This window comes from Thiorhodococcus drewsii AZ1 (genome assembly GCF_000224065.1).
In the GTDB taxonomy this organism is placed as follows: Bacteria; Pseudomonadota; Gammaproteobacteria; order Chromatiales; family Chromatiaceae; genus Imhoffiella; species Imhoffiella drewsii.
The window spans coordinates 57,672-172,162 of record NZ_AFWT01000005.1; the positions used below are offsets into that span (position 1 = coordinate 57,672).

At 62.4% G+C, this 114,491-nt stretch carries 102 protein-coding genes, 3 tRNA genes, 3 pseudogenes and 1 riboswitch (2 of these 109 cut by a window edge); of the genes and pseudogenes, 51 read left to right on the forward strand and 57 right to left on the reverse strand.

From position 1 onward, the window contains the following. A protein-coding gene (gene lpdA / locus THIDRDRAFT_RS04560; RefSeq protein ID WP_007039634.1) for a dihydrolipoyl dehydrogenase crosses the window boundary here: on the forward strand, window positions 1–704 show its 3' portion. 1,003 nt of this gene lie to the left of the window's left edge; only the last 704 of its 1,707 coding nucleotides appear in the window; its start codon lies off the left edge, out of view; it ends in the stop codon at window positions 702–704. Window positions 705–889: 185 nt separating this feature from the next. Further along, entirely contained in the window at window positions 890–1,477 is a 588-nt protein-coding gene (locus THIDRDRAFT_RS04565) for a Uma2 family endonuclease (protein WP_007039635.1), read from the forward strand. Between the two features lie 64 nt (window positions 1,478–1,541). Here THIDRDRAFT_RS04565 and THIDRDRAFT_RS04570 read toward each other — a convergent pair whose 3' ends face one another. Beyond that, a complete protein-coding gene (locus THIDRDRAFT_RS04570; protein ID WP_007039636.1) occupies window positions 1,542–2,654 on the reverse strand; it encodes a cysteine protease StiP family protein in 1,113 nt (370 codons plus the stop codon). Between the two features lie 410 nt (window positions 2,655–3,064). Between THIDRDRAFT_RS04570 and THIDRDRAFT_RS04575 the strand changes: the two genes are divergently transcribed. From THIDRDRAFT_RS04575 to THIDRDRAFT_RS04605, 7 genes are all read left to right on the forward strand, one after another. Beyond that, window positions 3,065–5,452, forward strand: a complete 2,388-nt coding sequence (locus THIDRDRAFT_RS04575; RefSeq protein WP_007039637.1) for a phosphoketolase family protein — start codon at window positions 3,065–3,067, stop codon at window positions 5,450–5,452. Window positions 5,453–5,552: 100 nt separating this feature from the next. Next, window positions 5,553–8,048, forward strand: coding sequence for a glycogen/starch/alpha-glucan phosphorylase (locus THIDRDRAFT_RS04580; RefSeq protein ID WP_007039638.1), 2,496 nt, complete (start codon window positions 5,553–5,555; stop codon window positions 8,046–8,048). A 431-nt stretch (window positions 8,049–8,479) separates the two neighbouring features. After that, complete coding sequence (locus THIDRDRAFT_RS04585) at window positions 8,480–8,914, forward strand: type II toxin-antitoxin system VapC family toxin (RefSeq protein ID WP_007039639.1); 435 nt, start codon at window positions 8,480–8,482, stop codon at window positions 8,912–8,914. A 327-nt stretch (window positions 8,915–9,241) separates the two neighbouring features. After that, a complete protein-coding gene (locus THIDRDRAFT_RS04590; RefSeq protein WP_007039640.1) occupies window positions 9,242–9,448 on the forward strand; it encodes a hypothetical protein in 207 nt (68 codons plus the stop codon). Window positions 9,449–9,452: 4 nt separating this feature from the next. Beyond that, on the forward strand, window positions 9,453–12,209 hold the full coding sequence (locus tag THIDRDRAFT_RS04595; RefSeq protein ID WP_007039641.1) for an ATP-binding protein: 2,757 nt from the start codon (window positions 9,453–9,455) through the stop codon (window positions 12,207–12,209). Further along, the gene (locus THIDRDRAFT_RS04600) at window positions 12,206–12,580 is read left to right on the forward strand and encodes a response regulator transcription factor (protein WP_007039642.1); all 375 of its coding nucleotides are present in this window, start codon (window positions 12,206–12,208) and stop codon (window positions 12,578–12,580) included. Before THIDRDRAFT_RS04595 ends, THIDRDRAFT_RS04600 begins: the two co-directional genes overlap by 4 nt. A 247-nt stretch (window positions 12,581–12,827) precedes the next feature. Next, entirely contained in the window at window positions 12,828–13,436 is a 609-nt protein-coding gene (locus THIDRDRAFT_RS04605; RefSeq protein ID WP_007039643.1) for a hypothetical protein, read from the forward strand. A gap of 270 nt (window positions 13,437–13,706) precedes the next feature. Here THIDRDRAFT_RS04605 and THIDRDRAFT_RS04610 read toward each other — a convergent pair whose 3' ends face one another. From THIDRDRAFT_RS04610 to THIDRDRAFT_RS04675, 14 genes are all read right to left on the reverse strand, one after another. Then, window positions 13,707–14,564 carry a sulfurtransferase gene (locus THIDRDRAFT_RS04610; RefSeq protein ID WP_007039644.1) on the reverse strand — a complete coding sequence of 286 codons (858 nt, stop codon included), beginning with the start codon at window positions 14,562–14,564 and terminating at the stop codon, window positions 13,707–13,709. A gap of 81 nt (window positions 14,565–14,645) precedes the next feature. Next, on the reverse strand, window positions 14,646–15,059 hold the full coding sequence (locus tag THIDRDRAFT_RS04615) for a hypothetical protein (protein ID WP_007039645.1): 414 nt from the start codon (window positions 15,057–15,059) through the stop codon (window positions 14,646–14,648). 15 nt (window positions 15,060–15,074) lie between these two features. After that, window positions 15,075–16,139, reverse strand: a complete 1,065-nt coding sequence (locus THIDRDRAFT_RS04620; RefSeq protein ID WP_007039646.1) for an ABC transporter ATP-binding protein — start codon at window positions 16,137–16,139, stop codon at window positions 15,075–15,077. Next, the gene (locus THIDRDRAFT_RS04625; RefSeq protein ID WP_007039647.1) at window positions 16,139–16,804 is read right to left on the reverse strand and encodes a molybdate ABC transporter permease subunit; all 666 of its coding nucleotides are present in this window, start codon (window positions 16,802–16,804) and stop codon (window positions 16,139–16,141) included. The genes THIDRDRAFT_RS04620 and THIDRDRAFT_RS04625 overlap by 1 nt, the downstream gene beginning before the upstream one ends. 170 nt (window positions 16,805–16,974) lie before the next feature. Beyond that, entirely contained in the window at window positions 16,975–17,682 is a 708-nt protein-coding gene (gene modA / locus THIDRDRAFT_RS04630; RefSeq protein WP_007039648.1) for a molybdate ABC transporter substrate-binding protein, read from the reverse strand. Window positions 17,683–17,697: 15 nt separating this feature from the next. Continuing rightward, a complete protein-coding gene (locus tag THIDRDRAFT_RS04635) occupies window positions 17,698–19,938 on the reverse strand; it encodes a TonB-dependent receptor (RefSeq protein WP_007039649.1) in 2,241 nt (746 codons plus the stop codon). Between the two features lie 15 nt (window positions 19,939–19,953). Then, window positions 19,954–21,003: an ABC transporter substrate-binding protein gene (locus THIDRDRAFT_RS04640; protein WP_007039650.1), complete on the reverse strand. Its 1,050-nt coding sequence runs from the start codon at window positions 21,001–21,003 to the stop codon at window positions 19,954–19,956. Between the two features lie 117 nt (window positions 21,004–21,120). Next, complete coding sequence (locus THIDRDRAFT_RS04645) at window positions 21,121–23,388, reverse strand: TonB-dependent receptor (protein WP_007039651.1); 2,268 nt, start codon at window positions 23,386–23,388, stop codon at window positions 21,121–21,123. A gap of 79 nt (window positions 23,389–23,467) precedes the next feature. Then, window positions 23,468–24,310: an energy transducer TonB gene (locus THIDRDRAFT_RS04650; RefSeq protein ID WP_007039652.1), complete on the reverse strand. Its 843-nt coding sequence runs from the start codon at window positions 24,308–24,310 to the stop codon at window positions 23,468–23,470. After that, window positions 24,307–24,699 carry an ExbD/TolR family protein gene (locus tag THIDRDRAFT_RS04655; protein WP_007039653.1) on the reverse strand — a complete coding sequence of 131 codons (393 nt, stop codon included), beginning with the start codon at window positions 24,697–24,699 and terminating at the stop codon, window positions 24,307–24,309. The genes THIDRDRAFT_RS04650 and THIDRDRAFT_RS04655 overlap by 4 nt, the downstream gene beginning before the upstream one ends. Continuing rightward, entirely contained in the window at window positions 24,699–25,343 is a 645-nt protein-coding gene (locus tag THIDRDRAFT_RS04660; protein ID WP_007039654.1) for a MotA/TolQ/ExbB proton channel family protein, read from the reverse strand. Before THIDRDRAFT_RS04660 ends, THIDRDRAFT_RS04655 begins: the two co-directional genes overlap by 1 nt. Window positions 25,344–25,416: 73 nt before the next feature. Next, window positions 25,417–26,007, reverse strand: a complete 591-nt coding sequence (locus THIDRDRAFT_RS04665) for a molybdopterin-dependent oxidoreductase (RefSeq protein WP_007039655.1) — start codon at window positions 26,005–26,007, stop codon at window positions 25,417–25,419. Continuing rightward, entirely contained in the window at window positions 26,007–27,989 is a 1,983-nt protein-coding gene (locus THIDRDRAFT_RS04670; protein WP_007039656.1) for a TonB-dependent receptor plug domain-containing protein, read from the reverse strand. Before THIDRDRAFT_RS04670 ends, THIDRDRAFT_RS04665 begins: the two co-directional genes overlap by 1 nt. Before the next feature lie 512 nt (window positions 27,990–28,501). Next, window positions 28,502–29,296 carry a TOBE domain-containing protein gene (locus tag THIDRDRAFT_RS04675; RefSeq protein WP_216725615.1) on the reverse strand — a complete coding sequence of 265 codons (795 nt, stop codon included), beginning with the start codon at window positions 29,294–29,296 and terminating at the stop codon, window positions 28,502–28,504. A gap of 237 nt (window positions 29,297–29,533) precedes the next feature. Between THIDRDRAFT_RS04675 and THIDRDRAFT_RS04680 the strand changes: the two genes are divergently transcribed. After that, window positions 29,534–29,962, forward strand: a complete 429-nt coding sequence (locus THIDRDRAFT_RS04680) for a TOBE domain-containing protein (RefSeq protein ID WP_007039658.1) — start codon at window positions 29,534–29,536, stop codon at window positions 29,960–29,962. A 187-nt stretch (window positions 29,963–30,149) separates the two neighbouring features. Here THIDRDRAFT_RS04680 and THIDRDRAFT_RS04685 read toward each other — a convergent pair whose 3' ends face one another. The 3 genes from THIDRDRAFT_RS04685 to THIDRDRAFT_RS27210 all read right to left on the reverse strand — a co-directional run bounded on the left by THIDRDRAFT_RS04685 (window position 30,150) and on the right by THIDRDRAFT_RS27210 (window position 31,531). Continuing rightward, window positions 30,150–30,419 (reverse strand): hypothetical protein, encoded by a 270-nt coding sequence (locus THIDRDRAFT_RS04685; protein WP_007039659.1) that lies wholly within the window; start codon window positions 30,417–30,419, stop codon window positions 30,150–30,152. A 456-nt stretch (window positions 30,420–30,875) separates the two neighbouring features. Further along, window positions 30,876–31,064, reverse strand: coding sequence for a hypothetical protein (locus THIDRDRAFT_RS04690; protein WP_007039660.1), 189 nt, complete (start codon window positions 31,062–31,064; stop codon window positions 30,876–30,878). Between the two features lie 14 nt (window positions 31,065–31,078). After that, a complete protein-coding gene (locus THIDRDRAFT_RS27210) occupies window positions 31,079–31,531 on the reverse strand; it encodes a bacterioferritin-associated ferredoxin (RefSeq protein WP_342610808.1) in 453 nt (150 codons plus the stop codon). On the opposite strand from THIDRDRAFT_RS27210, the gene bfr (THIDRDRAFT_RS04700) reads away from it, so the two are divergent. Both bfr (THIDRDRAFT_RS04700) and bfr (THIDRDRAFT_RS04705) read left to right on the forward strand, forming a co-directional pair. Then, the gene (gene bfr / locus THIDRDRAFT_RS04700) at window positions 31,448–31,912 is read left to right on the forward strand and encodes a bacterioferritin (RefSeq protein WP_007039662.1); all 465 of its coding nucleotides are present in this window, start codon (window positions 31,448–31,450) and stop codon (window positions 31,910–31,912) included. The genes THIDRDRAFT_RS27210 and bfr (THIDRDRAFT_RS04700) overlap by 84 nt on opposite strands. A gap of 25 nt (window positions 31,913–31,937) precedes the next feature. Continuing rightward, entirely contained in the window at window positions 31,938–32,414 is a 477-nt protein-coding gene (bfr, locus tag THIDRDRAFT_RS04705; RefSeq protein ID WP_007039663.1) for a bacterioferritin, read from the forward strand. Window positions 32,415–32,478: 64 nt separating this feature from the next. Here bfr (THIDRDRAFT_RS04705) and THIDRDRAFT_RS23575 read toward each other — a convergent pair whose 3' ends face one another. The 14 genes and pseudogenes from THIDRDRAFT_RS23575 to THIDRDRAFT_RS04770 form a co-directional block, all read right to left on the reverse strand. Beyond that, window positions 32,479–34,695, reverse strand: a complete 2,217-nt coding sequence (locus tag THIDRDRAFT_RS23575) for a putative bifunctional diguanylate cyclase/phosphodiesterase (protein ID WP_245535780.1) — start codon at window positions 34,693–34,695, stop codon at window positions 32,479–32,481. A gap of 68 nt (window positions 34,696–34,763) precedes the next feature. Then, complete coding sequence (locus THIDRDRAFT_RS04715) at window positions 34,764–35,843, reverse strand: protein-glutamate methylesterase/protein-glutamine glutaminase (protein WP_007039665.1); 1,080 nt, start codon at window positions 35,841–35,843, stop codon at window positions 34,764–34,766. Next, complete coding sequence (locus THIDRDRAFT_RS04720; RefSeq protein ID WP_007039666.1) at window positions 35,840–36,358, reverse strand: chemotaxis protein CheD; 519 nt, start codon at window positions 36,356–36,358, stop codon at window positions 35,840–35,842. Before THIDRDRAFT_RS04720 ends, THIDRDRAFT_RS04715 begins: the two co-directional genes overlap by 4 nt. A gap of 14 nt (window positions 36,359–36,372) precedes the next feature. Continuing rightward, window positions 36,373–37,179, reverse strand: coding sequence for a CheR family methyltransferase (locus THIDRDRAFT_RS04725; protein WP_007039667.1), 807 nt, complete (start codon window positions 37,177–37,179; stop codon window positions 36,373–36,375). A gap of 122 nt (window positions 37,180–37,301) precedes the next feature. Further along, a pseudogene (locus tag THIDRDRAFT_RS27275) lies at window positions 37,302–38,543 on the reverse strand (methyl-accepting chemotaxis protein); the annotation flags it as partial. 162 nt (window positions 38,544–38,705) lie between these two features. Beyond that, window positions 38,706–40,085, reverse strand: a pseudogene (locus tag THIDRDRAFT_RS27280) (MCP four helix bundle domain-containing protein); the annotation flags it as partial. A gap of 68 nt (window positions 40,086–40,153) precedes the next feature. Further along, window positions 40,154–40,708, reverse strand: a complete 555-nt coding sequence (locus tag THIDRDRAFT_RS04735; RefSeq protein WP_007039669.1) for a chemotaxis protein CheW — start codon at window positions 40,706–40,708, stop codon at window positions 40,154–40,156. A 13-nt stretch (window positions 40,709–40,721) separates the two neighbouring features. Beyond that, entirely contained in the window at window positions 40,722–42,890 is a 2,169-nt protein-coding gene (locus THIDRDRAFT_RS04740) for a methyl-accepting chemotaxis protein (RefSeq protein WP_007039670.1), read from the reverse strand. A 151-nt stretch (window positions 42,891–43,041) separates the two neighbouring features. Continuing rightward, window positions 43,042–45,600, reverse strand: coding sequence for a cache domain-containing protein (locus tag THIDRDRAFT_RS04745; RefSeq protein WP_245535781.1), 2,559 nt, complete (start codon window positions 45,598–45,600; stop codon window positions 43,042–43,044). Between the two features lie 93 nt (window positions 45,601–45,693). Further along, on the reverse strand, window positions 45,694–47,922 hold the full coding sequence (locus tag THIDRDRAFT_RS04750) for a chemotaxis protein CheA (protein ID WP_007039672.1): 2,229 nt from the start codon (window positions 47,920–47,922) through the stop codon (window positions 45,694–45,696). Window positions 47,923–47,932: 10 nt separating this feature from the next. Next, a complete protein-coding gene (locus tag THIDRDRAFT_RS04755; RefSeq protein ID WP_007039673.1) occupies window positions 47,933–48,244 on the reverse strand; it encodes an STAS domain-containing protein in 312 nt (103 codons plus the stop codon). A 14-nt stretch (window positions 48,245–48,258) separates the two neighbouring features. After that, a complete protein-coding gene (locus tag THIDRDRAFT_RS04760; protein WP_007039674.1) occupies window positions 48,259–48,627 on the reverse strand; it encodes a response regulator in 369 nt (122 codons plus the stop codon). A gap of 95 nt (window positions 48,628–48,722) precedes the next feature. Continuing rightward, entirely contained in the window at window positions 48,723–49,925 is a 1,203-nt protein-coding gene (locus THIDRDRAFT_RS27075) for a methyl-accepting chemotaxis protein (protein ID WP_007039675.1), read from the reverse strand. Next, window positions 49,912–50,313 carry a response regulator gene (locus tag THIDRDRAFT_RS04770; RefSeq protein WP_007039676.1) on the reverse strand — a complete coding sequence of 134 codons (402 nt, stop codon included), beginning with the start codon at window positions 50,311–50,313 and terminating at the stop codon, window positions 49,912–49,914. The genes THIDRDRAFT_RS27075 and THIDRDRAFT_RS04770 overlap by 14 nt, the downstream gene beginning before the upstream one ends. 288 nt (window positions 50,314–50,601) lie before the next feature. Here THIDRDRAFT_RS04770 and THIDRDRAFT_RS04775 point away from each other — a divergent pair, with 288 nt between their 5' ends. Next, window positions 50,602–51,450 carry a PstS family phosphate ABC transporter substrate-binding protein gene (locus tag THIDRDRAFT_RS04775; RefSeq protein WP_007039677.1) on the forward strand — a complete coding sequence of 283 codons (849 nt, stop codon included), beginning with the start codon at window positions 50,602–50,604 and terminating at the stop codon, window positions 51,448–51,450. Between the two features lie 5 nt (window positions 51,451–51,455). Next, window positions 51,456–52,487: a GGDEF domain-containing protein gene (locus THIDRDRAFT_RS04780; protein WP_007039678.1), complete on the forward strand. Its 1,032-nt coding sequence runs from the start codon at window positions 51,456–51,458 to the stop codon at window positions 52,485–52,487. Here the strand turns inward: THIDRDRAFT_RS04780 and THIDRDRAFT_RS04785 are convergent. From THIDRDRAFT_RS04785 to THIDRDRAFT_RS04805, 5 genes are all read right to left on the reverse strand, one after another. Beyond that, on the reverse strand, window positions 52,484–53,116 hold the full coding sequence (locus tag THIDRDRAFT_RS04785) for a response regulator (RefSeq protein ID WP_007039679.1): 633 nt from the start codon (window positions 53,114–53,116) through the stop codon (window positions 52,484–52,486). The genes THIDRDRAFT_RS04780 and THIDRDRAFT_RS04785 overlap by 4 nt on opposite strands. Next, window positions 53,113–55,920, reverse strand: coding sequence for a PAS domain-containing sensor histidine kinase (locus tag THIDRDRAFT_RS23580; RefSeq protein ID WP_050984640.1), 2,808 nt, complete (start codon window positions 55,918–55,920; stop codon window positions 53,113–53,115). Before THIDRDRAFT_RS23580 ends, THIDRDRAFT_RS04785 begins: the two co-directional genes overlap by 4 nt. Before the next feature lie 239 nt (window positions 55,921–56,159). Continuing rightward, window positions 56,160–57,167 (reverse strand): S49 family peptidase, encoded by a 1,008-nt coding sequence (locus THIDRDRAFT_RS04795; protein WP_007039681.1) that lies wholly within the window; start codon window positions 57,165–57,167, stop codon window positions 56,160–56,162. Further along, the gene (locus THIDRDRAFT_RS04800; protein ID WP_007039682.1) at window positions 57,164–57,871 is read right to left on the reverse strand and encodes an HAD-IA family hydrolase; all 708 of its coding nucleotides are present in this window, start codon (window positions 57,869–57,871) and stop codon (window positions 57,164–57,166) included. Before THIDRDRAFT_RS04800 ends, THIDRDRAFT_RS04795 begins: the two co-directional genes overlap by 4 nt. 11 nt (window positions 57,872–57,882) lie before the next feature. Next, on the reverse strand, window positions 57,883–58,866 hold the full coding sequence (locus THIDRDRAFT_RS04805) for an RluA family pseudouridine synthase (protein ID WP_050984641.1): 984 nt from the start codon (window positions 58,864–58,866) through the stop codon (window positions 57,883–57,885). A 643-nt stretch (window positions 58,867–59,509) separates the two neighbouring features. Between THIDRDRAFT_RS04805 and rne the strand changes: the two genes are divergently transcribed. From rne to THIDRDRAFT_RS04825, 4 genes are all read left to right on the forward strand, one after another. Continuing rightward, window positions 59,510–62,452, forward strand: coding sequence for a ribonuclease E (gene rne / locus THIDRDRAFT_RS04810; RefSeq protein ID WP_007039684.1), 2,943 nt, complete (start codon window positions 59,510–59,512; stop codon window positions 62,450–62,452). A 95-nt stretch (window positions 62,453–62,547) separates the two neighbouring features. Continuing rightward, complete coding sequence (locus THIDRDRAFT_RS04815; protein WP_007039685.1) at window positions 62,548–63,795, forward strand: sulfotransferase; 1,248 nt, start codon at window positions 62,548–62,550, stop codon at window positions 63,793–63,795. Further along, window positions 63,789–64,952 (forward strand): glycosyltransferase, encoded by a 1,164-nt coding sequence (locus THIDRDRAFT_RS04820; RefSeq protein WP_007039686.1) that lies wholly within the window; start codon window positions 63,789–63,791, stop codon window positions 64,950–64,952. Before THIDRDRAFT_RS04815 ends, THIDRDRAFT_RS04820 begins: the two co-directional genes overlap by 7 nt. Further along, window positions 64,939–65,739, forward strand: a complete 801-nt coding sequence (locus THIDRDRAFT_RS04825; protein ID WP_007039687.1) for a DUF2334 domain-containing protein — start codon at window positions 64,939–64,941, stop codon at window positions 65,737–65,739. The genes THIDRDRAFT_RS04820 and THIDRDRAFT_RS04825 overlap by 14 nt, the downstream gene beginning before the upstream one ends. Here THIDRDRAFT_RS04825 and THIDRDRAFT_RS04830 read toward each other — a convergent pair. The 6 genes from THIDRDRAFT_RS04830 to THIDRDRAFT_RS04855 all read right to left on the reverse strand — a co-directional run bounded on the left by THIDRDRAFT_RS04830 (window position 65,655) and on the right by THIDRDRAFT_RS04855 (window position 71,256). Beyond that, window positions 65,655–66,143 (reverse strand): low molecular weight protein-tyrosine-phosphatase, encoded by a 489-nt coding sequence (locus tag THIDRDRAFT_RS04830; protein ID WP_007039688.1) that lies wholly within the window; start codon window positions 66,141–66,143, stop codon window positions 65,655–65,657. The genes THIDRDRAFT_RS04825 and THIDRDRAFT_RS04830 overlap by 85 nt on opposite strands. A gap of 387 nt (window positions 66,144–66,530) precedes the next feature. After that, window positions 66,531–67,298, reverse strand: coding sequence for a 3-deoxy-manno-octulosonate cytidylyltransferase (gene kdsB / locus THIDRDRAFT_RS04835; RefSeq protein ID WP_007039689.1), 768 nt, complete (start codon window positions 67,296–67,298; stop codon window positions 66,531–66,533). Further along, a complete protein-coding gene (gene lpxK, locus THIDRDRAFT_RS04840; protein ID WP_007039690.1) occupies window positions 67,291–68,316 on the reverse strand; it encodes a tetraacyldisaccharide 4'-kinase in 1,026 nt (341 codons plus the stop codon). Before lpxK ends, kdsB begins: the two co-directional genes overlap by 8 nt. Window positions 68,317–68,384: 68 nt before the next feature. After that, entirely contained in the window at window positions 68,385–70,187 is a 1,803-nt protein-coding gene (gene msbA, locus THIDRDRAFT_RS04845; RefSeq protein ID WP_040843968.1) for a lipid A export permease/ATP-binding protein MsbA, read from the reverse strand. A 14-nt stretch (window positions 70,188–70,201) separates the two neighbouring features. Beyond that, entirely contained in the window at window positions 70,202–70,630 is a 429-nt protein-coding gene (locus tag THIDRDRAFT_RS04850; RefSeq protein ID WP_007039692.1) for an ExbD/TolR family protein, read from the reverse strand. Then, on the reverse strand, window positions 70,627–71,256 hold the full coding sequence (locus tag THIDRDRAFT_RS04855; RefSeq protein WP_040843922.1) for a MotA/TolQ/ExbB proton channel family protein: 630 nt from the start codon (window positions 71,254–71,256) through the stop codon (window positions 70,627–70,629). The genes THIDRDRAFT_RS04850 and THIDRDRAFT_RS04855 overlap by 4 nt, the downstream gene beginning before the upstream one ends. A 235-nt stretch (window positions 71,257–71,491) precedes the next feature. Here THIDRDRAFT_RS04855 and THIDRDRAFT_RS04860 point away from each other — a divergent pair, with 235 nt between their 5' ends. The 5 genes from THIDRDRAFT_RS04860 to THIDRDRAFT_RS04880 all read left to right on the forward strand — a co-directional run bounded on the left by THIDRDRAFT_RS04860 (window position 71,492) and on the right by THIDRDRAFT_RS04880 (window position 75,498). Then, window positions 71,492–71,938, forward strand: a complete 447-nt coding sequence (locus THIDRDRAFT_RS04860; RefSeq protein ID WP_139058626.1) for a type IV pilin protein — start codon at window positions 71,492–71,494, stop codon at window positions 71,936–71,938. Then, window positions 71,935–72,489: a GspH/FimT family pseudopilin gene (locus tag THIDRDRAFT_RS04865; protein ID WP_007039695.1), complete on the forward strand. Its 555-nt coding sequence runs from the start codon at window positions 71,935–71,937 to the stop codon at window positions 72,487–72,489. The genes THIDRDRAFT_RS04860 and THIDRDRAFT_RS04865 overlap by 4 nt, the downstream gene beginning before the upstream one ends. 62 nt (window positions 72,490–72,551) lie before the next feature. Beyond that, window positions 72,552–73,550, forward strand: a complete 999-nt coding sequence (locus THIDRDRAFT_RS04870; protein WP_139058627.1) for a PilW family protein — start codon at window positions 72,552–72,554, stop codon at window positions 73,548–73,550. Beyond that, window positions 73,547–74,740: a PilX N-terminal domain-containing pilus assembly protein gene (locus tag THIDRDRAFT_RS04875; protein WP_007039697.1), complete on the forward strand. Its 1,194-nt coding sequence runs from the start codon at window positions 73,547–73,549 to the stop codon at window positions 74,738–74,740. Before THIDRDRAFT_RS04870 ends, THIDRDRAFT_RS04875 begins: the two co-directional genes overlap by 4 nt. Before the next feature lie 32 nt (window positions 74,741–74,772). Beyond that, entirely contained in the window at window positions 74,773–75,498 is a 726-nt protein-coding gene (locus tag THIDRDRAFT_RS04880; protein ID WP_007039698.1) for a type IV pilus modification PilV family protein, read from the forward strand. Between the two features lie 183 nt (window positions 75,499–75,681). On the opposite strand, the gene THIDRDRAFT_RS04885 is transcribed toward THIDRDRAFT_RS04880, so the two are convergent. The 6 genes from THIDRDRAFT_RS04885 to rplU form a co-directional block, all read right to left on the reverse strand. Further along, window positions 75,682–75,766, reverse strand: a tRNA-Leu gene (locus tag THIDRDRAFT_RS04885). Window positions 75,767–75,812: 46 nt separating this feature from the next. After that, window positions 75,813–75,886 (reverse strand) — tRNA-Cys (locus THIDRDRAFT_RS04890). 165 nt (window positions 75,887–76,051) lie between these two features. Then, complete coding sequence (gene proB / locus THIDRDRAFT_RS04895) at window positions 76,052–77,176, reverse strand: glutamate 5-kinase (RefSeq protein WP_007039699.1); 1,125 nt, start codon at window positions 77,174–77,176, stop codon at window positions 76,052–76,054. An 18-nt stretch (window positions 77,177–77,194) separates the two neighbouring features. Beyond that, window positions 77,195–78,316 (reverse strand): Obg family GTPase CgtA, encoded by a 1,122-nt coding sequence (gene cgtA / locus THIDRDRAFT_RS04900; protein ID WP_007039700.1) that lies wholly within the window; start codon window positions 78,314–78,316, stop codon window positions 77,195–77,197. Window positions 78,317–78,437: 121 nt separating this feature from the next. After that, complete coding sequence (gene rpmA, locus THIDRDRAFT_RS04905) at window positions 78,438–78,695, reverse strand: 50S ribosomal protein L27 (protein ID WP_007039701.1); 258 nt, start codon at window positions 78,693–78,695, stop codon at window positions 78,438–78,440. Between the two features lie 17 nt (window positions 78,696–78,712). Beyond that, complete coding sequence (gene rplU, locus THIDRDRAFT_RS04910) at window positions 78,713–79,027, reverse strand: 50S ribosomal protein L21 (protein WP_007039702.1); 315 nt, start codon at window positions 79,025–79,027, stop codon at window positions 78,713–78,715. A 340-nt stretch (window positions 79,028–79,367) separates the two neighbouring features. Here rplU and THIDRDRAFT_RS04915 point away from each other — a divergent pair, with 340 nt between their 5' ends. Continuing rightward, window positions 79,368–80,336, forward strand: coding sequence for a polyprenyl synthetase family protein (locus THIDRDRAFT_RS04915; RefSeq protein ID WP_007039703.1), 969 nt, complete (start codon window positions 79,368–79,370; stop codon window positions 80,334–80,336). A gap of 15 nt (window positions 80,337–80,351) precedes the next feature. After that, window positions 80,352–80,428: transfer RNA gene (locus THIDRDRAFT_RS04920), tRNA-Pro, on the forward strand. A gap of 16 nt (window positions 80,429–80,444) precedes the next feature. Here THIDRDRAFT_RS04920 and THIDRDRAFT_RS04925 read toward each other — a convergent pair. Together THIDRDRAFT_RS04925 and THIDRDRAFT_RS04930 are read right to left on the reverse strand one after the other, a co-directional pair. After that, entirely contained in the window at window positions 80,445–81,104 is a 660-nt protein-coding gene (locus THIDRDRAFT_RS04925; protein WP_050984642.1) for a site-specific integrase, read from the reverse strand. Further along, window positions 81,101–82,034, reverse strand: a pseudogene (locus THIDRDRAFT_RS04930) (IS481 family transposase); the annotation flags it as partial. The gene THIDRDRAFT_RS04925 and the pseudogene THIDRDRAFT_RS04930, both read right to left, overlap by 4 nt. A gap of 228 nt (window positions 82,035–82,262) precedes the next feature. Between THIDRDRAFT_RS04930 and THIDRDRAFT_RS04935 the strand changes: the two are divergent. The 7 genes from THIDRDRAFT_RS04935 to oadA all read left to right on the forward strand — a co-directional run bounded on the left by THIDRDRAFT_RS04935 (window position 82,263) and on the right by oadA (window position 93,048). After that, window positions 82,263–82,835: a hypothetical protein gene (locus THIDRDRAFT_RS04935; RefSeq protein ID WP_007039707.1), complete on the forward strand. Its 573-nt coding sequence runs from the start codon at window positions 82,263–82,265 to the stop codon at window positions 82,833–82,835. Between the two features lie 664 nt (window positions 82,836–83,499). Next, window positions 83,500–85,749, forward strand: coding sequence for a phosphoketolase family protein (locus THIDRDRAFT_RS04940; protein ID WP_007039708.1), 2,250 nt, complete (start codon window positions 83,500–83,502; stop codon window positions 85,747–85,749). A gap of 201 nt (window positions 85,750–85,950) precedes the next feature. Further along, window positions 85,951–87,285 (forward strand): four-carbon acid sugar kinase family protein, encoded by a 1,335-nt coding sequence (locus THIDRDRAFT_RS04945; protein WP_007039709.1) that lies wholly within the window; start codon window positions 85,951–85,953, stop codon window positions 87,283–87,285. Window positions 87,286–87,451: 166 nt separating this feature from the next. Next, window positions 87,452–87,958: a YehS family protein gene (locus THIDRDRAFT_RS04950; RefSeq protein ID WP_007039710.1), complete on the forward strand. Its 507-nt coding sequence runs from the start codon at window positions 87,452–87,454 to the stop codon at window positions 87,956–87,958. Beyond that, window positions 87,955–89,340, forward strand: a complete 1,386-nt coding sequence (gene dbpA / locus THIDRDRAFT_RS04955; RefSeq protein WP_007039711.1) for an ATP-dependent RNA helicase DbpA — start codon at window positions 87,955–87,957, stop codon at window positions 89,338–89,340. Before THIDRDRAFT_RS04950 ends, dbpA begins: the two co-directional genes overlap by 4 nt. A 423-nt stretch (window positions 89,341–89,763) precedes the next feature. Beyond that, window positions 89,764–91,182 (forward strand): acetyl-CoA carboxylase biotin carboxylase subunit, encoded by a 1,419-nt coding sequence (locus tag THIDRDRAFT_RS04960; protein ID WP_007039712.1) that lies wholly within the window; start codon window positions 89,764–89,766, stop codon window positions 91,180–91,182. Between the two features lie 48 nt (window positions 91,183–91,230). Next, window positions 91,231–93,048 carry a sodium-extruding oxaloacetate decarboxylase subunit alpha gene (gene oadA / locus THIDRDRAFT_RS04965; protein WP_007039713.1) on the forward strand — a complete coding sequence of 606 codons (1,818 nt, stop codon included), beginning with the start codon at window positions 91,231–91,233 and terminating at the stop codon, window positions 93,046–93,048. Between the two features lie 97 nt (window positions 93,049–93,145). On the opposite strand, the gene THIDRDRAFT_RS04970 is transcribed toward oadA, so the two are convergent. Beyond that, on the reverse strand, window positions 93,146–94,486 hold the full coding sequence (locus THIDRDRAFT_RS04970) for an MFS transporter (RefSeq protein ID WP_007039714.1): 1,341 nt from the start codon (window positions 94,484–94,486) through the stop codon (window positions 93,146–93,148). A gap of 313 nt (window positions 94,487–94,799) precedes the next feature. On the opposite strand from THIDRDRAFT_RS04970, the gene THIDRDRAFT_RS24400 reads away from it, so the two are divergent. After that, window positions 94,800–95,918 (forward strand): radical SAM/SPASM domain-containing protein, encoded by a 1,119-nt coding sequence (locus THIDRDRAFT_RS24400; protein ID WP_007039715.1) that lies wholly within the window; start codon window positions 94,800–94,802, stop codon window positions 95,916–95,918. Window positions 95,919–95,983: 65 nt separating this feature from the next. On the opposite strand, the gene THIDRDRAFT_RS04980 is transcribed toward THIDRDRAFT_RS24400, so the two are convergent. After that, entirely contained in the window at window positions 95,984–96,415 is a 432-nt protein-coding gene (locus THIDRDRAFT_RS04980; protein WP_007039716.1) for a hypothetical protein, read from the reverse strand. Between the two features lie 464 nt (window positions 96,416–96,879). On the opposite strand from THIDRDRAFT_RS04980, the gene THIDRDRAFT_RS04985 reads away from it, so the two are divergent. The 8 genes from THIDRDRAFT_RS04985 (at window position 96,880) to hybE (ending at window position 103,059) form a co-directional block, all read left to right on the forward strand. Continuing rightward, a complete protein-coding gene (locus tag THIDRDRAFT_RS04985) occupies window positions 96,880–97,977 on the forward strand; it encodes a hydrogenase small subunit (protein WP_007039717.1) in 1,098 nt (365 codons plus the stop codon). Further along, a complete protein-coding gene (locus THIDRDRAFT_RS04990; RefSeq protein ID WP_007039718.1) occupies window positions 97,974–99,764 on the forward strand; it encodes a nickel-dependent hydrogenase large subunit in 1,791 nt (596 codons plus the stop codon). The genes THIDRDRAFT_RS04985 and THIDRDRAFT_RS04990 overlap by 4 nt, the downstream gene beginning before the upstream one ends. A 5-nt stretch (window positions 99,765–99,769) precedes the next feature. Then, entirely contained in the window at window positions 99,770–99,949 is a 180-nt protein-coding gene (locus tag THIDRDRAFT_RS04995) for a hypothetical protein (protein WP_007039719.1), read from the forward strand. 4 nt (window positions 99,950–99,953) lie between these two features. After that, window positions 99,954–100,646 (forward strand): Ni/Fe-hydrogenase, b-type cytochrome subunit, encoded by a 693-nt coding sequence (gene cybH, locus THIDRDRAFT_RS05000; RefSeq protein WP_007039720.1) that lies wholly within the window; start codon window positions 99,954–99,956, stop codon window positions 100,644–100,646. After that, window positions 100,643–101,272, forward strand: a complete 630-nt coding sequence (locus THIDRDRAFT_RS05005; RefSeq protein ID WP_007039721.1) for a HyaD/HybD family hydrogenase maturation endopeptidase — start codon at window positions 100,643–100,645, stop codon at window positions 101,270–101,272. The genes cybH and THIDRDRAFT_RS05005 overlap by 4 nt, the downstream gene beginning before the upstream one ends. Further along, on the forward strand, window positions 101,272–101,589 hold the full coding sequence (gene hypC, locus THIDRDRAFT_RS05010; RefSeq protein ID WP_007039722.1) for a HypC/HybG/HupF family hydrogenase formation chaperone: 318 nt from the start codon (window positions 101,272–101,274) through the stop codon (window positions 101,587–101,589). The genes THIDRDRAFT_RS05005 and hypC overlap by 1 nt, the downstream gene beginning before the upstream one ends. Window positions 101,590–101,721: 132 nt before the next feature. Further along, window positions 101,722–102,576 (forward strand): hydrogenase expression/formation protein, encoded by an 855-nt coding sequence (locus THIDRDRAFT_RS05015; protein ID WP_007039723.1) that lies wholly within the window; start codon window positions 101,722–101,724, stop codon window positions 102,574–102,576. A 12-nt stretch (window positions 102,577–102,588) separates the two neighbouring features. Then, window positions 102,589–103,059, forward strand: a complete 471-nt coding sequence (gene hybE / locus THIDRDRAFT_RS05020; protein WP_040843972.1) for a [NiFe]-hydrogenase assembly chaperone HybE — start codon at window positions 102,589–102,591, stop codon at window positions 103,057–103,059. Between the two features lie 36 nt (window positions 103,060–103,095). Here the strand turns inward: hybE and THIDRDRAFT_RS05025 are convergent, their stop codons facing one another. Then, window positions 103,096–103,761: a PilZ domain-containing protein gene (locus THIDRDRAFT_RS05025; protein ID WP_007039725.1), complete on the reverse strand. Its 666-nt coding sequence runs from the start codon at window positions 103,759–103,761 to the stop codon at window positions 103,096–103,098. A 143-nt stretch (window positions 103,762–103,904) separates the two neighbouring features. Beyond that, window positions 103,905–104,075, forward strand: a riboswitch (yybP-ykoY riboswitch). Between the two features lie 31 nt (window positions 104,076–104,106). Here THIDRDRAFT_RS05025 and THIDRDRAFT_RS05030 point away from each other — a divergent pair. Further along, a complete protein-coding gene (locus THIDRDRAFT_RS05030) occupies window positions 104,107–104,688 on the forward strand; it encodes a TMEM165/GDT1 family protein (protein ID WP_139058628.1) in 582 nt (193 codons plus the stop codon). Window positions 104,689–104,738: 50 nt separating this feature from the next. Here THIDRDRAFT_RS05030 and THIDRDRAFT_RS05035 read toward each other — a convergent pair whose 3' ends face one another. Next, complete coding sequence (locus tag THIDRDRAFT_RS05035) at window positions 104,739–105,440, reverse strand: hypothetical protein (protein ID WP_007039727.1); 702 nt, start codon at window positions 105,438–105,440, stop codon at window positions 104,739–104,741. Between the two features lie 211 nt (window positions 105,441–105,651). Between THIDRDRAFT_RS05035 and THIDRDRAFT_RS05040 the strand changes: the two genes are divergently transcribed. The 8 genes from THIDRDRAFT_RS05040 to THIDRDRAFT_RS05075 all read left to right on the forward strand — a co-directional run bounded on the left by THIDRDRAFT_RS05040 (window position 105,652) and on the right by THIDRDRAFT_RS05075 (window position 111,660). After that, a complete protein-coding gene (locus THIDRDRAFT_RS05040; protein ID WP_007039728.1) occupies window positions 105,652–106,407 on the forward strand; it encodes a metal ABC transporter ATP-binding protein in 756 nt (251 codons plus the stop codon). A gap of 2 nt (window positions 106,408–106,409) precedes the next feature. Beyond that, entirely contained in the window at window positions 106,410–107,258 is an 849-nt protein-coding gene (locus THIDRDRAFT_RS05045) for a metal ABC transporter permease (RefSeq protein ID WP_007039729.1), read from the forward strand. Then, window positions 107,258–107,716, forward strand: coding sequence for a Fur family transcriptional regulator (locus tag THIDRDRAFT_RS05050; RefSeq protein WP_007039730.1), 459 nt, complete (start codon window positions 107,258–107,260; stop codon window positions 107,714–107,716). The genes THIDRDRAFT_RS05045 and THIDRDRAFT_RS05050 overlap by 1 nt, the downstream gene beginning before the upstream one ends. A 62-nt stretch (window positions 107,717–107,778) precedes the next feature. Then, complete coding sequence (locus tag THIDRDRAFT_RS05055) at window positions 107,779–108,252, forward strand: ZrgA family zinc uptake protein (RefSeq protein ID WP_040843931.1); 474 nt, start codon at window positions 107,779–107,781, stop codon at window positions 108,250–108,252. 120 nt (window positions 108,253–108,372) lie between these two features. Then, window positions 108,373–109,455, forward strand: coding sequence for a calcium/sodium antiporter (locus tag THIDRDRAFT_RS05060; RefSeq protein ID WP_139058629.1), 1,083 nt, complete (start codon window positions 108,373–108,375; stop codon window positions 109,453–109,455). 147 nt (window positions 109,456–109,602) lie between these two features. Further along, window positions 109,603–110,097: a 6-pyruvoyl trahydropterin synthase family protein gene (locus THIDRDRAFT_RS05065; RefSeq protein WP_007039733.1), complete on the forward strand. Its 495-nt coding sequence runs from the start codon at window positions 109,603–109,605 to the stop codon at window positions 110,095–110,097. Window positions 110,098–110,191: 94 nt separating this feature from the next. Continuing rightward, the gene (locus THIDRDRAFT_RS05070) at window positions 110,192–110,893 is read left to right on the forward strand and encodes an SDR family NAD(P)-dependent oxidoreductase (protein WP_007039734.1); all 702 of its coding nucleotides are present in this window, start codon (window positions 110,192–110,194) and stop codon (window positions 110,891–110,893) included. After that, window positions 110,893–111,660, forward strand: a complete 768-nt coding sequence (locus THIDRDRAFT_RS05075) for an SDR family NAD(P)-dependent oxidoreductase (RefSeq protein ID WP_007039735.1) — start codon at window positions 110,893–110,895, stop codon at window positions 111,658–111,660. The genes THIDRDRAFT_RS05070 and THIDRDRAFT_RS05075 overlap by 1 nt, the downstream gene beginning before the upstream one ends. A gap of 218 nt (window positions 111,661–111,878) precedes the next feature. Here the strand turns inward: THIDRDRAFT_RS05075 and THIDRDRAFT_RS05080 are convergent, their stop codons facing one another. After that, complete coding sequence (locus THIDRDRAFT_RS05080) at window positions 111,879–112,298, reverse strand: SCP2 sterol-binding domain-containing protein (protein ID WP_007039736.1); 420 nt, start codon at window positions 112,296–112,298, stop codon at window positions 111,879–111,881. Window positions 112,299–112,521: 223 nt separating this feature from the next. Beyond that, window positions 112,522–114,042, reverse strand: coding sequence for an exopolyphosphatase (ppx, locus tag THIDRDRAFT_RS05085; RefSeq protein WP_007039737.1), 1,521 nt, complete (start codon window positions 114,040–114,042; stop codon window positions 112,522–112,524). Between the two features lie 220 nt (window positions 114,043–114,262). On the opposite strand from ppx, the gene THIDRDRAFT_RS05095 reads away from it, so the two are divergent. Further along, window positions 114,263–114,491: the 5' end (the start) of a type 2 periplasmic-binding domain-containing protein gene (locus THIDRDRAFT_RS05095; RefSeq protein ID WP_007039738.1), read on the forward strand. The gene runs 260 nt beyond the window's last position; 229 of the gene's 489 nt are visible here — the first part of the coding sequence; the start codon lies at window positions 114,263–114,265; the stop codon falls past the right edge of the window.

Genomic DNA, 114,491 nt, shown 5'->3' on the forward strand with positions numbered 1-114,491 from the left:
AGGTCGCCAGCATGAGCGCCACCCCCGAGGGCATCAAGGTCGCCTTCGAGGGCAAGCATCCGGGCGAGGAGACCTACGACAAGGTCCTGGTCGCGGTCGGACGTCTGCCCAACGGCAAGCTGATCAACGCCGAGGCCGCCGGGGTCCAGGTCGACCAGCACGGATTCATCAAGGTCGACGCCCACCAGCGCACCAACGTTCAGAACATCTATGCCATTGGCGACGTGGTCGGTGGCCCCATGCTGGCCCACAAGGCCACCCACGAGGCCAAGGTCGCGGCAGAAGTCATCGCCGGACTGCCCGCGCTCTTCGATCCGCTGACCATTCCCTCGGTCGCCTACACCGACCCCGAGGTCGCCTGGATGGGTCTCACCGAGACCAAGGCCAAGGAGCAAGGCATCCCCTACGAGAAGGGCGTGTTCCCCTGGGCCGCCAGCGGACGCGCACTCGGCATCCATCGCGACGAGGGCATGACCAAGCTGCTGTTCGATCCCGAGACCAAGCGCATCCTCGGCGCCGGAATCGTCGGACCCAACGCGGGCGAACTGATCGGTGAGGCCGTGCTGGCGCTCGAAATGGGTGCCGACATGGAGGACATCGGGCTCACCATCCATCCGCATCCGACCCTGAACGAAACCATTGGTCTCGCAGCCGAAATGGCCCATGGATCCATCACCGATCTGATGCCGCCGAAGAAACGCTGACCTGGCACCCAGTTCGTCTATCGGCCTTCCGGGGCGGGTAGCAACTGTCGGGGGACGCCGTAGATACATCTTTGTAGGCTTGACGACGGCATCCATGCCGTCACCCCCGCCAGCCGCCACCCGCCCCTCCTGAAGCATCGATCACGAACCGACGCGGATGCGCATCCAAACAGGAGGAGACGACCATGACGAGCACGGCGGAACAGACCACCATCACCCACGATGAGTATCTGGCTGGAGAGATCGAATCACCGGTCAAGCACGAATATCTGGCTGGGCAGGTCTTCGCCATGGCCGGCGCGAGCGAGGCCCATGTAACCATCGCCGGCAACCTCTTTGCCCTGCTTCGCTCGCATGTGCGAGGCAGCCCCTGCCGCGTCTATATGTCGGACATGAAGGTCCGCGTCGAGGCATCGGACGCCTTTTTCTATCCCGATGTCTTCGTCACCTGCAGCAAGGCGGATGCGGCCCAGACCTATTACAAGCAGGCCCCGACGCTGATCGTCGAGGTTCTGTCCAGCTCGACCGCCGCTTTTGATCGCGGCAAGAAATTCGCCCACTATCGCCGACTCGAATCGCTGCGCGAATATGTCGTCATCGACCCCGAACAGATGTCGATCGACGTCTTCCGGCGCAACGAGTCAGGTCAATGGGTCTTGCTCCCTTTCGCCGAGGGAGATCGCCTGGAGTTGGCCTCTATCGACTTCAGCACCCCCATCGATGCCGCCTACGAAGACGTCAACCTAACCGAGCTGCCTGCCAGCAATCCATAACCCCGTCATTCACCAAGCAGCCAGATCAAAGACTTCTGCCGAGCGATCTGCGAGACGTTGGGCATCAGGCATCATTCACCCCCTTGATGAGCGACACGGCCTGGTAGGGCAGCCCCGAATCGACCTGCCAACGGACATCCTTTTCGCGCGCCAGCTCCAATAGATGAGCAACCTCGGGGGCGTCTGGATCGCGGATGATGACGCGCTCGGGTACGCGACGCAGCAGCACACGCGTGGCCTCGCCGATACCGGGTTTGATGAAGTTCTCATCGCGAATCCCAAAGGACTTACGAATGGCGTCGAGCATCGCCGCCGAGCGCGAGCGCGCCGCCACCGGATCGACCGGCCGGTCGCTCGGCACATACCCCTCGGCGATCAAGGCGCGCGCCTTGGCGAGCAATTCATCGATGAACCAGGTCGAGAGATCGGCGTGGGCGAATTCGCGATAGTAGACACAGCCGTGGAAGTCGTCTGGCCCGATGCGCTCGTTGAGGATGGAGCGACTGACGAGTCCCGACATGGTGGCGTTCAGGATGCTCGATGGAATCAGATAGTCGGCGTCCGAAGGCGCGACTCCGACTCCGGCCAGATCGGTCAGGGCATAGAGATCGGGATCCAGACGCACCCCTTGGTCGCGCTCGAAATCCGCGAGCGCGTGACGCAGCTCTCGCGCGATCACGCCCTTGCCGGTCCAGCCATCGACGAACAGGATTCCTGCCGGATCGCGCCCAGCCTGGCCGAGAATAAAGCGCAGCGCATTGCGATCGATCCCACGATCGCGGATGATCGAGATCGAGTAGTGCGCGGAATCGCGTCCGAACACCTCGCGCAACAGATGCTTAAGCGCGACACCGACCGGCGTGCCCGCACGCGCCAAGGAGACCAGCGTAATATCACCGGGACGACGCGCGGCGATGATCGCCGCCAGATCGAGCGCGCCCCGAGACATCGGCTCCAGCCCCATGGCCAGCGCGCGATGGAAGACATCCAGATAGGACGCCGAGGGTAGCGATTCGCGGCTGAGCATCTCGCTGTAGTGACGCCGCCCGCTCTGAATGAGCCGTTCCTTCTCGGCCACTTCGATAGGGTCGATGTCGATCGGTTTGAGCAGAAACTGAACATCCTCGGTGCGATAGCTACCCGAAAACGGCTCGTCCCCTGATTTCTCGTTCGTCATGGATTGATTCCATCCGCTGTTTGGAACAGGCTTGCCGGGAAAGCCCATCATTCAGATGGTGACATCCATCCCTCATCAGTCGTACAAACGACGGGGTCGGATCCCAGTGGGCACTTGAACTTCGCGCTCTAGACTATCAGGCTATTGACCGTACCAGCAAAACGCACTGCCGGTCCGATGAACCAACCGTAATCTCCCCTTCATCCCGAAATCTTCCGGAGACGCTAGCCTATGCTATCTCCGGCGCGACAGAGGGATGCATACACCGTTCTCGTGCACCGGACTGCTCGAAGAATGGAATGCTCGTCGCCAGAGGCGCGAGTCTCAAGCCAAAGGCATTCATGGATCGTATCGAGTCGGTCCTTGTCTGACCCCAAGTCCGATCAACCACCAAGCCAAAGGAGCCTTTCATGACGACCTCTCCCCTATCCGAGAGCACAGCGACCCTCACGAGCGATGAGATCGAACGCATCGATGCCTATTGGCGCGCCTGCTGTTACCTGGCCGTCGGCATGATCTATCTGCGCGCCAACCCCCTGCTCAAGGAACCGCTGAAGGAGGAACACCTCAAGAAGCGGCTGCTAGGTCATTGGGGCGCGAGTCCTGGCCTCTCCTTCATGTACGTCCACCTCAACCGCATCATCAGAGAGCGCCAGCAGGAGGCCATCTTCCTCGCTGGTCCCGGACATGGCGCACCGGGCGTTCTCGCTCCCGTCTATCTGGAAGGCACCTACTCCGAGATCTATCCCAACAAGAGCGAAGACGAAGAGGGCATGAGATCCTTCTTCAAGCAGTTCTCCTTCCCCGGCGGAATTGGCTCGCACTGCACGCCCGAAACGCCCGGATCTATCCACGAGGGCGGCGAGCTGGGCTACTCCATCTCGCACGCCTTCGGCGCCGCCTTCGACAACCCAGATCTATTGGTCGCCGTCGCGGTCGGCGACGGCGAGTCCGAGACCGGACCGCTGGCCACCTCCTGGCATTCGTCCAAATTCCTCAACCCGATTCGCGACGGCGCCGTACTGCCGATCCTTCATCTCAACGGCTACAAGATCAACAACCCGACCCTGCTCTCGCGCATTCCCAAGGAGGAACTGACCGACCTCTTCCGTGGCTACGGCTGGACGCCCCATTTCGTCGAGGGCGACGACCCCATGACCATGCACGAGACCATGGCCGCCACGCTTGACGTCTGCCACGCCCAGATCCGCGCCTTCCAGCAAGAGGCACGCGAAAGCGGCAAGGCGACACGTTGCCATTGGCCCATGATCGTGCTGCGCACGCCAAAGGGCTGGACCGGACCCAAGAGCGTCGACGGACACAAGGTCGAGGGTTTCTGGCGCGCCCACCAGGTTCCGCTATCCGGCATGCGCGCCAACGAGGCCCATCTGCGTCAGCTCGAGGCCTGGATGCGCAGCTATCGCCCGGAGGAACTCTTCGACGACACAGGACGGCTCATCCCCGAGCTCAAGGCGCTGGCCCCCGAGGGCACGATGCGCATGAGCGCCAACCCGCACGCCAACGGCGGTCTGCTGCGCCGAGGGCTGCGCATGCCGGATTTCCACGACTACGCCCTGCATATCACGCACCCGGGACGCGTTCGCGCCATGAACACCAAACCGACGGGCGCGTTGCTGCGCGACGTCATGGCCAAGAACATGGACAACTTCCGCGTCTTCGGACCGGACGAGAACACCTCGAACAAGCTCGACGCCATCTACGAGGTCAGCAAAAAGCTCTGGCTCTGCGACTACCGGGAGGAGGACGCCGACGGCGGCGAGCTCTCGCCCGACGGACGGGTCATGGAAATGCTCTCGGAACACACGCTGGAGGGCTGGTACGAGGGCTATGTACTGACCGGGCGCCACGGCTTCTTCGCCACCTATGAGGCCTTCGTCCACGTCATCGACAGCATGTACAACCAGCACGCCAAATGGCTGGCGATCTGCGAAGACATCCCCTGGCGTGCCCGGATCTCCTCGCTGAACCTGCTGATCACCTCGACCGTTTGGCGTCAGGACCACAACGGTTTCACCCATCAGGACCCCGGCTTCCTCGACGTCGTGGTGAACAAGAATCCGGAGGTGACGCGCATCTATCTGCCACCGGACGTCAACACCCTGCTCTCCACCGTCAACCATTGCCTCAAGAGCCGCGACAACATCAACGTCATCGTCGCCGACAAGCAGAACCATCTCCAATACCTGGACATGGATGCCGCGATCAAACACTGCACCAAGGGCATCGGCATCTGGGATTGGGCGAGCAACGATCAGGGCAGCGAGCCCGATGCCGTGATGGTTGGCTGCGGCGACATCCCGACCAAGGAGGCCCTGGCCGCGACCGCGCTGCTGCGCGAGCATTTCGAGGACATCAAGATCCGCTTCATCAATGTCGTCGATCTCTTCACCCTGCAGCCGGCCGGCGAGCATCCGCATGGACTGAGCGACGCCGATTTCGACAGCCTCTTCACCAAGGACAAGCCGGTCATCTTCAACTTCCACGGCTATCCTTGGCTGATTCACCGTCTCGCCTATCGCCGCACCAACCACGCCCATCTGCACGTGCGCGGCTACAAGGAGAAGGGCAACATCAACACTCCGCTGGAACTGGCGATCAACAACGAAATCGACCGTTTCAGCCTGGCGATCGACGTCATCAACCGGGTGCCGCGTCTTCAGGTCGCCGGTGCACACGTAAAGGAGAAGTTGCGCGATATGCAGATAGAATGCCGCAACTACGCCCACGAGCAGGGTATCGACAAGCCCGAGGTGGACGAATGGGTCTGGCCCTTCTAACCTCCTAAAACGCATCGTCGGCCGACCGCCATCGCTTGGCGGATCGGCCGACAGCCTCCCCCGATCCTCGCAACCTCTCCCCTCTCGACAAGGTGTCACCATGAGCATGGCGCAATCCCCTGAGCCGTTGGACGTGGACCGCGAACGCACCCGTACCGGGATGTCCAAAACCGCATTGAAACAGGGCTTCCTGGACAATCTCTTCTACATTCAAGGCCGTTTCAGAGAGGTCGCGACCCCGCACGATCTCTACATGGCCGCCGCCTACACCACTCGCGACCGCATCCTCGAGCGCTGGATCAAATCGGCTCAGCGCTACAAGACCAATCAATCGCGCACCGTCTGCTATCTGTCGGCCGAATTCCTGCCGGGCCCCCACCTGGCCAACAACCTGGTCAACCTCGGCATCGTCGAGACTGCGACCGAGGCCGCACATGAACTGGGATTGGACTTCGACGCCATCATCGCGGAAGAGGCAGAACCAGGACTCGGCAATGGTGGGCTCGGTCGGCTGGCGGCCTGCTTCATGGACTCGCTCTCGACCCTGCAGATCCCGTCCATCGGTTACGGCATTCGCTACGAATTCGGGATCTTCGATCAGACGATCGAGGACGGCTGGCAGGTGGAAAAAAGCGACAACTGGCTGCGCAACGGCAATCCATGGGAGATCCCTCGACCCAAGATCCGTTTCCCCGTCCTCTACGGTGGTTATACCGAGCAGTACCGGGACCACGACGGCCGTTCCCGGACCCGCTGGGTGCCCGCGCAGATTATCGATGGGGTTGCCTACGACACGCCCATCCTTGGTTACGGCGTTGGCAACGTCAACCTGCTTCGACTTTGGAAAGCAGAGGCGTCAGAGTCGTTCGATTTCCAGGCGTTCAATGTCGGCGACTATTACGGCGCCGTCCATGCCAAAATCGAGGCCGAGACCATCTCCAAGGTGCTCTACCCCAACGACGAGCCCGAGGCCGGCAAGGAACTGCGTCTCAAACAGCAATTCTTCTTCGTGTCCTGCTCCATACAGGACATGATTCGGCTCCAGTTCAACACGGTCGGTCCACTGGACAGCTTCGCCGAGAAATTTGTCATCCAGCTCAACGACACGCACCCATCGCTCGCCATCGCCGAGCTCATGCGTCTGCTGATGGATGAACACGACATGGACTGGGACCGGGCCTGGGACATTACCCACCGCGTCTTCTGCTACACCAACCACACCTTGCTTCCCGAGGCGCTGGAAACCTGGTCGGTCAGCCTGTTCGAACGGCTGCTGCCACGCCATCTGGAGATCGTCTACGAGATTAACCGGCACTTCCTCGACGAGGTCCGAGTGCATTTCCTCGGCGACGAAGATCGGGTGCGGCGCATGTCGCTGATCGCCGAGGACGGCGAGCGGCGGGTGCGCATGGCCAATCTCGCAGTGGTCGGCAGCCGTGCGGTCAACGGTGTCGCCGCGCTACATTCGGAACTGGTCAAAACCACCCTGTTCAAGGATTTCCACGACTTCTGGCCGGACCGTTTCCACAACGTCACCAACGGAGTCACACCGCGACGATTCATGGTGGTCGCCAATCCGCGCCTGTCCCGACTCATCAGCGAAACCTGCGGCAGCGACGACTGGATCCGCGATCTCGACCGGCTGCGCGATCTCGAGGCCCATGCCATGGACAGCGGGCTCCACGAACGCTGGCACGAGGTCAAGATCGCGGCCAAACGCGATCTTGCGGCCTGGCTGAAACACCGCACCGGCGTCCTGCTCGACCCGGAGGCCATATTCGACGTCCAGGCCAAGCGCATTCACGAATACAAGCGCCAGCACCTGAACCTGCTGCACATCATCCGCTGCTATCAGCGCCTCAAGCAGAGCCCCAACCAAGACATGGTCCCACGCGCCTTCATCTTCGGCGGCAAGGCGGCACCCGGCTATTTCATGGCCAAGCTCATCATCAAACTCATCAACGCGGTAGCAGAGGTCATCAACAACGATCCGCAGATCAACGGCTTCATCCGCGTCGTCTTCATGCCGGACTTCAACGTCAAGAATGGTCAGCATCTCTATCCGGCGGCCAACCTCTCCGAACAGATCTCGCTCGCCGGCAAGGAAGCCTCAGGCACGGGCAACATGAAGTTCTCGATGAATGGCGCCCTAACCATCGGCACACTGGACGGTGCCAACGTCGAAATCCGAGAAGAGGTCGGCAAGGAAAATTTCTTCCTGTTCGGCATGTCGGCCGAAGAGGTCAGCCAACGCCAACGCGAGGGCTACCACCCCTGGGAGCATTACGCTAAAGATGCCGAACTCAAATCGGACATCGACCTCATCAACTCGGGGCTGTTCTCGCACGGCGACACACAACTGTTCCGACCGCTGACCGATCGACTCGTCAACCAGGACCCGTTCATGGTCCTCGCCGACTACCGCGCCTATATCGCCTGCCAGGACCATGTCGCCGAGGCCTATCGCGACCACCGGCACTGGACACGGATGTCGATCCTCAATGTCGCCCGGATGGGAAAATTTTCCTCGGATCGCGCCATCCGTGAGTACGCCGAACACATCTGGCGGACCGAACCGCATCCGATCGACCTCTAAGCAGGATCAAAGCGCACACAAAACGCGGAAGCCACCGCTTCCGCCTCAAATTGCCCTCGCGCCTACACCCAAATCGAGGCAGAATCTTACAAATCGTTAATCAAACCGATGAGCAGAAAATCAAGGACATGCTCAGTAGGCATCAGGACAACGCCCTTAAGAACACGGACAACCGTCCGCGCTGCACGCGCCCACTTCAGCGGGGCACCGGACGTGCAATCCGAGGCATCTCCTCTATTCGGCCATCTGGTATCGCTCCTTTTCCCGTTCAGCACCCGCCTATTTTCGGCCGAGCACGACCGTCTGACGCCAACTTCATCGCGTCCATCTCAACACGCGACTCACGCGATTTAGAGCTCAGTGGAAACTCATGAAAAGAGATCCCCCCCGGCTCGACGAACTATAAACGCATAGCTAAGGAGGCATTCCCAATGACCGCGCAAACGAAGGTACTGTTTGACCTCACCGTCCTAGTCGACGCCCTCATCGGAGAGGCAGCTAAACAACCGGCCTCGATCTCCGCTCTCCAACTCGTCACCAATGGCAAGGTCGACGGTTATCTATGCGCAACCGCGATCGATTCGCTCAACGATATCCTGAGCCGCTCGCATGGCTGGTTGAGCGCACGATCCCAGCTTATAGACTTGCGCGGCACGCTGAACATCGCACCAGTCGACGCAGCCGTCGTGGACGCGGCAATGGCCCTTGAATGGGAATATTTAGACGACGCACTCACTCATGAATGCGCCCGGGTAAACGGGCTCGACCGACTCGTCACACTGAACCCGATCGACTTCATAAATCCCTCGATTCCAGTGCTCGCGCCAGAGGAGTTCCTGAAGGAAGTGCAGACCACTCGCGTCTGACCCCCAGCAATCGCTGCTACAGAGCCACCTGTTCGCGCCAAGGAACGGTCCCTGCGCCGAGCCGCCCACTCAGGCCGGCGCCTTGACCGCCATCGCGAACCTTGCTCGATCGGCCCCGAAAACCCGTCCGACAGCGGATCGCATCGGATATCGACGAAGAGGATTCGACTGAATCCGCAGCATCAGAACTCTTGAGTCCATGGACAGGCAGCCCAATATCCAGCGATCGATATCGGTCTATCGGCGGATCCAGACGCGAAAACAGAACGCTCCATCAGCGCGCCATCCAGCACATCGAACCAACCGCACATCTCGCAGGGAGATCCCATGCCTCGCGCTAGCCTGGCTAGACAACGCCTGTTGGTGCTTTTTCTCGCGGGATTGCTGATGCTTTTCTCACCGCTGATCGGCCAGTTCGAGGCACTCGATCGACTCCTCGGAATTCCCGCTCTGCTCATCTATCTATTCCTGGCCTGGGCGGCCATCATCGGCGTAGCGGCCTGGATCCTGTCGCGCGATCGGTATCGGCACTGAGACCATGATCGACGGAGCGCTCATCGTCGGGATCTCCTGTCTCTATCTGTGCCTGCTGTTCGCCATCGCCTTCTGGGCCGACCGGCGCGCCGATCACGGGCGCTCGGTCATCGCCCACCCAACCGTCTATGGACTCTCGCTCGCGGTCTACTGCACCGCCTGGACCTTCTACGGCAGCGTCGGACGCGCCACCGAGAACGGCATCGGATTCCTGCCCATCTATCTGGGACCGACGCTGATGGCGCTGCTCTGGGGATCGGTCCTGCTCAAAATGATCCGGGTGAGCAAATCCGAGCGCATCACCTCGATCGCGGATTTCATCGCCGCGCGCTACGGTAAGAGCCAGATACTTGGAGGGCTGGTCACCCTGATCGCAGTCGTCGGGGTCGTTCCCTACATCTCGCTGCAGCTCAAGGCGATCTCCTGGAGCTTCATCATCCTCCATCATTATCCTGAGATCAGGATGCCGGAGCAGACGAGCCTGCCACTGTGGCATGACAACGCCTTCGTCGCCACCCTGCTGCTCGCCGCCTTCGCCATCCTTTTCGGTACGCGCCAGCTTGACGCAAGCGAGCGTCACGAGGGCATAGTCGCCGCCATCGCCTTCGAATCGATCGTCAAGCTGGTCGCCTTCCTCGCGGTCGGTCTGTTCGTCACACTCGGCCTGTTGGGACTCGGCCCCACGGAACTGGGCCAGCTCGCGGCGACACCGCAAACCCAGGAGGCGCTGCGACCATTGCTCGAACCCAGCGTCTCGCCCTTCGAGGACTGGTTCGCCATCAGTCTGCTGGCCGGACTCGCGGTCATCCTGCTTCCGCGCCAGTTCCAGATGGGCATCGTGGAGATCAGCGACGAGAGCCATCTGAAACGCGCCATCTGGGCCTTCCCACTCTATCTGCTTCTGATCAACCTCTTCGTCGTCCCGATCGCCATCACCGGACTGATTCTGTTTCCAAACGGAGAGGTCGACGCCGACACCTTCATGCTCACCCTGCCGATCGCCTTCGACCAGCCTTGGCTCGCGCTGCTGGTCTTCATCGGTGGGCTGTCGGCCGCAACCGGCATGGTGATCGTCGAGAGCATCGCCCTCTCCACCATGGTCAGCAACGATCTGGTACTCCCGGCGCTCATGCGCCTCTGGCGCCGCCACCCGCCCCCGGCCAATCTGGGACGACTGCTGCTCAACGTGCGCCGGGGCGCCATCCTGGTGATCCTGCTGATGGGGTATCTCTATTACCACTTCGCTGGCGAGGCCTATGCGCTGGTCAGCATCGGGCTCATCAGCTTCGTCGCCGTCGCCCAGTTCGCCCCTGCGGTGATCGGCGGACTCTATTGGCGCGGCGGCACGCGCGAGGGTGCGCTGGCCGGACTCTCGGCTGGATTCCTCGTCTGGATCTACTGTCTGCTGCTGCCTTCATTCGCCCGCTCGGGCTGGCTGCCGCCCGCCTTCATGGAGTCCGGCCCTGGTGGTCTCGACTTTCTGGCCCCGCAGGCATTGTTCCGGCTGGATGGATGGAACCCGGTCACACACGGATTCTTCTGGAGCCTGACCCTCAACATCGGTGTCTTTCTGCTGGTCTCATCGCGACGCAAACCCAATGCCATAGAGACACGCCAGGCGCGTCTCTTCGTGGATGCGCTACACCAGAGCCATCCGACCAGCCCCCGGCTCTGGCGCGGCAGCGCGGAGCTGCGCGAGCTGACCGCCTTGGTCGAGCGCTTCCTGGGGGTCCGACGCACCCACGAGGCGTTCGAATATCTCGCCAAAGGCCGGGGATACGATTCGACCAGCGCACTGCCGGCCGACGCCGAGACCGTCAACTTCGCCGAGATCCTGCTCTCGGGCGCCATCGGCAGCGCCTCGGCACGGGTCATGGTCGCCTCGGTCACACAGGAGGAGACGCTCGGACTCGAAGAGGTGCTCGACATCCTCGATGAGGCATCCCAGATCCGCGCCTACAGCTATGAGCTGGAACAGAAGTCGCGCGCCTTGGAGGAGGCCACCGAGGAGTTGCGCGCCGCGAACCAGCGCCTGCAGGAACTCGACCGTCTGAAGGACGACTTCATCTCCTCGGTCACGCACGAGCTGCGCACGCCGCTCGCCTCCATTCGCGCCTTTTCGGAAATCCTTTTCGACGATCCGACGATTGAGCTCGACCAGCGCCGACACTTCCTCGGCATCCTGGTCAGCGAGACCGAGCGTCTGTCGCGATTGGTCAATCAGGTCCTCGATCTGGCCAAGATCGAGTCCGGTCGAGCCGAATGGCGCAACGAGACGATCGATCTGCGTGGGGTCATCGAGCAATCCGTCGCCGCAACCAGGCAACTGATCGCCGACCGGGGCAGCCAGTTGGATCTAGACCTTCAGACCCGGCCCGCGCTCGTGTGGGGCGACCGAGACCGTCTGATCCAGGTCATGGTGAATCTGCTCTCCAATGCCGCCAAGTTCGCGGCGGACGAGGGAGGCCGGATCCATATCCATCTCTCGACGCATGACGATCGTTGGCGCGTCTGCGTGAACGACAACGGACCCGGTATCGCAGAGGAGGATCTGGAGCAGGTCTTCGAGAAATTCCACCAGACCCAGATCGGCGGATCCAAACCCGCCGGAACCGGGCTCGGACTGCCGATCAGCCGTCAGATCATCGATCATCTGGGCGGTCGGCTCTGGGCGCTAAATCAGCCCGAAAAAGGTGCTACCCTCTGCTTCGAGCTCCCCGCACATCCCGAGGGGAGAACTGGGATGAAGGGATCCACATGAGCAAACGCATCCTGATCGTCGACGATGAGCCCAATATCGTCATCTCACTCGAATTCCTGATGATGCGCGAAGGCCACGAGGTCCGTGTCGCGCGCGATGGCGAGGCCGGCCTGAACGCCGTGCGCACCCACCGCCCCGACCTTGTGGTGCTCGACGTCATGATGCCCAAGCTCGACGGCTTCGCGGTCCTGGAGACCGTTCGATCCGAACCAGAGTTGGCCCATACCCGCATCCTGATGCTGACCGCCAAGGGCGGCGAGGCCGACCGACAAAAGGGACTGAGCCTGGGCGCCGACGCCTACATGACCAAACCCTTCTCGACCCGCGAACTGGTCGAACAGGTCAAAGAGCTGCTCGCCCTCACCGACTGAGATCCACCCACGACGCGCCTCTTCGACGCCATCAAGCCGCGTGTCCTCACTGACCGGCGCTCGCTCGACGCGAGCACGCTCCGTCGCCATCAGACCACCGCAACCCAAACCGCGCGTCCCAAGGATTCAGGCACAATAGCGACCAGAGATCGCACCAGTATCGATCCACTCTCGCTGGCTACACCGGATACACAAAGGCCGGAGCCCCGCATCACCACAGATCCACGACTTCAAGAGAGACGATTTCATGATGAAACAAACCGCAACCCTACTGGCGTTCACGGCCGCGCTCACCCTGTCCACCACCGCATCGGCAGACGAGGTCACCGACCAGATCGATGCCGCGCGCACATCCTATGAGGCCGGCGAGCTGCGCTCTGCGGTGGAAACGCTGAACTTCGCGGTGAGCAAGATCCAGGAGCAGATGACGGCGAGCCTGCTCAAGCTGCTGCCCGAACCGCTCGACGGTTGGAAGGCGGACGCACCTGAGGCCCAATCCGGCGGCATGGCGGCCATGATTACCGGCACCACGCTGAGCCGGCGCTACTTCCGCGACGATCAGAGCGAGGTCTCGCTCAATCTCATGGCCGACTCGCCCATGATGCCCATGCTCACCATGGCCCTGTCGATGCCGCTCATGATGCAGAGCAATCAGGACATGAAAACCTACTCGCTGAAAGGTTTTCGCGGCATGATCGAGCACGCCGCCGACAGCGAGGACTACGAGATCACCCTGATGGTCGGCAACCGGCTCGTCATCCAGGGCCAGGGCTCGCATCTGAAGGACTCCAAACCCATCGAAGACTACCTGAACGCGCTCGATCTGGATGCCATCCAACAGGCGCTCTCCAACTGAGCCCAGCCTGACCGGTCACGCGCGGGATCCACAACGCGCACCCGCGCGTGACCGCCAAAAAACGGGCGTCAATCTCGATGGCCTGTACCAACAGACTCCATGGAGCGGAACGGACACCCGACCGGCATGGACGACTTCTGACCAGCCCACGATTTCTCCATTCCCGCCCGTACCTTAGGTCGATATCTCACAACTTACCCACAGGGTCGCTCACAGCGATTGGGGATATTCGAGTCACCGGAGCAAAGACCCAAGCCCCCGTCAAAATCGCTACAATCCGGTCGCAACGGGACGCTCGGGCGAGCGGATCCATTCGCTCCAGGACCCGACATAAAGCCGCGACCCGGCGAGCCCGGCAACCTCCATGGCCAACAGATTGTGACAGGCCGTGACCCCCGACCCACAGCTATGAACGACGCGATTCGGCGGCACATCGCCGATCGCCGAGAGGAAACGCTGGCGTAGCTCCTCGGGCGGCAGGAAGCGTCCATCCGAACCCAGGTTGCCGGTGAGCGGCAGGTTGATCGCATCGGGGATATGGCCGCCGACCGAGTCCGTGGTCTCGACCTCACCGCTGAAACGCTCGGGTGCCCGCGCGTCGATAATCCGTACCGTCTCCGCCGCCAGGGCTGCAACCAAGGCGTCGCTGGTGATCCAGGCGTTATCTTCGGGTGCCGCCGAAAAGACGCCAGCATCGGCAGTGGGTGTCTCTGTGCTCAGATCGCCACCCGCCTCGGTCCAGGCGGTCAGTCCGCCGTCGAGCATGGCCACCTGCGAATGACCCAGCCAGCCCAACAGCCACCACAGACGCCCAGCAAAGGTGCCGCCCAGATCGTCGTAGACCACAACGCGCGTGTCACTGGTCACGCCGCACTGGCCGAGCCAATCGGCCAGGCGTGCCGGATCCGGCAGCGGATGCCGTCCGGTCTCGGGACCGATCGGCGAGGAAAGATGGGTGTCGAGATTGGCGTAATAGGCACCGGGAATGTGCCCTTCCCGATAGACCCGTGAACCAAGCTCCGGCTCGGCCAAGGAAAAGCGACAGTCGAATACGCGAAGATTGGGATCCTGGATCTGGTCGATCAGGGTCCGGGCGTCGATCAAAGGGTAAAAAGGGGTCGGATTCATATGAAATCTGGTCACTCGATGTCGGTCAGACCCATAACGGGCGTTCAAATCGAGCTATTAGATCGAAACCATTCCCCATGATCAACGCGGCATCCTCTCCTCGACCCGAAGGTCGTTTTCGGATTCGCCCTCGGCGCCGAGCGATTCGATGCGGCGATTCACCAGCCAGCATCCGTCGGTCAGTCGCCAGGCGAAGACCGACTCGGCATAGACAAGCGTCTCGTAGAAGTCCTCGTCGTCGTCCGAGCGCACGTCGATCAATCGATAATCGTGGGCGCTATAACAGATCGCGCCGTCCTGGTCGTAGCCGAAGACGCGACGTGCGGGGATCTCGAATTCCCGAAAGACGCGAAAGGACAGAGGCACGACGACCCGGTCGCGCCATTCCCGGGGTAACGCGTTCTGCCAGCTTGGGGCGCAATTGTCCGACTTGTCCCGGCGGTGACGACGGGGATGCTTGCCATAGGCGCACTCGGATGTGAAGACGTCGTTCATGGCGATGACCTCGGTTCAGGTGAATGCGGACGCAGGAATTGCCGCGCCAAGGGCCGGGGCGGGCAGCGGCACAATGCAGTCGTCTGGAACCCGCAGACGCGTCTGGACCCCCAGCGCAGGGGGATGTTGATCCGACGGAAGATGGATACGCAGCGCCGTGCGGTCGGGCAGACGACAGAGCAGGACCCGATACCCCCCCATGTCGGTGACGCGAGCGATCTCCACGGACAGGCCGGTACCATCGGTCAGACTGGGTCCATGGGGTCGGATGGCAATGTGCTCGGGGAACCCGGACGAGCACGATCCGTTCAATCGCAGCCGCCCCCAATCGCCTCGCGCCCAACCGCCCTCGCAGCCAGACACAGGGAGCCTGTTGTCCCAACCCAAAACCTGGGCCACCTCGACATCGAGAGGATGAGAGAAGACCTCGGAGGTCGGACCGAACTGGCGCAATTCGCCCGCGATCAACACCCCGACCCGATCGGCGAGATGGCGAACGTCGTCGAGATCGTGCGTCACCAGGACGGTCGGTAACGCGCGCTCGGCGACCACCTCCTGGAACAGCAGGCGCAGCGACTGACGCAGCCCCAGATCGACGGCCGAGAAGGGCTCGTCGAGCAGCAGCACCTCCGGACGCGAGGCCAGCGCGCGCGCCAGGGCGACCCGCTGTTTCTGACCGCCCGAGAGCGCATGAGGCCGGCGCTCGGCGAAGGTTTGCAACTGCAATCGATCGAGCCAGACACGCACCTCCCCTTCCCCATCGCCGTGCGGCTGTCCATAGGCGACGTTGCGCGCCACGCTCAGATGCGGGAAGAGCGCATAGTCCTGGAACATGAGACCCGCGCGGCGGTGCCTCGGGGGAAGATCGATCCGCTGTCCCTGATCGAACCAGACCCGTTCGCCGTGTCGAATGCAGCCGGACATCGGCCGCTCCAGTCCGGCGAGCAGGCGCAGCAGAGTCGTCTTGCCGCAGCCCGAAGGACCGACCAGGGCCGTGATCCCGGTCTCCGGAACACGGATCCGGGCGGCGAGCCGGAAGGCGGCGCGTCTGAACTCGAGATCGGCGTCCAGACAGGGCATCACAGCCTCCCCAACCGCCGCAGCAGCAGAAAGAGCCCCAGCGACAGCGCCCCGAGCAAAATCGACAGCCGGGTGGCGCACGCGAAATTGCCGTCGAGAACCTGGTTGTAGATGGCCAGCGACAGGGTCTCGGTCGAACCCAGAATGTTGCCTCCAAGCATCAGGGTCATTCCCACCTCGCCGAAAGAGCGCCCGACCCCCAGGGTCAGACCGGCGGCGATGTGCCGCCGGACGACCGGAATCACCACCAGAAAGAGCGTCTCCAGCCGGCCCTTGCCGAGCGTGTAGGAGACCTCGATCAGCTCGCGCGCGCTGCCCTCGATCGCCGACTGGATAGGCTTGACGACCAGCGGCAGCCCGGCGATGAAAGCAGCCATCACCAGTGCCGGAAAGGAGAACACCAGATCCCAGTCCAGGTACTGGTGCAATGGGTCGCCGATAACCCCGTGACGCCCGAACAGCATCAGCAGAAAGAAGCCGATGGCGATGGGCGGAAACACCAGCGGCAGCGAAACCAGGGCATCCAGCAGATTACGGAACGGAATCGGCTGACTGAGCGCATAGCCGAGCGCAATGCCCGCCACCAGGAAGAGCACCAGCACCACGCCGGCGACCTCCAGACTCAGCAGCAGCGCGGCGGGCGAGCAGTCGAGCCAGGGCGTCATGACGGGATGCTCGGGAAATCGAACCGCAAAGGCGCAAAGAGCACAAAGGGTTTGACTGAATAACACGGCAGTCCACCAATCGGCCTGCCAGCCACCAACATGTCCTGGTCGAGAGTCATTCGAAACCCTTTGCGTCCTTCGCGCCTTTGCGGTTCAAATTTTATTTTTTGTCAAAGCCCGTACTTGGTCAGGATGCCCTTAGCCTGGTCCGAGCCGAGGAAGGCCGCGAACGCCTTAGCCGATTCAGACACGGGCCGGTCCTTGGGGAAGGCCAGCACAATCCGGGGCGGATCGTAGAGATCGACCGGAACCGCCTCGAACCCGGCGATCCTGTCTTTGATCCCGATCGCATCCGTCATGTTGATGAAACCGGCGTCGATCGTCCCCGCGATCAAGTAGGCCGAGACCTGAGGCACGGTCGCCAGAATCATGAGCTTGTCCTTCACCTCCGGCATCAGTTCGCTGCGTTCCAGGAACTGGATGGCGGCCTTGCCGTAGACAGCCTTCTTGGGATCCGGCAACGCGATGCGTTCGACGGCCGGGTCGGTCAGCTGACGATAATCGCTCAGCGCCTTGTTGCTGTAGGCCAGCACGAGACGCCCGGCGCCCAGTGGGACATAGCGCTCGAACAGCCCGGTTTTTTCCAGGAATCCCCGCTCGCCGACCACCAGATCGATCCGACCGCTATCGCGGGTCTGAGCCATCACCTGCTGCATGTTGCCGAAGGCTGCCTCGACCTTGGTCCCGGTCGAGCGGTCGAAGGCGGCGTAGATCTCGACCAGCGGCTTTTTGTATCCCGCCCCGGCGGCGATCAGCAGCGGATCCGCCGAAACCGACAGCGATAGGAACAAAAGGGCGATGAAGGTAGTGAGTCGCATGATGAATCCTCGTGGTTAGAAGTTGGCGGACAACGACAAAGCCAAGGTGCGTGGTGCACCCGGATAGTAGTCGATGCTCTCGGGTCGGGCGTCGTCCTGACCCACGTCGATGGTCGAGATGTAATCGGCGTCGAAGAGATTGACCACCGACATCCCGATCTCCAGCGATTGCATGCCGGCGACCTTGCCGAGCCGATAGACCGCGTTGAGATCGACCGTGGCATAGTCGTCGACCGATTCCTGGTTGAGCGCATCGCCGTAGCGGCGTCCGACATAGCGGGCGATGGGGGTCAGATTCCAGTTCCCGTAGCGAAACTCGGCGCCCAGCTTGGCGAGCCATTCGGGTGCGTCCGGCACCTGGTTGCCCGAGGTCTCCAGCACCGCCGCGCTGCCGGCGCGAATGTCGTCGTCGAGACGGTTGCGGTTCCAGGACAGACTGCCGATCAGCGTCCAGTGACGGTCGAGGCCCCAGCTCGCCTCCAGCTCGGCGCCATAGGCCTTCGCGTCCACGCCGCTCTGCAGATAGGAGACGCCGACTGCGGGATCGTAGGCGGTGACCTGCTTGTCGCTGAGGTCGCTGTAGTAGAGCGTCGGGGTCAGGACCAGGCTGCCGTGACGCCATTCGAGACCCAGCTCGATGGTGTCGGACGTCTCCAGGGCCAGATCGTCCCACAGCTGCTGCAGCGGAATGCCCGCCTTCTGGAATGCCTTGCGGTTCTTCATGTAGACGCTGTAGAGCGGACCCATCCAGGGATTGCCGACGCTGCGTCCATAGGCGCCCTTGAGGTCCAGCGCCGGGGTCAGCTCGAAACGGGAGCTGAGGGTGGGCAGCCATTCGTCCAGGGTCACCGCATCGGTGCTGAGTGCGGCCACGACCGCCGGGTTCATGGACAGCGCACTGTCGTGACTCATGTTCGGCAGACCCGAGCCGTCGTAGCTGGTGATGCCCGGGATGCGGAAACTCAGATAGCGCAGCCCGATGCCATAGCGCCAGCGTCCACGCTCGCCGGACAGCTGGAGATAGGGGCTCTCGTAGGCACGATCGCCCATGTCGGCGAGGATGCCCCACTTGGAGAAGACCAGCCCCCCTTGCTTGTCGATCGCATAGACCTTCTGGCTCATGGGTGGAGGCATGGAGGAAAGACGCTGGGTCCAGTAGCCCAGGGTCAGCGTCTGGTCGGCGAGCTCGGCGACCAGCTCGGCGGTGGCGCCGTACTGCTCCTGGTCGATGTCGATCACCATGACCTTGTCGGTCTTGCCGACCCGGCGCTCGCCCTCGTTCGACAGCCAGTAGGGACTGAATCGGATCTGGATGTCGTCGGTCAGCGCCCAGCTGAAGCGCGCGAGCAGGTTGGTCTCATCGAAATGCTGGCTGTTGTAGGCGTAATAGTCGGCATCGGTCGTCGCCACCCCGGTCAGATCGGCGTTGTAGTCCAGATCCGCGTAGCGATCCAGGTCCCGGCTCTGGGCGTAGGTCAGGGGACGGTATTCATCGCGATGGAAGCGGTTGTGGGCGGCATAGATCTCCAGGGATCCGCGCTCGCCGAAGGTCTGAGCGAAACCGGCGTTGAAGGTGTCGCGGGACTGGCCGCCCTCCCCGCGCCATTTGTCGCTCTCGGAGGTGGAGCCCGAGACGAAGAGGCTGGAGCCGCCGTTGAAGGTGCCCGTGTCGATGCGGCCGAAGAGCTTGTGGAAGCCGTCGCCGCCGACCGAGGTGCGCAGACGTGCGCCCGCCTCCTCGGTCGGCCCCTTGATCGCCAGATCCAGACTGCCCGCCAGGTTGCCCATGCCGAGCCCCACGTCCGCCGGCTGGGCGCCGCGCCAGAGGGTGACGGACTCCAGGTTCTCCATGTCGAACAGATTGCCCACGCCGCCGCGCCCGGCGCTGACCGAGGATGGGGTGCCGTTCACCGTGACGGCCAGGTTGCTGTAGGTCGAGGCGGCGATACCCCGCACGCGCATGGCGTTCTGGTCGACGCTCAGACCATAGGCGTCCACTCCGGTAAGGTTGACCGAGGGCATGAGATCGAGCGCTCGGTAGGGATTGGCCTGGGCCGGACCGCCGAAGACGGCCAGGCCATCGGCGTCGACGCGCGAGGCCGAGTAGTCCTGTCCCTCCAGCGGCGCCACCGAGGGGATCGGCGAGGCCGTGACCTCGATCGGGGTCAGCTCGGTGTCCGGAGCGGCGGACGCCGCCTGGGAGAGCGCCAGCAGCGACCACAGCAGCATGAGCGATGGGGTATCGTGCCGAATCATGTCATGACGTCCCCGTCAGCCCTTGCCCAGGATCGCCTGGACGTCCACGACCTCGGGCTCCACACCGAGATAGAGGGCATAGAACGCCTTGATCTCCTTCTCCGCATCCCAGTCGAAACGCTCTGGATACAGGACGTTGGCGAACCATTCCATCGCCACCGCGCGCATGAAGGACGGCGGACGCCCCATCCAGTTGAAGGGCTTGGAAGGCACCAGATAGACCTGGCCCTCGCGCACCGCGCGCAGACCGCTCCAGGCCGGATCCGACTCGATGTGCGCGAACGCCTTGGGACGGTCGACCAGGATAACGTCCGGATCCAGCTTCTCGACCTGTTCCAGCGACACCGGGTCGCGGCCGCACATGGCCTTGGTCTCGCAGCGCATCACGTTGTAGCCGCCAGCAAGCTCGATGACCTCGGCATGGAAGGAGTCGTAGCACTCGGTGAGCAGCCCGTCGTTGCCCTCGGCGAAATAGACCCGCTTGCGCTCGACCTCGGGGATGGGAGCGACGGCCTCGCCCACGCGCCGCATGCGGGCGCGGATATCCTCCGCCAGTAGCGCCGCCCGCTCCTCCTCGCCGATCGCCTTGCCGACCAGCTCGAACGCGGCCGGATAGTCGGCGAGATGTTCGAGATGGACGAAGAGCCCGGGCGTATTCAGGTTCTCGAAGGTCTGCTCGACCTGCTCGGCGTCGATGAAGGGGATGTCCCAGGCGATGCTGAGCTGGGGATCGGTCTTGGCCAGGAGCTCGGGATTGGGCGGCTGGCCCTCTCCGGTATAGCGCCCGACGATCGGCAGATCCTTGACCAGTGGGGACACGTAGGGCGCGTCCTCCGGTTGGAAGGGAAAATTGAGCGTGACCAGCTTGCCGGGATCGATGGCATAGACCAGGGGCACCACGGGCGGGGCGGCGGCGAAGACGCGCTCGACCGCGTCGGGCACCTGGACCTTGCGGCCGGTCATGTCGGTCAGCTCGGCCGCCTGAACGGCGAACATGGGCAGGGCCAGGGCCGCCGCGATCAGGCTCGGCCGAAACGGAAAGGAGTTATCTTTAGTGTCAGACATAGTGAACGATTCCACGAAACGATAAAACGATCGCATTGGCACTGGACGCCTACCCCCGATGCAGGATCGGAATCCTTTGCGCCCTTCGCGCCTTTGCGGTTGAAAAAATTTTCGAACTCAGAAATCTACGGCCACCTTGGCGAGCACCGTGAAGGGGGCGCCTGGGTAGTAGTTGAAGCCCCCGGTGTCCTGGACGTAGCTGGTGTTGACGTAGCCGATGTAGTCGGTGTCGAAGAGGTTGATGAAGCTCAGGGTGAAGCGGTAGTCCCCCGGGCCGAGCCGTTCCTCGAAGCTCAGGTCCAGATCGACGGTGACATAGTCGTCGACCTCCTCGGTACGGGCCGAGTCGGCGTAGTAGTCGCCGGAGTAATGCACCACGGGCGAGACGCCGAAACGCCCGAGCCGCCAGTGCCCGCCGAGACTGGCATGCCACTGGGGGGCACCCGGGATCTGTTTGCCTTCGACCTCGAGCTTGGCCCCGCCGGTGGTGACCAGATCCTTGTCGAAGACGGAGCGGTCGTAGGACAGGGTTCCGAACAGGTCGAGGTTTCGGGCGGCCTGCCAGGTACCGAGGATCTGCGCGCCATAGGCGTGGCTCTCGGCGATGTTCTGGGTGTAGGCGATCCCGACCGCCGGATCCCAGAAGGCGACTCCCTGATTCTCGTAGGAGGCGTAATAGAGGGTCGGTTCGAGCGAGCCCCAGGGGAAACGCAGACTCATTCCCAGGTCGATGGCGTCCGAGATCTCTGGCTCAATGGTGTCCCAGATATCGGCGGCACTGACGCCAGCGGCGGCGAACTTGGCATAGTTCATCTGGAATACCGGCCAGGCGCCGTAGACGGGGGCGCCATAGTTGCGCCCGATGCTCAGATTGATATCGGTCGCGGGGTCGAGCGCATAGGTCAGCCCCAGATAGGGCAGCAGCTCGCGGAAGGTCGTGCCGCCCGTGCTGCGATTGCGGTTGATTCGAGTGGCGCGCTTCAGCGCCCGATCGTAGGAGAGATCGCCGATCCCGGTGGTATCGTAGACGTCGAATCCGGACATGTGCTCGACCAGATAGCGTGCGCCGGCCTGGACCCGCAGATCGCCAAAGTCATGGGTTCCCATGGCATACAGGCTCTGGAAGCTGTGACGCTCGGTCGGCTCGGCGAGCAGGGCCCATTTGGCGAAGGAAAGTCCGCCCGAGGCGGTCGGGGCGTGGAGCTTCCAGGCCGTGGGCGGACCGGGCGGCTCCATGGTGTTGAGCCAGTAGCCGACCTTGAGATCCGTGTCCTGGATACGGGTCTCCAGCTCGGCGCTGAGGCCGTACCAATCGTGGTCGATCAGCCACTCGCGGACCTTGCCGTTGGACATCCCGTTGTAGAAGACGCCCTCCTCGTAGGCATAGAAGGGCTTGATGGTGAGCAGGGTCTCGCCCCGCAACGGCAGGGTGAATTCGCCGAATAGGGTCCAGTCGGTGAAGTCCTGGGTGTTGTACTTGTAATAATTGACCGCCTCGGCTGGATTGGCGCTCGGCTGACTCTTGTAGCCATAGTTGCGATAGCGCGAGAGATCCTGGGACTGGGCGTAGCTCAGCGACCGATAGCTGTCGAGGCTCATGTCGTTGTAGGCGAAATAGAGCTTGGCCTCGGCGCCGTTGTCGAAGCGCTGGACCAAACCGCCCTCGAAATTCTCGCGCCCCTCGGGCGAGTCGCCGGGACCGCGCCATTGATCGCCCGAGGTATAGGAGGCGGAGCCGAAGAGGCTCATGCCGTTCTCGAGCAGTCCAGAGTCCAGACGCACGAAGCTGCGTGTGAAGTCGTAGGCCCCCAGGCTCTGGGAGAGATGGACGCCGGCCTCGGGCTCCGGCCAGCGCAGCCGGTTGTCGAGCACGCCCATGGTGGTGAAGAAGGCGAGACGGTCGGGCGGGATCGGCCCCTGGCTCAGGGAGACCGACGCGATGTTCTCCATGTCGAACAGCCAGAGATAGCCGGGGCCCGGGTTGATGCCGGTCAGCGGCAGGCCATCGACGCTGCCCATGGCGCCGTGGCTGGCAATCTTGCCGCGTACCCGAAGACCCTTGTTGCTGAACAGGTTCGAGAATCCATAGGGGTCCATATCGCCGACGCTCACCGAGGGCAGCTCGGCCAGGGCACGATAGGGATTCACCTGACTCGGGGCGGCGAGACGCTCCAACGTCTCCCCAGAGATCCGATAGCTCGTGGAGGTCGTCTCCTCTTCCCGGCCGATCGCGGCCTGGCCGGACAGATCCTGCTGGCCATAGACGGTAACGGGCGCCAGCTGGATCTCCGCAGCCGGGGACGGTGCCGACATGGCCAGGGCGCATCCCGTCGCGACCAGCGTACGGGGCACATCGAGGTGAAGGGTCGAAAGGGGTGATTTCATACAGCGAATTCCCTCTGAAACGATGTCTTTCGTGGATCGATGGGGCATGGATCAGTCATTCGGCGGCGCCCTGCCCGGCCTATTGATTCAGCTTGAAGCGGATGGGGATGCGGACCCAGGCCGAGATCGGCCGCCCGTTCTGCTGCGCGGGCTTGAAGCGCCAGCGGCGCACCGCACGGAGCGCAGCCCGGTCGAGGCTGGAGACGCCCGAGGACGTAGCGATCCGCACCTCGCCCGGCCGCCCCTTGGCGTTGACCAGCACCCGCAGATGGACCGTGCCCTCCTGGCGCTGGCGGCGCGCCGAGCCCGGATAGCCGGGCGCGGGGTTGTTCAGATAGGCCGCCGGCGAACTGGCGCCTCCGGTAGCCCCACCCTTTCCCGAGCGAGATCCGCCGGCATGCGCGGCCTTGCCGGACACCTGACTGCTCGCACCCGATGTGGCCTGCGTCCGGGAAGACGCCGAACGCGCCTGGGGCTTGGGAACCGGTTTCGGCTTGGCCTGCGGTTTCGGCTTGGGCTTGGGTTTTGGCTTCTTCTTGGGCTTGGGCGTCGGCTTCGGTTTGGGCGGCGCGACCGCAACCTGCTCCGGGGCGGGTTCCGGGACCGAAAGCGGCGGCGGCACTGGATCGGGCGCCTCCTCAACGGGAGGCTCGGGCGGCTCCGGTTCGGGTTCGGGAACCGACGGCGGTTCGGGCGCCACGGACGGGGAAGGCGCCTCTTCCTCCGCGCCGGCCGCAGCGGAATCGGCCAACGCGGAGGCGGACACCAAACTCACTTCGATCGCATCCATCCCGGGCGGCATGACGGGGTGCGACGGCCAGTTCGACAGACCAACCACGACCGCCGCCTCGGTCCCGAGCGCGATCAGCGTGGCCAACCACAGGGGCAGCGTCGGAAGCGGGGGCGCCTCGCTCCGGATCACGCCCCGGGCTCCCGCGTGGCGATGCCGATCCGGGTGACACCGGCGAGCCGACAGACGTCCATGACGGCGACCAGATCGCCGATAGCGGCGGCCTCGGCACCGGCGATGACGACGCGGGTCTCGGTGCCGCGCTCGCGCAACACGGCCGTCAGCTCGTCGAGCGTCATGTCTTGCCGGTCAACGCTGATCATGCCCGCGGCGTCCAGACTGACCACGACCTGCGGCGACTCAAGCCGCTCGGCGCTGGCGCTCGACGGCAAACGGCTGCCGATCCCGGTGGCGGGGATCATGTTGAGCGTGACCATGATGAAAAACACCAAGAGGAAGAACATGATGTCGATCATGGGCACGATCTCGATCCGTGCCTTGCGCCGCTCCAGATAGCGCATCAGAGGGCTCCGGACGCAGACGCTCGCGGACCGCTTTCGGAGAAGCGGTTGACCAGCATCACCTTGAGCGTTTCGAGCTGATGCACGGCGAGCCGAACGCGCTCGTTGAGCCCGTTGAAGAAGACCAGACCGACGACGGCGATCAGCAGCCCGGCGGCGGTCGCCACCAGCGCCTCGGCGACGCCGCCGGTCACGGCATTGGGCGCGGCACCGGGCTCCGAGAGCACCTGAAACGCATGGAACATGCCGACAATGGTCCCGATCAACCCGAGCAAAGGCGCCAGAGTGACCGTGGTATCCAGCACCCAGAGACGTCGATCGAGCAGCGGCACCTGGCGCAGGATCACCTCCTCCAGCCGATTGCCCAGCAGTTCCTGGCTGCTCGGCGGCAAGGCCAGAGTCGTCTCCAACAGCGCTCCATGCAGAGGACGCGCCTGGGTCTCTCGGATCCATTCGAGTCCGGAACGATCCTGCGCCGACAGATCGCTCAAGGCCCGAGTCAGGGTCTCGCCGTGACGAGTCAGGTTGCGCAGCGCCCAGGTGCGCTCGGCGATCACCGCAAGCGCAGCGGTCAAGAGACCCACCATCAGATAGAGCACACCGCCCGAATGGTCGGCCAGTTGCATCAGATATGAGAGATTCATCGGGGATCTCCGTTCGTGAACGTTATATCTAATTTCACATAACGCATGACGCGCTCAGGCACGGGGCTGCGGCTCATTTGACGAGCTGCCGGACCTCGATCGCGTTCAGCCAGCGCACATGACGCGGGCCGGTGCGCTTGTCCGTCGTCGAGATGAGCGCGATTTGCCCCTCTTCGACGCCAAGCGGCGCGCCATCCTTGCGGAAGTAGACGATAACGTGGTCGCCGACCTCGGAATCGAAGATCTCACCCCAGGAGAAGACCGCGACATAGCCGTCCGTAGCCTTGGCGATCACCGCCATCTTGCGGAAATCGCGCGGCGTGAGGGCCTTGAGCTTGGCCTGTTCGAGGATGTCGCGCAGCAGGACGCCCCGCAGGTTCTCCTTCTTGCCGATGTTGACGCCTGTGTCGCAGATCATCTCAACCTCGCCGATCTGCTGCGGCGGGAACCGCTCCAGATCGGTCACCGACAGGGTCAGTGGATTCTCGACCGCTCCCGTGACGGCAACCGAATCCGAGATATAGGACATCTGCGGATCCATGGCTGGAGAGGCGACCGCCAGACTTGCCGCCAGCAGCCCAAGGATCAGAAAGGAGAGACCGGCCCGCGCTCTTGCGAACCGATTGGATGCGTGAAGACAGGTCGTTGGCATGGAAATAGACATCAGAATTCGTACCTTGCGTTGATGAACCACATACGTCCGGGATTCGGGTAACCGTCGGCCAGCTCGTAATCGGCATCGGCCAGATTGTTCAGACGAGCCTCTAGGATCAGGTCCTCGACCGGACGGTAGGAAAGCTTGAAGTTGGCGGTGGTGTAGGCGTCCAATTCGACGGTGTCGGACTCCCAGCGTGGTCCTTCGTGCTCGACGAACAGCAGCGCCTCCCAGCGGTCCGCCGGACGGAAGGCGACGTGCGCGGTGACCTTTCGGTCCGGAACGCCGGTGAGCTTGGTGTCGGGATCGCTACGGTTCTCACGATCGAGCAGGGTCAGAGTCCCCCCAACCTCCCAACGGGTGCCGATCGGCGCCGACGCACTCAGCTCCCAGCCGGTGACGCGTACCTCGCCGACGTTCTGCATCTGGTATTTGTCGTCCTCGACGTTGTCGACCGTTTGGATGAGATCGGTGATGTCGCTCAGAAACAGGGCCGTTTCGAGGTGCAGTTGTCCCCAGGGCGTGCCCTGGTAGCCGACCTCATAGTTGATCGACTGTTCGGCCTCTAGGTCCGGATTGGGAACGGCCCTGCCAAGACGCAACGAATAGCGGTCCTTCAGGGTCGGGAAACGGGTCTTTCCAGCAATCGTGGTATAGAGACGCCCGACCCCATCGAGATCCCAGAACAGCCCAACCTGACCATTGGTGGCCGATTGATCGTCAGGGTCAGGTACCGGATCGCTCGATTTGTAGACGGTGTCGGCCCGCAGCTCGCTCCAGGCGACGCCGAGCGAGAGGGTCAGATCCTTGGCCAGGCTGATGTTGTCCTCGAGCCCGACGGTGGTGAGGGTGTCCTCGAAGTGCTCGGTGCGCTTCAGGGTATCGTCGGCCTTGTGCTCGTCCTTCTTGAGCTGGAGGCTCAGACGCAGATCCTGACGGTTGAAGCGGGTCGAGCGCAGCTCGATCGAGCCGCCATTGGTGCGATCGTTGTAGACGCTCTTGCCGGCCGATCCAACGCTGCCCTTACCCGAGGTCTTGAGCCTGGTGTAGGTGTCGTCGGTATAGGACTCGACGGCATTGTCGTACGCGTCGTGATAGAGCCTCAGCTTCACCGATTCGGTGTCGCCAAGCGCCGTGTTCGAGATGAAGTAGAGACTCTCCTTGTCCCAATAGGGCCACTGCCAGTAGCGAGCATAGCTCGGATCGGTCGAGGGCGGCTGTCCCTTATCGCCGCTCTGACGGTAGTAGCTCAGGGCGTACTCGTCGGTGTCGTTCGGAGTCAGACCGATCTTGAGGGACAGCTTGTCGTCACGCCGGTAGGAATTCTCGCGCGCGCCGCCGTTCTCGGTCGCCGTCGGCTTGAAGTCGGAAGACAGCCGAAAGTCGTCGCTCTCGATCCAGGACGCGCCGGCCTGGACATACCAAAGCCCCTGATTGCTGCCGATGTTGGCGGAGGCAGTACGCGCGTTCCCCTCACCGAATCCAACGCTCGCATCGCCCTCGATCTCTCGGGTCGGCTTGCGCGAGATGAGGTTGATCGCCCCTCCCAGCGTATTGGGACCATAGGTGACGGAGCTGAAGCCCTTGGCGACCTGAATCGCAGAGAGGTCTGCCGTCGTGAAGCGGTTGAAATCCACGTAACCGTCATAGGGGACATAGACCGGGATGCCGTCGATGAAGAGCGGCACCTGGCGCGAATCGAAGCCTCGGACATAGACCGTCTTCTCGTTGCGCGAGTTGGTCGAAACGGTCACGCCCGGCAGCAGATCGAGCGCATCGCCCACGTTGTCGCGGTTGAACTCTCGCATCTCGTCGAGCGTAATCAGAGAGGACGCCTGATCCCCTCCCACCTCGCCGAGCTGCGATGGAGTCGCCGTCACCTGGACCGTTCCCAGATCGTACAAGGGCAAGGCGCTCTCGGCCTGGGTGCCGATAGCGACGCCCAGTAGCGACAGCCCGATGGTCGAATCGATACCTATGTTTCGTTTCAAGTTCTGCTCTCACTGTCGAATCAATTGATGAAGGGCACGTCGAATCGCTCGGCCCAAGCCAATCGAAGACATCCGCCGTTTCGGGTCGCCACGCGCCTTCCAACCAAGCCGAAGACGTCTGTAAAGCGACCGCTATATCCAAAAAAATACAACGATAAACACAGCGAAAAAATGGGAATTCCACTGCCGCGAAAATCTTTAAGCAGAATCAATGCCAATTTCAAAAAAGCACCAACCCAATATCGTAAGTTATTGTTAATAAATAACGTAAATCGAAAAACCGAATCGTATCGAGTCAGGCGCGGGTAAAAATGAGGCAAAACGTACGATTCGTTATGTAGTTTTATATACAACGACACAAGACCCACATCGCTGGGGCCAGACAGCGCCTGCGGGATGTCGGACGGTCTTAGCTCAGATCTCGGGGGCAGGCACACCGATACGCCTCACCATGGAGAGGAGACGCACAAGACGAGCTGCGAGAATTCGGTACTCCGGGGTGACGACACGCCTTAATGCAGGGTGACGAGAATGATGCTGGTCGCCTTGAACACGGCGCAGACTGGACTCCCGACCACGAGGCCGAGATGTTCGGCGCTATCCCTGGTGACGACAGCGGTGACGGTGCGTCCACCCGCGATCACCAGGGTGACCTCGACGTTGACAGGGCCTTCATAGATACGCTTAACATGACCCCATAGATGATTGCGTGCAGAGGTACGTAGATCCGGATCGACGGAAAGGATGACGGAAGACGCCTTGATGAACGCCTGCACCTCCATGCCGATCTCAAGCTGGAGGTGACGCACGCTCTCGCGGGTGATGAGCGCGGTCAATTGCAGCCCCTCGTCCACGCAAAGCCGCACCTGGGCGCTAACCTCGCTGAAATTGAGGCCGCAAACCCGAGCGGCGAACTGGTTGCGCGCGCTGGTCTTCATGCCCATCCGTCGCAACAGCCGACGGCACTCTTGCAGGTCCGCCTCCTCCGAATCGCCCATCTCGCGCGAGAGACGCTCAAGGGCCCCTTGATATTCCTGCTCGACCGCCCGGAACATGGCGATGAGTCTGGCGCCATAGGGTGTCAGATGGGTGCCGCCGCCGTGACGCCCACCCACCGAACTCTCGACCAATGGGGACTCGGCCAGGTTGTTCATGGCATCGATGGCATCCCAGGCCGACTTGTATGACATGGGCACGGCCTTGGCTGCGCGGGAGATGGAACCGTGGCGACCGATGGCCTCCAACAGACGAATGCGCGTATCGCCCAGAAAATTGCCAAGCTGCGTCTCGACGGACAGCTTGCTCATCAGACGAACCGATTCTGCGCCGTGTGGGAACATATAATCCGTTATACTGTGATAGATATAACGATGAGTATACAACCTCAAACAAGACGACAAAAGCAGGCCGCAAACCAAAGGGGACTCGTCGTCACCGCTATGGTTGTAAGTACAAACCGCAACGCCCTAAATTAGGATTCGCCAGTTGCCAGACAGGGCCTGGCGCGCGAGAAGCAATTTCTACCAGCAAGGTAAGGTATCAAGATGAAAATTAGTGCACGCAACATCCTTCGCGGAACAGTCGAAGCGGTCAAGAGCGGTGCGGTCAACAGCGAAGTGGACCTCACCTTGCCTGGCGGTGAGAAGCTGGTGGCCATGGTCACCAACGAAAGCGCTCAATCGCTGGGGCTGGCTGGGGGAAAAGAGGTCGTTGCGCTCGTCAAGGCATCCTCCGTCCTCGTCATGACCGACGATTCCGGCATCCGCCTGAGCGCCCGTAACTGCCTGGCGGGCACGGTCAAGAATGTAACCGCCGGCCCGGTGAGCGCCGAAATCACGATCGCGCTGGCCGGCGGCGACGAGGTCCACGCGTCCATCACCCACAATGCGGAAACAGAACTGGGTCTCAAGGAAGGCACTGCCGCCATGGCTGTCTTCAAGGCATCCGCCGTCATTCTCGGCGTCCCTGCCTAAGTTTTTTCACGGGCGCCAGACGGCGCCCGCCGCTCGATCATATCGCCCCATCGATCGCGGGGCGGTATCCGTCTCGACATCCCCTGCCCCACAACCGAGAAGCAGGCCCTTCCCTCCCCGCTGATTGGCCTTCCGAGCACGCCGAATTCGGTCCGAACAACACACGGACATAAATGCTCGCACACACTCAGGTCAGCGCAAGCGATCCTGTCCGATGACGCCCCGCGATACAGCGCCAGTGCCGTGCGAATCGCCGGTAGGCGCATTGCTCCTCGGGATCTCGACAGACATCCGGATGCAGATAGAGCGCGTCAATGTGACGCACGACGGACTCGGCCTGTTCGGCCGATGCCTCGCGCACGTAACGTCGGATGAGATCACCGAGCCGTGATTCCAGGACTGGCCGGTCGAGGCGAACGAGATCGTCGGTTGCAAGCAGGGCAATCAGGGGTTGCATTCGGGGTCTCCGTATCGGCATGGACTCGCGGTTACCTTGTGGGCCGCGCCGAGTAGCTTCCGGGCACGGCTGGCGTTGGTCACACCGCTCGACTGAAGCTGATCCAGCGTTCGCGAGCTGGTGACAGAATAAAATGATAACAAGAACGGTTCTCATTAAATATAGAAGGGAAATGGCGGACAGGTCAAGGCTGAATGCCGCCAAACGCGCCAACGCACGCACGCGACGCCCGAGCGGGGCCGCGATCAGCGATTCAACGGTGAACGAAGGTGGAATGGGCTTGGAAATCGCCCTGCATCAAGCGATGCGAAGGGACACAAGAGCGCTGGAGCCTCCGACGAAGCGGAGGCTAGAAAGCGAGCGATGGGGCAGGCAGGTGCAAGTCGAAAAAGATGTTGGAGCCAGGCAGTCCGGCCGACCGGACGTCACATGCCCAACCTGAACGATAGGGTAGCGTTAATTTTTGCGGCTACGCTCGCGACCCATTTCCTCGGCGTAGCGGTGCAACAGATTCCAGCGTTCGCGTCGCCGGCTCATCGGCATGCCGCCGAGGACAGCCCGCAACCAATAAATTAGACGCAAACGCAGCCGCAATCGGAGATTCGGGCCGATCGGGCGATCGAGCCTTGAGGACAACTGTGCCATGGAATCTCTCTCCGTCACGCGGCCGCCGACAGGACGAGGTTGAAGCAATCGGGCTCGGCTACAACCTCATTCAGCAGATTCCTTGCGCACTCCTTGCATTTGCCACAGCACGTTGAGACCCCAAGCTCGGAACGCAACTTACCAAGGGTGTCATGTCCCTTTTCGACCGCCTCGCGAATCTGGCGGTCCGTGACTGAGTTGCAGATGCAGACGTACATGTTAAGCGCCACCTGGAATGTTAAGAGCAGGTTGAACAAGAAAATACGAACGATTCGCATTGAAGTCAAGGGCCGTGATGCGATTCCGATCACAGGATTCAAGTTTCCCCAAATCGCCCGCCTCGCCCTTGTCATCCATTGGCCTCGACCGGGAGCACAACACCAGTGAAACTCGACCCCACCATCAATCAACAGCTCAACGCGGTGCTCAAGGAGAGCCTGACTCAAATCAACCAGCTGTTCCTGCATGCGCGGATGCTCGGCAACTGGGGCTTCCACCAGCTGGAGGAACGGGAATACAAAGCATCCATCCGTGCCATGAAGCACGCCGACGCGCTCATCGCCCGCATCCTCTTCCTGGAGGGTCTGCCCAATCTTCAGGATCTGGGGAAGCTGATGATCGGCGAACAGGCTCCCGAAATCCTGGAGCACGACCTCACCATGGAGCGTCGCTACCGCGACGCACTGGTCACGGCGATCACCCATTGCGAACAGCAACGCGACTTCGTCACCCGGCATCACCTGGAAGAGCTGCAAGAAGACTCGGAGGAGCGCATCGACTGGCTGGAAACTCAGAGTTCACTTATCGCAGCGCTGGGAATCGAGAACTACCTGCAATCGGCCGTTTGAGCCGGAGGACCGGAGGAGAAGAGAGATGAAAGGCAAACCGACCGTCATCGCACAACTTCAGAAGCTGCTGGCTGGCGAACTGGCCGCCATCGACCAGTATTTCATTCATTCGCGCATGTACGAGGACTGGGGCTTTCACGCGCTGTTCGAGCGCATCGACCACGAAACCCAGGAGGAACGCGAGCATGCCGACAAGATCATCAAGCGCATGCTCTTCTTGGAGGCGACGCCGGACCTTTCGCAGCGCGACGCACTACGGGTCGGAACCGACGTCACCAGCATGCTCAAGAACGACCTGCAACTGGAATACGAGGTCGTCGATGCGCTTAAGGAGGCCATCGCGATCTGCGAAAAGGAGCAGGATTATCAGACGCGCGAGATGCTTGAGGTACTGCTGCAAGACACAGAAGAGGACCATGCCTATTGGCTGGAGCGCCAACTCGGTCTCATCGACCACCTGGGCATGAGCAACTACCTTCAGTCTCAGTTGGGCGCGCCCTGAATCTAGCGGACGATTCAAGACCATTGCGCCGCATTCGGAGGACGCGATAGCGCGCAACAGCGCCTCAGATCCCGGCGATCCCTCGGACACCGAGCGGTCGATCATCCCTCAGGATCCGCTCGCATTCCGCCACTGGAAGCGGGCGACTGAAGAGAAAGCCCTGGACCTCCTCGCAATCGTTGAGAACCAGATAGCGCAGTTGCAACTCCGTCTCCACGCCCTCGGCAACCACAGTCAAACCAAGGGAGTGCGCCAGAACGATGATGGCCTGCGCAATCGCCTCGTGATGCCGGTCGCTACCAAGCTGGGTCACGAACGTTCGGTCGATCTTGAGCCGGTCGAGCGGAAAACTCCGCAGATAACCCAGCGAGGAATAGCCGGTCCCGAAGTCGTCGACCGACAAGCTGACACCCATGCCACTGAGTTCGTTCAGTACCCGTGTCGCGACCGGAACGTCCTCCATCAGAGCCGTCTCCGTAATCTCCAGTTCGAGCTGATCGGCGGCGACACCGTAGCGCTCCATCAGCGCCGCGATACGTCTGGCAAAATCGGGCCGACGCAGCTGGCGGGGAGAGACATTCACCGCCATCGTTCCCGGGTTCAGCCCCATGCCGATCCAGCGGGCATACTGCGACATGGCCTCCTGCAGAACCCAATCGCCAATCTCCAGGATCAGCCCGCATTTTTCGGCCACCGGAATGAATTCACCTGGGCTGACGGCCCCCTCTTGGGGACTATCCCAGCGCAACAGCGCCTCCCAGCCGCTGATGCGCCGGGTCAGCAGATCGACACGGGGTTGATAGTGCAGATGCAATTCCCGCTCGGCGAGCGCCTGTCGCAACAGATTCTGCAACCGATGCCGCCGCTGGGCCCGCTCCGCGACGGGACCATCGTAGAAGGCGTATGCATTGCCGCCCGAGGACTTGGCCCACCCGAGCGCCAGATCGGCCTTACGCACCAACTGGCTCACATCCTGACCATCGGAGGGAATGAGCGCGATCCCCAGACTCAGACTCTGTGAATGCTCCCATTCGTTGATGAGAATGGGCTCGGCGAATGCCCGCAGAATTCGGTCCGCAGACGCGACCACGGCCCCTCGATCGGCACCGAGCAGGACCGCAACCAAAACATCGCCGCTGAAACGCACCAGCGGGGTATCGGCCGGCAGAATCTCGATCAGACGCGCACAGACGGTCACCAACAGCAGATCGCCAAACTCGTGCCCGAGCGTCTCGTTGACCTGGCGAAAACGATCGAGATCGATCAGGACCAAAGCACCCGGCACGCCCCGGGCCACACCGGATGAGGGATCGTCCAGAATCAAGGACAGTTGCATGCGATTCGGAAGACCCGTCAGATCGTCCGTGGTCGCCATCATGTGCAGCAGATAATCCTGCTGGCTAAGTTCCAATGTGTCCCGAACGATCGCGATAACCGCTGCCCGATCGCCCACCCTGGCGCAACCGAAGGCTATCTCGGCGGTCACATCGACGCCATCGAGCCTGCGCAGCGAGATCGCCGTCGTGCCCGTGGATTCGAGGTCGACAGACTCCGTCAGGTTGGCGAGCACGTTCAGCAGCACCTCCCGAGAGACCACATCCGGAGCCAGATCCGACAAGCGTTCGACAGCCTCAAGCCTATCCGTCGATCCCATCATGGATGCAAACTGACGGTTGGTATAACGAATCCTGGAATCCGTCTCCATGACGACGACCCCGACCGGAACAACATCAATCAAGTGTTTGAGACCTTCGACCTTGGATACGAAGGAAGAGCCTGTCGCGGCATCTTCTCGACCAAGCAGCCGCAACAGAAAAAGGAGTCCGGCCAATGCCAGGCTGTCGCCGCCCAACTGAAGATAGGGATCGGCAACACGCTCGGCGACGACGAAGAACAGACCGCAGGCGATCAACAGGACCAACCCGAACAGCACCAGATCCCGCTCGGTGCGCCGCCCACGCGTGAGGTAGAAGAACGCGAAGACCGCAGCCGCCATGGCCAACAGCAACCAACCGGAGAGATCGGCGGCCGCGCTTAGGGCCAAGATCGAGGCAAAGAGGATACCAAGCACCATCTGGCGCCGTTGCGGATGTCTGCAGCGCCGAAACCAGAGACAAGGAGCCACCACGACCCGCATCGTGGCGACGGCGGCAACCGAGACCATCAGCGCCTGAAGGGCACCGTAGAGCGTCACGCCCAACTCGATGCTCGGATCGGTGAGCCCAGTGATGGCCAACCAGGTCAAGGCCGGCCAGGCGAGCAGAATTGAGGACACCATCATGGAAATCTGCGGGCTCGCGCCCTGGCTTCGTCCAGCAAACATCCCTCTGTCCCCCTTCTATCCTTCTACTATCGGCGCCCGCTGGCAAAGGCCATGATGGCCCCGGAGAGTTCTTCGAGCGGCAGGCTTCGATCGACCGCCCCCAACTTGACCGCCTCCTTGGGCATCCCGTAAACGACGCAGCTCGCCTCATCTTGCGCCACCGACATGGCGCCGGCATCGTGCATCTCCTTGAGACCGCGCGCACCGTCATCGCCCATCCCGGTCATGATGACTCCGAGCGCATTGCGTCCCGCGCTACGCGCGGCAGACCGGAACAGCACATCGACAGACGGCTTATGCCGGCTCACCGGCGGACCGTCCATGACGTTGACCTGATACTGGGCCCCGTTACGCTTGAGTACCATGTGGCGTCCGCCGGGAGCGATCAGGACGCGCCCCTGTATGACCCGATCGCCGTTCTGCGCCTCCCGCACCTCCATCTGGCAGAGCCCGTCGAGCCGCTGAGCGAAGGCCGTGGTGAAGCGCTCCGGCATATGTTGAACGATGACCAGACCGGGCGTCGTGCGGGGCAGCGTCGTCAACAGGATCTCCAGCGCCTGGGTGCCTCCGGTCGAGGTGCCGATTGCCACGATCTTCTCGGTCGTCTGATGCATCGCCTGATCGGGGGCCGGAAGCACGACATCCGCCGAATACTTGGGGGCCACCGCCGCTGGCGATGGCGATGGCGCGACGCGCCGCATGTTGGCCTTCGCCGCCGCACGCACGGCATTGGCGACGTCCTTGGCTGCGCTGGAGAGGAAATCCTTCAGCCCCATCTGAGGCTTGGTGATGACATCCATGGCGCCCGCCGCCAACGCCTGAACGGTCGTCTGGGCGCCCTTCTCGGTCAGCGAGGAACAGATGACGACGGGTGTCGGATGCTCCGCCATCAGCTTCTTCATAAAGGTGATGCCGTCCATGCGGGGCATCTCCACGTCCAGAACGATGACGTCCGGCCAATCGCGCTTCATCTTCTCCAGCGCGAACAGCGGATCCGAGGCGGTCGCGATCACCGTGAGATCGGGCTCGGCATTGAGCAGTCCAGACAACACCTGGCGCACAGTGGCCGAGTCGTCGACGATCATGACCTTGACGGATGGGCTCATTCCATTTGCTCCTTTTTACAACGACGACACCCCTCATCGCAGACGACGGGCGAATGTTTGAGCCAGGCAAGACCGGTGGAGACATCGAAAACCAGCTGACGGTGACCGTGGCCGCCCAAATGCTCCGCGACCACCGGATGACCGAAGAGCTTGGCCAGTTCACGGCCGGCCGCGATATTGCGCTCCTGGACCTGATAGGGCTGAAGTTCGAGCGTTGCATCTCGGCACGTCGACATGATTCCACCGCCGAAGAGCTTGGCCTCGAACTCGCTCGGAGCGCATCCGGTCGCCGCGATCCGACTCTGCAGCATGGCCATCGCCGAATCGGCGTAACAGCCCTCGCGCTCGGGACGCATGGATGCGGGAGCACGCGGAATCATGAAATGACAGAGCCCTCCGATCCGCAGTTTCGGGTGCCAAAGCGTCACGGCGACACAGGAGCCCAAAACGGTTCGCAGGCGCGTTTCTCCGCCACCGAACCAGATTTCGCAGGGATAGACATAGATCTCTTGCATGGACGGAAACCCGCTCAAACCTTTCGATAGACGGCGGGCGCGATGCCTTCCAGATCGCACGCCAATCCGTTAAGACTCTCGGAATGACCGATGACGAACCAGCCGCCCGGGCGCAGCCGTGTCATGAGAGACTGGACCACCTGCCGCTTGGTTTCCGGCTGGAAATAGATCATGACGTTGCGCAGGAAGATAGCGTCGAAGGTCGGAGTCGACGGCAAGGTAGCAGTCAGATTGACCTGTGCGAAACGGGTCCTGGAGCGCAGTTGCGGAGCGACGAGGAAACGCCCCTCCTGGCTTCCGACGCCCTTGAGGCAATAACGTCTGAGCCGATCCGGGGACAACTCAGAGGCCCGATCCATCGAATAGAGCCCTGACGCCGCCTGCTGCAGAACCTTGGTGCTGATGTCGGATCCGAACACCTCCCAAGGCGAGGCCCCCAACGACTCCTCCAGCACCATCGCCAGGGTATAGACCTCCTCGCCGCTGGAACAGGCCGCACTCCAGACACGAAAGGGACGCCCCTGCGGATGCTCGGCTAGAAGCCTGTCGCACAGAAGCTCGAAGTGCCTTGGCTCACGAAAGAAATGGGTCTCGTTGGTGGTCAACAGATCCACTGCGATCTGACGCTCATCGCTTTGGGACGAGATGAGTCGGTAATAGTCCGAAAAGCTCGTCAGACCATGATGTCGCAGCCGCTTGCTCAGACGACCGGCGACCAGGGTCTTCTTCACGGGGGCCAAGCTAATCCCGGCAACTCCGTGAATGAATTGTCGGAACTGGGCGAACTCATGGTCGCTCAATCGTGTCTCTTGCACACTCATCTCGACTCTCGCGCGCCGCGTGCCCAGCCGACCCAACAGGGTCGACGGACAGGCAGCTCTGTGGCTACATCATCAGGGGGTGGCTCGTAACCCGAACCCCCAGTCGACTCCCGGGCAGGAGGCTAAAAGGCGACGAAATCCGAGTCCGAGGATGGCGGAAACGTCATGTCCGCCAAGGGCATCACCTTATCGCCCGCCTTGGACACCAACTTCGGCCGCGCATCGGGGGCATGGATCCTATCCACGTCCGTTGCGGTCTTGAAGAAGTTCATCATCTGCTGGAGCTGCTCGGCCTGACCACTCATCTCCTCGGCCGTCGCCGCCAGCTCCTCGGAGGCCGAGGCATTCTGCTGCGTGGTTTGGTTGAGCTGACCCATTGCCGAGTTGATCTGACCCACACCGCTCGACTGCTCGCTCGACGCCGCCGCGATCTCCTGCACCAGATCCGAGGTCTTGGCGATGGCCGGCACAATCTCGTCGAGCAGACGTCCGGCGCGCTCGGCCAGTTCCACGCTGGAACTGGCCACCTCGCCGATCTCCTGAGCCGCCTCCTGACTGCGTTCGGCCAGCTTGCGCACCTCGGTCGCCACCACTGCGAAGCCCTTGCCGTGTTCCCCGGCGCGTGCCGCCTCGATCGCCGCGTTGAGCGCCAGCAGGTTGGTCTGATAGGCGATGTCGTCGATGATCCCGATCTTCTGGGCGATCTGTTTCATCGCCGCCACCGTCTCCTTCACCGCCGCGCCGCCCTCGGTCGCTTCCTTCGCCGCCTTGGCCGCCATGCCGTCGGTCACGGTGGCATTTTCGGTGTTCTGCGCCACCGAGGCCGACATCTGCTCCATCGAGGCCGAGGTCTCTTCCACACTCGCCGCCTGCTCGGTCGCGCCCTGTGAAAGCGACTGAGCGGTCATGCTCACCTGATCAGACGCGTTCGTCAGCTCATCGGCGCTCACGCGCACCTCAAGAATGGTCTGCGCCAGTTTCTCGACCGTGTTGTTGACCGTCTCACGCAGCTCCTCAAGGCGTCCCTGGTAGCGCGTCTCGATCCGTTTGGAGAGATCGCCCCGTTCCATCAAGGCGAGCACGCGCATCACCTCGTCGACCGGACCGATGACCGCGTCCAGCGTCGCGTTGATCCCCTCGACGATGCGACGGAAATCGCCTCTGTGACGCGCCGCGTCGGCGCGCACATCGAGCCGACCCGCCAGCGCGGCCTCGGCGAGGGTATCGGTATCCTCGATCAGCGCCTTGATATTGCCGCGAACCTGTTCGATGGTGTCGTTGATAAAGCGCTTCTTGCCGGGGAAACGCTCCAGCTCGGCATCCATGTCGCCTTCGCCGAACGACTTCACACAGGCCATCGCCTTCTTCTTGACCGCGATATGGCCGGCGACCATATCGTTGACCCCCTTGGCCATCACCTGGAAATCGCCCTGGAAACGACCCTCGTCCATGCGCACGTCGATATCGCCGAGATCGTGCTCGGACGCCATATGCTTCATCTCGGTGATAAAGCCTTTGATATTGCCCCGCACCTGTTCGATGGTGTCGTTGATGAAGCGCTTCTTGCCCGGGAAGAGTTCCAGCTCGGCATCCATGCCGCCTTCGCCGAACGATTTCACACAGGCCATCGCCTTCTTCTTGACCGCGATATGGCCGCCGACCATGTCGTTGACCCCCTTGGCCATCACCTGGAAATCGCCCTGGAAACGGCCCTCGTCCATGCGCACGTCGATATCGCCGAGATCATGCTCGGACGCCATATGCTTCATCTCGGTGATAAAGCCTTTGATATTGCCCCGCACCTGTTCGATGGTGTCGTTGATGAAGCGCTTCTTGCCCGGGAAGAGTTCCAGCTCGGCATCCATGTCGCCTTCGCCGAACGATTTCACACAGGCCATCGCCTTCTTCTTGACCGCGATATGGCCGGCGACCATGTCGTTGACCCCCTTGGCCATCAAGCGGAAATCGCCCTGGAAACGGCCCTCGTCGATGCGCACGTCGATGTCGCCCTGGTCGTGCTCGGACGCCATGTGATGTATCTCGTCGATAAGTCGCTGGATGGACTCGGACATCGTCTTCATGGCCGCCATCAGACTGGAGTCATCGCCCGAGCGGAGATCGATCCTCGAACTCAAGTCGCCAACCGCGATCCGATTGGCGACCCCGGCAGCGAAATCGGGCTCGCCTCCCAATTGCTTGAGCAAACCACGCGTGATGACGAACCCAAGGAGGGCGACCACAACCAGGGTCAAACCGAAGACCGTCAGCGACAGGGTGAAGGCGCCATCGCGGATCGTCTCGGACAGCGCTGCGGCCTTCTTCGCCAGATCGACGTTGTAGGCAAAATGCTCGTCGAGCAAAGCCTCGAACTGTCTGGCGATCGCGCGACTATCCTGTGCCAGATCTTGGACCACCTCGGTGCCATTGACGCTTGAGCGCATCAGCAGTGCATCGAGTCCGGCGACGTATTGTTCGTACAGCGCGATCTCCTGGTCGAAAAAGCTCTTGTCTGTCTCATCGGAGACAAGCCTCCGGTAAATCTGCGCGGCCTTCTCGACCTCCGCCCGATCCTCATCGATCTCGCGCTTGATCGCCTCCTTTGTGGCCGAATCGACAGAAACGAGATGGCGATAGATACCAATCCGCAGACTGGAGAAATGAGCGCGCAACTCGTCCAGGGCCACCAGGCTGGGAACCGAATTGACGGTGCTGTAATTGGCAGCCTCATAGACTTTGCCCATCTGCTGGTGGTTGAGCAAGGCGAGCAGCCCGATGCCGAGCAGCGCCGTGCACACAAGCAAAGTCATCTTTTTGACGACGGTGAGCTTCATTTGGATAGATCCCCTGTATACCGAAATCATCAACCAGGTAGGCAGTGAAGACTTGCCGCGACCAGCAATCCGCATCAGATGCTCGGAAGGGCCATTGGCACACCTCAATCCCTGACAAACACGGACGCAGACCCGAAAGCCCCTCAGCCCGATGACACCGTCTTGTTGGACGCGGCGGCGACAACCGGCGCCACCAATTCGATGAGACCCTCGGTGCCCAGGACGCGGGAGATATCGAGCAGAATGACGAAGCGTCCGTCCACCTTGCCCATGCCGCGAATGAAATCGCTCTTGATGCCCGCGCCGAAGGCCGGCGGCGGCTCGATCTCATCCGGCGTGATCTCCAGCACGGCCGAGACGCTGTCGACCAGAATGCCGACATCCTGAATGCTGCCCTCCTCGCACATTTCGACGATGACGATGCAGCTGCGTCGCCCGGCCTCGGCCTGGCGGCGGTGGAAACGGGCCGAGAGGTCCACGACCGGCACGACCGCGCCGCGCAGGTTGATCACCCCCCGGATGAAATCCGGCATCATCGGCACGCTGGAGACCGCGCCGTACTGGATGATCTCCTTGATCGCCAGAATGCCGATACCAAACATCTGTTCCGCCACGCTGAAGGTCAGATACTGGTTAGTGCCTTCGTCGTCCGTATCGGCCGACGCGGACTGAAGCTGATGCGAGTCTTTGACTGTCATGATTGCCACACCCTCAAAAACTGACGAATTCGGAGTCCGCCGACGGACCGGCCGGCAGTCGCTTGACGCTGGGCTTGGAGACGCCCTTCAGCTTGGACGTCGCCTCGGCTGAGGGCGTCGCCGACGACTGCGAAGCCGAATCGCCGGTTTTGAAGAAATTCATCATCCGTTGGAGTTGCTCGGCCTGACCGCTCATCTCCTCGGACGTCGCCGCCAGCTCCTCGGAGGCCGAGGCGTTCTGCTGCGTCGCCTGACTGAGTTGCGAGACCGCACCATTGATCTGGCCCACGCCGCTCGACTGCTCGCTCGACGCCGCCGAGATCTCCTGAACCAGATCCGAGGTCTTAGTGATGGCCGGAACGATCTCGTCGAGCAGGCGTCCAGCGCGCTCAGCCAGTTCCACGCTGGAACCGGCCACCTCGCCGATCTCCTGAGCCGCCTCCTGACTGCGTTCGGCCAGCTTACGCACCTCCGCCGCCACCACGGCAAAGCCCTTGCCGTGTTCGCCGGCGCGCGCCGCCTCGATCGCTGCGTTGAGCGCCAATAGATTGGTCTGGTAGGCGATGTCGTCAATGATCCCGATCTTCTGGGCGATCTGTTTCATCGCCGCCACCGTCTCCTTCACTGCCGCGCCGCCCTCGGTCGCTTCCTTCGAGGCCTTGGCCGCCATACCGTCGGTCATGGTGGCGTTCTCGGTGTTCTGCGCCACCGAGGCCGACATCTGCTCCAAGGCGGCCGAGGTCTCCTCGACGCTCGCCGCCTGCTCGGTCGCGCCCTGCGAGAGCGACTGCGCCGTCATGCTCACCTGCTCGGACGCCGAGGCCAGATCGTCGGCGGTGACACGCACGTCGCGCATCGTCTTCGCCAATTTGGCCACCGTGTTGTTCAAGGTCGCGCGCAGCTCTTCCAGGCGGCCCTTGTAGGGCGTCTCGATCGTCTCCGACAGCTGTCCCGCCTCCATCAGTGCGAGGATGCGCATCACCTCGTTCACCGGCCCGATCACCGCATCCAGGGTCGCGTTGATCCCTGCGACGATGCGCCGGAAGTCGCCTCGGTGATGGCTCGCGTCGGCACGGACATCCAAACGCCCTTCCACCGCCGACTCGCTCAATAGGGTGACATCGGCGATGAGCGCCTTGAAGTTCCCGCGCACCTGCTCGATGGTCTCGTTGATGAAGACCCTCTTGCCCGCAAACGGCTCCAGCTCCGCATCCATGTTGCCTTCGCCGAACTCGGTGACACAGGCGATGGCCTTCTTATTCACCGCGATATGGCCGAAAACCATGTCGTTGACGCCTGCTGCCATGGCCTGGAAGTCGCCCTTGAAGAGGGTTTCGTCGATCTTGACGTCGATGTCCCCCTTATCGTGCTCGCCGGACATTCGATTCATCTCGGCGATCAGGGTCTGCAGCGTGGCCTGCATAGCCCCGACCGAGCGCATCAGCTGTCCGACCTCATCGCGCGAACGCGACTGGAGTTCGACCGACAGATCGCCGGCGGCGATCTGATCCACCGTGGTAACTGCCCTGCCGAGCGGACGAACGATGCTGCGCGTGAGCGCCACTCCCACCAGAATCGCAATCAGCAGCATGGCCGACCCGAGCGAAACAGACAGAGTCGTGGCATTTTTGATGATCTGCACAGTGCGACGCCCAGATTCATCCACCTCTCGCCCAGCCAGATCGATCAGGGTATGGACGGCAGCGACATAGGCACGGTGCAGCGGCAACGTCTCCTGAATCATGAGGTTTCGCGCCTCCTCCATCCTCGACTCCAACGCCAGCGCGATCGCATTCTTGCGACTCCCCACATAGGCCTTGCGCGCCTTGAGAATGTCGGCCAGCAACACCTGGCCTTCCGGCGTCGTCAGGCTCTGCTCCAGCTGCCCGTAGAGCCCCGTGAGCGCCTTGGATGTCTCGCTCATCTCCGCAACCGTCTTTTTCATCCGCTGCGTATCGCTCATGAACATCAGGGATAAGGCCGTCTTGGCGTTGTCACTGATGTTAACGATGATCTGGTTGGCTACGTCCGCATTCGGCCATGCCTCGTCGACCACCTCGTGCGAGACGTTCTGGATGCTGCGTAACTGAAAGACGTTCATGGCGAGCGTCCCAAGCATCAGCGCAATGACAAGACCGAAACCCAAGGCCAGACGTGCGCCGATTTTGATGTTCGACAACATGTCGTTCTCCGTTGAAAAAGGTATCACCCTGCGATACCAAAGGAATCGCTGCCGCTGGGGCTCGCTCCCGCTTCCCCCCCAACCGATCCATGCCGATCGATGGGTCACTTCATATCCGGAAATGACCCTCTGCGTGTCAATCGCGCTTGAATCAGAAACTGACGAAATCGGAGTCCAGCACCGGGCTGGCCGACAGCCGCTGGCCCTTGGGGGCGGAAAGGGTCTGAGGCTCGCGCGCGCTCCTTTGAGTCGAGACAGCCGGTCGAGCCGACTCGCCACCGGTCTTGAAGAAACTCATCATCTGTTGCAGCTGCTCGGCCTGACCGCTCATCTCCTCAGCCGTCGCCGCCAGTTCCTCGGAGGCTGAGGCGCTCTGCTGCGTGGTCTGGTTGAGCTGATCCATCGCCGAGTTGATCTGGCCCACGCCGCTCGACTGCTCGCTCGATGCCGCCGAGATCTCCTGCACCAGATCCGAGGTCTTGGCGATGGCCGGCACGATCTCGTCGAGCAAGCGCCCCGCCTTCTCGGCCAGATCCACGCTCGAGCTGGCCACCTCGCCGATCTCCTGCGCCGCCTCCTGACTACGCTCGGCCAGCTTGCGCACCTCCGCCGCCACCACCGCGAAACCCTTGCCATGCTCGCCGGCGCGCGCTGCCTCGATCGCCGCGTTGAGCGCCAGCAGGTTGGTCTGGTAGGCGATGTCGTCGATGATTCCGATCTTCTGCGCGATCTGTTTCATCGCCGCCACCGTCTCGCGCACCGCAATACCGCCCTCGCCCGCATCCTTGGCCGCCTTGGCCGCCATACCGTCGGTGACGGTCGCGTTCTCGGTGTTCTGCGCCACTGAGGCCGACATCTGCTCGATCGAGGCCGAGGTCTGTTCCACGCTCGCCGCCTGCTCGGTCGCGCCCTGCGAGAGCGACTGCGCGGTCATGCTCACCTGCTCGGCGGCCGAGGTCAGGTCGTCGGCGGTGCTGCGCACGTCGCGCATGGTCTGGGCCAGCTTCTCGACCGTGTTGTTGACGGTGCCGCGCAGCTCCTCCAGACGACCCTTGTAGGGAGTCTGGATGGTCTCCGAGAGCTCGCCGTTCTCAATCAGGGCGAGGATGCGCATCACCTCGTTCACCGGACCGATCACCGCGTCCAGGGTCGCGTTGATGCCCTCGACGATACGGCGGAAATCGCCGCGATGGTGCGAGGCATCGGCGCGCTCATCGAGCCGGCCTTCCAGGGCCGCTTCCGAGAGGTTGCGGGTGTCCGCGATCACGGACTTGATCGCCTCGATACTGGTATTGACGGCGCTGGAGATGGCGTCGAAGGTCACCTTGACCTCCTGGGTGTCGGCATCGGCCGCATCGGTCAGGATCTGGAAGTCGACATCGCCCTCGGCAAGCTTCGTCAGCCCCGCGACCAGCTTGTGCGTCTCTGTCTTCTGATAGTCGGAGACCTTTCTCGCCACCCGCTCGTTGTGCTTGATCTGGGTCTGATCGACGATGAACTCGAAGGCACCGACCACGGTGCCTTCACGGTCGACCAAGGGGAAACTGGAATAGGCGATATCCATGTCGCTGCCGCCGGGATGGGCGTCGGTCTCGCTCGATGCGGTCCGTCCGTTACTCATGGCGCAGGCACTGGCGCATTTGGCCGACTGACAGTCACCGGTCTTGAACTGGTCGTAGCATTTGGTGCCCTTCAACTGGGCGGCAGAGGCCTTGCCTCCCATCTTGGCACCAAGCTCGTTGATGTACTGGATGTTGAAATCCGGGTCCAAGATCATGGCCGGTGCCGGCATCAGGTCGAGGAAACCGACCAGACGATCCAAGGTGGTATTGATGCCCTCCACGATCTGGCGGTATTCGCCCGCATGCTGACTGGCATCGGCACGCTCGGACAGACGACCGAGCTCGGTCTCCCTGATCAAACGGCGCGTATCGGCCGACATTGCACGCAGACTGTCCTGAACCTTGCCGACCGCACGCAGAAGCTGTCCGGTTTCGTCACGACTGGTCGACTCGATGTGCATGCTGAGATCGCCTGCGGCGAGCTGGTCGGCGGCCTCGACCGCGCGCCCGATGGGCCGCGCGATGGAGCGTGCGATGACCAGGGCGAAGGCGAGGAGCAGCAGGGTGGCGACGCCCGCGATCGAGCAGAGCACCAATGCCACGTCCCAGAATCTCTCGTTCACATCGTCGATATAGGTACCCGTCCCGACCACCCAGCCCCAAGGGGCATACAGGTGCGCGGTGGACAGCTTGGCGGCGGGTTCGGAATGCCCCGGCTTGGGCCAGAGGTAATCCAGAAACACCCACTCGCCGGATTTGGCGATATCGACCAGCTCTCGCAGAACAGCCACGCCATTGCTGTCCTTCACCTCGGAGACATCGGAGCCCTCCAGCTCCGGCTTGACCGGCTGAACCAGCATCCGATAGTTCGTATCCAGCACGAAAAGATAGTTGTCTCCCTCATAACGCATGGCCGAGAAGGTTTGCTTGGCGGCGGCTCGGGCGGCCTCGGGCGTCAGGCTGCCGTTCTGGACCTGACGCTCGTAATACTCGAGCGAACTGACACCCAGCTCGACCAGATTCTGTAGCTTGTCCTCCTTTTCATGGAGGATGGACGACCGCAGGATGTCCAGAGAGACCCCCGTCAGAACGATGAGCACGACCAAGGCGCTAGCGATCAACAGATAGAGCCGCGTTCCAATGCGCATATCGAAACGCCTTGCCCTGGCATGGAGCTGGGGAGAACTGGAATTGCTGGTCGAACGGTGTTCCATGGTGTCACCTGGCCTTACTGATGGAGATCACACGAGATCGGTCTGATTGCTGGCTGCAGTCTCTGCATGGGCGCCGGCATCACGCTGGACGGCGATGCGGATGAGCTCCTGGACGTCCAGGATCATCGCCACCTCGCCGCCGCCGAGAATGGTGGAGCCGCCGAACAACCCCCGCAGATGGTCGAGCAGCCGCCCCAGGGGCTTGATCACGGTCTGGAACTCGCCCAGCAGATGGTCCACGACCAGCCCCACGCGCTGTCCGGCGTATTGAATGACGACGATGTTCTGACGACGGGGCGGACTGCCCTCGATACCGAAGAGATCGCGCAGACGCAGGAAGGGCAGCACCTGTCCGCGCAGATTGATGTAGTCCTGGCACCGAGTTTCGGCCGGGTCGCATTTCATGCACTCGACCACGCAGTCGAGCGGAATGATGTAGGCCCCCTCGCCCACCCCGACCAGGAAGCCGTCGATGATGGCGAGCGTCAGCGGCAGGCGGATGGTCACGCGCGTGCCCTGCCCGGGATTGCTGTCGAGACTGATGATGCCGCGCAGCGCATCGATGTTGCGCCGAACCACGTCCATGCCGACCCCGCGCCCGGACAGGTTGGTCACCTGCTCGGCGGTGGAAAAGCCGGGCTCGAAGATCAGGTTGTCGATCTCATGGTCGTTGAGCGACTGTCCGGGCTGGACCAGCCCGCGCTCCTGCGCCTTGGCCAGGATGCGGGCGCGATCGAGACCGCCGCCATCGTCGGCGATCTCGATGACGATGCTGCCGGATTCGTGATAGGCGTTGAGCCTCAGAGTCCCCTTGGCCGGCTTGCCCGCCTTGATACGGCGCTCGGTCGATTCGAGCCCATGGTCCATGGCGTTGCGCACCAGATGCATGAGCGGATCGCCGATCTTCTCCACGACGGATTTGTCGAGCTCGGTCTCGGCCCCGGTGATGACCAGGTCGATGTCCTTGCCCAGTTCCTGGGAGACGTCGCGCACCACGCGGCGAAAGCGGTTGAAGGTCTCGCCGATCTCGACCATGCGCAGCCGCAAGGCGCTGTCGCGGATCGACTCGACGAGACCACCGATGGTGGTGTTGGCCTCGACCAGTGTGCGGTTGCGGCTACGCCGCGCCAGGGTCTCAGCCGCCGAGCCGGCAATGACCAGTTCGCCGACCAGATTGATGAGTTCGTCGAGCTTGGCGGCATCGACGCGGATCACCCGCGCCTCGCGGGTCTTGGCATCGCGCGTGCGGCGCTGCTTATCCAGGGCCGCGTCCACCAGTTCCTGCTGGACGACCTCGCGCTCGACCAGGATCTCGCCGAGCGGCTGAATCGGCTGGTCATCGGACATCTCCTCGGACGCCCCCGCGCCGCCGGCCTGGATACGCAACCCCTCTTCGAGTTCGCGCTCGGTGAGGGTCCCGCAGGCAACCAGGATCTCGCCCAGACGCACCGTGTCCTCTGGAAGGTCCTGGATCAGATCGAGATAGGCGCCGAGCTGGCTATTGGGGGGCAGAATTCTCAGGGTGCAGTCGGACTGGACGAACTCGAATGCGTCCTCAATGTCCCCTTTCGTCAGATCGCCGGCGAGACGCATCTCGAAGCCCAGATAGCAGGCCTCGGCATCCATCTCTTCGCCCGAGGGCATCGCGTCGGCGATCACCTCGACATGGACCAGATCGCCGAGCGTGCCCAGATAGCGCACGAAGGAGAGCGGGTCGAAACCGTTGCGCAGCAGCTCTTGATCGAAGCGCACCGAGACGTGCCAGGTGACGTTTTCAACCCCGGTGGCATCGGTCGTCGGTGCGGGCGTATGGGATCCGGATGGAGCAGAGGGCGACTCGGTGGCGTCACCGTCCTCGGACGGATGGCCCAGATAGACTTCAAGACTGGCGACCAGCCCCATGCCCGTCGTCAGCATGTCCTCGCTCGTCGATTCCTCGCCCGCATCCACGGCGTCCATCATGCTGGAGATATGGTCCCGGCAGCCGAGCAAGAGCGCGATCAGCGTGTCGTCCACCGCGATCTCGCCGTCCCGGACCCGGTCCATCAGGCTCTCGGCGACATGGGTGAAACCGACGATGTGGTCGAGCCCGAAGAGACCCGCCGCACCCTTGATGGTATGCATGGCGCGAAACACGGCGTTGATGGCGTCCGCGTCGCTGGGGGTCGTCTCCAGGGTCAGGAGCGCATCTTCCATCGCCGCCAGCAGTTCCCGACTCTCTTCGATGAAGGTTTGCTGGGCGTTGTCCAGGTTCATGTCTCGCTCCTCAGGGGTTGCATTCCAGAGCGCCGGAAACATCGAATCGGGTCGTCAGGTTGCAGAGCTGCAAGACGTCCAGCACCGAAGCGCTCGGATCGAGCAGACGCAGCGACGTACCCATGCTCTCCGCCTCCCGCTGCGCCAGGATCAGCAGCTGCAAGCCGGCAGTATCGACTTCGGTCACACCGGACAGATCGAGCGCGGGGGCCTCCTTGGCCCGGCTGAGGAATTCGAGGATGCGCAGCTTGTTCTCGGCGGCACCATAGATGTTGAGCTCGCCTTCGAGCGCCAACGCGGGATGGCTTTCGGTCTCGCTCATGACGGACTCCCGCCTTACGGCAGCACCAGTTTGGACACGGCCCCGAGCATCTGCTGAGGCTGGAACGGCTTGACGATCCAAGCCTTGGCTCCGGCCTCCTGGCCGCGCTGCTTCTTGTCTGTGGCCGACTCGGTGGTCAACATGATGACGGGCGTGAATTTATACGAAGGGTGGGCCTTGACCTGTTTGACGAAGGTGATGCCGTCCATGTTGGGCATGTTGACGTCGCTGATAATGAGATGAATCTTGCGTCCATCGAGTTTGGTGAGTGCGTCTTTACCATCGCAGGCATCCACCACGTCGTAGCCTGCACCCTTCAAGGCGATCGTAACGACCTGACGCACGCTCGCCGAATCGTCCACGATCATGATCGTTTTACTCATACCCAACTCCAATTCAGATAGGCCGTCCGACGACGACCGGTTCGTAAAAATGTTTGCGGTAACGCGCTTCGACTCCAGGCTCTTCGCGAGCCCCGTCAGAAGAAGGTGATCTCAGCGCTTGCGTTCGAGGCGCTATTGTCGGCACCGTGATGATTGTCCATCTGCTCGGCCGTGGTGTATGTGCGGCACAACTCATCCAACCAGTCGGCGGCATCGATTGAGAGACCTCGCTCGCCACGCGCGCGCTGTTCCTGCACCTCGTCCAAGCGCAACCCAAGACGCGCCATGTCACCGGTGGCCTGCCCGAGGATCTGGGTCACGCGGTCCTGGAACTGCAGCCCGACCAGCACCTCGGCGATCTCGTTCTGAATCGCCGCGCCCACTTCGCGAAGCAGCGCGGCCGAGCCGGCGAGTCCGTCCGCGCCCTGCTCGAATTTATCGACCACGCCGTTGATGGCCTGCTCGGCGCCCTGCACCAGCTGTGCGTCCTGTTCGGCGTAGCGCGCGGCGGTATTCTGGGCGAGCAGAATCGCCTGATTGATCGACTTGACCCGGTCGGCGATCTGTTTGCCCGTGTTGCCCGAAATGGACGAGAGGTTGCGCACCTCATCGGCAACGATGGCGAAGCCGCGCCCGGCCTCTCCCGCGCGAGCGGCCTCAATGGCGGCGTTGAGCGCCAACAGATTGGTCTGATCGGCGATCTTGGCCACGGCACTGGCCATGTCGCGAAGCTCGGAGGTAAAGGTCGCCAGCTCCTGGATACGTCCAAGCATCTCGTCCTTCGCCTGTAGAGCGGTGCGCAGATTCGCCACCACCTCGGCAAGCTCCCGACGGCTCTCGGCGAGCGTCTCGACCAGGCTACCCTCGCCGTCCCCGGCCAGACCGCCGGCGGTCTGGCCCGACAGCGTCATGCTCGACTCCAGACGGTCATAGATGCCGGAGAAGCGTTGGGTCAGCCCAGTGATCGCCTCCTCGGTTTGATCGCGGGCCGTTTCCACCTGTCGACGCCAGATGGGTAGAACCTCGGAACAGAGCTGATCGAGCCCCTCGATGCAAGGCGGAGACGGCGGAATCTCGGCCAGGGTCGCGGCCTTGGTGCGCTCGCGCATACGCTCGAGTTCACCGCGCGCCAGGATGGCGGTGACCACGCCTCCGGCAACGCCCAGGGCGATCACGAGCACGACCGTCATCCACTGACCGCTCGCGTGGGTGAGCACAGCACCACCGCCGACCAATCCAATGACGGGGGGGATGGATATCTGCCATAGACTGCGCGGGATTCGTTCAAAACTCGGCATCGTTCGTTCCACCTCGACCAGTGTGTTGTTCCGCCCAATAGGCACGGTCCTCGATCAGACTCAGCAACTGCGGATAGTCCATGGATTTGTCGAAATACCAATCGGCGCCCAGGTCCAGGCTGACCCGACGCAGTTCGGACAGATTGCTGAAGATGGCGACCTTGGTGCCAAGCCCCCTGAGGCGCACGTCCTGGAGCAGATCCAGTCCGCTGCCATCGGGCAGGGAGATGTCGAGCACCAAGAGATCCGGCCCGACCCCGGCCAGATATCGGCGCGCCTCGGACAGGTTGCGGCTATAGGCCAAAAACGACACCGCTGAGAGGTCCTTCAGCATGTCGAACAGGCGACGCCATACGACAAGGCTGTCATCGACGATCAAAACACGCATGGGCAACTCGGCTGGATTTCCATGGCGATCAGAATAGCCAGAAGACATCCAGCGAAATATCAGGCATGACTGGGGTTGGGGGCGGCCTTGACCGAATCCAGTGTCAGGTTTTCCTGACAGCGCACGAGAGAACCGGACGACCGACGATCGGACGGGGTCCACGGATCATCCACCGTGATATGCTTGAAAACACTATGCTTCAAGACATTGGCGAGAGATGCGATGCGCCAATATGGCGTCAACGCATCCAGACGTTAGGAACGAATGCGGGCAAAGGAGAAGCTGACGATGTCCATCCAGAATCTGCGCCGGGTAGTCCTGTCCTGCTTACTGGTCTGCGCCTGTTGGTCGCCCCAGGCCGTATGCGATCCGAACGCCCTTCTGATCGGCGGAACCGGTGATGCGCTCGGGATCCTGCAACAACTGCTGGAGGCATACCGCGCCGATCAGCCCAAAACCGCGCTGAAACTGCTGGAAGGAAGTCTGGGCACCGGAGGTGGAATCCGCGCCCTAGCCGAGGGCCGTTTATCCATCGCGCTCGCGGCACGCGATCTGAACGAACGGGAACGCGGCCTCGGTCTGACCACCCATCCGTTCGCCAGAACGCCGCTCGTCCTGGTCGCCCAGCCGGAAGTCGGACACGAAAATCTGACCACCAAAACACTGATTGCACTCTATCTAGGGCGGCGTACCACCTGGTCCGACGGCAGCCGTTGCCGCCCCGTGATGCGCCCCGCCAACGATTCCGATACCCTGCTGCTCGCCAGCCTCGACCCCCAACTCGCCGGTGCGATCCAGGTCGCACTGGGGCGCACGGATCTGCTGGTAACCCTCACCTCGCAGGAAAACCTAGACAGCATCGCCCAGATCCAGGGGGCATTCGGCTACGCGCCGCTGGCCCAAGTGGTCAGCGAAAAACGGAATCTGCGAATACTCGAACTCAACGGACAAGCACCGACCCCCGAAACGTTCACCGACATCCACTATCCGCTCTGGATCGAATTTTCGCTCGTGGCCCGAGCGGACCCGGAACCCGAGGTACTGCGGTTCCTGGCGTTCGTCTTCTCGGCGGAGGGACGCGCCATCATTGAAGTTAATGGCGGCCTGCCCATTTCAACACAGCATTTTACAGACTGACGCCATTGGCCAGAGGACAGCGCATCATCGCCAACCTGCTGCGCTGGGGCATCGTTGCCGTGGCCCTGGCGCTCACCTTCCTGGTCCCGACCGTCCATTTCACTCTGGAACGCAATTTCATCGCGGGAATCCTGGCGACCGTCTCCGAGTTCGACGCCCAGCAGATCATGGAAAAGGTGATCGCCCGAAACCCCGACCTCTGGCGCTATGAGGAAGCGCGGCTGGTCGGGCTCCTGCGCCAGAAGGCGCTCGGTATACCGGTGCGTCAGGCGGTCTATGACCCAGATGGCGCCCTGGTGATCGCCATCGGTCAATATCCGACGCCACCCAGTCTGAGCACCCGAATTCCGCTCAGGGATGCCGGCATCGTCGTCGGCGCTCTGGAGACCAGCACCTCCCTGGCGCCAGCACTGCGCACCAGCTTCATCATCGCCTCTCTTGTCGCGGTTACCGGCACGCTGCTCATCGTCCTATTCGAACTCATCCCGCTGCGCAGACTCCGCAAAGCCGAATCGGCGGTCCAGTACATGGCCGAGCACGACCCTCTGACCGGGCTACTCAATCGCTACGTCGCCGAGTCCAGATTCGATCAGGAAATGAAACGCGCCGATCGTTATGGGTTTCAGCTAGCACTGATCCTGTTCGACATCGACCACTTCAAGCATATCAACGACACCTTCGGGCATACCAAAGGGGACGAAGTCCTACGTCGATTGACCAAAGTGGCGAAGGAACACATCCGGAGCACGGATGCACTGGTGCGCTGGGGCGGAGAGGAATTCCTCATCATTGCGCCCTATACGGACCCGGCAATGGCCCGCAATCAGGCCGAAAAACTGCGACGTCTGATCGAGCGGAAGGACTTCGGGCTCGGAGAGCGGGTGACCATCAGCCTGGGGCTCTGTGCCTGCGAGCCGGGAAGCTCGCTGCAAAGCAATATCGAGCGGGCGGACGCAGCCCTGTATCGCGCCAAATGCGCGGGCCGCAACCGCACCGAGGAAGCCGATACGGCAACCGGGCGACAGAAAGCAATTTAGGAAACCAGTCCGCGCTCGATCGCATAGCGCACCAGTTCGGCCGCGCTCTTCAGATCCAATTTCTGCATAATGCGCATCTTATGGGTACTGATGGTCTTGGGCGAAAGATGCAATTCCCCAGCGATCTCGCTGAGCCGCTCGCCCTTGACCAAATGGAGCAGAATCTCGTATTCGCGGTCGGACAGGGATTCGTGCGGCGGTGCCTCGCCCCCGACACCGGTCTCGAAGACCATGCGTTGAGCCAGATCGGGAGACACGAAATGATCCCCACGCGCCACCTTGCGCACGGCGGACAGGAGAACGTTGGGGTCGCAATCCTTGGTGACATAGCCGTTGGCGCCCGCCTTGAGCGCCCGCGCCGCCACCTGGGTCTCTCCATGCATGCTCAGGACCAGCACGGGGAGACCTGGATGCTCCTCGCGCAACCGTTTCAACAGCGCAACGCCGCTCGGTCCGGGCATGCTCATATCTGTCAGCAACAGATCGAACCCACCGTCGCGCAGCATCTCGATCAACTCCCAACCATCCTTTGCCTCGGCTGCGACCTCGAACTGACCGGCCAACGCCAAAACCTGTCGAATCCCTTGGCGCACCACGGCGTGGTCGTCGGCGATCAGAATGCGGATCATGCGTCTCCTCGCGGCTTGATGGGCATGTTGATGGTGAGCCGCGTCCCTTCGCCAATCTGACTGTCGATCCGCGCACTGCCACCGTAGATAAGGACGCGCTCGCGAATTCCCATGAGCCCGAAGGTCTTCTTGGCTCTGACCCGCGCGGGGTCGAACCCTTGGCCGTCGTCATACACCTCCATGCACAGCACCTCGCCTGAAACCGAGACCCGAATATCCACCCGTTTGGCTCGGGCATGACGAATGACGTTGGTGAGACACTCCTGCAGAATGCGGAACAGGGTGGTCGCCTGATCGTCGTCGAGATCCAACTCCTCCGCATCGGTGACCTCCAGATAACAGTCGACGCCCATGCGCTCCCGATAGTCGGCCGCTAGCCACTCCGCCGCAGAAACGAGCCCTAGATCCAGCGCAACCGGCCGCAGCCGAGCGATGACCCGGCGGGTCTCGGCGATGAGATGGTCGATCAGCTCCTTCATGCTGGCGAGCCGTTTCACCGCCTCGCCATTCTGCTCCGTGAGGAGCATTCCCATCAGATTGGTCTCCATACGCAAGGCCGTCAGATACTGTCCAAGATCGTCATGGATCTCGCGGGCCATGTAGGCACGCTCGTCCTCGCGCGCCTTTTCGCGATGCGCCGTCAGTTCGCGCAGCTTGGCGCGCGAACGAATCAGCTCCTGTTCCTGGCGCTTTCGGTGCGTGACGTCGCAAATGGAACACTGGATCACGGGCTTACCCAGCAGATCGAAGCGGGTCGTGCGCACCGTCGCCGGAAACACCTCGCCATCCAGACGCCGATAGTGCCAGTCGAAGACACAGGAGCCGAACCGTAGCGCCATGTTCATCAACTCGATCGCCCTGACCGTGGAGGGCAATCCCCCCTCCTGCTCGGGCGGAGAATAGTCCCAAAAAGAACGCGACACCAAATGAGACTCGTCCGCTGCCAGGAACATAGCCACTGCGGCCGGATTGGCACGCACGATTCCCCAGTCGCTCGGCTCCAGAACCAGGATTGCATCCGAGGAACGTTCGAACAGCAAGCGATAGCGCTCCTCGCTCTCGCGCAGTGCCTCCTCGCCCTCGACGCGATCCGTCACATCCATGAAAAAGCCATGCCAAAGAAAACTGCCGTCCGACTCCTGTTTCGGGGTCGCCCACCCCTCGATCCAGCGCCACCCCCGGGCCGGATGCCGATAACGGAAGACCTCACAGAACTGCCTCGAACCCTGTTGCGGATCCCGCAACACCTTTTCGAGACGCGCGATGTCCTCGGGATGGATCCTCGCCGTCAAGGTTGCCCAATCCCTCGCCAGGTCTTGACGCGAAAGCCCATAGAGATCATCGACCATGGGCGTGCTGAACGGGATGCAGCCGCCGCCGTCTGGGCGGATCAGCAGGGAATGGAGGGCGCCGGGCACGCTCTCGACGATGGAAGCCAAGGTGTCACGCAGCGCGGAGCGCTCTTGCAGACCCGCCTCTATGCGCATGTGGCTGGCGAAATCCCTGGCAATCCCGAAGATCCCGATGATGCGCCCCGCGTTGTCATGCAGTGGACCACGGGTCATCAGCATGACCCGCTGACCCAGCGCGGTCTCGATTAACTCCTCCTGGGTGAAGACTCCGTTCTCCGCCAGGATCTGATGATCCATCTTCTCCACCTGAACGACCATCGAGGGTGGATAGAGCGTGCGATACCCCTGCCCCCGCAGCTCCTCGGGCGTCTTGCCCAGAAATTCGCAAAAAACGCGGTTGAACAGCAGATAGCGTCCTTCGAGATCCCGGGCGAAGATGGCCTCCTCCGAAGATTCGGCAATGGCGCTCAGCAGATCGAGCGCCAGCAACCTCTCGGATTGGGCCTCGCGCTCGCGCCGCCTCGCGATCAGCATCTCTCGCTGAAGGATGCAACCAGCCAGGACGACGAGGACCATCAGAGTCAAAAGACCGACGATCAGCGGCCAGGGAATATGCCGAAAGGCATTTGCATCGAAGCCTGCACGATCGACCTTGGTCATGAGGAGCCAATCGGTACCCGGAATCGGCGAGGCCACACCCACGACCGAAACACCGACGCCATCCAATCCGTCGAGCAGTTCACCCTGCCGGGCCGGATCCGCGAAGGCCCGGACACAGAGACGCTCGCGATTCGCGAGTGGGATCCGCTGGATTGCGGCCATCCCCGAACGCCGCCCCACCGCGCCGAGCACCACGACCGAGTCACCGTCGCGCCGCAGCAACTGGATCTCGACAGGAAGCTCGGGCAAGGCCCAGCGCATCAGATAGGCAGCCATCTGCTCGGATGCATTCATCCGCATGACGATGAGCGTCCGATCCGTGGGATCCGAGACGGGTACGATGAAATCCAGAAGCGCGCCGCCTCCGTCCTGGGAATAGGGGCCGTAGTGAACCAACTTGGCGCTCTCCAACGCCTGTCGGGCCGAGAGACGCAATTTGGGACCAAGCCGTGGCGAATGGCCGGTAGCGGACCAGGCACGCTCCGACTTCAGATCCCAGAGGATCACGTCGCTGAAGCCGGTGCGTTGGCCATATTCGAACAACTGGCTCAACAGGAGGTCGCGAGCGGCCGAATCCCCAGTCTGGCGCCAGCGGCGGTAGACCTCGGAGAAGATGGAGGTGGAACGGATGAGATCCGCCTGGACATCGCGCTCACCGAGCCAGGCGACGAACTGGCGATCCCGCGCGGCGGCGACTGCATGCACGGCGGATCGGCTGATCCGATCGCCAGCCTGAATCGAATAAAAGGCGGTGATGATCAAAACCACCAAGACGACGCATGCGCCGATCATTGTGACCCACGCCGCCCATCGATCCCGCCTCAGGGGATGGATGTTCGCCTCTGGATCTCGCGCCGATACCGCGTCCGTCATGCCGGATACTCCGTCCGCCACTCTCGATCAGGCGATACGATCAAGCATCGCCGTTCTCGACGGCCAGGCACAGGCACCGTCGACAACCCCAGGATGGGGCGATCCTAATCGCCGAACCCCATGCGGTGCCATGGAACCCACGTGGAGCGGCCAAGCCTCTAATGGGGCAGCCCAGCCTCCCCGAGCAGGCCGAGACTCTCCAAAACCCCGTTGCCGATTCGCACCCCCAGACGATTCGCAACCGAATCCAGCAGGTCGCGTTTCTTCGTGTAGTCCACGAGCTTCTCGGCACCGATGAGTTCGCGTGCAACATAGCTCGAGCTACCCAATCCGTCGGCCAAACCGAGATCGACGGCCTCCTCGCCACTCCAGAAGAGCCCGCTGAAGAGTTCGTCTCCCCCCTTCAACCGGTCTCCGCGCCCCTGTTTGACCGCCGCGATGAACTGCCGATGCAGCCGATCCAACACACGCTGAATGAACTGACGCTGCGACTCGGGCAAGGGCGAGAAGGGATCGAGAATGCCCTTGTTGGCACCGGCCGTCAGTAGCCGACGCTCGATGCCGAATTCCTCCATCAGACCCTGAAACCCGAAGCTGTCGATCCGCACACCAATGGACCCCACCAGGCTGGCCTTGTCGACATAGATGGCATCGGCGCCGACCGCGACGTAATAGCCGCCGGAGGCGCAAAGATCCACCGCAACGGCATAGACCGGCATGTCACGGTCGTGCTCCTTCTTGTATTTCTCCTTCAGACGAGCGACCTCGTCGTTGATGTATCCCGCCTGGACCGGGCTGCCGCCCGGGCTGTTGATGCGCAGTACGATGCCCTTGACATGGTCCGCTTCGAAGGCGGTCCGCAGCGCCGAGATGATGCGATCGGCACTGGCGTCCGAATCGGCCGAGATGACGCCCTTGACCTCGATCAGGGCCGTATGCACCTCGGTGGACGAGAGGCCATCCAGGACGTCATTGGAGAAGGTCGCCACCATGAGCCCGATCAGATAAAAGAGAATCAGCAGTTTGAAGGCCAAGCCCCAACGGCGACGTGCCCGCTGGTCGTGCAGATACTCGACTGCCATACGGTTGATGAGGGCGTGCTCCCAATCCGGCTGATCCGGCGACGGCATGGGTTCTCGATCTTTGCGCCAAAACCTCCAGCTCATCCGGTGACACCTCCAGCAGTCGTGTCCCTGAGGACGTTTTCGGAACGATTCGCGCCAACTCGCTCCAACCAAGGGCGAAGCTCGGTCAACGCGTTCAGGCACCCCAGTGGCGCGTGGGACATGAGACGCTCGCGCGCGTGGACCCCGTACGACACCGCCAGCGCACCGACACGGGCATTGCCCGCCATCTGCATGTCGTACTCGGTATCGCCGATCATGAGCGTCTCCCTCGGACTGGCGCCGAGCTCGTCCATGAGCTCGAACAACATCTGGGGATTGGGTTTGGAGAAGGTCTCATCCGCGCAGCGCGTGGCGTGAAAGTAGCCTTCGAGCCCGGTCTCGTGAATGGACCTGTCGAGCCCGGCGCGACTCTTTCCCGTCGCAACCGCGAGCCGGTAACCGGCCGAAACGATCCAGTCCAGGGTCTCGCGTACACCAGGAAAGAGGACCGAGGGGGTCGGGTCTCCGCCCAGGAAATGCCGCCGATAATGCAGGACGAGCTCGGCGCGCACCTCGGCACTCACCCCCGGATGCAGCCTGGTCATCGCCTCATCCAGGCCCAGCCCAATGATGTCGCGCGCCGCCTCACGGGTCGGAACGGGTAGATCCAACTCGCTGAAGGCCTTCTGAAGGCAGGCGACGATGCGCGCCTCGGAATCCATCAGGGTCCCATCCCAGTCGAAAACGATCAGCTCGAAAGCCATTCGATCAAAACTCACTCAGTATTCTCCAATACAGCTAGGAATTGCTCCAATTCGTTCGGCAAAGGTGCCTCCACGCTCAGGGGTTTGGACATGCCCGCAGTCTGGAAGCGCAGCGAAGCGGCATGCAGAAAGAGCCGCGTCAGCCCCAACCGCTTGAGTTCGCGATTCATCGCCTCGTCACCGTATTTGGGATCGCCCGCCAGCGGCGTTCCCAGATGCGCCGCATGCACCCGGATCTGATGGGTACGTCCAGTCACCAACTCGGCCTCGACCAGGGTGAACACGCGGCCCTTCGAGGTCAATCGCCGCAGACGTCGAAAGATGGTGCGCGCCGGTTTGCCCTCGGCCTGGTCCACCCTGACCACTCGCTCCCCACCTTGAAGGACGTTTTTCTTGAGCGGCGCGTCCACCACCAGCTTCTCGCGCGCCAGGTCGCCGACGAAGAGCGCCCGATAGCGCTTGGTCATGCCATTCTCGCGAATCAACTGATGCAGTTCGCGCAATGCACTGCGGCGCTTGCTGATCACCAGGCAACCGGAGGTCTCGCGATCGAGCCTGTGAACCAATTCGAGCTCGCGCCCGGGGCGCGCCTGGCGCAGCGATTCGATGAGACCGTAGCTCAGACCGCTGCCGCCGTGCACCGCGAGACCGCTGGGCTTGTCGATCACGAGCAAACGCTCGTCCTCGAACAGCACGCCGCGTTCGATCCGTTCCATCTGGGACCGTGGCGCCTGACCCGGATGCTCCGGTGTCGCCGTTCTCAGTGGTGGGATCCGCACCAGATCGCCCGCCCGCAGACGATGACTGGCCTTGACGCGCCCCTTATTGACCCGCACTTCACCACGGCGGAGCACGCGATAGAGATGACTGCGGGGAACACCCTTGATGAAGCGCAAGAGAAAATTATCGATTCGCTGACCGTCGGACTCGATGTCCACCTCAACGAGTTGCGCCGAAACGGCATGCCCCCCATCTTCCGAGGGCGAGGAACGCAATGTCGAACCATCGACTGATACGATCTTGGACTGCGAAGTGGAGTGTGAACGTGGGGATTTCAACGGGGTCTGAACCTGCCCTATGGGCTCAATTGCTGCTATTGGAGTTCGCTGATACCATTAGCCACTTGCGCTGGCCAGTGGAATCGAGATCTTTTCCCGGAGCGGCGAGTGCATCCTAGAGAATCGCGTCGGACAGCCCACTCATCAGGTGCCGAGGCGATCCTCGGGCCATCTACCGGCATCCGACACCTGACTATGCCGCCCGCAGGGCCGCGAGGTGCGTCCAGCGAACTCGCGACGTCGAGTGGCGCAGATTCTACACCCAGCGCATTCCCCACGGCGTGCCCCCAGGCAATCCAGCGCAGCCGGCGCCATCTCAGCCGCTCCGTATCGAGCCCGTCGCCATCAGGTCACGGCTCACCAAACGCGGGTGCCCATCGGGACCCGTAAACGATAGTTCATGTGCGCGTGCCCGTTGCAGCCGTCCAATCTTATTGTGGCGCACGGACAGTGCCGACGCCGTTGGCTCCGGGAATACCGAGCCGGATGGCGACGCGCCAAACCTCCCGCAGGTCCAGACAGGATCCCTGGCGAGGCGCAACCACGGGTCACGCGCCGTGGTGTGTGAGTAAGGAACAACATGAAAAGAATGCTGATCAACGCGACTCAGCCGGAAGAGTTGCGCGTCGCGACCGTCGACGGCCAGTTACTGTACAACCTCGACATCGAGTCACCTGGCCGAGAACAAAAAAAGGCCAACATCTACAAAGGCATCATCACCCGCGTCGAGCCGAGCCTGGAGGCGGCTTTCGTCGACTACGGAGCGGAACGTCACGGTTTCCTCCCGCTGAAGGAGATCGCTCGAGCCTATTTCGAGCCCGATAGCGTCAAACCCGGATCCCGCACCAACATCAAGGAAGCGGTGCGCGAGGGACGCGAGGTCGTCATCCAGATCGACAAGGAGGAGCGCGGCAACAAGGGTGCCGCACTGACCACCTTCATCTCGCTCGCCGGTCGCTATCTGGTCCTGATGCCGAACAACCCGCGCGCCGGCGGCGTTTCGCGTCGAATCGAGGGCCAGGACCGCAGCGAACTGCGCGATGCCATGAGCCAGCTCGCCATTCCCGAGGACATGGGGCTTATCGTGCGCACCGCAGGCGTCGGCAAGAATGTCGAGGAACTGCAATGGGACCTCGACTATCTGCTCCAGCTCTGGAAGGCGATCGTCGCCTCCAGCGAAAGCCGCAAGGCCCCCTTCCTCATCTACCAGGAAAGCGACGTCATCATCCGCTCGATCCGCGATTATCTGCGCGTGGACATCGGCGAGATCGTGATCGACGACCGCGCGGTTTACGAGCGTGCCGAGAATTTCATCAAACAGGTGATGCCGCAGAACCTCAAGAAGCTGCGTCTCTACCAGGATGAGGTTCCGCTCTTCACCCGCTACCAGATCGAGACCCAGATCGAATCGGCGTTCCAGCGCGAAGTGCGCCTCCCCTCGGGCGGCTCCGTCGTCATCGACCACACCGAGGCCCTGACCTCGATCGACATCAACTCGGCGCGCGCGACCAAGGGCGCGGACATCGAGGAGACCGCATTCAACACCAACCTGGAGGCCGCCGACGAGATCGCCCGCCAGCTGCGTCTGCGCGACCTGGGTGGCCTCTTCGTGATCGATTTCATCGACATGACCCCGCCCAAGCATCAGCGCGAGGTCGAAAACCGGCTACGCGAGGCGCTCAAGCAGGACCGCGCCCGGGTCCAGGTCGCCCGCATCTCGCGCTTCGGGTTGCTGGAGATGTCGCGCCAGCGTCTGCGTCCCTCGCTCGGTGAGTCGAGCCAGCAGGTCTGCCCGCGCTGCAAGGGCCGAGGCGCTATCCGAGGCGTCGAATCCTTGGCCCTGTCCATCCTGCGCATCCTCGAAGAGGAGGCGATGAAGGACAACACCCAGCGCATCATGGCCCAACTGCCGGTCAGCGTCGCGACCTTCCTGCTCAACGAAAAGCGCAGGGCGATCCTCGAAATGGAGCAGCGCCAGCGCGTCGAGATCCTGCTACTGCCAAACGAGAACATCCAGACGCCCGACTACCAGATCGAGCGCGTCCGCACTCAGGATGCCGACAAACAGGCCGAGGAGCAGCCTCAGCACAGCTACGAATTGACCTCCGAACCCGACTCCGCTCCGACGCCCCATTACGCAAAATTGGGTCAACCGGTGCGCATCGAGGAGCCGGCCGTCAAACAGGTCACACCGAGCGCACCCGCCCCACAGCGCGCGCCCGTCCAACCCCCGCATCCCATGCCGGCTCAGCCGCGACAGGACTCCGAGCGCTCGGAGCCTGAGAGCCTGCTGAAACGCATCTGGACCGGACTGTTCGTCTCGCGCCTCAACGACTCGGATTCCCCGACGGGTCCCTCGAGCTCCAACTTCCCCAGCAGCAGCCGACTCGACCGCCCCTATGGCGGTTACGAGAGCGACCGAACCAACAGCCGCGAGTCCCAACCCGCACAGACCGACTCCAACCCGGAAGCGCCCTCGAAGAGCGAGCGAGCCGAATCGAGCCGCCCGCAGCATCCGCGTGAAGAGCGCCGTCGCGAAGAGCGTCAGCGCAATCCCCAGACGCGCTCCGAGAGCAAGGCATCCGACACCTCGCGCCGTTCACCCGACAGCCGCGGACGCAACAACGAGCCAGTCGAGTCGTCCGAAAGCGAGGGCGAGGATCAGGCACGGGGCACGCGTTCGCGTCGCGGATCACGCGGCCGAGGCCGGCGCAGCAATCCCAACGGCGATGTGCGCAACACGGCGGGCAAGCTCTCCGAAGGCGATAGCCGTCAAGCCTCTGCCGAGGCTGCCGATGACCACATACCCGCCCAATCCCAGGACTCGGGCACCGAGTCGCGCCCGCCCCGTAAACGGGCAGCGGCGGAGGATTCGAGCTGGAATCAGGAGGCGAAGACTCCCTCGGGACGCGATTCGACCGACAGCCTCGACAGCGAGGAGACTACGGAGAACGACCCTACGCCCGGCAACGAAACGAACGCCGAGGCCCGCCCGGGCGGCGAACGCCCGCGTTCGTCGCGCCGCCGCCGGGGCGGTCGCAATCGTCGCCGCACACCCGCTTCGGGCGCGAACACATCGTCGGACTCCAATCAGGAAGGTCAACAAGAAGACTCGCCGAACGCCGAGCCGACTCAGACCGAACCCAAGCCAGCGGCTCGACCGGACTCGAAACAGGAGGCCCCCGAGCAGCCCAAGACCGACGCTGCCGAGGCAGCGCCCCAGACACCGCCCTCCCAGGAACGGAAAGAGGCACCGGTCGAACCGCCCCGCGACCAGACGGAGCCGCAGGGCATGCTGCCCGCTCCTCCGCCGGCCGCCGCGTCACCTCTGATGGTGACAGAGCCGGTCCCGCAGAAGCCCCGTTCGGTCCAGCCCGAGCCTGAGCCTAACGCGCCAAAAGTAGCCCAGCTCGAACCGAAGGCGCCCAAACCGGAGCCCAAGCCAATCGTCCAAGAGGCATCGCCCACTCCCGACCCGGCCCCAGCGCCACGCGAGGAAGGCCAGGCGACGGATACGCACTGAGGCCAGCCTTTTTGGGACACTCGGTCACTCGAACCCCATGACCCTCAGGCCCGACCGCCAAGGTCGGGCCTACCCCAGGGTCGAGAACTATCGCCATGATGCTGCAGTCATTTCTCGTCAGCACGGCCCGCTTTACCCGTCTCGTCTTTCGCACCTTCATTCCCAAAGCGGGCGATCCACGCCCCAGCACGCGGCGACTGTTGGTGATGGCGGGATTCATCCCATTGTTCGCCCTGGTACAGGGGATCCATTGGCTCGGATTCCTGCTCGACGAGATCCTCTTTCCGGGCTACCGCAAAACCCCCGTGCGTGAACCGCTGTTCGTGCTCGGGGTCCCACGTAGCGGAACCACCCACCTGCACCGGGTGTTGGCAGAGGACGCGCGCTACACCACCTTTTCCACCTGGGAGTGCCTCTTCGCCCTCTCGGTCACGGCGCGACGCTTCTGGCTCGGTGTCGGCTGGCTGGACGCCCAAGTCGGCGGGTTCGGCAAGCGCCTACTCGATTGGCTGGAGAAACATCTCTTCGGCGGGCTGGAAGAGGTCCACAGCATGCGTCTGAGCGATCCCGAAGAGGATTACTTCGTCTTCATGCCGGTGCTGGCCTGCTTCATTCTCATCCTGCCCTTCCCCGCTTCGGATCTGCTGTGGCGAATGGGCGCCTTCGACCGCGACATGCCGCCACGCGAGCGCGAGCGACTGATCGGCTTCTACCGAAGCTGCCTCAAGAGACACCTCTACGTGCATGGCACGGAGCGCACCTTCCTGTCCAAGAACGCGGCCTTCGCCCCCCTCGCCGGGGCGCTCGCCGAGCATTTCGAGGATGCACGCTTCATCGTCTGTCTGCGTGAACCCGAACGCACCCTGCCCTCCCAGCTCAGCTCCATCGCCTCCGGCGCAACCCTCTTCGGGACGCACTCGGTCGCACCCTGGCTGAACGATCGGCTGACAGAGCAGCTCGGCTTCTATTACCGAAATCTCGAACGGGTATTCGCTCCGATGCCCGAAAGTCGCTGCGTTTGGGTTAACATGCAGAGCCTCAAGGGCGAGTTGCCCAGCACGATCGAACGCATCTACGCGTGCATGGGGTTCGAGATGACCACCGCTTACCGGACCAGTCTGCAACGTCAGGCGGCGCAGGCGAAACGGTATCGCAGCACCCATTCCTACAGCCTGGAGGCATTCGGGCTTTCGCCGGCGCGGATCGCCGATGAACTCGGCCCGCTCTACGCCTCGCTGGCCGCGCGCGCCGTTTCCACCCGACGTGACGACACGCCAGACATCGACTCACAGCCGCACACGGGCACCCAGTCGCTCGCCGAAGAACCGGCGCCGACATGCTGAGATCATCACAGGCGGAGTGCCAACTCGCCGCCGAGGATACGGCGGCCGCGCGGAATCTCCGGGTCGCCATCATCTCGGACGCGGCGCCGGAGCGAAACGGTGTCGGCGCCTATTACCGCGATCTGGCCGACCATCTAAGGGCCAGGGGGGCGCATGTGGCGCTCGTCGCGCCACGCTACCGCGCCGGTCGCTGGCACGGGGGGCTGAGACTCCCGCTTCCCGGTGACCCGACACAGCGCATCCTGATCCCCTCCTGGTCCCTGGTCGAAAAACGCCTGAAGCGATTGCGCCCCAACGTCATCGTAGTGCCCACGCCTGGACCCTACGGATTGCTCGGCATGCATCTCGCTGGGCGTCTCGGCGTCCATCTGGTGGTCGGTTTCCATACCCACTTCGAGGCGCTCACCAATCTCTTTCAGGACTGGGGGGTGCGGGCGCACATCGCCAACGCCTATCTGCGCGGCTGCCATCGCCTGCTGTTCAGCAGGAGCCAGGTGGTGCTCGCCAACTCGATCGAGATGGTCGAAGTCGCCCGCTCGATCGGCGCCAAGCGCGTCTCGCTGATGGCCACGCCCATCCCGAAACGCTTCCTCGATCGCGCGCCCTCGCCCACCCGCCCCCAAATCGAGCGGATTCTCTTCGCCGGACGCCTCGCGCCCGAAAAGAATCTGGATGCCGTGGTCGAGGCGGCCCGGCGCCTGCCGGATCTCGAATTCGTCATCGCGGGGGACGGCCCCTTGCGCGAATGGCTCGAACAAGAGGCGGGCGAGCTGCCCAATCTGACCCTCGTCGGCTGGGTGAAGCGCACCCAGATCCTGCGCCTGATCGACAGCGTCGACGCGCTGGTGCTGCCCTCGCGGGTGGAATCCTTCGGCACCATCGCGCTAGAGGCCATGGCCCGCGCTCGCCCCGTACTCGTCTCCGGGGCCTGCGGTATCCTCAGTTGGGATATCCTCTCGGGCGGCATTTTTACCATTCGCGAAGACGAACATCTGGCCGACGCGCTCCTGCGACTTCGCCAACTGGATGCCGCCAGCCTCCAGAACACGACCGAGATGGCGCGCGAGGCGGCCGGTATTATCAACCAACGCAATCTGCAGCATTGGCTGGCATTGCTTGCGGGCGACCATGCAAGTACCGTCGATGGACAACAGTGACAGCATTCGCGCGTTGGTCTCGGTGCACGACGTCATGCCCGAGACCCTCGAACAGATCCAAGCCCTTCTGGAACGACTGACCGCCGCTGACATCAGTGCCGTGACCCTGCTCGTGGTGCCGGGCGCCGACTGGACCCCTGCCGCGATCGATACGCTCCACGACTTCGAGCGGCGGGGCTACGAACTGGCCGGTCACGGCTGGAGACACCGGATCAGCCGCATCGGCGGCCTCCGTCACCGTCTCCATGCCACCTTCATCTCACGCCAAGTCGCCGAACATCTGGCGCTGGACGCGCTCGGCATCGTCGCACTCATGAAGCGCTGCCACGCCTGGTTCCTGGAACAGGGACTGCGCCCACCATCGCTCTACGTTCCCCCCGCCTGGGCCATGGGGCGGATCGAGCGCAACGCGCTGGCCGACCTGCCCTTCCTGCAATACGAACTCTTCTCGGGCATACTCTCGGCCCAGACCGGACGCCTGCACCCCATGCCGCTGCTCGGCTACGAGGCCGACACGGCCGGGCGAACGCCCGTCCTGCGCCTCTGGAACCGGATCAATCGGCATCGCGCCAGTACGGTCGGCTGGATCCGTATCGGCATCCACCCGCACGACCTGGACCTCAGGCTGGCCGAGGATCTGAAAGCGGACCTGCACCGCTTCTCGATCCACGCAGAATACGGCGCGGTGGACGCAGCGGCCGATCAGAGATGCCGGCTGGTGACGTCCGCGAGAAGCCCCTCGGCGGCCGACTCAAGCATGTCGAATACGCGCTCGAACCCGCGCTGACCGCCGTAGTAGGGATCCGGCACCTCACGCACTGGAAGATCGGGCGCAAAGTCGAGGAAGAGCTTGAGCTTCCACTCCAGCCCATCGGGACAGAGCTCGGACAGACTCTCGTAGTTATCCTGATCCATCGCCAAGACATAGTCGAAGCGATGGAAGTCCTCTCGGAGTGCGCGCCGCGCGCGCAGATCGCCGATGTCGATCCCGCGCTCGCGAGCCGTCTCTCGCGCCCGCCGATCCGGCGGCTCGCCCAGATGATAGGCATGCGTCCCAGCCGAATCGATCTCGACGAGATGCGACAGACCGGCATCCATCACCAGTTTCCTGAATACGCCATGGGCGGTCGGCGAACGGCAGATATTGCCCATGCAAACGAAGAGAATCTTGACCTTAGGTGCGTCACTCATGGTCGGATCTGCTCCCAAAATTGGCGACTGTTAGGGCTCTCACCTCGAGCGTGGCATCAAGCCAGCGAATCGGTTGCACGAAAGAGGCAGACATAGATAGGTCATCCGCGATCTAGTGCGCACCATTATCGTGCAAATACGTCATCTCGGACCCTTTATCGCGCGAAGAAGAGACGGATCGCCGCCAAGCATACCGGCGAATCACAATAAACTCTTGATAAACCATTGAACGAAACAACAGAAAAATATGGCACGACTAGTGCTAAAACAGCAGTGAGACATTTCTCAAACGTTCTGTTCCGTTCTCTGACCTCCTCAGTGGTGATTCGCCCCGCGTCTACGCGGGGTTTTTTTTGCTCGACGCCCAGCCTCGTCGAGCGGCCCGCCTTACATCTTGGCCAGATAGGCCGCGACGCGCGCGAGATCGTCCGATGTGTCAACGCCCGGCCCCGGCTCCTCGACCGCAAGACCGACATGGATACGTTCTCCATGCCAGAGCACCCGTAGCTGTTCGAGCGACTCGGCCAGTTCGAGCGGAGAGGGATCGAGATGGATGTAGCGCTTGAGGAAGGCGGCGCGATAGGCGTAGAGCCCGATGTGGCGCAGAAAACCGACCGAGGACGGCAGGGCCGCATGCTTGCCGAGGAACTCGTCCCGATGCCAGGGAATCGGGGCGCGCGAAAAATAGAGGGCAAAGCCGGCGACATTGGTCACGACCTTCACCAGGTGCGGATCGAAGAGCTCGGCACCATCCCGGATCGGATACGCCAAGGTGGCCATGCCTGTCTTGTCGAGCGACGCCAGATTATGGGCAACCTGGTCGAGCAAGGCGACCGGCATGCAGGGCTCATCGCCTTGCAGATTCACCACGATCGTGTCATCGGACCATTCGCAACGGGTGATGACCTCGGCCACGCGATCCGTTCCGGACCGATGCGCCACCTCGGTCAACACCACCCGCACACCCAAGGGCACACACACGTCCGCGATCCGTTGATCGTCGGTCGCGACCACGATCTCGTCGGCCGCGCTGTCCAGCGCGCGCTCGACCACGTGCTGGATCATCGGCTTGCCCTTGATGTCGACGAGCGGCTTTCCCGGAAGGCGGGTGGACCCGTAGCGCGCGGGGATGACAACCTTGAAACCATTAGCCATTGGTCAGTCCTGCCAGTTTGGATAAGAGATCATCGAGAAGTGACTCGTCCAGCTCCGCCTCCACCGGCAGATACCAGTGATGCTCGCAGGCAAAGGGCGCGCACTTGACGGCGTCCTTCTCGGTCATGATGACGGGAAGATCGGGCCAGCGGCGGATATCCTCCGCCGAATAGGCATGGTGATCCGGATAGGGACGTGCCTCGAGATCGAGCCCGGCCTGACGCAACGCGGCGAAGAAGGGTTCCGGATTGCCGATCCCGGCGACGGCACACAGCCGCTCACCGCGAAAGGACTCCAGCGCCCGGGTACGCGTGGAATCGACGAGATTCACGAGCACGCCGGACACCAGGCGCATCGCCGGCATAGGGGATTTGAGGCCCGCCTTATAGAGCACCAGATCCGCGCTCGCCAGACGGCCCGGCAACTCCCGCAAGGGTCCGGCGGGCAGACAGCGGCCGTTGCCGAAGCCACGATCGCCATCGATCAGCACCACCTCCAGATCGCGCCGCAGCCGATAATGTTGCAGACCATCGTCGCTGACGAGGATATCGCAACCACCCAGTTCGATCGCCAGACGCCCGGCCTGGACCCGATCCGGACCGGCCACCACCATGCAATGCACATGCCGGGCCAGCAAGACCGGCTCGTCGCCCACCAGACTAGGGTCCGAATCCGCCGTCACCGGCAGTGGCCACTGAGCCGAACGCCCGCCGTAGCCGCGCGTGATGACCCCCGGCGTCCAACCGTGCGCCTTGAGATAGTCGACCAATCGCGCCACCAGCGGCGTCTTTCCGGTGCCGCCGACACTGATGTTGCCGACGACGATCACGGGAATCGGCAGCCGTGTCGAACTCAGCCACCCCTTGCGGTATCCGAACCGGCGCAACCCGACGACGCCACAATAGAGCCAGGACAACGGCAAGAGCACGGCCGACAGCGGATGCCGGCCGTACCAGACAGCGGCCGGATCCAGGACTCTCGGACCTACACCAGGGGTGCCGTTTCCTGCAGCGTTCATCAGGCTATCGCTCCACGTGAAGCATCGGTCCGCGCCTCGACGGTCGGGTGACGCCCGACCGATCTCGGTCAGGCAAAAACCGTGTGCGGCGCGTCCGCCTCATGGAACTGCATCCGATGCAGCCTGGCGTAGTAGCCGTCCAACGCCATGAGTTCCGCATGACGCCCCTGCTCCACGATGCGCCCGGCCTGCAGCACCAGGATACGGTCGGCGTTCTCGATGGTGGACAGACGATGGGCGATGACCAGCGTGGTGCAACGCTGCATCAACTCCTGCAAAGCCGCCTGAATATAGCGCTCGGCCTCGGTGTCCAGTGCAGAGGTCGCCTCATCGAGGATGAGGATAGGCGCGTCCTTGAGCATCGCGCGGGCAATAGCCAGACGCTGGCGCTGACCGCCCGACAAGAGGACGCCACGATCGCCCACCAAGGTCTGGAAACCCTGGGGAAGCTCACGGATAAAGTCCAGGGCATGCGCGCTGGCCGCGACACGCTTGAGTTCGGAGGTAGTCGGCGGAACCGAGCAGCCGTAGGCGATATTGTTGGCAATGGTGTCGTTGAAGAGCACCACGTCCTGACTCACTAGCGAGATCTGGTCGCGCAGACTGGCGAGCGTCAGATCGCGAATCGGGATGTCGTCGATCCGGATCTCGCCGGTCGTCGGATCGTAGAAACGCGGCAGCAGGCTCGCCATGGTGCTCTTGCCGCTCCCCGAATGGCCCACCAGGGCGATCTTCTCGCCAGGCTCGACCACCAGATTCAGATCGGTGACGGCGGGCGCCTTGTCCTCGGAATAGCAATGGCTGACGTTGCGGTATTCGATACGACCGGCCGCACGCTCCAGGACACGGGTTCCCCGGTCCTCCTCCTCCTCCGCGTCCAACAGCTCGAACAGACTCTCGGCGGCGACGATGCCCCGCTGCAATTGGGCGTTGACCGAGGTCAGGCGCTTGACCGGCGGCAGCAGGAGCCCCATGGCGACCACGAACGACATGAAGGTGCCGACCGTGATGTTCTCCTTCAGACCCTGCATGGTCGAGAGATAGACCACGACGCCGATCGCGATCGCCGAGATGAGCTGAACCAGCGGGACGCTGGCCGCCTCGGTCGCGATCATCTTCATCTGCAGCGAGCGGGTCTTCTCGTTGATGAAGCTGAAACGACGCGCCGCCCGGTCCTGCCCACCGAACGCCTTGACCACGCGATTGCCGTCGATCACCTCCTGGGCAATGTGGGTGATATCACCGACCCGGTCCTGGATCCGCCGGCTGTGGCGCCGAAAGCGCTTGGTCGCATACTTGACGGCGCCCGCCATCACCGGACCGATGACCAGGAAGATCACCGAGAGCGCCGCGTTCAGATAGAGCATGTAGGCCATGAGGCCGATGACGGTGAACCCATCGCGCACCAGGGTCGTGACCGCCGAGGTCGATGCATTGGCCACGTTCTCGACGTTGTAGGTGAGCTTGGCGAGGATGTGTCCGGACCCACTGTTATCGAAATAGCGGGTGGGTGCCCGCAACAGATGCTCGAACATCTGTTGGCGCAGATCCGCGACCACACGCCGTCCGACCCAGCTCAAACAGTAGGTATTGATGAATCCCGCGATACCGCGCACCACGAAGAGACCCACCAGCCACAACGGCATGGTGCGCACCATGTCGAGATCGCGATCGACGAAGCTGCCATCGATCAGCGGCTTCATCATGGCGGCGAACAGCGGCTCGGTGGCGGCGAAGATGAGCATGCCGGAAAGCGAGAAGACGAACATCCGCCAATAGGGCCGAACATGAGTCAGGAGCCGCCGGTAGATCTGCTTGGCGTCCGCACCCGACAGAACCGGATCCCCGCTCCGCGTCTTGTCTCCGCCCATCGTATTCTTTTCGCTCATGGTCGCTGCTCGTTCGGACGAGTGGCCGCGAAGGCGATCCGATTCAGACCCAGATCGCTCGCCACATCCATCGCTGTCATGACCGCCTGATGCGGGGTCCGGGCATCGGCCTGGATCAGCACCGGCAGCGATTTGCGTTCACCCAACGCCCCACGAAAGGCCTGCGCCAAGGTCTTGGGCTCGGGATCGACCAGCGCCTGGCCATCGACGTAATAGTGACCTGCGGCATCGATCACCAAGCGGATCACCATTGGCTCCTCCGCCGCAACCTCCTCGCCATTGGCCTGCGGAAGCTGGATGCGCAGTCGCGCATCGTCCTTGAAGGTGGTGGAAACCATAAAAAAGATGAGCAGCAGGAAGACGACATCGATCAGTGGTGTCAGGTTGATATCCGTCGGCTCACGCCGATGCGGGCGCAGATTCATGGTCGGCCGCCCTCCGCGGCTTCCCGCTCGCCCTTCAGCACCTCGATCAGACGCAATGCCTGCTGCTCCATGTCGAGCGCAAAGGTGGCGACCCGGCTGTCGAAGAAGCGATGGAACATGAGCGCGGGGATCGCGACCGAAAGCCCGGCAGCGGTCGTGATGAGCGCCTTGGAGATGCCGCCCGCCAGCACCCCGGCATTTCCCACGCCGGCCTCCATGATGACGCTGAACACATCGATCATGCCAACCACGGTGCCCAGAAGTCCCAGCAACGGCGCAACCGAGGCGATGGTTCCCAAGGTGTTGAGGAAGCGCTCCAACTCGGCGACCACATGCCGGCCGGTATCGTTCAGTGCGTCCTTCATCACCTCGTGCGAATGATGTCGATTGATCAGCCCGGAGGCCAGCATGCGGCCGAGCGGCGACCCGTCGCGAATCGCCTCGATACGCTCGGACGTAAGCTGCCTCTGACGATGCAACTGCCAAATCTCGGCGAGCAGATTCGGCGGCAGGACGCGCCCGCGCCTTAGGGACCATGCCCGTTCGATCACAATCGCAGTCGCCACCAGAGAACAGGCGATAATCGGGGCCATCAGCCACCCGCCCGCATACATCAACTCAAGCAAAGTCGGCACCCCCTGGGATTGATCGTAGTTCGTCACCCTCGCCGCCACGCGCGAGGCATTAGGGTGGGAATCATACCTGAAGCGACCGACGGGCAGCAGCCCGGACGCACCCTTGCCCGACTACCAGCACACCTGAGATAGAACCCGGAACCGGACAGTCCTCTTCGGGGTTGAAAACAGCACACGAATTGGATACAAACGACTGACGCGAAAGATTCACGAATCGGTAACCCGCATGCCCCCGATGCGTTGCCCGAGCCGCCCCGGCTTTACCCTGATCGAGCTCATGATCGGGCTCGCCCTGCTCGCCATCCTGGCGACGATCGCGATCCCGAGCTATCAACAGCAGGTTCTTCAGGCCAGACGCACGGATGGCCAGGCCGGCCTGATGGCGATCGCCATCGCTCAAGAACGGTTTCGCGCCCATTGCACCCAGTACGCCCAGCGCCTCTCAGGAACCCGCGACTGCGCGTCCGAGACGACCAGTTCTTACACGTTAGGAGTAAGCGACGCCAGCCCGGAGGGGTATTACCACCTCAGCCTCGATTCGGTCAGCGCGAGCGGATTCAACGCCCGAGCGACGGCGAGCGGACCTCAAGCCCGTGACCGCGAAGGCGATATCTCCTGCAAAGTTCTCGGGCTCGACCAGGACGGCAACCGGACCCCCAGGGCCTGCTGGTGAAATCCGCCCGCCCGGTCGAGCCAAGACACCCGCGCCCCAACGGATCGGGATTCACCCTGCTGGAACTGTTGGCGACCCTCGCCGTGATCGCGGTCCTGCTCACGGTCGCCCTGCCCTCGATGCGCGCCATGCTCCAGCGCAACCATCTCAAGGCCGCCGCGCAATCCATCGCCGAGGATCTGCAATGGACGCGCTCCGAATCCATCAAACGCAACCGGGCGCTCCAGATGCGCTTCGACAGCGACGAGGAGACCTGGTGTTATGGCATCGACGAAACCGAGAACGCGGCATGCGATTGCCGACCCACTGCGGCTCCGACCGATGTCTGCGCTCTGAAGCACGTCAGCGGCGCGGATTATCCGAACGTCACGCTCGCCGCCACCTTCAACGCCACCCAATTCAAACCGCGCCGGGCCACCGCGATCAACGGCTCGATCACAGTGACTTCTGAGACAGGGGGCACCCTGCGCGTGATCCTGTCGCGGCTCGGCCGCATCCGGATCTGCACCCCCGACTCCAGCGTCCTGGGCTACGACCCATGCAGCCGCTAGCATCCAGAGTTGGCCGCACCTCTAACTGGACGGCCGGTGGCACGCCCGGATACCAAGGCGGCGTGACACTGATCGGAATCACGATCGGCCTCCTCGTCGGCACCCTAATCCTGACCGGAGCGCTCAGCGTCTATCTCATGATCTCGCGGACCGCGCGCGAAGCCGTCCAGCAGGCCAGACTCAATCAGGAGCTGCGCGCCGCCATCGAGGTCATGCAGCAGGACATCAGGCGCGCAGGCTTCTGGGATTTCGGCGACACCAATGGTGACGGAGACGCCAACGGGGACGGCGTCTTCGATTGGCGCGACCTCGGTACGACGGAGGATGGCGAGGGCACCTTCGACAGCGACGGGGATGGACAAACCGACGAACGGGATCTCGATCCGATCCACAACCCCTTCCAGCACCGCTATGGCATCGTCAACAACGACCTCTGCATCGAGACCGATTCTGCCACCGGTGACTGCATCACACCGAGCTGCACCGCCCAGAACGACGACGGCGCTTGCCTCATCCAGGTCCAGCGCGGCAACTGCATCACCTTCAGCTACGACCTTGACCTGGACGCCCGCGTGGGTATCCGCTCCTGCGACGCCAGCGATGACGCACTCGATTGCCCGCGCCCCACCGAGGCGCCCTTCCGAACAGGACTGGGCGAGCCCTATGCCTGGCGCTCCTGGTATCCACCCGACGCGGAGACGCCGAGCAAGGACATCGATATGGAGATGTTCGGCTTCAGACTGCGTCGCGGCGCCGTGCAAATGCGGGTTGGACGCACCAACAAGGACGACGATCGGTTCGGCTGCGACAGTGGACGCTGGGAGGCCATCACCAGCCCGGACATCCGGATCAGGGCACTCGACTTCATCCTCACGACCCGAATCGCCAACACCAACCCGATCAAGACGATGACCGACAGCTGCGCCTCGGGAGATATCTGCCGACACACCCGAACAGTGGACATCCAGCTCAGCGGTCAAGCCGCCAATGATGCCGAGACCCGCCAGACGCTCGAAACCCATATCGGCATACGCAACGACCGTTACGAGGCGATCCCATGAAGACGGAGCGCCCCAACCCGCCACACACGGCCCACCGCCACCAACGGGGCGCAGCGACGCTGTTCGTGGGGCTGCTGCTGTTGATCGGAGCGGGCATCCTCACCTTCAGCGCCAGCCGAACGGGCGTTATCGAACAGCGCATCGCCAACAACGAGATCCGCTCGACCGAGGCCCAATTAGCCGCTGAAGCCGGCCTGGAATTCGCCCAAGCCTGGCTGTCGAGCAATGCCTGGACGGAGGGGACGGCCGAGCCGACGCCACCGTCGCTCACGACGGCGAGCGGTTACCGATTCGAAACAGACCTGACATTCGACATCGATCCACGCGGCCTCTGCGTTCACGCAGCCAGCATCGCCGCATCCGACGCCAACATCTCCGCGCACGTCCAGGCGTGCTACCAACAACAAGGGCTCTTCGACGCCAGCCCGAGCCGACGCATGCCTCCACCATTGGTCAGTGCCGAGTGCCTCGACGCACCCACCATGGGGTCAGAGCTATTCATTCGCGAATCAGCCAAAACCGGCGCCGCATCAGGCCAATCCGCGACCGCCAGCTGCCTACCTCAAGGCGACCTCACCATCACCAACTGGCTGGATGCCAACGGCAATCGCGTCATGGAGATCACAGAGACAGGCACCAGCGCCTCCTTCGAGAGGGCCGCTTTCAAGGGGTGCCCGAGTGACCATTGCGCCTGGAACCAAATCTTCGCAATGCCGCTCGACCAGGCCATCGAACGCGCGACCCAGTCGAACCATCTCTACGGGGACACATTCCCTTGCGGCGCGCCACCCTCGCCAGGCATCTATGTGAAGACAAACGATTCGGATATCGGCCCGCTCGATATGACCGGCACCTGTATCGGCATCGATGGGGTCGACAACCGCACCATCGGCGCACCGAGCACGCCAGTGCTCATCCTCGTTCCCAGTTCCAGCGGATGCCCAGCCTTCAGCCCCGATATCGGCATCTACGGGATCCTCTATTACGAGACTACCTCGGACTGCGCCACGCGCGGCTGGGGCGGAGCCACGATTCACGGAGCCGTCGTCTGGGAAGGCAGCGCGGCAGCCCCGAGCAGCGGATCGCGGTTCATCGCAACCGACTATGGCGCAGGCTCTGGACTCAATCGCGCCTATCAGGTCGTGACCCAGGCGACGCGGATCCCCGGCACCTGGCGCGACTGGGACTGAAGGCAGATTCCCGCACCCCACGGAGGCACACGATGCGACGCACTCGACTCCAGATAAGACAAGGCGGTTTCAGCATGAACGAGGCGCTCGTCTCCATGACGGTCCTGACCAGCGGACTGCTGAGCCTCGCTCAATTCCAGGGCGAAATGATCCAGCACGGCAGCGAGGTCAAGACCCAGACCAGCGCGCTCAATCTCGCCCAACTGAAACTCGAAGAACTCCATCAAGACGCCATCGCCGACTACGACTCCATCACATCGGGAAGCGACGCACCCTCACGTCACGCAGGCGACTCAGCGAACTTCCGTCGCCGCTGGATACTCACGCCCCACACCGAGCCCAACTACACAGAAGTGCAGGTCACCACGGCCTGGACATCCATCGACGGCGAACATCAATCGGTCAGCCTGCTCTCACTGATCGCGCCAAGTCTCCCCTACTCAGCCAGACCGAGCCCAGCAAGTGGCACGGAGCCCGTCACAAACGAAGAAGAGGCCTCGCCAGACACGCAACCGCCTGCGGACAGGCTGGCCGAGACCGAGGATCAATCACCCTCGGAACCCGAGGGATCGACCCTCGCTGCCAACACCCCGACGGCGACCTGTCTGTGCGCCCGCGACCAGGACGGGACCATCGGATTGGACGCACGAAGCAGCGACCCCGACTGCACCCAATCCTGCTGCCAATCGATGGGAGCCAATGCCAGCAGCGCGATGTGCGGCAACGGAGATTGCAGCTTCGTCGCTCAGTGTTATTGAGCGGCCAGCAACGGATGATCACGCGCACAGGAACATGCCAGCGAGCCTGTTTGAAGGCTGCCGTCGGAAAACTCGATCTATAGGAAGGAACAGGCGCTACGAGAAGGGCCGTTGCGAAAGAGACGATTCGCACGCTCACCGCATCTACGGGATAGATCCGTTATGGATACGCCGAAATCAGGATGGTGCCCGGGGCGGGACTCGAACCCGCACAACCGAAGTCGAGGGATTTTAAGTCCCTTGCGTCTACCAATTTCGCCACCCGGGCGGAAGCGCGGTAAAGCAGGAGAGCGCGAAACAGAAGGGAGAATAAATGGAGGCTGAGCCCGGAATCGAACCGAGGTACACGGCTTTGCAGGCCGCTGCATAACCACTCTGCCACTCAGCCAGAGCGAGGCATTATAGATACCTGTACGCGGATTGTCACCTACCGAAACGCCTTTCTTCGAAAAAGGTTTCAGAGAACCGCCAACGACCTCGATCACCACCGGGTTTCAATGGTGACCGCATCAAACGATGCGTTCGTCGTCGCTCCCCATCGGGAAGCCGACCGCTATAGGATCACGAGATTATCTCGGTGGATCAACTCATCGTCGTCGAGATAGCCGAGGATCTCCTCGAAACGCTGCGACGATTGCCCCTTGATCCGGTCGCTATCCTGAGAATCGTAGTTGACCAGCCCGCGCGCCACCTCGGCACCGAACTCGTCGACACAGGCGACCACCTCTCCGCGATTGAAGTGACCCTGAACGCGTTTGACACCAACGGCAAGCAGGCTTCTGCCTTTTTCGCGCAGTGCCCGGACTGCTCCCTCATCCAGGATCAGGCGACCGCGCACCCGAAGATGTCCGGCGAGCCATTGCTTGCGGGCGGCTTGGGCACCTTGGAAGGGAATGAGCAGGGTACCGATCGATTGACCCTCGCCGATGCGAGTCAACACCCGTTCGCCACGACCCGGCGCGATGATCGTCGGGGTCCCGGATCGCGCGGCCAGACGTGCCGCCCGGACCTTGGTCACCATGCCGCCGGTCCCCAGCGCCGTCACGCTACCGCCGGCGACCGCATCCAACAGAGGATCGTCGACCCAACTTTCCGGAATCAGCTTGGCATTGGGGTTGTTTCTAGGATCTGCGTCGAAGATTCCGTCCTGGTCGGTCAGCAGGATCAAAAGGTCCGCTTCGATGAGATTGGCGACCAGCGCGGCCAGGGTGTCATTGTCACCGAAACGCAGCTCGTCGGTGGCCACCGTATCGTTCTCGTTGATGACAGGAACGACACCGAACTTCAAAAGAGCGCGTAACGTACTACGCGCGTTGAGATACCGCGCCCGATTGGCGAGGTCGTCGCGAGTCAGCAGGACCTGCGCAGTTCGCAGCCCACGGGCCAGGAAGCAATCTTCGTAGGCACGCACCAAACCCATCTGACCGACGGCTGCAGCAGCCTGGAGCTCATGCAGCGATTTAGGACGCCGCTGCCAACCCATGCGCGCCATGCCCTCGGCCACGGCGCCAGAGGACACCAGAACCACTTCGCAGCCAGCGGCGCGGCGCCCGACCATCTGATCGACCCAGACCGCGAGCATCTCCCGCTCCAGTCCTTGACCGTTGCGCGTCAGCAGCGCACTGCCGATCTTGACGACCCAGCGTTGAGTACGAGGAATGGCGTCACGGGTGATCATAATCGGACCACAAAATCTTCAGTCAAGCGGATGCCATTCACCCGAATCGGGCGTTCCCGGCATATCCCATTCCGACTCCTCACCACCTGAATCGCCAGAAGACGAAACGATGCCAGCGTCATCGCCAAGTTTCAGCTGCTCAAGGCGCGCCATCAGATCGCGGACGAGCACATCGGTCCCTGCACCACTCAGGGCCGAGATACCATGAACAGGCCCCTGCCAGTCGAGATGCTCAACGATCGCAGAACGGCGCGCCTCATACTCCTCGGCGTCCAACAGATCGACCTTGTTGAGCACGAGCCAGCGCTCTTTGTCCATGAGATCGTCGCTGAAGGACTCCAGCTCGGCCTCGATCTTACGGATCTGCTCCGCCGGATCCTCATCACTACCGAGCGGCGCGACATCGACCAGATGGAGCAACAGACGTGTCCGCGCCAGATGTTTGAGGAAGTGGATCCCCAGACCGGCCCCGTCGGCAGCACCCTCGATCACGCCGGGGATATCGGCAACCACGAAGCTGCGATTGCGCCCCACGCGCACGACGCCCAGATTGGGATAGAGCGTGGTGAAGGGGTAGTCGGCAACCTTTGGACGCGCGCTGGAGACCTGCCGAATGAAAGAGGACTTGCCCGCGTTGGGAAACCCGAGCAAGCCCACATCGGCGAGCAGGATGAGTTCCAGATGGAGTTGGCGACGCTCACCCAGCGTACCCGGCGTGGACTGGCGCGGGGTACGGTTGGTGCTGGATTTATAGCGGGCGTTGCCGATGCCGTGAAAACCGCCCTTCGCAACCAGCAACCGCTGGCCGGACTCCAACAATTCGCCGATCAGCTCACCGGTTTCCTCATCGAAGACACGCGTTCCAACGGGCACCGTGACCGAAAGGTCCTGACCGCCGCGCCCAGTGCACTGACGACCCATGCCGTTCTGGCCGCGTTCGGCCCGATGTCTACGCTGATAGCGAAAGTCGACTAGCGTATTGATGTTGTTGTCCGCGAGCAGATAGACGCTTCCGCCATCGCCCCCATCACCACCATCGGGACCGCCCTTGGGGATATATTTCTCCCGGCGGAAACTCACGCAGCCGCTACCGCCATCACCGGCCTCAACCCAAATGCGTGCCTCGTCGACGAACTTCATAGAGTAGATCCGGTCTGGTCGCTCGCGCGCAAGTCCAAATGAAAAAGCCCCGTCACGATGGACGAGGCTCTAGGCTTCCGATCGACAACTGACGATCACCGATGGGGATCGGGTCGGACGATCAGGCGGTCTCCACGGTCACGAACTTGCGGTTCTTCGGACCCTGGACCACGAAGCGAACGAAGCCATCGCTCAGCGCGAACAGGGTATGATCCTTGCCGCAACCGACGTTGACGCCATTGTGAAATTTGGTGCCGCGCTGGCGCACGATGATGCTGCCTGCGGAGACCTTCTGACCGCCAAACACCTTGATACCAAGACGTTTGGATTCGGAATCGCGGCCGTTGCGAGAACTACCGCCTGCTTTTTTGTGTGCCATTGGTTATCTCTCTCTTCTCAGCCGGCGCTGATACCGGTGATTTTGACCGCAGTGAACCACTGACGGTGGCCCTGATGCTTCATATGGTGCTTGCGGCGACGGAATTTGATGATCTTGACCTTCTTCGCGCGCCCATGAGACTCGACCGTCGCGGTCACCTTGCCGCCGTCGATATAGGGCTTACCAACGCGAACTTCATCGCCGTCAGCTACCATCAAAACTTGCTCGAAATCGATGCTTGCGCCCTCTTCGGCGGTCAGCTTCTCGACTTTCAGAGTGTCACCTTCGGAAACCCGGTATTGTTTGCCACCGGTTTGAATGACCGCATACATGATTCTGCAGATCCCCAGGAGTGTTCGGAATTGCCGACGCTCCGCGCCGGAACAAAGAAGCGGAATTCTATCGCTAAAACAAATACCAAGTCAACGTCGTAATGGACCAGAAATCCAGGATGTCCAGAAACCGACCGATGCTCGCCCTCGCCACGAACTCAAAGAGACCGCGCTCGATCATCATTGAGCCAAACGCGAAATTATCCAAGAGTCGACCCAGGCCGTCCAAATAGCGTAATCTACGCCAGTTGAAAAAACCCATCGTTCCGGGTGGTCGGCTTGACAGCCCAGCACCCCAAACCTAGCATCCGCCGCTACTATCGACAGACCCCACACACGCATGGACCTCTCCACGATTCGACAGCCCGTCGCAGAGGACTCGAAGGCCGTGGACGCCTTGATTTTGCGCCGCCTCCAGTCCGACGTCGTTCTGATCAACCAGATCGGACACTACATCGTCAACAGCGGTGGCAAACGTCTGCGTCCTCTATCCGTACTGCTCGCCGCACGCGCCTGCGGCTATGCCGGAACCCGCCATATCGATCTCGCCGCCATTGTGGAGTTCATCCACACCTCCACCCTGCTCCACGATGACGTCGTCGACGGCTCCGAGCTGCGCCGCAACCGCGAGACCGCCAACACGGTCTGGGGCAACGAGGCCAGCGTGCTGGTCGGCGACTTCCTCTACTCGCGCTCTTTCGAGATGATGGTCGACGTCGGCAACATGCGCGTCATGGAGGTGCTGGCCCACGCCACCAATCGCATCGCCGAGGGCGAGGTACTGCAGCTGCTGAACGAGCGCGACCCCGATACCGACGAAAAGCGCTACATGGAGGTCATCGAGCGCAAGACCGCCACCCTTTTCGAAGCCGGAGTTCACCTGGGCGCCATCCTCGCCGAAACGCCGCGCGAGATCGAGGAAGCGGTCTCCAGCTACGGACTCAATCTCGGCATCGCCTTCCAACTCGTCGACGACGCGCTCGACTACAGCCTCGACAACGCCGAGTTGGACAAAAATGTCGGCGACGACCTGGAGGAAGGCAAGCCCACCCTCCCCATCATTCGCGCCATGGCTGTGGGCACGCCGGAACAACGCGCTCTGCTGCGCGAGGCCATCGAGCACGGCGGACGCGACCATATTGACGCCGTCGCAAAGACGATTGCATCCACCGATGCGATCGCCTATACTGCGCAGCTCGCACGGTCTTATGTTGAACGCGCGAAGGAAGCCCTCGAAGTGCTACCGAATTCGGCGGCAAAGGCTTCCCTAGCTATGATGGCCGATTTCGCCGTCACGCGAATGCACTGATCGTCAGACCCATTGCGGGGTGTAGCTCAGCTTGGTAGAGCGCTGTCTTCGGGAGGCAGAAGTCGCAGGTTCGAATCCTGTCACCCCGACCAATTTTCCCGAATATAATCAACCGGCTAACGCCGGTTTTTTATTGCCTGACTTTCCCGCCTCGGACCCAGCGTGCAAATCAATGTGCAAATGCACCACGGGGCGATCCGGTTTCGGACGATCAAGAATTGCTGTGGCGGAGGCCAAATCGTCGGGCCGCAGGTGAGCGTAAACCCTTGCCGTGATCGCGACGTCTCCATGACGAAGAAGAGCAGACACGCGCTCAATCCCGACTCCAGCTTGTACCAGCCAACTCCCAAACGTCCGGCGGAGATCGTGCGGGTGCACATCTTCCAGCCCCGCATCACTGGCACAGCCGATGAATCCCTTCATGATCCTGGCGATCCGGCTCCCGTCCCTACGGCAAAACACCCAGGGCGAATCTAGGCAATGTGTCGCACGAAACCGAGCGCGTGTTAGGATCGCCTCCCGAGCCTCTTGGTTCAGCGGCACCCTCCCCGGCTTGCCGTTTTTCTGACCAGTCTTCGTGCGGGTGGCCTCGAAGGTGATGAGCGCACCTTGGAGGTCGACCCGCCTCCATTCCAACCAGAGCATTTCCCCCGGTCGCATCCCGGTATTGAGCCCCAGGCGAATGAAGTCGTACAGCCACGGATAGCGCCACATGCGCCGTTGCGTCTGCGCGGCTTCCAGCAGTCGAGCCGCTTCCTCCTGAGTCAACCAGCGGTCGCGACCATCCGGCTCTTTCTGCCTACGCGCGGCCCAGGGATTCGAGATGCGTCAAGTCCCCGAAGATTATATACACGCTTTTTGAATAATTCGGGGCGCTTCTCGGCCCAATCCTTGAGGGCTTGAATCGGGGCGATATGCCCGAGTGCTTTTTGCGGAATGTGCTGGTTGTAGACCTGGACGTAGCGGGTGATGGTTTGCTCCAGGCTCTGTGAAGAGTCGAAGCGTGTCGTGGCCAGCACCTCGGCGATGCGCCCATTGAAACGCTCGACCATGCCATTGGTCTGTGGAGTTCTGGGTTTGGTCAGGCGATGCTCGATGACGTGCTGGGCGCAGACCTGATCGAAGCGATGCTGCCCGGTCGGCGAGCGCTCGCCAGTCGCGCAGAAACGGTCGGTGAACTCTTTACCGTTGTCGGTGAGGATCTTGGAGAGGGGCGAACGGCGCCTTGGTGATCAGGCGCTCGAGAAAGCCACTGGCCGAGGCGGCCGACTTATCGTCGAGGATCTCGACGTAGACCCAGCGGGTGGCACGGTCGATCGCCGCGAAGAGGTATTTTCGGCGGTCTTCATCGGGCATCTGGGGCAGGTACTTGACGTCGACATGGACGAAGCCGGGAGCGTAGTCCTTGAAGGTCTTCACCGGACGCTTCGCGGTGTCCGCCTCCTGCGGGATCAGGGACTTGAGGTTGGAGATCCCGTGGCGACGCAAGCACCGATCGAGTGCCGAACGCGAGGCCTCGGGGTGGATGAATTCGCGGGTGACCGCCAACAGATCGTCGAGCGGCAGCAAGAGGGTTTCACGCAGGGCCACCACGAGGACTTCCTGCTCGGGCGAGAGCGTTGTCGAGAGCCGGTGTGGGCGGTGTGAGGCATCTTCGACCATCGTGCATCGCCGCCACTTCCTCACCGTCTGGACCGAGTGTCAAGTCCCCGAAGATTGCATACACGCTTTTCGCATAATTCGGGCCGTATCCACAGGCTCTCGAACTTCGAAATTATGTGCGTTTACGGGTTGTTTCGTATCGAATTGTCGCAATGCTGATTTCGATGACTCGGACGTTCAGGTGCACACGGGTTTGCGAAAATGCCGGGCCCGCGGTCGGTCAATTTCGAGTCCGAGTTCAAGCCAAACGGGAGCAACGATTCGATGAATTCAAGCAGCCTCTTCATCCTCGCCGGAGCACTCGGCGCCCTTGCCGCTCTGCCGGCAAACAGCCAGGACTACATCGGGTACGTCGAGCAGCTCGCCGCTCAGGCGGGGCAACAGGCCCAGATGCATGCGCAGAACGCGATATCCGCCTATCGACAACAGACCGGCGACTGGTCGACGCCGGACCAACAGGTGCTCGATTATCTGACCGCCCTTTCACGTCAACAGAATCCGGGATTCTACGCGGACCTGCAGAGGCGAGAGCAAGCGTTTCAGGCGCAGCAACAAGGCTATGTCAACAACAGCAACGCGGTCCTCGACGGCATGTTCAACAGCTACATGGACCGATCGCAACAGCAGTATCAGGGCCATCAGCAGTACATTCGCGAAGGCATCCACGAACGCTCCCTGTACACCAACGGCAACGATGTCTATGAGATGCCCTATTACGCCCCGGGCAACGTATACGAGGCCAACGACGGTTCCCAGATGACCCAGGACCAATACGGCCAGTACTACCAGTACGATCCTAACGGCTGGGAAACAGAGATGCAGGAGTATAGGGAATGACGGCAGGCATCCGGATGCGTGGTCATGGTTTCCCACAGCGGAGGCGTGCAGCCGAACGCCACCGGCAACCAAACACCGGATTCAGACCGCCCGCTCACGTGCAACTCATGGCTGTAACCTGAGGCCCCTCCAAACGCTCTACGCGTTTCTTTTTGAAATACGCTTTGTCACGGACCGCCAGCGGGACGGCGACCGATAGCGGGAGTCAGGGAAGACCTCCCCCGAGCCCCGTCAGTCACAGACGGCTCAGCAGCTCGGATTTCTCCGGGCATACTCGTCGTCAGTCAGGATGTCCTTAGCGTGCAGATCGGCGAGACGTTCGATGGCGGCGAAGACGTCACTCTGCACTGGCTGATCTGGCCTTCGAGGAACACCGCGACAGCGACAATTTTGCAGGCAGAGCGTCACCATTTAGTCGCCCCCAATCAACAAAGCACGGCGCGGTGCGTCCCTGGAGAGTGCCATGCGCTCTGTCCTGTTCGGTCGCGTATCGCGGCTGATCTGGAGATGATGGCCGCCATTGGTTTCGGATCGGCCGGAGATGATGGTTTTTCACGATGCGGAAACTGTCTCCTATTGTGAAATGCTGGCCTGCTCACTAGATTCTCCTCAACGCAAGCCGTCCAGTCCGAGACGGAGCGGTCACTATCTGAGGAGAGAGACGATGACGAACGTATCCCCGCGCCGGGCCGATCAGGCCGAAGCCGCCTTTCTCGACGGCATCCTGCATTTTGGGCAATTGCCGACCGACTTCGACCGGTCGGGCCGGACCGCCGCCATCGCCGAGGGACAGGATCGCATCCAGGAGATGGATACGGCCTCGGTGCGCCAGACCCAGTGGCTGGCCGACGCGCTGCGCTATCTGACCCTCCAGCTCTGCGCCTCCAAGCAGTCCGGCCATCCCGGTGGCTTCGCCAGCTCGGCCGATGCCTATGCCGCGCTGGCGATGCTGGGACATACCAATATCGTCACCGAGGTGGGCCACCATGCGCCCGGCTTCTACAGCGCCATGTTCCTTGACGGTTCGCTGGAGTCGATGGGCATCCATAGCATGAGCGACATGCAGGCCCGCTTCCGCGAGCGCGACGGTCTGCTCGGCCATCTCTCGGGTGCCATCCCGGGTCTACTGGCCCCGGCCGGTCCGCTCGGTCAGGGCCAGCACTTCGCCATGGCCGGCGCCTATCTCAATCGCGACCGGCTCTTTCCCTGCACGATCGGTGACGGCGGGCTGGGCGAGCCCTATATCCTCTCGGCGATGAAGCACTTCCACACAGCCTACCCGGAGGTGACCAACTTCCTGCCGGTGCTGATCTGGAACGGCTATAGCCAGGAGCATCATTCGATGGTGTCCCTGATGGACAACGCCCAGATGGAGGCCTACTGGCGGGCGCACGATTTCGAGAAGATCGTCCTGATCGACGCCAAGGATTTCGACGATGCGGGCCAGGAGGGCGCCTATGTCGACAGCACCCGTTTCGGCCCCGGGGCTCGTCTGGCCTTCAGCCGTGCCGTGCTGGAGGGGATGCGCGAGGCGGCCGAATCGGCCATGAGAGGAACCCTGAGCTGCGTCATCCTCAAGCAGCTCAAGGGGGCGGGCGTGCATGCGAGCGGCGCCAAGTCGCACAACCTCTATCCCGGTGACACACCGGAGAAGGACAGTATCGCCGCCGCCCTGGAGCGGGGTGCGCTGGCCCCCGAGGTCTGGTCGCTGGTGCGCACCAACCTGAGCCGCGCGGGTGGCGGTCCGGCCGCCGAGACCGTGGTGACCGAGCGCGAGCGTCCCCTGACCGAGATCGGCGCGCTGCCCATGCAGCCCTTCGCGCCCGGCGATCAGGCGGTTCCGGCGAGCACCCTGGCGACCATGGTCGCCGAGCTGGGGCGGCGCGATCCCGAGTTCGTGGTGACCAATGCCGACGGCAACGAGGCATCGGCCATGAAGGCGATCAACGAGGCACTCAAGATCCGTCATCCGACCCCGGATCCACTCTACAATCAGTCCCCGAGCGGTCAGGTCTACGAGCCGCTGAACGAGGATGCCTGCGCCGGTTTCGCTGCCGGTCTCGCGCTCTTCGGCGGGCGGTCGCTCTGGCTCTCCTATGAAAGCTTCGCCATCAACGGCTGGCCGATCGTGCAGACCGTGGGTCAGGCGATGGCCGAGCTGAGGCGCAAGACGCCGGCCATGGTCGCCATGTTCACCGCCGGCGCGCTGGAGCAGGGGCGCAACGGCTGGACCCATCAGCGCCCCGAGATCGAGAACTACATCGGCGGACAGATGCGCAACGGTAACGTCTATCTGCTCTATCCCTCGGACGCCAACATGATCCAGGCGGCCTATGCCTGGGCGGTCGGGCAGTCCAACAAGTGCATCACCATCGTCGCCTCCAAGTCGGCGCTTCCGATCCACACCACCCCGGAACAGTCCGAGCAGGCGATGCGCGAGGGTGCCGTCCGGCTCTACGAGTCGGCTCAGGGGTCGCAGGGGACACTCGTGTTCGCCGTGACCGGCGACATGGTGTTCCAGCCGGTCTTCGCCGCCAAGGATCGGCTGGAGGCGGAGGGCTATCGGGTGCGCATCGTCGCCGTGGCCAATCCGCGCCGGCTCTATCGGCCCGACGACGTCGCCTGGTCGCACAGCGCCGAGCCGGATGGCGATTTCATGGACGATGCGGCCTTCGAGTCGCTCTTCCATGGCGATGCGCTCATGGGCGTGAGCGGCGGCGGCACCGTGGCCCTGGAGCCGGTGATGCTGCGCAGCCGTGCGGCGGCGCGTGACCTGGTCGGCTGGCAGCGCGGCGAGACCACCGCCAGCCCGGCCGAGATCATGGCCTTCAACGGCATCTCGCCCGAGGGTCTGGAAGGTCGCGCCAAGGCGTTGATGGATCAGGCCAGGCCCGCGCTCGGCAACGCGGCCTAGGGCATTCGATCATCAGAGAATCTTTGAACCGCAAAGGCGCGAAGGGCGCAAAGGATTTCAATGGGTGATAGGCGTATGGCGCTCACCCTGCGGATGAAATCAGCGCATGGCCCATATCTTTAGGCTTTCTTCGCGTCCTTTGCGCCTTCGCGGTTCCAATTCCCGGATTCAGGCCATGCCCTGCGTTGGAGCTTCATGCCGATGAACCAGACACCTACCACCAAGATCATCGCCATCGACGACGATCCCACGGGCTCGCAGACGGTGCATTCCTGTCTGCTGCTGACGCGATGGGATCCGGAGACATTGATCGAGGGGCTGAGCGACGATTCGCCGATCCTCTTCGTGCTGAGCAATACGCGCGGCATGGGGGCCGAGGATGCGGAGCGCGTGACGCGCGAGATCTGCGTCAATCTGCGCGAAGCGCTGGGGAGGCTGGCCTCCGCTGGCCATCCGATCCAGCCGCTGGTGGTCAGCCGCTCGGACTCGACCCTGCGCGGTCACTATCCGGTCGAGACCGACGTGATCGCCGAGGAGCTTGGCCCCTTCGATGCCCATTTCCTGGTCCCAGCCTTCTTCGAAGGGGGACGCATCACCCGCGATGGTGTGCATTACCTCATGGTCGATGGCGAGCCCGTGCCGGTCAACGAGACCGAGTTCGCCCGGGACTCGGTCTTCGGCTTCAAGCATGCCTTCCTGCCCGACTATGTGGAGGAGAAGACCGCCGGGCGCATCCGGGCCGGGGAGGTCGAGCGCTTCGGTCTCGCGGACGTGCGCGGCGATCTGGGCGAACGTCTTTCCGGTCTGGGCGGCAATGTCTGCTGTGTGGTCGATGCCGAGCGCCAGTCCGATCTCGACGGCTTCGCCGCTCAGTTGATAGAGGCCGCCGCTGCTGGCAAGCGTTTCCTCTTCCGCAGCGCCGCGAGTCTGCTGACCTCGCTCGCAAGACTGCCGCCGCAGCCGATCCCGGCGGAGGGCATGTCGGCCTATGTGCGCGGCGGGCGACCGGGCGTGGTGCTGGTCGGTTCGCACGTGGCCAAGTCGAGCCGTCAGTTGGAGCGCTTGATGGCGACCACCGATGTGGTGCCGGTCGAGATCGACTTGGATCATATGCTTCAGGACGAGGAGGGGCTGTTCAGGACACTCTTAGATCGTCTGGAGACGGCCCAGCACGAGAACCATAGCCTGGTGTTCTATACCAGTCGCGGCGAGCGCCAGTTCGCGACCAAGGCCGAGCGTCTGGCCTTCGGCGAGCAGGTTTCGGGCTTCCTGGTGCGACTCGTCCAGAATCTTCCGCGCGAGACCGGTTTCCTCGTCAGCAAGGGCGGTATCACCTCGAACGATACACTCAGCCAAGGTTTGGCACTGCGGACCGCGCGGGTGCTGGGCCAGATCCAGCCCGGATGCTCGGTGGTGCGCTGTCCGTCCGATCATCCGCGACTGCCGGATCTGCCGGTGGTGATCTTTCCGGGCAATGTCGGCGATGAGGATGCCCTAGCCGAGGTCTATCGCATTTTGATCGCAGGCGCATTTTGACCGCAGGGGTCTGAACAGCAGTATCCGCCGAAAAATTTAGGCGCTTTAGGTTGTTGCAGTCTCTGCCGCAGCTATATCCCCGATGGACTCCAGAAAATGTCAAACTGCGACTGTTTTCCCGGCATCGCCGGGCGATGACCCGCCTATTTAGCCATTGAGCCACTGTATGACCAACAACGATATCCTGCGCCGCCTTCGATACACATTCGACTTCGATGACTCCAAGATGATTGCGGTGTTTGCCGCAGCGAACAGTCGGGTGACTCGCTCGCAAGTCAGCAATTGGTTGAAGAGAGGCGATGATCCGGAGTTCGAGGAATGTGGCGATCGCCAATTGGCGACCTTCCTCAACGGCTTGATCAATGATCGACGGGGCACGAAAGACAGCGAGCAGCCCGAGCCGGAACACTTGCTGAACAACAACATCATTTTCAGAAAGCTCAAGATCGCTTTGGATCTGAAGGCGGACGATATCCTGCGTCTCCTGGCCGCAAGCGACGTTCACATCAGCAAGCATGAGTTGAGTGCGTTCTTTCGCAAGCCGGATCATAAGCACTACCGTCAATGTAAGGATCAGATCCTGCGCAACTTTCTCAGCGGGGTGCAGTTGGAATACCGCGATGGTCGTCCTCAACAGGACGATTCCAGTGCCACTGCGGGACAGGCGTCTTGACCAATACCTCATTCAGCTCGCTCAACCTCAACCCGGATCTGCTGGAGAATCTGTCCTCGCTCGGCTATGACACCATGACCCCCATCCAGGCACTGAGCTGTCCGGATATTTTGGCGGGGAAGGATGTCATCGCACAGGGAAAGACCGGTTCGGGGAAGACCGCTGCCTTTGGGCTCGGTCTGCTGGAACGGCTCGATGTCGGACGCTTTCGGGTCCAGTCCCTCGTCCTCTGTCCCACACGCGAACTCGCCGATCAGGTGGCCAAGGAGATCCGTGCACTGGGCCGCCGGAGGCACAACATCAAGGTGCTGACACTCTGCGGTGGGGTCGCCGTTGGCCCTCAGATCGGCTCGCTGGAACACGGCGCCCATATCGTGGTGGGAACCCCGGGTCGCATCGCGGATCATCTGGAGCGAGGCACGCTGCGGCTGGATGAGGTGACCATGCTGGTGCTCGACGAGGCGGATCGGATGCTGGAGATGGGCTTCGAAAAGGCGCTGGATGCGATCATCGACCGGATACCGAAGAAACGCCAGACACTGCTGTTTAGCGCTACCTACCCCAGTCGGATCCAGGCCATCGCTCGGCGGATCATGACTGAACCGGTCATGGCCCAAGTGGCGTCCACCCACGACAATCGCAGTATCGCCCAGCACTTCTATCGCGTGACCGACGATCGACAGCGGCAGCAAGCGCTATGCCTCTTGCTGTTGCAGCACCAACCGGTGTCGACCCTGGTGTTTTGCAATACCAAGGTCGACACGCGACAGGTGGCTCAGGGGTTGCAGAACAGTGGTTTTAGCGTCCTCGCGCTGCACGGCGACCTGGAGCAACGGGATCGGGATGAGATCCTGGTGCGCTTCTCCAATAAGAGCGTCTCGGTGCTGGTAGCCACCGATGTGGCGGCCCGTGGTTTGGACATCGATTCGCTCGATGCGGTGATCAACTATCGGATTGCGCTGGATGCGGAGGTGCATACCCATCGCGTTGGTCGTACCGGGCGTGCCGGCAGCCAGGGTGCGGCCTTTTCTCTCTACGATGAAGGTGAGGCGCATCGCGTCGCCTTATTGGATACCACGGTAGATCCCATCATGGACAGCGAGTCGTTGCCGCCACTCGACCTGCTGGAACGGCGACCGATGGTGCCGCCGATGGCCACCGTTCAGATCGATGGTGGCAAGAAGCAAAAGGTTCGCCCAGGGGATATCCTGGGCGCTCTGACGGGGCCGGGTGGTATTCGTGGCGATCAAGTCGGAAAAATCCAGATCGCCGATCAATGGGCCTATGTGGCGGTCAACCGAGAGAGCGTCGGGGCGGCGTTGAAAAAATTGTCCGTCGGCAAGCTGAAGGGACGCGCGTTTCGTGTCAGGCTGATCGAATAATCACGCTTTTCGGCAGGTGTCCTCCTGCGTGACGGCATCGCGTCAACCGCATGGATGGAATGTGGGCGGGCATTGGACAATCGTGTGAAGGGCTCGCGGCCTGTCGGACGTCGAGGCTGCCGGATGGCAGCCGGTTTGATGGGCCGCCGACTTTATCTCTCCAGCGCTGTTCGAGGGGCGCACCCCTCTATTTTCGGCCGGTTATCTACGCGTTCCGGGGTGTTCGGGGCGCGTTTCGGTCGTGCGAAGGGTTCGGGCCGGGGCGATCAATCGGGCTGATCGACACATCATCGATTTCAATTCCCGCATTGCGTTTGTACAATCGTCGAGTTCAGCCTCTTTGCTGCGTGGCAGCAAAGAGGCTGAAAGTCTCTCGATTTCCGCTACATCGGCCGTTGAATCGGCCGTCCCAGAGGCAAACCGATGCTTCGTAAGATCCTGATCGCCAACCGCGGCGAGATTGCGGTGCGCGTTATTCGCGCCTGCGCCGAGATGGGAATCCGCTCGGTGGCCATCTATTCCGAGGCCGACCGCCATTCTCTGCACGTGAAGAAGGCCGACGAGGCCTACAGTCTGGGGGCCGACCCCTTGGCTGGTTATCTCAATGTGCACCATATCGTCAACCTGGCTGTGTCCACCGGTTGCGATGCGGTGCATCCGGGCTATGGCTTCCTGTCCGAAAATCCCGAGCTGGCGCTGGCCTGTGCTCGGCGTGGCATCACCTTCATCGGTCCCAATGCCGAGGTGATCGCGCGCATGGGCGATAAGACCGCCGCGCGTCAGGCGATGCAGAAGGCCGGTGTGCCGGTGACGCCTGGCAGTCCGGGCAATCTGGCAAGCCTCGACGAGGCGCTCGCGTGCGCCGAGCAGATCGGCTATCCGGTCATGCTCAAGGCGACCTCCGGCGGAGGCGGGCGCGGCATCCGGCGCTGCGACGATCCGGCGGCGCTGCGTAACAACTATGAGCGCGTCATCTCTGAGGCGACCAAGGCGTTCGGCCGGGCCGAGGTCTTCCTCGAAAAGTGCGTGGTCAACCCGCGTCATATCGAGGTGCAGGTACTGGCCGACCATCATGGCAACTGCGTCCATCTCTACGAGCGCGATTGCTCCATTCAGCGTCGTAATCAGAAGCTGATCGAGATCGCGCCCTCGCCGCAGCTCGACGATGCCCAGCGCCAGTATGTCGGTGGACTCGCAGTGCTTGCGGCGCGTGCGGTCGGTTATACCAACGCCGGTACCGTGGAGTTCCTGCTGGACTCGGATGGGCGTTTCTATTTCATGGAGATGAATACCCGCATCCAGGTTGAGCACACGATCACCGAGACCATCACGGGTGTGGACCTGGTCGAGGGGCAGATCCGTGTCGCCGCCGGTTTGCCGTTGCGTTACCGCCAGGACCAGATCAAGCGCCGAGGCTATGCGATCCAGTTCCGAGTGAATGCCGAGGATCCGCAGAACAACTTCCTGCCGAGCTTCGGACGCATCTCGCGCTACTACGCGCCGGGCGGTCCGGGCGTGCGCACCGACGGGGCCATCTACACCGGATACAATATTCCGCCCTACTACGACTCCATGCTGGCGAAGGTTATCGTCTGGGCGTTGAACTGGGAGGACGTGGTGGCACGTGGGCACCGCGCGCTGCGCGACACCGGGCTATACGGGGTCAAAACAACGATCCCCTTCTATCAGGAAATTTTGCGCCATCCGGACTTTCTCGCCGGAAGCTTCGATACCGGATTCCTCGATGCCCATCCCGAGTTGCTGAACTACTCGGCCAAGCGCCGTCGCGAGGATATTGCTGCGGCCTTGGCGGCGGCCCTGTCTGCACACGCCGGTCTATAAGGTTCCCATTTTCGAGATGCCGGGTCGTGCCCGGCTGAGAGCGATACCATGCCGAAGATCAATATTACCGATGTCGTTCTGCGCGACGCCCATCAATCACTGTTCGCGACGCGCATGCGGACCGAGGACATGCTCCCGATCTGTCCCAAGCTCGATGCGATCGGTTACTGGTCGCTGGAGTGCTGGGGCGGCGCGACCTTCGACGCCTGCGTGCGTTTTCTGAAGGAAGATCCCTGGGAGCGTCTGCGCACGCTGCGCGAGGCCCTGCCCAACACCCGGCTGCAGATGCTGCTGCGGGGCCAGAACCTGCTCGGTTATCGTCACTATTCGGACGATGTGGTGCGTGCCTTCGTCAAGCGGTCCGCCGAGAATGGCATGGACGTCTTCCGTATTTTCGACGCGCTCAACGACCTGCGGAATCTCAAGACCGCGATCGAGGCGACCAAAGCCGCCGGTAAGCACGCCCAGGGCACCATCTGCTACACGGTGAGCCCGGTCCATACGGTCGATGGGTTCGTCAAGATGGGCAAGGAGCTCGCCGCCATGGGGTGCGACTCCATTGCCATCAAAGACATGGCCGGTCTGCTCACGCCCTTCGTGACCGCCGATCTGGTCAAGGCGCTCAAGGACAGCGTCGATCTGCCGCTGCATCTGCACTCGCACGCCACCGCCGGTCTGGCCGACATGTGTCACATGAAGGCGATCGAGAATGGCTGCGACACCATCGATACGGCGATCTCCTCGATGGCCGGCGGCACCTCGCATTCGCCGACCGAGAGCATGGTCGCTGCCCTGCGCGGCACCGAGTACGACACCGGTCTGGACTTGGAGGCGATCCAAGAGGTTGGGATGTACTTCTATCAGGTGCGCAAGAAGTATCACCAGTTCGAGAGCGATTTCACTGGGGTCGATACCCGGGTGCAGGTCAATCAGGTTCCGGGCGGCATGATCTCCAACCTGGCCAACCAGCTGAAGGAGCAGAACGCGATCGACCGTATGAACGCGGTGCTGGACGAGATTCCGCGCGTGCGCAAGGATCTCGGCTATCCGCCCCTGGTCACTCCGACCTCGCAGATCGTCGGTACCCAGGCGGTCATGAACGTCCTGACCGAGAAGCGCTATCAGAGCATCACCAACGAGGTGAAGCTCTATCTCCAGGGGCGCTATGGCGCGGCGCCGGCGCCGGTCGATGCGACACTGCAGCAGCAGGCGATCGGTAAGGAAGATATCGTGGACTGTCGTCCGGCCGACCTGCTCAACCCAGAGCTGGAGCGTCTGACCAAGGAGATCGGTTCCCTGGCCGGTTCGGAGGAGGACATCCTGACGTATGCCATGTTCCCCGAGATCGGGCGGACCTTTCTGGAGCATCGCGCCGCTGGCACCCTGGTGCCCGAGCCGTTGGAGCCGCCGCCGAGCAATGTCGCCAAGTCGGCTCCGACCGAGTTCAACATCAACGTGCATGGCGAGAGCTATCACATCAAGGTCACGGGCGCCGGTCATAAGGGGCAGGCCGAGCGGCATTTCTATTTCACCATCGACGACATCCCGGAAGAGGTCGTGGTCGAGACGCTCGACGAGCTGGTTCTGACCGGCGGCACCGAGGGTGCGGTCAAGAAGGCGATCGCTGGCAAGCGGCCCAAGCCGACCCAGCCGGGACACGTCACCACCTCGATGCCGGGAAACATCGTGGACGTGCTGGTCAATGAGGGTGACAGCGTCACTGCCGGTCAGTCCGTCCTCGTGACTGAGGCCATGAAGATGGAGACCGAGATCCAGGCCTCCATCGCTGGCACCGTCACCGGGGTCTTCGTCGCCAAGGGCGACGCGGTGAACCCGGATGAGGTGTTGCTGGAAATCACGCCCTAATAAGACTTGAACCGCAAAGGCGCGAAGAACGCACAGTCACCAAAGATCGACCTTCGCGATCTTTGCGCCTTTGTGGTTCAAGAAATCCGTCCGACTCCTACCACGCCTTCAGTCCGGCATCGTGCGCCTGGGCAACGGCGCGTCCGCGCGTCTCGTCGACGTGTCGCGCGATGAGCAGCGCCACGGCGAACAGTAGTACGCAGAAGAGCAGCGCCTGACGCAGTCCGAACGCGGCTTGCAACAAGCCGATCGCGAGCAGCCCGAAGACTCCCGCCAGTTTCATCGACAACCCCCAGAAACCGAACAGTTCGGCCGAGCGCGACAGCGGCGAGAAGAGCCCCACGAGTGTGCGCGTGGTCGACTGACAGGCCCCCAGGCTCGCGCCCGCCACGCATCCCACCACCAGGAAGACGTACTGCGCCTCCCAGTCGAGCCCGAGCCGGTCGTGCGCCAGTTCGGCGATCGACGGCGTCAGATAGATGAGCAGGATCGCCAGGATCCACATGATCAACGTCAGCAGATAGGTGCGCAATGCACCGATCCTGTCCTGGATGTAGCCGAAGCCGAAGGCGCCCGCAGCGGCCGTGAGCTGCACCAGGACGAACATGAGCGTGCGCACCGATGCGTCCCAGCCGATCACCTGTGCGCCGTAGATGAAGGCGTAGGTGATGACGATGGAGATGCCGCTCATGGAGAAGAAGACGGCGATTAGCAGCACGGCCAAGTCGCGGTGCTGGCGCAGATGGGCCAGGGTCTGGCGTACTCGGGAGATTCCGACTCCGACGAGGCTGGCTCCTGGCGGCAGGGGGCGCGGGCGACCGCGCTCGCGGACCCAGAGGAAGGTCGGAATGGCGGCGACAAGGAAAAAGACGGCGGTCCAGGGACCGACCCAGCGGATACGCTCGAAGTTCTCGGCGCTGACCTCGCCGAGCACGAAGAGGACGAAGAGCGCGGCGATCATGCCGCCGATATAGCCGAGCGCCCAGCCGAAACCGGAGATCTTGCCCAGGTCCTCGGGTGGTCCCAGATCGGGCAGGAAGCTGGCGATGAAGGATTCGCCGATGGAGAAGGCGAAATTGGAGAGGATCAGCAACAGCATGCCGATCCACACATATCCGGGCGCAGCCCAATAGAGCAGGGCGGTCGTGACGACCGTGAGCGCATAGCTGGCGAACAGGAAGCGTTTCTTGCTCGCGGTGTAATCCATGATGGCCCCGGCCACGGGCGATGCGATCACGACCATCAGGTAGCTGATGGCGAGCGCCAGGCTCCAGAGCAGATTGCCCAGTCGATAGTCGGGCGCGTCGCCGACGATGACCCGGGTGAAGAGGTCGCCGAAGACGACCGTGATGATGAGCAGCGTGTAGGCCGAGTTGGCGAAGTCGAACATCGCCCAGCCGAGGATCTCTCGTCTGGAGGCGCGGGATCTGGTGGTCATTCGAAGGCTCTCTGGTTGATGACGCGGTTTCCTGAAGGCGTTCGATGGACCGACGAAAAACCTGGATTCCCGCGCGATGGGTCTGGGAGAATGGGGCGATCGTTTCCGCAGATGTCCCGTTTGTTTTCTACGAGGTTCCCTTCGATTCCGATCCGGTGTCCTGTTGTGGGCGCCGACGACACCGATTTTCCGCAGTTGCTGCTTCGCGCGTCAACCAATCGATCAGGCCGTTTTGGGCTGTCATTTTGGAAGTTCGACGCTTCGGCGCTCGGATGTCTTGGCAATGGATGAGGGGATTGCAGGAGGCGGCCCGATGATGCTTTTGGATGATGTCGGGACTTCGGGTGGGGGTTGGGTTATCGATGGGGTTGGTTTTGATGTTGGTATGTCTTGTTCGAGGAGTTTGTTTGTGAGGATTGCGGTAAAGGCGGTAGCGGAATGCCGACGGGCGGGAGGGCGGGTTGTTTCGTCCATCAAGGATCTTGCGACGTGGTTTTATTATCAAAAATATTTCGAATGGGGGCTGCCAGCCCGTCGGTTTGCTCAGGTCAATATTGAAACGAATACCAATTGCACGCGACGCTGTCATTTCTGTTGGTTCGGGATCAAGGAGCGGTCCGAGAGCGTACGCATGCCAGCGAAGTTGTTCTTCAAAATCATCGACGAACTGGTCGAGATCAACTTCGTAGGGCGGCTTTCCTTGTTCAGTCTGAATGAGCCCTTGACCGACAACAGGATCTACAGCTTTCTTCAGTACTCGACATTGATGCTGCCAGGGTGCTGTCATCTATTGGTCACGAATGGCGATCTCCTGACCGTCGAAAAACTCGATGCCTTGTTCGACGCGGGCTTGGATCGACTCTACATCAACTCTTACGATGTGGATGCCCTTGCGCATAATGTCCCGCTCCATGAGTACGCGAAAGAGTTTCACCCAGGCAAGGTCGAGCATGTCGATCGCACTCAATACCTGAATTGGGGCGGTCGTGCCGGGAATGTGAAGCAGTATGCCAAGGCCCCGGTTTCAGGCTACTGCGATTGGCCGAACTATCTGCTTTATGTCAAGCCAGACGGTCGAGTCTTGGCGTGCTGTCATGATTTCGAGGGCGTCAATACAGTCGGTAATCTCATGGATCAATCTGTCGAGGCGGCCTGGTTTGGAAGCGCCTTTTCGAAGCTGCGTCGGTCCCTCAATCGAGGGGATCGCAGTGTGTCTGAGCTATGCAGCCAGTGCGACCATGAGCCTGACTTGGATTATTTCAGGACCAACCATTTGATCCCTTATGTTCATGGCAAATCCGGTTGGTTCTGGAAGCCGAACCCAAGCGACGACGACCGTCTTCGCGCTGTGGCGGTCAAGCGTTCGATCTTGGGACGCGAGGATCGATCGGCTGTGGATGGGGCGACGACCCAGGCGCGGGAAGTTGTTTAGGATCCCCTGCATATCACATTGTCCGCGCTGGGCATCGTAAACCTGTCGTAGATCGATGGGGTCTGTTATGGGGGCGGCGGTCGATCTTTGGGGTCGATGTCAAGAATGGTTTCCCAATCCGTCGTCGAAATCCAGCGCACCTCGCCGATGGTGTCCAGGATGCGACGGCAGCGCTGCTCCGATTCCATCAGCGCCTTTTCGACACGCAGCCGATGATCGATTTCGCGCTGTAGTTCCTTCTCCATCGAGACGGCCCGGATGTGCTCGGCTAGGGCGGTTTCCATCAGGCGCATGGCCGCGCTGGCGGCGGCGCCGATCGCCTGATCGAGTGGCGGGGGGGCGCTATGGTCTGGTGGCGTCGGTTCGGGCGTGAATGGATATGACGGGCTAGCGGGAAGCGAGTCCGAGAGCCTGTCTTTGGCCTCGCGCAGCCTCTCCCGTAAGGTCGCGCACTCGGGGTGCGCGTCTTCCAGAGGTTCGCCTGATTGGCCGTTCATCCTTTAGTGTTTGGCGCCTTCGGCCCGAGGGCACGTGGTTTCGACGGTTTAAGAATTGGGCGAGCCGGAGGAGTGTGGCGGCTTCGGGTCTGCGACGGCTTGGGCCTGTGCCAGGCGCGGTAAGCGTCGAGAAACGCGCTATAGCATCCGCAATCGAAGCTGTCGCAGCTATCCGTAGAATTACGCAACCTGGTTGTAGAGCGTCGTTTCCGATGAAACTCCTGTTCCGCACTCGGTTTTTCTGGGTCTGCAAACTTGATTTGCGCCTATCGAAAAAATCGCAAACGAACTTTGCGGATTTCTGATGGCTATCGTTTTGCTCGATGTGCCGTACCCCATTGTCAGACGTGCCCTCTTCGCGTTGTGGTCATCAGTTGGCTCGAAGCTTGCCTTGTTGCTCTGAGTTCCGATCGGGCCGGTGCGCGTGCCGGTCAATCCGCTGGGGTTCACAACTGGGATCAACCATGGCAACGACTGAAACCTTCTACGAGGTGATGCGCCGACAGGGGATCACCCGTCGCAGCTTCCTCAAATACTGTAGCCTGACGGCGACGGCCCTAGGGCTGGAGCCGATTTTCGCCTCCAAGATCGCCCACGCGATGGAAACCAAACCACGCACGCCGGTGCTTTGGCTGCACGGTCTGGAATGCACCTGCTGCTCCGAGTCCTTCATTCGGTCCGCCCATCCGCTGGTCTCGGACGTTGTCCTCTCGATGATCTCGCTCGACTACGACGACACCCTCATGGCCTCGGCCGGGCATCAGGCGGAGGCCATCCTTGGCGAGATCCGCGAGAAGTACAAGGGCAATTACATCCTGGCGGTCGAGGGCAATCCGCCGCTCAACCAGGATGGTATGAGCTGCATCATCGGCGGGCGCCCATTCGTCGATCAGCTGAAGGAGGTCGCCGCCGACTGCAAGGCCGTCATTTCCTGGGGCTCCTGCGCCTCCTGGGGCTGCGTGCAGGCGGCGCACCCGAATCCGACTCAGGCCACTCCGGTGCACAAGGTCATCACCGACAAGCCCATCATCAAGGTGCCGGGCTGTCCGCCGATCGCCGAGGTCATGACCGGGGTCATCACCTACATGCTCACCTTCGATCGCATCCCGGAATTGGATCGTCAGGGTCGGCCGAAGATGTTCTACGGCCAGCGCATCCACGACAAATGCTATCGCCGCCCGCACTTCGATGCCGGTCAGTACGTCGAGGACTGGGACGACGAGGGCGCGCGCAAGGGCTACTGTCTCTACAAGATGGGCTGCAAGGGCCCGACCACCTACAACGCCTGCTCGACTGTGCGCTGGAACAATGGGGTCTCGTTCCCAATCCAGTCCGGCCACGGCTGCATCGGCTGCTCCGAGGACGGCTTCTGGGACAAGGGCAGCTTCTACCACCACGTCACCACCACCCACGGATTCGGCATCGAGGCCAACGCGGACAAGGTCGGTATCGCCGCGGCCGGGACGGTCGGCGCGGCCATCACCGCCCATGCGGCGGCGAGCGCCATCCAGCGCATCAAGCAGCGCTCGGGCGAGCATCACGAGGAGAATGACAAGGCATGAGCGTGCAGACACCGAACGGCTTCGAGCTCGACACCTCGGGCAAGCGCGTCGTCGTCGACCCGGTGACCCGGATCGAGGGTCACATGCGTTGCGAGGTCAACCTCGACGAGAACAACGTCATCCGCAACGCGGTCTCCACCGGCACCATGTGGCGCGGTCTGGAGGTCATCCTGCGCGGTCGTGATCCGCGCGACGCCTGGGCCTTCACCGAGAGGATCTGCGGCGTCTGCACCGGCACCCACGCGCTCACCTCGGTGCGCGCGGTCGAGGATGCGCTCGGGATCCAGATCCCGGAGAACGCCAACTCCATCCGCAATATCATGCAGTTGACGCTTCAGGCGCACGATCATCTGGTGCATTTCTATCACCTGCATGCGCTCGACTGGGTCGACGTGGTCTCGGCGCTCAAGGCCGACCCCAAGGCGACCTCGGAGTTGGCGCAGTCCATCTCGGATTGGCCGCTGTCCTCGCCCGGCTATTTCCGCGACGTGCAGAACCGGATCAAGCGCTTCGTGGAATCCGGTCAGCTCGGTCCCTTCACCAATGGCTATTGGGGCAATCCGGCCTACAAGCTGCCGCCCGAAGCCAATCTGATGGCGGTCACCCACTATCTGGAGGCGCTCGACTTCCAGAAGGAGATCGTCAAGATCCATACGGTCTATGGTGGCAAGAACCCGCACCCGAACTGGTTGGTTGGCGGCGTGCCTTGCGCCATCAATGTGAATGACGTCGGTGCGGTCGGCGCGGTCAACATGGAGCGGCTGAATCTGGTCTCCTCCATCATCGATCGGACCATCGAGTTCATCGATAAGGTCTATCTGCCCGACCTGATGGCGATCGCCTCCTTCTATAAGGACTGGACCTATGGCGGCGGACTCAGCAGCCAGGCGTTGATGTCCTATGGCGATATCCCGGACCACGCCAACGATACCTCGGCCGCGAACCAGCTCCTGCCGCGTGGCGCCATCATCAACGGCAATCTCAGCGAGATCCACGACGTCGATCTGCGCGATCCCGAGCAGATTCAGGAATTCGTGGATCACTCCTGGTTCACCTACGCCGACGAGTCCAGGGGGCTGCATCCCTGGGATGGCGTGACCGAGCCGAACTTCACGCTTGGCCCCAACACCAAGGGAACCAGGACCCGGATCGAGGAGATCGACGAGAACGCCAAGTACAGTTGGATCAAGGCCCCGCGCTGGCGCGGTCATGCCATGGAGGTCGGCCCGCTGGCGCGCTGGGTGATCGGCTACGCCCAAGGCAACCCGGAGTTCAAGGAGCCGGTCGAGAAGGTGCTGACCGATCTGCAGCTCCCGGTCTCGGCGCTCTTCTCGACCCTGGGGCGCACCGCCGCCCGTGGTCTGGAAGGCTCTTGGGCCGCGCACAAGATGCGCTACTTCCAGGACAAGCTGATGGCCAACCTCAAGGCCGGCGACAGCAGTACCGCCAACGTCGACAAGTGGGATCCAAAGACCTGGCCGAAGGAGGCCAAGGGCGTGGGTACCAGCGAGGCCCCGCGCGGTGCGCTCGGTCACTGGGTCGTTATCAAGGACGGCAAGATCGACAACTACCAGGCCGTGGTTCCCACCACCTGGAACGGCTCTCCGCGCGACCCGGCGGGCAACATCGGCGCCTTCGAGGCGGCCCTGATGAACACCCCCGTGGCCAAGGCCGAGGAGCCCCTGGAGATCTTGCGTACCCTGCACAGCTTCGATCCCTGTCTGGCCTGCTCGACCCATGTCATGAGCCCGGACGGCGAGGAGCTGACACGGGTGAAGGTGCGGTAAAGGGCATGACGATCAGCAGACTGGTCCTCGTGATCGCCGTGGCGACGGTTTCCGCCGCCGCGCTGGCCGACGAGGAATCCGGTCGCCCCCGCTGCGTCCAGGGCGTCGCGGGGGCGACGCAACCGACAGTGACCGGGGCCATGCCGGCCGGCGTGGCCAAATCGATCCATGAGTTCGGAGACTAAGTCCATGTACAGTGGCGTCCCAACGGTCAAGCGCACGGCGGTCTATGTTTATCAGGCCCCGGTACGCATCTGGCACTGGGTGAACGCGCTCGCGATCACCACCCTGACCATCAGCGGTTATCTGATCGCCAACCCGCTGCCGACCCTGTCGGGCGAGGCGAGCGATCACTATCTGATGGGCGACATTCGCTTCTTCCATTTCGCCGCCGCCTACATTTTTATGGTCGGCTTTTTGTTCCGCATCTACTGGGCGTTCGTCGGCAATTCCTACTCGCACCAGCTCTTCACCCTGCCGTTTTGGCGCAGACGTTTCTGGAGCGAACTGGTCCACGAGCTGCGCTGGTACGCCTTCCTGGAGAAGGAGCCGCGCAAATACGTCGGCCACAATCCGCTGGCTCACCTTTTCATGGTCGTCATCATCACGGTTGGCGGTTTGGTCATGATCGTCACCGGCATGGCGCTCTATTCGGAACAGACGGGGCTGGGAAGCTGGCAGGACAAGCTCTTCGGCTGGGTCATTCCGCTGGTCGGTCAGAGCCAGGACGTGCGCATGTGGCACCACTGGGGCATGTGGGTCCTGGTGGTCTTCGTCATGCTTCATGTCTATACCGCTATTCGCGAGGACATCATGTCCCGTCAGAGTCTGATCAGTACCATGATCAGCGGCTGGCGTATGTTCAAGGACGACCGCCCGTGACCGCGCCTAACGTCCTCATCCTGGGAATCGGGAACATCCTCTGGGCCGACGAAGGCTTCGGTGTGCGAGTGGTCGAGGAGATCGCCAACCGCTATGGTTTCGCCCCCAACGTGCGACTGTTGGACGGCGGCACCCAGGGGATCTATCTCGTCGACCAGGTTCGCTGGGCCGACGTTCTGGTCGTGTTCGACGCGGTCGATTACGGGCTGCCGCCTGGCACCCTCAAGCTGGTCGAAGGGGATGCGGTGCCCAAATTCATGGGCGCCAAGAAGATGAGCCTGCACCAGACCGGCTTCCAAGAGGTGCTGGCCCTGGCCGACCTGATGGGCGATTTCCCGCGCCATCTGCTGCTGATCGGCGTGCAGCCGGTCGAGCTGGAGGATTTCGGCGGCAGTCTGAGGTCTCCGGTTCGCGATCAGATCGAGCCGGCCATCGTCGAGGCCCGACGTTATCTGGAGCCGTTCGGCGTGGAATGGCTGCCGCTCGATCCTGAGGTCGGCGTGTCCACCCATGAGATGCCGCATCCCTCGCTGCGTCTCGCCGACTATGAGGCCGGACGTCCGGGTTCCGATGTCGCCTGCCGCATCGGCGACTCCCGCGTTCTGGCGCTACGGGGTGCCGGCTGATGTGCATCGGCGTGCCCATGCAGGTCATCGAATCCGGCCCTTTGTGGGCCTGGTGCGACGACGGTGGCGAGCACCACAGGATCGACATGCAGCTGGTCGGTCAGCAGCCGATCGGGGCCTGGGTTCTGGTGTTTCTCGGCGCGGCCCGCGAGGTCATGGGTGAAACGCACGCATTGCGGGTGCGCGATGCCCTGGTCGCCATGCAGGTCGCTATGCAGGGGGAGTCGGTGGATCATCTGTTCGCCGATCTCGTCGATCGCGAGCCGACACTGCCCGAGCACCTGCGCGATCAGGCCAAGCGCGGCGTCTCTGACTAAGCAGGTGCGAATGTATTCGCACCTGCAACAACCGGGAATCCATTGTTTGGCGATTCTTTGCGGGCTCGGCATCGCGGCTCGGTCCAGGTTCATCGTTCATCCATTTCGTCCTTCCAACAGGAGTCATCATCCATGCATTCTTTCGAGATTCCCGGTCTGACCCTGGGGCCCGGTTCGCAACCGGTGGAGCCGGATGGCGCCGAGTTGGACTATCTCCCGCTCCCCAAGGCGATGGAGACCTATGTTTCGCCCTCTTTGCCAGAGGCCGAACAGGCCCAGGCGTGTCCGCGCGGCATCCGTCTGCTGGAGAGCCTGTTGATCCAGCTTCAGAGCTATCGCGTACTGGAGCCCTCGCGGGTGGTCGATCTGATGACGCTGCCCGAGTTAGATCGATTGCTGGTGACGCAGGCGCTGGGGGAGGGCGAGGTCAGCATTCTCTTTGGTTCGGATGAGGGTATGCGGGTACAGGAGACCCGTCTCGCGGGAGTCTGGCGTGTTCAGTCGAGCGACGCCTCGGGGCAGGTGACGCGCGATGAGATCGAGGTCGCCGAGATCCCGTTCGCCGTGCGCGAGATCGCCTTCAAGGAGGCCGCGCAGGGACTCGATCCCGAGACCCCGCCGGATGAAGTGCTCACCGCCCGCTCGGTCCTGTCCGAACTGAACGAGCAGGTTGGGACCTGGCGTTTCGGCGATCTGCCGCACGTCGTCAACCTGACCCTGTTGCCGCATTCCGAGGCCGATCTCGCCTATCTGGATGCCCAGTTGGGCACGGGGCCGATCACCATCCTCTCGCGCGGCTATGGCAACTGCCGCATCACCGCCACCGCGTTGCGTCACTGCTGGTGGGTGCAGCATTTCAACTCCGACGACTCGCTGATCCTCAATACCCTTGAGGTGGTGGACATTCCGGCTGCCGCGCTGGCCGCTCAGGAAGACATCGAGGACAGTGCCGCGCGTCTGGCCGAGATCATCGAGGCCGTTCGTTGAGCGATGCCGGTCATGCCGATGTCGATTGAGGATCTCGCCGCGCGACTGGAGGCCGCCTTCCGGCGCATCCATGATACCCGGATGCGTGGGTTGCCTATCCTGAATACGGCCTTGTCGGTGCAGGTGGTGGGCGCGCGACTGTACGCCGACGACTGGTTCGGCGTGCTCATCACCCCCTGGTGTATGAATCTGGTGTGGGTTCCTGGCGCGGATTCGCCCGTTCGCCCGGGCGGGCAGGGTAGCAAGCAGGACGTCGCCTTGCCCGGCGGTTGTTGCGAGTTCATCGCCTCCGAGGAGGAGCGCGTCGGAGCCTTCGCCGCCTGCTCGGTCTTCTCCCCGATGGGCGAATTCCCCGATCAGGCGACCGCCGTCGCGACCGCCGAAGCGGTGCTGGATGGTCTCTTCTCTGAACCGTCGCCTTCGCCAGCCCCGGTCGCTGGAATCAGTCGCCGCGAACTGTTGCGCGGGGTTTGGGGGCGCTGAATCCCCCGATGGGGAGATTCTTCTCTGGATGGCGCCTTATGTGTCTAAGAGCGTCGCGATCTCCCTTAGATCCTCCTCCGGGTGCTCGAAGTCCAGCTCCAGCTTGACCAGATCCTGCTGGTTGCTGAAGGGGAAGGTCAGAATCTCCTGTGAGACGACTCGGGCACGCAGATAGAGGTTCGGGTATCGCTGGCTGCCGCTCAGATTGAGCAGCAGGCTCTGGTCGGTTCGGTAGGCACCGAACGTGGTCAAGGAGAGGCGCCCTTCGGAGATCTGTTTCAGACGCTCCCGCATTTCCTGGTCGTCGGTGACCGTAAGGTCGAGCGTTTCGGCGATTGGGTCGATCGGTTCCGAGCGGACTATTTTCTCTTGTGCCGCCAGTAGTTTGAGCAGCTTGACGAGCCGGCTCTGGTCTAGGGGAGACAGGCTATAGAAACGCACGGCCACCGCGAATTGTCCATCAGCGAGTCGTTCGTATCGCATCACCTTCGCCTCGGCGGAGAAGGATTGGTCTCCCGTCCAGGGGAAGGTTAGGCGCAATGTGTCGTGGTCGCAGATCGCCGGATCCGCGCTCATGAAGAGTGCTCCACCCCAAGAGATGTTGCGGTTCTCTACCTCGAGTGGCACCGTGCGGTCCGGAAGGGTCACGCTGATCTTCGTCGTCGTGCCCAGTCGGTATTGGGAGCGTCGATTGGTCATCATGTCTGGATCGTCGATAGGGTCGGCAGAGGGCTTGATTACACCCTATTCTCAATGTCTGCAAGCGAACTGAACGTGATTGAATTCACGAAAGCGTGTTCTTTGCGCCGTTGACAGTGGTTTTCCAGTCGGATAATTTGCGCGCGTCTTGAGGGGAGTAGTCGCCTTTTCTTGTGGAAAGGGGCGCGGGTCAACAGACTCGGTGGAGACACCGTGGCACGCGCGGCGCAGGCTTGACGAGACCTCGGGCTTGATGCGGTGTCCGGCTGGGGCTGGGCAGATCGCGTCTTGTCCGTTGCTCATCCTGCCCAGCCCCCGGCCAATCCATCCATGCCATCGTTCGACTCAATGTCCATTCCCGTCTGGCTCAGCCCGGCGTTCACCACCTTCGGTCTCATCTTTCTGGCCGAACTCGGCGACAAATCCCAACTCGTCTGTATCACGCTGGCCACGCGGCACCGCCAGGTCCCGGTCCTGGTCGGCGCGGTTGCGGCCTTCGTCATTCTCAATACGCTCGCCGTGGTCTTTGGCGTCGGACTCGCCGAATGGCTGCCGCACCGCGTTCTGGCCGGCATCGTTGCCGTCCTCTTCGCCGTCTTCGGTATCCTGGCCCTGCGTTCCGGTGCCGACTGCGGCGAGGACGAGGATGTGCCCGCGCTTCCGGGGCGCGGCATTCTGATCACCACCTTTCTCATGATTCTGCTCGCTGAGATGGGCGACAAGACTCAGATTGCCGTCGCCGGACTCGCCAGCAACCTGCAGCCGATCCCGGTCTGGATCGGCGCGACCCTGGCGCTCGCCACCACCTCGGTCCTCGGTGTCACCATTGGTTGCCGGCTGCTGCGCTCGGTGCCGTTGCGACGGTTGCATCAGCTGAGCGGGGTGATCTTCCTGCTGCTCGCAGCCAGCGCGCTGGTCAAGGTCTTCTGAGCCAGTGTTCCAGGATGCCCTCTCCCCGGTGGAGAGGGCGGGGGGAGGGGTCAAATCAGCGGTCCGATCGCCGTGCCCAGCAGGAGCACCAGTGATGCAGCGACCGTGATGAGAATGTTGTCGTCGATGGGGCCGAATTCGTAACGCTCGATCACTGTCGCGACCACCGCCGAAATCAGTCCCCAGAACGGGATCGCCGGATCCGCCATGCCGCCGATGATCCAGCCCAGGGGCGCGCACAGCAGCAGCATGAAGAGATTGCCGATCGGGCTTTTGGAGCGCTTGCGGATGAGGGCGTTGCGCACGATCCCGGTCACGCCGTCGCCGAAGGCCATGTAGAGCGAGGGCAGGATGGCGAGCCAGGGATTGTCCAGCAGCCACCAGAGCACCGAGATCGAGGTCGCCCACATGAGCGTGAATTTGACGTCGTTGCGATTCTCCTCGGTCTGGAACCAGTAGAGCCGCAGCCCGGTCGCATGGGCCAGATTGGTGAAGAGCGTCAGCAGCAGTCCGGCGATCAGCGGATACCAGGGGTCGGTGAAGACGAGGGGTACCATGATGGAGCCCACGCCGCCGGCCAGCATGTGCACGATCTTGCGGTCGTAGTAGCAGGCGCGGATCGGCTCCATTCCGCGCGCTACCATGGCCTCGTAAGGGAAGCGGGTCAGGAAGAGTACGGCCAGGACATAGGCGCCCAGGCCAACGGCCCAGAGAAATTGCGATGACCAGAGAAAGTCGAATGAATGGGGCATAAGACGGCGAATCAGCTTCGAAACGAAAGGTGCAATGCTAACCTTTGCGCCATGCTCGGCACAGTGGCCAACGCATCTCGACGACCGCCGAAGCCGCTCTGGCTGCTGTTATACTGTAGCGTTATCGCGAAGTCGGCGCGTCGATCCGGCTATCGTTCCGATTCGGCGGTTGCGCCGTGTCGATGATTCATCCGCATGAGAGGGTTTTTTCTTGCCGAAGGCGCCATCGCAGACCACCGGTTCGGGTCCGATCGTTCAGATAGCGGATGTGAGTTTCTCCTATGGCGATGCACTCGTCCTAGAGCATGTGGATCTGTGCGTCGAGCGCGGCGAATTCGTCGGGCTGGTCGGACCCAATGCGGGTGGTAAGAGCACTCTGTTGAAACTCATTCTCGGTTTGCTGGAGCCCCAGGCCGGGCGCATCCGGGTCTTGGGCGAGGTGCCGAGCCAGGTGTCGGATCGGATCGGCTATGTTCCGCAGTTTCCGAGCTTCCCGCGCGACTTCCCCATCTCGGTCGAGCAGGTGGTGACCATGGGTCGGCTCGGTATCGGTTCCTCGCTGGGCTGGTATCGGGCCGCCGACCGTGCGGCGGCGCGCCGCGCGCTCGATGAGGTGGAGGCGTCCGATCTGTCCAAGCGCCGTATCGGCACTCTGTCCGGTGGTCAACTGCAGCGCGTGCTTCTGGCCCGCGCCCTGGCCGGCGAGCCCGAGATCCTCATTCTGGACGAGCCGACGGCCAATATCGATCAGCGCGGCGAGACGGACGTCTTCGATCTGCTGGCGACCCTGAACGCGCGTCTCACCATCCTCGTGGTCTCGCATGACATTGCCTTCATCTCGGATTATGTCAGTCGGGTCGCCTGTCTGAACCGTACCCTGACCTGTCACGGTACCAGCGCGGTCGATGGCGATGCCATTCACCAGCTCTATGGCGATCGCGTTCGACTGGTCGATCACAGCCACTGACTATGAGCGCATTCCTCTCCGCACTCGGCGACTACGCCTTTCTTCAAACCGCCCTGATCGCCGGTCTGCTGGCTAGCGTCGGTTGCGGCGTGATCGGCACCTTCGTGGTGGTCAAACGCATCGCCTTCATGGCCGGCGGCATTGCGCATTCGGTGCTCGGCGGCATGGGGGCCGCGCTCTATTTCGGCTTCGATCCCTTTCTGGGCGCATTGATCGCGGCCATCCTCTCGGCCTTGCTGATCGGGACGGTGCGGCTGTCCTGGAAGACCCAGGAGGACACCCTGATCGGCGCTCTCTGGGCGATCGGCATGGCGATCGGCATCCTCTTTATCGCCAAGACGCCTGGCTATGCGTCCGATCTTATGAGCTTCCTGTTCGGCAACATCCTGCTCGTGCCGGCGGGTGAGCTGTGGCTGATGGCGGGATTGGATCTGGTCTTGGTGTCGACCGTCGCGCTCTTCTATCGCCAGTTTCTGGCCATCACCTTCGATGAGGAGTTCGCGCGGCTGCGGGGCGTCCCGGTCGCCTTTTTCTATCTGCTCCTGCTGTGTCTGGTGGCCGTCACCGTGGTCCTGCTGATCCAGGTCGTGGGGCTGATCCTGGTGATCGCCCTGCTGACGCTGCCAGCGGCGATCGCCGGCCATTATCTCCATTCGCTGGGCGGTATGATGCTGCTCGCGACCCTGTTGGGAGGGGGCTTCACCTCGCTGGGTCTAGCGCTGTCCTATGGGCCGGATCTGCCGACCGGCCCGACCATCATCCTAATTGCCGGTGCCGTCTATGTGCTTTCGGCACTGTCGAGCCACTTTCTGCGGCGACGTCTTGCCGCGCGTCGGGCGAGGGCGGCCTGATGGGGACGCCTGCTGCGTTCGGCCCGTTGGAGCGTGCCGACGCGCTCTGCGTGCGGCGCGGCGTGCGACTCACGCCTCAGCGTCGGCGCGTATTGGCGATTCTCTGTTCCGCCTCCCGGCCCTTGGGTGCCTACGAGATCCTGGAGGCGATGCGCGATGGTTCGCGGCCCCTGGCTCCGCCGACCGTGTATCGGGCGCTCGATTTTCTGCTGGAGCAGGGGCTAGTGCATAAACTGGAGAGTCTGCACGCCTTCATCGGCTGTCGTCACCCGGATCATCCGCACTCGGGTCAGTTTCTCATCTGCCGCACCTGCGGTCTGGTGACCGAACTGGAGGACGAGGCGATCTGCGAGAGCCTGCGTTCGGCGGCCGATGAAACGGGCTTCCGACCGGAGCGTCGTGTCGTCGAGGTTTTAGGCGTCTGTGCCTGCTGCGTGGGGAAGGGCGTGGAGGGATGAGGGTCAACCGGCGGAAGCTCGGCGTCTCCGCTTTCCGGCTTGTTCTCTGTTGCGTCGGAGCGATGGGCATCGCCGATGCGGCGCCCCAGGTACGGGCCATGCCGCAGGGAATGGCGATGCTGACCATCGAGATCGACGGGGCTACGATCCTCGCCCATTTCCGCGCCCCGCGCGCGACCCTGGTTGGATTTGACGGTGCCGCGCGCAATGCCCAGGAGCGCGAGACCCTGGGGTTGGCGCGCGAGAATCTGCGCAACGGCACCGGAATGATGCGTTTCGACACCCAGGCGGCCTGCAGTCTGGCCGAGGTGGTCCTGAAGGGCGATGCCGCCCGAGGGGCCGGGGTCGCGGACGAGATCGGCGTGGACTATCGGTTCGCCTGTCTGAGTCCGGAGCATCTGGACTCGGTGGCCCTGGGATTTTTCATCGGCTTCCCCGCGCTGGAGCGGGTGCTGGTGCGCTATCGGACCGGTGAGGGTCGTGGTGGCGCGGAGCTGACCCAGGGCAATCCGGTGGTTGGCTTCGTACCCTTCTGATTTGCGGCTCGTCGATCGATGCTTCTCGATCCGGATCCTCCAAGGGATCGTTCGAGTTCTGTTTAGGGTCCGGGCGGTTTCGTGTCAACGCGCCTCATTGTTGTGGAGCCATGGATGCCGATGCTCGAATCGCTTGTGTCGCTGTCACTGATACTCGTCGGTTTCGTCGGCCTGGTTGCGGGAGGCGAGCTTCTGGTCCGCGCCGCTGTGGCCTTGGCGGCGGCGATGCGGATCAGTCCCTTGGTTATCGGTCTCACGGTGGTGGCCTTTGGCACCAGCGCGCCCGAATTGGCCGTGACCATCCAGTCGGTGTGGTCTGGCGCATCGAATCTCGCCGTCGGCAATGTCGTGGGCAGCAATATCGCCAATATCCTGCTGGTCATCGGTGTCGCGGCCATTGTGGCCCCCTTGGTGGTGCATGAACGGGTTCGGCGGATCGATCTGCCTCTGGTGATCGCCGTTTCTGTCGGGGTCTGGCTGTTGTCGCTGGATCGTCGGCTCGGCCATCTGGACGGGGTGCTGTTGTGTGCGGCGCTGCTCGGTTATCTCTGGTGGTCGATGTGCGAGGGACGGCGTGAGGGCTCCTGTTCCGGTGCGTCCGCCTCGTCTTTGGTCGAGCCTCTCGGTCCCTGGGCGATGGCGCGCGAGACGGTGCGTTTGCTGGTCGGCCTGGTCCTGCTGTCGATGGGGGCGCGTCTTCTGGTGATGGGTGCGGTCGACATCGCCCGGGTGCTGGGTGTCGGCGAACTGGTCATCGGTCTGACCCTGGTGGCTGTGGGAACCTCGCTGCCCGAGGTGGCGACCTCTGTCATTGCCGGGTTGCGCGGTCATCGCGATATCGCAGTCGGCAACCTGATCGGTAGCAATCTGTTCAACCTGCTTGCGGTGCTGGGGATCGGTGCCGCCACTTCGCCCCATGGCATTGCTGTACCGCACGCGGTGCTGAAGCTGGATCTGCCGATCATGATCCTCACCGCCGTCGCTTGCGTGCCCCTTTTCCTGGTCGGGCGGGTTGGACGCAAGGCCGGCGCGGTCTTCCTGGCCTATTTCGCCGGTTATCTTGTCTATGTGGTTTTGCGGGCCACGGACTCCCCGTTTCGGCAGACGTTCGAGATCGGCATGCTGGCGATCGTTGCCCCATTGACCTTGGCGGCGATCGCGGTCAGCCTCTACCCCATTTTTCGTCGGCGCTCGCCCGATTGATGCCTACATCTGTCAAGGTGCCGGGAGACTCTTGGGGTGCGATCCGGCCCCTTTGGGTGTGATCCGGGCGCTCGGCCCCACATCGTCCACATGGACGAGACGGCAGACGCGTAGGACGCGCTGCGTTACAGAATCCGGAGACCGAACGTGGTTGACCATACCCTGACCCGCATCGAGATCAGCAAGGAATACCTCAATTTCAGCGCTGGACACTTCACCATCTTCTCGGCCACCGAGCGCGAGAATCTGCATGGACACAATTTCCAGGTCCGCTGCAACGTATCGGCCTCCGTTGGGGATGACGGCATGGCATTCGACTACGTGGTGCTCAAGCGCATCCTGCGCGAGCTCTGCGATGGGTTGGACGAGCGGTTGCTGCTGCCGGAGCTGTCGCCGCATCTGCACATCGAGCGTCAGGATGGTCAGGTGACGGCGCTCTTCGCCGACGAGCGTCTCGTCTTCCTGGAGCGCGATGTTCTGCTGCTGCCGGTGCGCAACGTCACCATCGAGGAACTCGCCCCCCTGTTGCTCGCGCGACTGCGCGATCGTCCCGAGGTGGCGGATCGTGCGATTCGCTGTATCGAACTCGGCGTTTCATCCGGGGCCGGTCAGTGGGCCCATGCCTGCTGGGAGTCCTCGTGAGGCGTCTGGATGCCCCTGGCGGTCGCGTTTCGCTTCCGCTTTTTGGTTGGACGCGGCGCTCTGCCGCCTTTTCTTCACATCGATCGGATCGTCTATGAATGCTCTTGTCATCACTGGTGCCACCTCGGGGATCGGACGCGCCATCGCCACGCGCTTCCTGGTCGACGGCTGGAGCGTGGTCAATCTGTCACGGCGTCCGAGCCCAGATCCAGGGGTCGAGAGTCTCCTCTGCGATCTCTCCGAGCCGGGGGCGGTCGAGTCGCTGCGGGAGGATCTGTTGGGGCGTATCGCGGGCGCCGGGCGTCTCTGCGTCGTTCACAACGCCTCGGCCATGCGCTCGGATCGTATCGACGCCCTGCCGAGCGAGGTTTTGCGCGCGGTGCTCGAACTCAATATCGTCGGAGCCAATGCGCTGAATCAGATCCTGCTGCCCGAGATGCCGCCCGGATCGAGCCTGATCTACATCGGTTCGACCCTGGCCGAAAAGGCGGTGCCGGGTGTCGCCAGCTATGTGATCGCTAAGCATGCGCTGGTCGGCATGATGCGGGCGACCTGTCAGGACCTGGCCGGTCGCGGGCTCCATACCTGCATGATCTGCCCCGGTTTTACGGACACGGAGCAACTGCGCGGCTTGATCGGCGACAACCCCGAGACCCTGGCCGGTATCGAGTCGATGTCGGCCTTCGGTCGTCTAATCGAGCCGGAGGAGATCGCCGAGACGGTCGCTTTCGCCGCCCAGGCTCCGGTGCTCAATGGCGCGGTCATCCATGCCAACCTGGGGCAGAGGGAGCGCTGATGGGGGCCGTGACCCATGGCGAGCGCATCGTCTGCATCACCGGCGGCACATCGGGTATCGGTGCCGGATTGGTGGCGGCCTTTCTGGAGGCAGGGGATTGCGTCTACAGCTGCGGACGCAATCCGGTCAAGGTCGAGCGATTGCTGGCGGCCTGGCCCGAGGCCGTTGCCGAGGGGCGTCTGCATCTGGTCCGAGGGGATCTTACGGATGAGGCGTTTCGCGTCCGATGGGTCGCGTCCATCGCCGAGCGTTCGCGTCGGCTGGATGTGCTGATCAACAACGCAGGCGTCATCCTCGATTCGGGCACACTGGAAGAGAGTCTCGATCATTGGCGTGCGACCCTTGAGGTCAATCTGATCGCGCCCTTTGCCATGACCCAGGCCTGCGCCCCCTTGCTGGAATCCAGCTCGGCCCCGGTGGTCGTCAACCTCTCCTCGGCCTGCGCTCAGCATCCCTTTGCGAGCTGTACCTCGACCAGCTATTCGGTGAGCAAGGCCGGGCTCGACATGCTCACTCGGCGGCTGGCGATGGCCTTGGGGCCGCGCGGTATCCGGGTCAATGGGGTCGCGCCAGGCGTGGTCGACTCTGAGATGTGGGAGGCCGTGCCCGACCTGATGCGGGAGACCGCCGAGCGACGTCATCTGCTGGGGAGGCAGGCGGTAATGCCGAGGGATGTCGCCGATGCTGTGCTGTTCCTGGCCTCGCCGCAGGCGCGTCTGGTGACCGGTGCCACGTTGAGCGTGGATGCGGGATACGCCTTGGGTTGAAAGCGACCAGCGACCAGCGGCCAGCAATTATTTTTGCTCAATTTAACCGGGAACCCCGGTTAAATTCACACATTCCAAAGGCTGGTAGCTGGTAGCTGGTAGCTGGTAGCTGGTAGCTGGTAGCTGGTAGCTGGTAGCTGGTAGCTGGTAGCTGGTAGCTGGTAGCTGAAACAACAAAGCCCGCCATTGGCGGGCCTTGAGTCAAACCGCGAGGATCGTTACTTGATCTCGTCGGTGTCGAGCTGCTGCATGAGGCCGAAGCTCTTGACGAAGGGGTTGGCCATGCGTGGATCCTTGATGATGGCCTTGTAGTCGCCGACCTTGAACTTGAGCTTGCCGGTCATGAATGCGGCGCCCATGCTGGTCATGCCGATGCCGTTCTCGACCCACTTGAGCCAATCCTTCAGGTCGGCGCGCATGTCCCAGTTCGCCGCCGGATCGCTTTCCGACCAGTCGCCGGCGCGGACGCATTCGCCTTGCTCGACGACGAAGACGCCGCGCGGGTTTTCTTCATCCTTGAAGCCGCAGCAGATCACCGAGTTGAAATCGATCTCGGCGAGCTTGTCCTTGACTTCGGGTTCTGCGTTCCAGGCGTCTTTGAGCTGTTTCATCCAGGCGTCGGAAAAGAGTGCAGCCATGTTGGATCCTCCAAATCTGTTTCAGTGAGAGGCCAGCGTCCCATTGGGCGCCAGCCGCATGGAATCTCGCTTGCATCGCGGAGCTCCTCCTCCGCGCGCTCCCGGATTCTATCAGGATCAATGGAAAAGGATATTCGGGGGGCTCGCCTCGATCGCGATGAGCGTCGGACACCGGTGTCCTATGGCTTGCGCGGCGAGGTGAGGGAAAGGTGTGGCGAACGCGTCAGCCGAAATTGAGCTGGATTCCGGCGGCGGCCAGGCGTTCGGCCTCCTGTTCCAATTCGAGTTGGGTCAAGGGATGTTGGGCCAGCCAGTCGCCTGGGAAGCTGAGTTGCAGATGATCGCCGTCCGTCACCAGTGTCGGATTCGGTTTGTTGTCCGCCGAGCGGCCACGGTGCATCAGCACGGCGAGGCGCAGGATGACGCAGAGCCGGCGGGCGGGCTCGCGGTCGCTCTGCTGCAGGTTGGCGAATTCCTGTATCGGGAATTTGCGCCTGTGACCGAGGACCAGTGCTGCGAGCAGGCTCTGTTCATGACGGGTGAAGCCCGGGAGGTCTGCGTTGCGTAACAGATAGGCGCCGTGCTTCTGGTACTGGCTGTGGGCGACCATGACCCCGATCTCATGCAGCCGGGCGGCCCAGGACAGCATCAGCCGGTGGTTTGGCTCGAACAGCTGCCAGGGATTGGTGAGTTGGCGGAGCAGGATCTGGGCGGTCGCCTGGATGCGCTGGCCATGCTCCAGGTCGACGTGGAACTGACGGCAGATCGAGGTGACCGTGCGTTCTCGGACGTCCTCGTGCTGGTGTCGTCCCATCATCTCGTAGATGACTCCTTCGCGCAGTGCGTAATCGGAAACCTGCATGTGCTCGATGCCGAGCGACTCGAAGACCGATCTCAGGACCGCGACTCCGCCGGCGAAGACTGGCTTGCGCTCGTCCGTGAGCCCCTTGAGGTTCAGGGCGGAGACCTTGCCCGTCTCGATCAGCGCATCGCGTAGCCGGGTCAGTGATTCCGCTGAGATCCCGTCTTCGCACCAGCCTTCCGCGTTCACCACGGAGGCGATGGTGCGAATGGTACCGGAGCTACCGACCGCCTTCTGCCAGCGGGCGCGACGGAAGAGTTCACGCACCGGTCTGACCTCGAGTGCCCCGGTCAGCTCCGCCTTTTGCATAGCCTTGGCGGTGATACGTCCGTCCGCGAAATGTCGCTGCGACATGCTGACGCAGCCCATGTGCAGGCTCTCGCGCATCCGGGGTGAGAAGCCGAGTCCGACGATGATCTCGGTGCTGCCGCCGCCGATGTCGACGACCAGCCGCCGTTCCGCTCCGGCCGCCAGCCCGTTGGCGACGCCGAGATAGATGAGTCGGGCCTCCTCGCGTCCGGTGATGATGTCGATCGGGTGTCCGAGCGCCGCCTCGGCGCGTTCGATGAATGCCGTGTCCGGGCGAATCTGGCGCAGTGTGTTGGTTCCCACGGCGCGCACGCTGCCGGGCGGGAATTCGCGCAGTCGCTGACCGAAGCGTTCCAGGCAGGCGAGCGCGCGCTCGGCGACATCGGGTGAGAGGGACTTGTCTTCGGTTAAGCCTTCACCGAGTCGAACCATCTCCTTGAGACGGTCGGTGACCTGCATGTGGCCTTGATCGATTCGGGCGACGATCATGTGAAAGCTATTTGAACCGAGGTCGACGGCCGCCACGATTTCGGGCAGTTTGTCGTCGGCGGCCTGGATGGATTCTTCAGGCATGGATGTGGAATCGGTATTGGAGGCTGGAGCGGACGTGAATGGTACCAGAATCCAGGGCGGCCTCGTTTCCGCTATTGTCCTTTTCCTTGACGAGGCTATATTGGAAAGCCAGTCCCAATTTGGCGAGGATGCATGCCCTTCCTTGTGCCTGTTTGGCGGAATGCCGTGTAGTATCCGTCTTCGTGGTGGCCTAATCCGCTTTGACGACTAGAGACTTCAGATGACCGTCGAACGCAGTGCGAAAAGCCCTGGGGACGAGGACTGGCGCTGTGCCGATTGGTGTCGTGATGTCCGTGCGCGTTTGTCCGGTGGGCTGCTTTTGCTGTTTTGTCTTGGCTCTGTATCGGCCTCGGCGCAGGATCTGATCGTGAATGCCTCCTTGCCAGAGTCCTCATTAACCCGCAACGAAGCCTTGCTGTATTTTACCGGGCGTCTTCAACGCTGGCCCA

Coding starts and splice junctions, on each gene's coding strand:
- THIDRDRAFT_RS04565 (WP_007039635.1), top strand. CDS start 890: ATGACGAGCACGGCGGAACAGACCACCATCACCCACGATGAGTATCTG.
- THIDRDRAFT_RS04570 (WP_007039636.1), bottom strand. CDS start 2,654: ATGACGAACGAGAAATCAGGGGACGAGCCGTTTTCGGGTAGCTATCGC.
- THIDRDRAFT_RS04575 (WP_007039637.1), top strand. CDS start 3,065: ATGACGACCTCTCCCCTATCCGAGAGCACAGCGACCCTCACGAGCGAT.
- THIDRDRAFT_RS04580 (WP_007039638.1), top strand. CDS start 5,553: ATGAGCATGGCGCAATCCCCTGAGCCGTTGGACGTGGACCGCGAACGC.
- THIDRDRAFT_RS04585 (WP_007039639.1), top strand. CDS start 8,480: ATGACCGCGCAAACGAAGGTACTGTTTGACCTCACCGTCCTAGTCGAC.
- THIDRDRAFT_RS04590 (WP_007039640.1), top strand. CDS start 9,242: ATGCCTCGCGCTAGCCTGGCTAGACAACGCCTGTTGGTGCTTTTTCTC.
- THIDRDRAFT_RS04595 (WP_007039641.1), top strand. CDS start 9,453: ATGATCGACGGAGCGCTCATCGTCGGGATCTCCTGTCTCTATCTGTGC.
- THIDRDRAFT_RS04600 (WP_007039642.1), top strand. CDS start 12,206: ATGAGCAAACGCATCCTGATCGTCGACGATGAGCCCAATATCGTCATC.
- THIDRDRAFT_RS04605 (WP_007039643.1), top strand. CDS start 12,828: ATGATGAAACAAACCGCAACCCTACTGGCGTTCACGGCCGCGCTCACC.
- THIDRDRAFT_RS04610 (WP_007039644.1), bottom strand. CDS start 14,564: ATGAATCCGACCCCTTTTTACCCTTTGATCGACGCCCGGACCCTGATC.
- THIDRDRAFT_RS04615 (WP_007039645.1), bottom strand. CDS start 15,059: ATGAACGACGTCTTCACATCCGAGTGCGCCTATGGCAAGCATCCCCGT.
- THIDRDRAFT_RS04620 (WP_007039646.1), bottom strand. CDS start 16,139: ATGCCCTGTCTGGACGCCGATCTCGAGTTCAGACGCGCCGCCTTCCGG.
- THIDRDRAFT_RS04625 (WP_007039647.1), bottom strand. CDS start 16,804: ATGACGCCCTGGCTCGACTGCTCGCCCGCCGCGCTGCTGCTGAGTCTG.
- modA (WP_007039648.1), bottom strand. CDS start 17,682: ATGCGACTCACTACCTTCATCGCCCTTTTGTTCCTATCGCTGTCGGTT.
- THIDRDRAFT_RS04635 (WP_007039649.1), bottom strand. CDS start 19,938: ATGATTCGGCACGATACCCCATCGCTCATGCTGCTGTGGTCGCTGCTG.
- THIDRDRAFT_RS04640 (WP_007039650.1), bottom strand. CDS start 21,003: ATGTCTGACACTAAAGATAACTCCTTTCCGTTTCGGCCGAGCCTGATC.
- THIDRDRAFT_RS04645 (WP_007039651.1), bottom strand. CDS start 23,388: ATGAAATCACCCCTTTCGACCCTTCACCTCGATGTGCCCCGTACGCTG.
- THIDRDRAFT_RS04655 (WP_007039653.1), bottom strand. CDS start 24,699: ATGCGCTATCTGGAGCGGCGCAAGGCACGGATCGAGATCGTGCCCATG.
- THIDRDRAFT_RS04660 (WP_007039654.1), bottom strand. CDS start 25,343: ATGAATCTCTCATATCTGATGCAACTGGCCGACCATTCGGGCGGTGTG.
- THIDRDRAFT_RS04665 (WP_007039655.1), bottom strand. CDS start 26,007: ATGTCTATTTCCATGCCAACGACCTGTCTTCACGCATCCAATCGGTTC.
- THIDRDRAFT_RS04675 (WP_216725615.1), bottom strand. CDS start 29,296: ATGAGCAAGCTGTCCGTCGAGACGCAGCTTGGCAATTTTCTGGGCGAT.
- THIDRDRAFT_RS04680 (WP_007039658.1), top strand. CDS start 29,534: ATGAAAATTAGTGCACGCAACATCCTTCGCGGAACAGTCGAAGCGGTC.
- THIDRDRAFT_RS04685 (WP_007039659.1), bottom strand. CDS start 30,419: ATGCAACCCCTGATTGCCCTGCTTGCAACCGACGATCTCGTTCGCCTC.
- THIDRDRAFT_RS04690 (WP_007039660.1), bottom strand. CDS start 31,064: ATGGCACAGTTGTCCTCAAGGCTCGATCGCCCGATCGGCCCGAATCTC.
- THIDRDRAFT_RS27210 (WP_342610808.1), bottom strand. CDS start 31,531: ATGCAGGAACAGCTGGTTGATTTGAGTCAGGCTCTCCTTGAGCACCGC.
- bfr (WP_007039663.1), top strand. CDS start 31,938: ATGAAAGGCAAACCGACCGTCATCGCACAACTTCAGAAGCTGCTGGCT.
- THIDRDRAFT_RS23575 (WP_245535780.1), bottom strand. CDS start 34,695: ATGATGGTGTCCTCAATTCTGCTCGCCTGGCCGGCCTTGACCTGGTTG.
- THIDRDRAFT_RS04715 (WP_007039665.1), bottom strand. CDS start 35,843: ATGAGCCCATCCGTCAAGGTCATGATCGTCGACGACTCGGCCACTGTG.
- THIDRDRAFT_RS04720 (WP_007039666.1), bottom strand. CDS start 36,358: ATGCAAGAGATCTATGTCTATCCCTGCGAAATCTGGTTCGGTGGCGGA.
- THIDRDRAFT_RS04725 (WP_007039667.1), bottom strand. CDS start 37,179: ATGAGTGTGCAAGAGACACGATTGAGCGACCATGAGTTCGCCCAGTTC.
- THIDRDRAFT_RS04735 (WP_007039669.1), bottom strand. CDS start 40,708: ATGACAGTCAAAGACTCGCATCAGCTTCAGTCCGCGTCGGCCGATACG.
- THIDRDRAFT_RS04740 (WP_007039670.1), bottom strand. CDS start 42,890: ATGTTGTCGAACATCAAAATCGGCGCACGTCTGGCCTTGGGTTTCGGT.
- THIDRDRAFT_RS04745 (WP_245535781.1), bottom strand. CDS start 45,600: ATGCGCATTGGAACGCGGCTCTATCTGTTGATCGCTAGCGCCTTGGTC.
- THIDRDRAFT_RS04750 (WP_007039672.1), bottom strand. CDS start 47,922: ATGAACCTGGACAACGCCCAGCAAACCTTCATCGAAGAGAGTCGGGAA.
- THIDRDRAFT_RS04755 (WP_007039673.1), bottom strand. CDS start 48,244: ATGAGCGAGACCGAAAGCCATCCCGCGTTGGCGCTCGAAGGCGAGCTC.
- THIDRDRAFT_RS04760 (WP_007039674.1), bottom strand. CDS start 48,627: ATGAGTAAAACGATCATGATCGTGGACGATTCGGCGAGCGTGCGTCAG.
- THIDRDRAFT_RS27075 (WP_007039675.1), bottom strand. CDS start 49,925: ATGCCGAGTTTTGAACGAATCCCGCGCAGTCTATGGCAGATATCCATC.
- THIDRDRAFT_RS04770 (WP_007039676.1), bottom strand. CDS start 50,313: ATGCGTGTTTTGATCGTCGATGACAGCCTTGTCGTATGGCGTCGCCTG.
- THIDRDRAFT_RS04775 (WP_007039677.1), top strand. CDS start 50,602: ATGTCCATCCAGAATCTGCGCCGGGTAGTCCTGTCCTGCTTACTGGTC.
- THIDRDRAFT_RS04785 (WP_007039679.1), bottom strand. CDS start 53,116: ATGATCCGCATTCTGATCGCCGACGACCACGCCGTGGTGCGCCAAGGG.
- THIDRDRAFT_RS23580 (WP_050984640.1), bottom strand. CDS start 55,920: ATGATCGGCGCATGCGTCGTCTTGGTGGTTTTGATCATCACCGCCTTT.
- THIDRDRAFT_RS04795 (WP_007039681.1), bottom strand. CDS start 57,167: ATGAGCTGGAGGTTTTGGCGCAAAGATCGAGAACCCATGCCGTCGCCG.
- THIDRDRAFT_RS04800 (WP_007039682.1), bottom strand. CDS start 57,871: ATGGCTTTCGAGCTGATCGTTTTCGACTGGGATGGGACCCTGATGGAT.
- rne (WP_007039684.1), top strand. CDS start 59,510: ATGAAAAGAATGCTGATCAACGCGACTCAGCCGGAAGAGTTGCGCGTC.
- THIDRDRAFT_RS04815 (WP_007039685.1), top strand. CDS start 62,548: ATGATGCTGCAGTCATTTCTCGTCAGCACGGCCCGCTTTACCCGTCTC.
- THIDRDRAFT_RS04820 (WP_007039686.1), top strand. CDS start 63,789: ATGCTGAGATCATCACAGGCGGAGTGCCAACTCGCCGCCGAGGATACG.
- THIDRDRAFT_RS04825 (WP_007039687.1), top strand. CDS start 64,939: ATGGACAACAGTGACAGCATTCGCGCGTTGGTCTCGGTGCACGACGTC.
- THIDRDRAFT_RS04830 (WP_007039688.1), bottom strand. CDS start 66,143: ATGAGTGACGCACCTAAGGTCAAGATTCTCTTCGTTTGCATGGGCAAT.
- kdsB (WP_007039689.1), bottom strand. CDS start 67,298: ATGGCTAATGGTTTCAAGGTTGTCATCCCCGCGCGCTACGGGTCCACC.
- lpxK (WP_007039690.1), bottom strand. CDS start 68,316: ATGAACGCTGCAGGAAACGGCACCCCTGGTGTAGGTCCGAGAGTCCTG.
- msbA (WP_040843968.1), bottom strand. CDS start 70,187: ATGGGCGGAGACAAGACGCGGAGCGGGGATCCGGTTCTGTCGGGTGCG.
- THIDRDRAFT_RS04850 (WP_007039692.1), bottom strand. CDS start 70,630: ATGAATCTGCGCCCGCATCGGCGTGAGCCGACGGATATCAACCTGACA.
- THIDRDRAFT_RS04860 (WP_139058626.1), top strand. CDS start 71,492: ATGCCCCCGATGCGTTGCCCGAGCCGCCCCGGCTTTACCCTGATCGAG.
- THIDRDRAFT_RS04875 (WP_007039697.1), top strand. CDS start 73,547: ATGAAGACGGAGCGCCCCAACCCGCCACACACGGCCCACCGCCACCAA.
- THIDRDRAFT_RS04880 (WP_007039698.1), top strand. CDS start 74,773: ATGCGACGCACTCGACTCCAGATAAGACAAGGCGGTTTCAGCATGAAC.
- proB (WP_007039699.1), bottom strand. CDS start 77,176: ATGATCACCCGTGACGCCATTCCTCGTACTCAACGCTGGGTCGTCAAG.
- cgtA (WP_007039700.1), bottom strand. CDS start 78,316: ATGAAGTTCGTCGACGAGGCACGCATTTGGGTTGAGGCCGGTGATGGC.
- rpmA (WP_007039701.1), bottom strand. CDS start 78,695: ATGGCACACAAAAAAGCAGGCGGTAGTTCTCGCAACGGCCGCGATTCC.
- rplU (WP_007039702.1), bottom strand. CDS start 79,027: ATGTATGCGGTCATTCAAACCGGTGGCAAACAATACCGGGTTTCCGAA.
- THIDRDRAFT_RS04915 (WP_007039703.1), top strand. CDS start 79,368: ATGGACCTCTCCACGATTCGACAGCCCGTCGCAGAGGACTCGAAGGCC.
- THIDRDRAFT_RS04935 (WP_007039707.1), top strand. CDS start 82,263: ATGAATTCAAGCAGCCTCTTCATCCTCGCCGGAGCACTCGGCGCCCTT.
- THIDRDRAFT_RS04940 (WP_007039708.1), top strand. CDS start 83,500: ATGACGAACGTATCCCCGCGCCGGGCCGATCAGGCCGAAGCCGCCTTT.
- THIDRDRAFT_RS04945 (WP_007039709.1), top strand. CDS start 85,951: ATGAACCAGACACCTACCACCAAGATCATCGCCATCGACGACGATCCC.
- THIDRDRAFT_RS04950 (WP_007039710.1), top strand. CDS start 87,452: ATGACCAACAACGATATCCTGCGCCGCCTTCGATACACATTCGACTTC.
- THIDRDRAFT_RS04960 (WP_007039712.1), top strand. CDS start 89,764: ATGCTTCGTAAGATCCTGATCGCCAACCGCGGCGAGATTGCGGTGCGC.
- oadA (WP_007039713.1), top strand. CDS start 91,231: ATGCCGAAGATCAATATTACCGATGTCGTTCTGCGCGACGCCCATCAA.
- THIDRDRAFT_RS04970 (WP_007039714.1), bottom strand. CDS start 94,486: ATGACCACCAGATCCCGCGCCTCCAGACGAGAGATCCTCGGCTGGGCG.
- THIDRDRAFT_RS24400 (WP_007039715.1), top strand. CDS start 94,800: ATGATGCTTTTGGATGATGTCGGGACTTCGGGTGGGGGTTGGGTTATC.
- THIDRDRAFT_RS04980 (WP_007039716.1), bottom strand. CDS start 96,415: ATGAACGGCCAATCAGGCGAACCTCTGGAAGACGCGCACCCCGAGTGC.
- THIDRDRAFT_RS04985 (WP_007039717.1), top strand. CDS start 96,880: ATGGCAACGACTGAAACCTTCTACGAGGTGATGCGCCGACAGGGGATC.
- THIDRDRAFT_RS04990 (WP_007039718.1), top strand. CDS start 97,974: ATGAGCGTGCAGACACCGAACGGCTTCGAGCTCGACACCTCGGGCAAG.
- THIDRDRAFT_RS04995 (WP_007039719.1), top strand. CDS start 99,770: ATGACGATCAGCAGACTGGTCCTCGTGATCGCCGTGGCGACGGTTTCC.
- cybH (WP_007039720.1), top strand. CDS start 99,954: ATGTACAGTGGCGTCCCAACGGTCAAGCGCACGGCGGTCTATGTTTAT.
- hypC (WP_007039722.1), top strand. CDS start 101,272: ATGTGCATCGGCGTGCCCATGCAGGTCATCGAATCCGGCCCTTTGTGG.
- THIDRDRAFT_RS05015 (WP_007039723.1), top strand. CDS start 101,722: ATGCATTCTTTCGAGATTCCCGGTCTGACCCTGGGGCCCGGTTCGCAA.
- hybE (WP_040843972.1), top strand. CDS start 102,589: ATGCCGATGTCGATTGAGGATCTCGCCGCGCGACTGGAGGCCGCCTTC.
- THIDRDRAFT_RS05025 (WP_007039725.1), bottom strand. CDS start 103,761: ATGATGACCAATCGACGCTCCCAATACCGACTGGGCACGACGACGAAG.
- THIDRDRAFT_RS05030 (WP_139058628.1), top strand. CDS start 104,107: ATGTCCATTCCCGTCTGGCTCAGCCCGGCGTTCACCACCTTCGGTCTC.
- THIDRDRAFT_RS05035 (WP_007039727.1), bottom strand. CDS start 105,440: ATGCCCCATTCATTCGACTTTCTCTGGTCATCGCAATTTCTCTGGGCC.
- THIDRDRAFT_RS05045 (WP_007039729.1), top strand. CDS start 106,410: ATGAGCGCATTCCTCTCCGCACTCGGCGACTACGCCTTTCTTCAAACC.
- THIDRDRAFT_RS05050 (WP_007039730.1), top strand. CDS start 107,258: ATGGGGACGCCTGCTGCGTTCGGCCCGTTGGAGCGTGCCGACGCGCTC.
- THIDRDRAFT_RS05055 (WP_040843931.1), top strand. CDS start 107,779: ATGGGCATCGCCGATGCGGCGCCCCAGGTACGGGCCATGCCGCAGGGA.
- THIDRDRAFT_RS05060 (WP_139058629.1), top strand. CDS start 108,373: ATGCTCGAATCGCTTGTGTCGCTGTCACTGATACTCGTCGGTTTCGTC.
- THIDRDRAFT_RS05070 (WP_007039734.1), top strand. CDS start 110,192: ATGAATGCTCTTGTCATCACTGGTGCCACCTCGGGGATCGGACGCGCC.
- THIDRDRAFT_RS05075 (WP_007039735.1), top strand. CDS start 110,893: ATGGGGGCCGTGACCCATGGCGAGCGCATCGTCTGCATCACCGGCGGC.
- THIDRDRAFT_RS05080 (WP_007039736.1), bottom strand. CDS start 112,298: ATGGCTGCACTCTTTTCCGACGCCTGGATGAAACAGCTCAAAGACGCC.
- ppx (WP_007039737.1), bottom strand. CDS start 114,042: ATGCCTGAAGAATCCATCCAGGCCGCCGACGACAAACTGCCCGAAATC.